This window comes from Methylobacterium sp. E-016 (genome assembly GCF_022829745.1).
In the GTDB taxonomy this organism is placed as follows: domain Bacteria; phylum Pseudomonadota; class Alphaproteobacteria; order Rhizobiales; family Beijerinckiaceae; genus Methylobacterium.
On the sequence record NZ_JAKSYF010000079.1, the window covers coordinates 1 to 108992 of the forward strand.

Annotated in this window: 114 protein-coding genes and 2 pseudogenes (1 of these 116 running past the window's edge); 50 read left to right on the forward strand and 66 right to left on the reverse strand. The window is 72.6% G+C overall.

The genetic code is table 11. The features are described 5' to 3' along the window. The 12 genes and pseudogenes from MKK68_RS08960 to MKK68_RS09015 form a co-directional block, all read right to left on the reverse strand. Positions 1-265: pseudogene (locus tag MKK68_RS08960) on the reverse strand (cytochrome o ubiquinol oxidase subunit III); the annotation flags it as partial. A gap of 4 nt (positions 266-269) precedes the next feature. Next, positions 270-2273, reverse strand: a complete 2004-nt coding sequence (gene cyoB, locus MKK68_RS08965; protein ID WP_147728168.1) for a cytochrome o ubiquinol oxidase subunit I — start codon at positions 2271-2273, stop codon at positions 270-272. A gap of 43 nt (positions 2274-2316) precedes the next feature. Beyond that, positions 2317-3513: a ubiquinol oxidase subunit II gene (gene cyoA / locus MKK68_RS08970; RefSeq protein WP_147841996.1), complete on the reverse strand. Its 1197-nt coding sequence runs from the start codon at positions 3511-3513 to the stop codon at positions 2317-2319. A 94-nt stretch (positions 3514-3607) separates the two neighbouring features. Next, positions 3608-4945: an MFS transporter gene (locus MKK68_RS08975; protein ID WP_147728166.1), complete on the reverse strand. Its 1338-nt coding sequence runs from the start codon at positions 4943-4945 to the stop codon at positions 3608-3610. A 268-nt stretch (positions 4946-5213) separates the two neighbouring features. After that, positions 5214-5369 carry a hypothetical protein gene (locus MKK68_RS08980; protein ID WP_243937252.1) on the reverse strand — a complete coding sequence of 52 codons (156 nt, stop codon included), beginning with the start codon at positions 5367-5369 and terminating at the stop codon, positions 5214-5216. A 129-nt stretch (positions 5370-5498) separates the two neighbouring features. After that, complete coding sequence (locus MKK68_RS08985) at positions 5499-5819, reverse strand: hypothetical protein (protein WP_147859387.1); 321 nt, start codon at positions 5817-5819, stop codon at positions 5499-5501. Further along, on the reverse strand, positions 5816-5962 hold the full coding sequence (locus MKK68_RS08990) for a hypothetical protein (protein ID WP_243937793.1): 147 nt from the start codon (positions 5960-5962) through the stop codon (positions 5816-5818). Before MKK68_RS08990 ends, MKK68_RS08985 begins: the two co-directional genes overlap by 4 nt. A 203-nt stretch (positions 5963-6165) precedes the next feature. Beyond that, positions 6166-6603, reverse strand: a complete 438-nt coding sequence (locus tag MKK68_RS08995) for an EamA family transporter (RefSeq protein ID WP_244029941.1) — start codon at positions 6601-6603, stop codon at positions 6166-6168. Between the two features lie 13 nt (positions 6604-6616). Then, positions 6617-6985 (reverse strand): fluoride efflux transporter CrcB, encoded by a 369-nt coding sequence (gene crcB / locus MKK68_RS09000; protein WP_147841999.1) that lies wholly within the window; start codon positions 6983-6985, stop codon positions 6617-6619. 210 nt (positions 6986-7195) lie between these two features. Further along, on the reverse strand, positions 7196-9451 hold the full coding sequence (locus tag MKK68_RS09005; protein ID WP_244029943.1) for a xanthine dehydrogenase family protein molybdopterin-binding subunit: 2256 nt from the start codon (positions 9449-9451) through the stop codon (positions 7196-7198). Between the two features lie 7 nt (positions 9452-9458). Next, positions 9459-10472 carry an FAD binding domain-containing protein gene (locus tag MKK68_RS09010; RefSeq protein WP_147727413.1) on the reverse strand — a complete coding sequence of 338 codons (1014 nt, stop codon included), beginning with the start codon at positions 10470-10472 and terminating at the stop codon, positions 9459-9461. Beyond that, positions 10469-10996 carry a (2Fe-2S)-binding protein gene (locus tag MKK68_RS09015; RefSeq protein WP_147727412.1) on the reverse strand — a complete coding sequence of 176 codons (528 nt, stop codon included), beginning with the start codon at positions 10994-10996 and terminating at the stop codon, positions 10469-10471. The genes MKK68_RS09010 and MKK68_RS09015 overlap by 4 nt, the downstream gene beginning before the upstream one ends. 270 nt (positions 10997-11266) lie before the next feature. On the opposite strand from MKK68_RS09015, the gene MKK68_RS09020 reads away from it, so the two are divergent. Next, entirely contained in the window at positions 11267-12652 is a 1386-nt protein-coding gene (locus MKK68_RS09020) for a M20/M25/M40 family metallo-hydrolase (protein WP_244029945.1), read from the forward strand. A 27-nt stretch (positions 12653-12679) separates the two neighbouring features. Here the strand turns inward: MKK68_RS09020 and MKK68_RS09025 are convergent, their stop codons facing one another. Continuing rightward, positions 12680-13381: a ParA family protein gene (locus MKK68_RS09025; protein WP_244029946.1), complete on the reverse strand. Its 702-nt coding sequence runs from the start codon at positions 13379-13381 to the stop codon at positions 12680-12682. A 347-nt stretch (positions 13382-13728) separates the two neighbouring features. Between MKK68_RS09025 and MKK68_RS09030 the strand changes: the two genes are divergently transcribed. Then, a complete protein-coding gene (locus tag MKK68_RS09030) occupies positions 13729-14712 on the forward strand; it encodes an SMP-30/gluconolactonase/LRE family protein (RefSeq protein WP_147859385.1) in 984 nt (327 codons plus the stop codon). Between the two features lie 13 nt (positions 14713-14725). Further along, positions 14726-15916 carry an SMP-30/gluconolactonase/LRE family protein gene (locus MKK68_RS09035; protein ID WP_147859384.1) on the forward strand — a complete coding sequence of 397 codons (1191 nt, stop codon included), beginning with the start codon at positions 14726-14728 and terminating at the stop codon, positions 15914-15916. Here the strand turns inward: MKK68_RS09035 and MKK68_RS09040 are convergent. Then, positions 15910-16317 carry a DoxX family protein gene (locus MKK68_RS09040; RefSeq protein ID WP_147859383.1) on the reverse strand — a complete coding sequence of 136 codons (408 nt, stop codon included), beginning with the start codon at positions 16315-16317 and terminating at the stop codon, positions 15910-15912. The two genes, MKK68_RS09035 and MKK68_RS09040, sit on opposite strands and share 7 nt — an antisense overlap. 759 nt (positions 16318-17076) lie before the next feature. On the opposite strand from MKK68_RS09040, the gene MKK68_RS09045 reads away from it, so the two are divergent. After that, positions 17077-17643 carry an NAD(P)H-dependent oxidoreductase gene (locus MKK68_RS09045; protein WP_409567203.1) on the forward strand — a complete coding sequence of 189 codons (567 nt, stop codon included), beginning with the start codon at positions 17077-17079 and terminating at the stop codon, positions 17641-17643. Positions 17644-17660: 17 nt separating this feature from the next. Here MKK68_RS09045 and MKK68_RS09050 read toward each other — a convergent pair whose 3' ends face one another. After that, positions 17661-18227, reverse strand: coding sequence for a glutathione peroxidase (locus MKK68_RS09050; protein ID WP_147728620.1), 567 nt, complete (start codon positions 18225-18227; stop codon positions 17661-17663). Between the two features lie 216 nt (positions 18228-18443). Here MKK68_RS09050 and MKK68_RS29725 point away from each other — a divergent pair, with 216 nt between their 5' ends. Beyond that, positions 18444-19073, forward strand: coding sequence for a PRC-barrel domain-containing protein (locus tag MKK68_RS29725; protein ID WP_313899222.1), 630 nt, complete (start codon positions 18444-18446; stop codon positions 19071-19073). Positions 19074-19115: 42 nt separating this feature from the next. Here MKK68_RS29725 and MKK68_RS09060 read toward each other — a convergent pair whose 3' ends face one another. The 3 genes from MKK68_RS09060 to MKK68_RS09070 all read right to left on the reverse strand — a co-directional run bounded on the left by MKK68_RS09060 (position 19116) and on the right by MKK68_RS09070 (position 22392). Beyond that, on the reverse strand, positions 19116-19976 hold the full coding sequence (locus MKK68_RS09060) for an AprI/Inh family metalloprotease inhibitor (RefSeq protein WP_147859382.1): 861 nt from the start codon (positions 19974-19976) through the stop codon (positions 19116-19118). Then, positions 19973-20926 carry a 2-hydroxyacid dehydrogenase gene (locus tag MKK68_RS09065; RefSeq protein WP_244030118.1) on the reverse strand — a complete coding sequence of 318 codons (954 nt, stop codon included), beginning with the start codon at positions 20924-20926 and terminating at the stop codon, positions 19973-19975. Before MKK68_RS09065 ends, MKK68_RS09060 begins: the two co-directional genes overlap by 4 nt. A 125-nt stretch (positions 20927-21051) precedes the next feature. Beyond that, on the reverse strand, positions 21052-22392 hold the full coding sequence (locus tag MKK68_RS09070; RefSeq protein ID WP_147859381.1) for a PLP-dependent aminotransferase family protein: 1341 nt from the start codon (positions 22390-22392) through the stop codon (positions 21052-21054). Positions 22393-22507: 115 nt separating this feature from the next. Here MKK68_RS09070 and MKK68_RS09075 point away from each other — a divergent pair, with 115 nt between their 5' ends. Together MKK68_RS09075 and leuC are read left to right on the forward strand one after the other, a co-directional pair. Continuing rightward, on the forward strand, positions 22508-22717 hold the full coding sequence (locus MKK68_RS09075; RefSeq protein ID WP_147728449.1) for a DUF1127 domain-containing protein: 210 nt from the start codon (positions 22508-22510) through the stop codon (positions 22715-22717). Positions 22718-22873: 156 nt separating this feature from the next. Then, positions 22874-24286 (forward strand): 3-isopropylmalate dehydratase large subunit, encoded by a 1413-nt coding sequence (leuC, locus tag MKK68_RS09080; RefSeq protein WP_147728450.1) that lies wholly within the window; start codon positions 22874-22876, stop codon positions 24284-24286. A 64-nt stretch (positions 24287-24350) separates the two neighbouring features. On the opposite strand, the gene MKK68_RS09085 is transcribed toward leuC, so the two are convergent. The 8 genes from MKK68_RS09085 to MKK68_RS09120 form a co-directional block, all read right to left on the reverse strand. Further along, entirely contained in the window at positions 24351-25007 is a 657-nt protein-coding gene (locus MKK68_RS09085) for a glutathione S-transferase family protein (RefSeq protein ID WP_147728451.1), read from the reverse strand. A 129-nt stretch (positions 25008-25136) separates the two neighbouring features. Then, positions 25137-25607 (reverse strand): cytochrome c-type biogenesis protein, encoded by a 471-nt coding sequence (locus MKK68_RS09090; protein ID WP_244029948.1) that lies wholly within the window; start codon positions 25605-25607, stop codon positions 25137-25139. After that, the gene (locus tag MKK68_RS09095; RefSeq protein ID WP_244029950.1) at positions 25604-27607 is read right to left on the reverse strand and encodes a heme lyase CcmF/NrfE family subunit; all 2004 of its coding nucleotides are present in this window, start codon (positions 27605-27607) and stop codon (positions 25604-25606) included. Before MKK68_RS09095 ends, MKK68_RS09090 begins: the two co-directional genes overlap by 4 nt. Positions 27608-27659: 52 nt before the next feature. Further along, entirely contained in the window at positions 27660-28181 is a 522-nt protein-coding gene (ccmE, locus tag MKK68_RS09100; protein ID WP_147729140.1) for a cytochrome c maturation protein CcmE, read from the reverse strand. 143 nt (positions 28182-28324) lie between these two features. Beyond that, complete coding sequence (gene ccmI, locus MKK68_RS09105; protein WP_244029952.1) at positions 28325-29809, reverse strand: c-type cytochrome biogenesis protein CcmI; 1485 nt, start codon at positions 29807-29809, stop codon at positions 28325-28327. Positions 29810-30075: 266 nt separating this feature from the next. Then, entirely contained in the window at positions 30076-31494 is a 1419-nt protein-coding gene (locus MKK68_RS09110; RefSeq protein ID WP_147729508.1) for a sensor histidine kinase, read from the reverse strand. Positions 31495-31618: 124 nt separating this feature from the next. Further along, positions 31619-32296, reverse strand: coding sequence for a response regulator transcription factor (locus MKK68_RS09115; protein ID WP_147729507.1), 678 nt, complete (start codon positions 32294-32296; stop codon positions 31619-31621). Positions 32297-32332: 36 nt separating this feature from the next. Next, entirely contained in the window at positions 32333-32707 is a 375-nt protein-coding gene (locus MKK68_RS09120) for a PepSY domain-containing protein (protein ID WP_147844218.1), read from the reverse strand. Between the two features lie 447 nt (positions 32708-33154). On the opposite strand from MKK68_RS09120, the gene MKK68_RS09125 reads away from it, so the two are divergent. Continuing rightward, a complete protein-coding gene (locus MKK68_RS09125) occupies positions 33155-34441 on the forward strand; it encodes a family 16 glycosylhydrolase (protein ID WP_244029953.1) in 1287 nt (428 codons plus the stop codon). Here MKK68_RS09125 and MKK68_RS09130 read toward each other — a convergent pair. The 16 genes from MKK68_RS09130 to MKK68_RS09205 all read right to left on the reverse strand — a co-directional run bounded on the left by MKK68_RS09130 (position 34401) and on the right by MKK68_RS09205 (position 47512). Beyond that, positions 34401-34910: a hypothetical protein gene (locus MKK68_RS09130; protein ID WP_244029955.1), complete on the reverse strand. Its 510-nt coding sequence runs from the start codon at positions 34908-34910 to the stop codon at positions 34401-34403. The two genes, MKK68_RS09125 and MKK68_RS09130, sit on opposite strands and share 41 nt — an antisense overlap. Further along, complete coding sequence (locus MKK68_RS09135; protein ID WP_243937274.1) at positions 34907-35329, reverse strand: hypothetical protein; 423 nt, start codon at positions 35327-35329, stop codon at positions 34907-34909. The genes MKK68_RS09130 and MKK68_RS09135 overlap by 4 nt, the downstream gene beginning before the upstream one ends. A gap of 81 nt (positions 35330-35410) precedes the next feature. Beyond that, positions 35411-35917: a hypothetical protein gene (locus MKK68_RS09140; protein WP_147844812.1), complete on the reverse strand. Its 507-nt coding sequence runs from the start codon at positions 35915-35917 to the stop codon at positions 35411-35413. Positions 35918-35988: 71 nt separating this feature from the next. Then, entirely contained in the window at positions 35989-36615 is a 627-nt protein-coding gene (locus MKK68_RS09145; protein ID WP_244029957.1) for a lysozyme, read from the reverse strand. 49 nt (positions 36616-36664) lie between these two features. Continuing rightward, positions 36665-38260, reverse strand: coding sequence for a DUF2793 domain-containing protein (locus MKK68_RS09150; RefSeq protein WP_210246721.1), 1596 nt, complete (start codon positions 38258-38260; stop codon positions 36665-36667). Between the two features lie 28 nt (positions 38261-38288). Beyond that, positions 38289-42182, reverse strand: coding sequence for a glycoside hydrolase/phage tail family protein (locus tag MKK68_RS09155; protein ID WP_244029959.1), 3894 nt, complete (start codon positions 42180-42182; stop codon positions 38289-38291). Between the two features lie 146 nt (positions 42183-42328). Next, positions 42329-42784 (reverse strand): peptidase P60, encoded by a 456-nt coding sequence (locus MKK68_RS09160; protein ID WP_147858897.1) that lies wholly within the window; start codon positions 42782-42784, stop codon positions 42329-42331. A gap of 11 nt (positions 42785-42795) precedes the next feature. Beyond that, a complete protein-coding gene (locus MKK68_RS09165; protein WP_244029960.1) occupies positions 42796-43671 on the reverse strand; it encodes a DUF2163 domain-containing protein in 876 nt (291 codons plus the stop codon). 13 nt (positions 43672-43684) lie between these two features. Beyond that, a complete protein-coding gene (locus tag MKK68_RS09170) occupies positions 43685-44326 on the reverse strand; it encodes a DUF2460 domain-containing protein (protein WP_244029962.1) in 642 nt (213 codons plus the stop codon). Between the two features lie 14 nt (positions 44327-44340). Next, a complete protein-coding gene (locus tag MKK68_RS09175) occupies positions 44341-44916 on the reverse strand; it encodes a phage tail tape measure protein (protein ID WP_243951568.1) in 576 nt (191 codons plus the stop codon). Positions 44917-44943: 27 nt separating this feature from the next. Continuing rightward, entirely contained in the window at positions 44944-45129 is a 186-nt protein-coding gene (locus MKK68_RS09180) for a phage tail assembly chaperone (RefSeq protein ID WP_147844810.1), read from the reverse strand. A 29-nt stretch (positions 45130-45158) separates the two neighbouring features. Further along, on the reverse strand, positions 45159-45482 hold the full coding sequence (locus tag MKK68_RS09185; RefSeq protein WP_147858893.1) for a gene transfer agent family protein: 324 nt from the start codon (positions 45480-45482) through the stop codon (positions 45159-45161). Between the two features lie 202 nt (positions 45483-45684). After that, entirely contained in the window at positions 45685-46095 is a 411-nt protein-coding gene (locus tag MKK68_RS09190) for a phage major tail protein, TP901-1 family (RefSeq protein WP_244029964.1), read from the reverse strand. Further along, complete coding sequence (locus tag MKK68_RS09195; protein ID WP_244029966.1) at positions 46092-46547, reverse strand: DUF3168 domain-containing protein; 456 nt, start codon at positions 46545-46547, stop codon at positions 46092-46094. Before MKK68_RS09195 ends, MKK68_RS09190 begins: the two co-directional genes overlap by 4 nt. Then, complete coding sequence (locus tag MKK68_RS09200) at positions 46544-46891, reverse strand: head-tail adaptor protein (RefSeq protein ID WP_244029968.1); 348 nt, start codon at positions 46889-46891, stop codon at positions 46544-46546. Before MKK68_RS09200 ends, MKK68_RS09195 begins: the two co-directional genes overlap by 4 nt. 63 nt (positions 46892-46954) lie before the next feature. After that, positions 46955-47512 (reverse strand): phage head-tail connector protein, encoded by a 558-nt coding sequence (locus tag MKK68_RS09205; protein ID WP_147858889.1) that lies wholly within the window; start codon positions 47510-47512, stop codon positions 46955-46957. 36 nt (positions 47513-47548) lie between these two features. Between MKK68_RS09205 and MKK68_RS09210 the strand changes: the two genes are divergently transcribed. The 3 genes from MKK68_RS09210 to MKK68_RS09220 all read left to right on the forward strand — a co-directional run bounded on the left by MKK68_RS09210 (position 47549) and on the right by MKK68_RS09220 (position 50032). Beyond that, complete coding sequence (locus MKK68_RS09210; RefSeq protein WP_244029970.1) at positions 47549-48292, forward strand: S1 family peptidase; 744 nt, start codon at positions 47549-47551, stop codon at positions 48290-48292. A 107-nt stretch (positions 48293-48399) separates the two neighbouring features. Next, a complete protein-coding gene (locus MKK68_RS09215) occupies positions 48400-49275 on the forward strand; it encodes a S1 family peptidase (protein ID WP_147729721.1) in 876 nt (291 codons plus the stop codon). Between the two features lie 181 nt (positions 49276-49456). After that, complete coding sequence (locus tag MKK68_RS09220; protein WP_147843741.1) at positions 49457-50032, forward strand: PAS domain-containing protein; 576 nt, start codon at positions 49457-49459, stop codon at positions 50030-50032. A 54-nt stretch (positions 50033-50086) separates the two neighbouring features. On the opposite strand, the gene MKK68_RS09225 is transcribed toward MKK68_RS09220, so the two are convergent. The 5 genes from MKK68_RS09225 to MKK68_RS09245 form a co-directional block, all read right to left on the reverse strand. After that, the gene (locus tag MKK68_RS09225) at positions 50087-51370 is read right to left on the reverse strand and encodes a phage major capsid protein (protein ID WP_147858886.1); all 1284 of its coding nucleotides are present in this window, start codon (positions 51368-51370) and stop codon (positions 50087-50089) included. Positions 51371-51455: 85 nt separating this feature from the next. Beyond that, positions 51456-51944 carry an HK97 family phage prohead protease gene (locus MKK68_RS09230; protein ID WP_147858885.1) on the reverse strand — a complete coding sequence of 163 codons (489 nt, stop codon included), beginning with the start codon at positions 51942-51944 and terminating at the stop codon, positions 51456-51458. A gap of 47 nt (positions 51945-51991) precedes the next feature. Then, entirely contained in the window at positions 51992-53164 is a 1173-nt protein-coding gene (locus MKK68_RS09235; protein WP_243951583.1) for a phage portal protein, read from the reverse strand. Positions 53165-53262: 98 nt separating this feature from the next. After that, positions 53263-54540, reverse strand: a complete 1278-nt coding sequence (locus MKK68_RS09240) for a DNA-packaging protein (protein WP_147858884.1) — start codon at positions 54538-54540, stop codon at positions 53263-53265. Next, positions 54485-55066: a hypothetical protein gene (locus MKK68_RS09245; protein WP_187274749.1), complete on the reverse strand. Its 582-nt coding sequence runs from the start codon at positions 55064-55066 to the stop codon at positions 54485-54487. The genes MKK68_RS09240 and MKK68_RS09245 overlap by 56 nt, the downstream gene beginning before the upstream one ends. Before the next feature lie 185 nt (positions 55067-55251). On the opposite strand from MKK68_RS09245, the gene MKK68_RS09250 reads away from it, so the two are divergent. Beyond that, complete coding sequence (locus MKK68_RS09250) at positions 55252-56562, forward strand: leucine-rich repeat-containing protein kinase family protein (protein WP_243986925.1); 1311 nt, start codon at positions 55252-55254, stop codon at positions 56560-56562. Positions 56563-56882: 320 nt separating this feature from the next. Beyond that, entirely contained in the window at positions 56883-57272 is a 390-nt protein-coding gene (locus tag MKK68_RS09255) for a hypothetical protein (RefSeq protein ID WP_147729391.1), read from the forward strand. Positions 57273-57305: 33 nt separating this feature from the next. Here the strand turns inward: MKK68_RS09255 and MKK68_RS09260 are convergent, their stop codons facing one another. The 3 genes from MKK68_RS09260 to MKK68_RS09270 form a co-directional block, all read right to left on the reverse strand. Further along, on the reverse strand, positions 57306-57665 hold the full coding sequence (locus MKK68_RS09260; RefSeq protein WP_147729390.1) for an STAS/SEC14 domain-containing protein: 360 nt from the start codon (positions 57663-57665) through the stop codon (positions 57306-57308). 80 nt (positions 57666-57745) lie between these two features. Beyond that, entirely contained in the window at positions 57746-59914 is a 2169-nt protein-coding gene (locus tag MKK68_RS09265; RefSeq protein WP_147858881.1) for a primosomal protein N', read from the reverse strand. 64 nt (positions 59915-59978) lie between these two features. Continuing rightward, positions 59979-61145 (reverse strand): MFS transporter, encoded by a 1167-nt coding sequence (locus MKK68_RS09270; protein WP_244029972.1) that lies wholly within the window; start codon positions 61143-61145, stop codon positions 59979-59981. Positions 61146-61354: 209 nt separating this feature from the next. On the opposite strand from MKK68_RS09270, the gene MKK68_RS09275 reads away from it, so the two are divergent. Continuing rightward, a complete protein-coding gene (locus tag MKK68_RS09275; protein WP_147725621.1) occupies positions 61355-61753 on the forward strand; it encodes a DUF3775 domain-containing protein in 399 nt (132 codons plus the stop codon). Positions 61754-61843: 90 nt separating this feature from the next. On the opposite strand, the gene rlmN is transcribed toward MKK68_RS09275, so the two are convergent. Continuing rightward, positions 61844-63163 carry a 23S rRNA (adenine(2503)-C(2))-methyltransferase RlmN gene (gene rlmN / locus MKK68_RS09280; RefSeq protein ID WP_147725622.1) on the reverse strand — a complete coding sequence of 440 codons (1320 nt, stop codon included), beginning with the start codon at positions 63161-63163 and terminating at the stop codon, positions 61844-61846. Positions 63164-63433: 270 nt separating this feature from the next. Here rlmN and MKK68_RS09285 point away from each other — a divergent pair, with 270 nt between their 5' ends. Further along, positions 63434-64525, forward strand: a complete 1092-nt coding sequence (locus MKK68_RS09285; RefSeq protein ID WP_244029974.1) for an alkene reductase — start codon at positions 63434-63436, stop codon at positions 64523-64525. A gap of 329 nt (positions 64526-64854) precedes the next feature. Here MKK68_RS09285 and MKK68_RS29440 read toward each other — a convergent pair whose 3' ends face one another. Further along, entirely contained in the window at positions 64855-64977 is a 123-nt protein-coding gene (locus MKK68_RS29440) for a hypothetical protein (RefSeq protein ID WP_279605277.1), read from the reverse strand. A gap of 102 nt (positions 64978-65079) precedes the next feature. Here MKK68_RS29440 and MKK68_RS09290 point away from each other — a divergent pair, with 102 nt between their 5' ends. Together MKK68_RS09290 and MKK68_RS09295 are read left to right on the forward strand one after the other, a co-directional pair. Beyond that, positions 65080-66612, forward strand: coding sequence for a sensor histidine kinase (locus tag MKK68_RS09290; protein ID WP_244029976.1), 1533 nt, complete (start codon positions 65080-65082; stop codon positions 66610-66612). Further along, entirely contained in the window at positions 66552-67265 is a 714-nt protein-coding gene (locus MKK68_RS09295; RefSeq protein WP_409567205.1) for an HAD hydrolase-like protein, read from the forward strand. Before MKK68_RS09290 ends, MKK68_RS09295 begins: the two co-directional genes overlap by 61 nt. Before the next feature lie 73 nt (positions 67266-67338). Here the strand turns inward: MKK68_RS09295 and MKK68_RS09300 are convergent, their stop codons facing one another. Further along, on the reverse strand, positions 67339-67836 hold the full coding sequence (locus tag MKK68_RS09300; protein WP_147842188.1) for an outer membrane protein assembly factor BamE: 498 nt from the start codon (positions 67834-67836) through the stop codon (positions 67339-67341). A 225-nt stretch (positions 67837-68061) separates the two neighbouring features. Between MKK68_RS09300 and MKK68_RS09305 the strand changes: the two genes are divergently transcribed. The 11 genes from MKK68_RS09305 to MKK68_RS09355 all read left to right on the forward strand — a co-directional run bounded on the left by MKK68_RS09305 (position 68062) and on the right by MKK68_RS09355 (position 78882). Then, a complete protein-coding gene (locus tag MKK68_RS09305; protein WP_147725626.1) occupies positions 68062-68622 on the forward strand; it encodes a ubiquinol-cytochrome C chaperone family protein in 561 nt (186 codons plus the stop codon). Beyond that, positions 68619-69122, forward strand: a complete 504-nt coding sequence (locus MKK68_RS09310) for a YceD family protein (RefSeq protein WP_244029977.1) — start codon at positions 68619-68621, stop codon at positions 69120-69122. The genes MKK68_RS09305 and MKK68_RS09310 overlap by 4 nt, the downstream gene beginning before the upstream one ends. 169 nt (positions 69123-69291) lie before the next feature. Continuing rightward, complete coding sequence (gene plsX / locus MKK68_RS09315; RefSeq protein ID WP_147725628.1) at positions 69292-70326, forward strand: phosphate acyltransferase PlsX; 1035 nt, start codon at positions 69292-69294, stop codon at positions 70324-70326. A 181-nt stretch (positions 70327-70507) separates the two neighbouring features. Then, positions 70508-71485: a beta-ketoacyl-ACP synthase III gene (locus tag MKK68_RS09320; protein WP_244029979.1), complete on the forward strand. Its 978-nt coding sequence runs from the start codon at positions 70508-70510 to the stop codon at positions 71483-71485. A 122-nt stretch (positions 71486-71607) separates the two neighbouring features. After that, positions 71608-71925 carry an integration host factor subunit alpha gene (locus MKK68_RS09325; RefSeq protein ID WP_147725630.1) on the forward strand — a complete coding sequence of 106 codons (318 nt, stop codon included), beginning with the start codon at positions 71608-71610 and terminating at the stop codon, positions 71923-71925. A gap of 38 nt (positions 71926-71963) precedes the next feature. Continuing rightward, positions 71964-72485 carry a MerR family transcriptional regulator gene (locus MKK68_RS09330; RefSeq protein WP_244029981.1) on the forward strand — a complete coding sequence of 174 codons (522 nt, stop codon included), beginning with the start codon at positions 71964-71966 and terminating at the stop codon, positions 72483-72485. A gap of 85 nt (positions 72486-72570) precedes the next feature. Beyond that, positions 72571-72990 (forward strand): hypothetical protein, encoded by a 420-nt coding sequence (locus MKK68_RS09335; RefSeq protein WP_244029983.1) that lies wholly within the window; start codon positions 72571-72573, stop codon positions 72988-72990. A 128-nt stretch (positions 72991-73118) separates the two neighbouring features. Then, positions 73119-73574 carry a 4-aminobutyrate aminotransferase gene (locus tag MKK68_RS09340; RefSeq protein ID WP_409567206.1) on the forward strand — a complete coding sequence of 152 codons (456 nt, stop codon included), beginning with the start codon at positions 73119-73121 and terminating at the stop codon, positions 73572-73574. A 229-nt stretch (positions 73575-73803) separates the two neighbouring features. Beyond that, positions 73804-75756 (forward strand): PrkA family serine protein kinase, encoded by a 1953-nt coding sequence (locus tag MKK68_RS09345; protein WP_147842192.1) that lies wholly within the window; start codon positions 73804-73806, stop codon positions 75754-75756. Positions 75757-75857: 101 nt separating this feature from the next. Then, a complete protein-coding gene (locus tag MKK68_RS09350; protein ID WP_147858878.1) occupies positions 75858-77159 on the forward strand; it encodes a YeaH/YhbH family protein in 1302 nt (433 codons plus the stop codon). Between the two features lie 163 nt (positions 77160-77322). Next, a complete protein-coding gene (locus MKK68_RS09355) occupies positions 77323-78882 on the forward strand; it encodes a SpoVR family protein (protein WP_147725634.1) in 1560 nt (519 codons plus the stop codon). Positions 78883-78999: 117 nt separating this feature from the next. Here MKK68_RS09355 and MKK68_RS09360 read toward each other — a convergent pair whose 3' ends face one another. The 7 genes from MKK68_RS09360 to MKK68_RS09390 form a co-directional block, all read right to left on the reverse strand. Beyond that, complete coding sequence (locus tag MKK68_RS09360; protein WP_187274747.1) at positions 79000-79155, reverse strand: hypothetical protein; 156 nt, start codon at positions 79153-79155, stop codon at positions 79000-79002. A 69-nt stretch (positions 79156-79224) separates the two neighbouring features. Further along, positions 79225-79500 (reverse strand): adenylosuccinate synthase, encoded by a 276-nt coding sequence (locus MKK68_RS09365; RefSeq protein ID WP_147725635.1) that lies wholly within the window; start codon positions 79498-79500, stop codon positions 79225-79227. 20 nt (positions 79501-79520) lie between these two features. Then, the gene (locus MKK68_RS09370; RefSeq protein WP_147725643.1) at positions 79521-79724 is read right to left on the reverse strand and encodes a Trm112 family protein; all 204 of its coding nucleotides are present in this window, start codon (positions 79722-79724) and stop codon (positions 79521-79523) included. A 92-nt stretch (positions 79725-79816) separates the two neighbouring features. After that, complete coding sequence (locus tag MKK68_RS09375) at positions 79817-80485, reverse strand: LON peptidase substrate-binding domain-containing protein (RefSeq protein ID WP_147725636.1); 669 nt, start codon at positions 80483-80485, stop codon at positions 79817-79819. A gap of 55 nt (positions 80486-80540) precedes the next feature. Then, positions 80541-81455, reverse strand: coding sequence for a thioredoxin family protein (locus MKK68_RS09380; protein ID WP_147725637.1), 915 nt, complete (start codon positions 81453-81455; stop codon positions 80541-80543). A gap of 238 nt (positions 81456-81693) precedes the next feature. Beyond that, entirely contained in the window at positions 81694-82182 is a 489-nt protein-coding gene (locus tag MKK68_RS09385; RefSeq protein ID WP_147858877.1) for a hypothetical protein, read from the reverse strand. A 53-nt stretch (positions 82183-82235) separates the two neighbouring features. Continuing rightward, positions 82236-83213 (reverse strand): glutathione S-transferase family protein, encoded by a 978-nt coding sequence (locus tag MKK68_RS09390; RefSeq protein ID WP_147842196.1) that lies wholly within the window; start codon positions 83211-83213, stop codon positions 82236-82238. 286 nt (positions 83214-83499) lie between these two features. Between MKK68_RS09390 and MKK68_RS09395 the strand changes: the two genes are divergently transcribed. After that, positions 83500-83727, forward strand: a complete 228-nt coding sequence (locus tag MKK68_RS09395) for a hypothetical protein (RefSeq protein ID WP_147725639.1) — start codon at positions 83500-83502, stop codon at positions 83725-83727. 55 nt (positions 83728-83782) lie between these two features. On the opposite strand, the gene MKK68_RS09400 is transcribed toward MKK68_RS09395, so the two are convergent. After that, positions 83783-84712 (reverse strand): alginate O-acetyltransferase AlgX-related protein, encoded by a 930-nt coding sequence (locus MKK68_RS09400; RefSeq protein ID WP_147858876.1) that lies wholly within the window; start codon positions 84710-84712, stop codon positions 83783-83785. Positions 84713-84786: 74 nt separating this feature from the next. On the opposite strand from MKK68_RS09400, the gene MKK68_RS09405 reads away from it, so the two are divergent. The 10 genes from MKK68_RS09405 (at position 84787) to purQ (ending at position 92676) form a co-directional block, all read left to right on the forward strand. Further along, a complete protein-coding gene (locus tag MKK68_RS09405; protein WP_409567211.1) occupies positions 84787-85935 on the forward strand; it encodes a radical SAM protein in 1149 nt (382 codons plus the stop codon). 44 nt (positions 85936-85979) lie between these two features. After that, positions 85980-86549 (forward strand): 2'-5' RNA ligase family protein, encoded by a 570-nt coding sequence (locus MKK68_RS09410; protein WP_244029987.1) that lies wholly within the window; start codon positions 85980-85982, stop codon positions 86547-86549. Positions 86550-86601: 52 nt separating this feature from the next. Continuing rightward, positions 86602-87360 carry a phosphatase PAP2 family protein gene (locus MKK68_RS09415; protein WP_147858874.1) on the forward strand — a complete coding sequence of 253 codons (759 nt, stop codon included), beginning with the start codon at positions 86602-86604 and terminating at the stop codon, positions 87358-87360. A gap of 115 nt (positions 87361-87475) precedes the next feature. Further along, complete coding sequence (locus MKK68_RS09420; RefSeq protein ID WP_244029989.1) at positions 87476-87820, forward strand: PilZ domain-containing protein; 345 nt, start codon at positions 87476-87478, stop codon at positions 87818-87820. A 75-nt stretch (positions 87821-87895) separates the two neighbouring features. After that, a complete protein-coding gene (locus MKK68_RS09425; RefSeq protein WP_147858872.1) occupies positions 87896-89200 on the forward strand; it encodes a Gfo/Idh/MocA family protein in 1305 nt (434 codons plus the stop codon). Positions 89201-89267: 67 nt separating this feature from the next. Further along, a complete protein-coding gene (locus tag MKK68_RS09430; RefSeq protein ID WP_147728651.1) occupies positions 89268-90662 on the forward strand; it encodes an ActS/PrrB/RegB family redox-sensitive histidine kinase in 1395 nt (464 codons plus the stop codon). A 39-nt stretch (positions 90663-90701) separates the two neighbouring features. Continuing rightward, positions 90702-91301: an ActR/PrrA/RegA family redox response regulator transcription factor gene (locus tag MKK68_RS09435; RefSeq protein ID WP_147728650.1), complete on the forward strand. Its 600-nt coding sequence runs from the start codon at positions 90702-90704 to the stop codon at positions 91299-91301. 112 nt (positions 91302-91413) lie between these two features. After that, complete coding sequence (locus MKK68_RS09440; RefSeq protein WP_147843713.1) at positions 91414-91653, forward strand: hypothetical protein; 240 nt, start codon at positions 91414-91416, stop codon at positions 91651-91653. Between the two features lie 103 nt (positions 91654-91756). Then, positions 91757-91996, forward strand: coding sequence for a phosphoribosylformylglycinamidine synthase subunit PurS (gene purS, locus MKK68_RS09445; protein ID WP_147728648.1), 240 nt, complete (start codon positions 91757-91759; stop codon positions 91994-91996). Beyond that, positions 91996-92676 carry a phosphoribosylformylglycinamidine synthase subunit PurQ gene (gene purQ / locus MKK68_RS09450; protein WP_147843714.1) on the forward strand — a complete coding sequence of 227 codons (681 nt, stop codon included), beginning with the start codon at positions 91996-91998 and terminating at the stop codon, positions 92674-92676. Before purS ends, purQ begins: the two co-directional genes overlap by 1 nt. A gap of 367 nt (positions 92677-93043) precedes the next feature. Here the strand turns inward: purQ and MKK68_RS09455 are convergent, their stop codons facing one another. From MKK68_RS09455 to MKK68_RS09475, 5 genes are all read right to left on the reverse strand, one after another. Next, on the reverse strand, positions 93044-95464 hold the full coding sequence (locus tag MKK68_RS09455) for a penicillin-binding protein 1A (protein WP_147843715.1): 2421 nt from the start codon (positions 95462-95464) through the stop codon (positions 93044-93046). A gap of 180 nt (positions 95465-95644) precedes the next feature. Beyond that, entirely contained in the window at positions 95645-96904 is a 1260-nt protein-coding gene (locus MKK68_RS09460) for an N-acetylmuramoyl-L-alanine amidase (RefSeq protein WP_147728853.1), read from the reverse strand. Between the two features lie 329 nt (positions 96905-97233). Then, entirely contained in the window at positions 97234-98100 is an 867-nt protein-coding gene (locus MKK68_RS09465; RefSeq protein WP_244029990.1) for a hypothetical protein, read from the reverse strand. A 248-nt stretch (positions 98101-98348) separates the two neighbouring features. After that, positions 98349-98702, reverse strand: coding sequence for a phasin (locus tag MKK68_RS09470; protein ID WP_244029992.1), 354 nt, complete (start codon positions 98700-98702; stop codon positions 98349-98351). 352 nt (positions 98703-99054) lie between these two features. Next, on the reverse strand, positions 99055-100287 hold the full coding sequence (locus MKK68_RS09475; protein ID WP_244029994.1) for a glycosyltransferase family 4 protein: 1233 nt from the start codon (positions 100285-100287) through the stop codon (positions 99055-99057). A 152-nt stretch (positions 100288-100439) separates the two neighbouring features. On the opposite strand from MKK68_RS09475, the gene MKK68_RS09480 reads away from it, so the two are divergent. The 11 genes and pseudogenes from MKK68_RS09480 to MKK68_RS09530 form a co-directional block, all read left to right on the forward strand. Next, positions 100440-101729 (forward strand): glycosyltransferase family 4 protein, encoded by a 1290-nt coding sequence (locus tag MKK68_RS09480; RefSeq protein WP_244029996.1) that lies wholly within the window; start codon positions 100440-100442, stop codon positions 101727-101729. Between the two features lie 50 nt (positions 101730-101779). Beyond that, a complete protein-coding gene (locus tag MKK68_RS09485; RefSeq protein WP_147844753.1) occupies positions 101780-101962 on the forward strand; it encodes a hypothetical protein in 183 nt (60 codons plus the stop codon). Positions 101963-102354: 392 nt separating this feature from the next. Beyond that, entirely contained in the window at positions 102355-102873 is a 519-nt protein-coding gene (locus MKK68_RS09490; RefSeq protein ID WP_243934509.1) for a phosphate-starvation-inducible PsiE family protein, read from the forward strand. A gap of 64 nt (positions 102874-102937) precedes the next feature. Continuing rightward, positions 102938-103540 (forward strand): annotated as a pseudogene (locus MKK68_RS09495) (DUF1223 domain-containing protein); the annotation flags it as partial. 286 nt (positions 103541-103826) lie between these two features. Next, a complete protein-coding gene (locus MKK68_RS09500) occupies positions 103827-104396 on the forward strand; it encodes an RNA polymerase sigma factor (RefSeq protein WP_147844732.1) in 570 nt (189 codons plus the stop codon). Then, positions 104389-105066 carry an NrsF family protein gene (locus MKK68_RS09505; protein ID WP_244029998.1) on the forward strand — a complete coding sequence of 226 codons (678 nt, stop codon included), beginning with the start codon at positions 104389-104391 and terminating at the stop codon, positions 105064-105066. Before MKK68_RS09500 ends, MKK68_RS09505 begins: the two co-directional genes overlap by 8 nt. Before the next feature lie 58 nt (positions 105067-105124). Continuing rightward, the gene (locus MKK68_RS09510) at positions 105125-105511 is read left to right on the forward strand and encodes a DUF305 domain-containing protein (RefSeq protein WP_147844540.1); all 387 of its coding nucleotides are present in this window, start codon (positions 105125-105127) and stop codon (positions 105509-105511) included. A 454-nt stretch (positions 105512-105965) separates the two neighbouring features. Next, positions 105966-106529 (forward strand): helix-turn-helix domain-containing protein, encoded by a 564-nt coding sequence (locus tag MKK68_RS09515; RefSeq protein WP_187274912.1) that lies wholly within the window; start codon positions 105966-105968, stop codon positions 106527-106529. Between the two features lie 11 nt (positions 106530-106540). Continuing rightward, positions 106541-106936, forward strand: a complete 396-nt coding sequence (locus MKK68_RS09520) for a hypothetical protein (protein WP_244030000.1) — start codon at positions 106541-106543, stop codon at positions 106934-106936. A gap of 81 nt (positions 106937-107017) precedes the next feature. Next, positions 107018-108709: an efflux RND transporter periplasmic adaptor subunit gene (locus MKK68_RS09525; protein WP_244030002.1), complete on the forward strand. Its 1692-nt coding sequence runs from the start codon at positions 107018-107020 to the stop codon at positions 108707-108709. Positions 108710-108722: 13 nt separating this feature from the next. After that, positions 108723-108992 carry the beginning of an efflux RND transporter permease subunit gene (locus MKK68_RS09530; RefSeq protein ID WP_244030004.1) on the forward strand. It continues 2859 nt past the right edge of the window, so the window shows 270 of its 3129 coding nt (coding positions 1-270); it begins with the start codon at positions 108723-108725; the stop codon falls past the right edge of the window.

Sequence of the window (108992 nt, forward strand, 5' to 3'; positions counted from 1 at the left end):
CGAAGCCGTAGGTGATGGAGGACAGGAGCAGCATGGAGGTGTTGAGCGCCACCAGCGGCAGCTCGAACAGGTCGCGCGGCGAGGGCCCGGCCGCGTAGTTGCGGCCGAGAACCCCGTAGGTGGCGAACAGCACCGCGAAGATGAGGCAATCGCTCATCAGGTACATCCAGAAGCCGAGCATGGTGCTCGACTCGTGGGCGTGGTCCTCGTCGAGGTAGAAGGTCGGAGCCTCGGTGCCCGGCGGGGCCGTGTCGGTGTGCATCATCGGCTCAGGCCCGTCCCGCCATCACGCTCGTCCGCTGCCCCTCGGCCCGCACCACGTCGGCGGCGGGGATGTAGAACTCGCGGTTGTAGTTGAAGGTATGGATCACGGTGACGAGGAACATCGTCGCGAAGGTCGCGGCCGCGAGCCACCAGATGTACCAGATCATCGCGAACGAGAAGCCGATCGAGACCACGCCGAGGATCACGCCGGTGGCGGTGTTCTTCGGCATGTGGATCGGCTTGTAGCCCTTGAGCGGGCGCTCGTAGCCGCGCTTCTTCATGTCGGACCACGCGTCGAGATCGTGGATGACCGGGGTGAAGGCGAAGTTGTAGTCCGGCGGCGGCGAGGCGGTCGACCACTCGAGGGTGCGGCCGTTCCAGGGATCGCCCGTGAGGTCGCGCAGCGCCTCGCGGTTGCGGATCGAGACCACGAACTGGACGATCATCGACAGGATGCCGAGCAGGATCAGCACCGCGCCGAAGGCGGCGATCACGAACCAGATCTGCAGCGACGGATCGTCGAAGTGGTTGGCGCGGCGCGTCACGCCCATCAGGCCGAGGACGTAGAGCGGCATGAAGGCGAAGTAGAACCCCACCGTCCAGAACCAGAACGACATCTTCCCCCAGAACGGGTCCAGCTTGAACCCGAAGGCCTTCGGGAACCAGTAGGTCACGCCGGCGAAGCTCCCGAACAGCACGCCGCCGATGATGACGTTGTGGAAGTGCGCGATCAGGAACAGCGAGTTGTGCAGCACGAAGTCGGCCGGGGGCACGGCGAGCAGCACGCCGGTCATGCCGCCGATGGTGAAGGTGACCATGAAGCTCACGGTCCACATCATCGGCAGCTCGAACCGGATCCGGCCGCGATACATCGTGAACAGCCAGTTGAAGATCTTCGCGCCCGTCGGGATCGAGATGATCATCGTCGTGATGCCGAAGAACGAGTTCACGTCGGCGCCGGAGCCCATCGTGAAGAAGTGGTGCAGCCAGACGAGGTACGAGAGGATGGTGATGACCACGGTCGCGTAGACCATCGAGGCGTAGCCGAACAGGCGCTTGCCGGAGAAGGTCGAGGTCACCTCCGAGAAGATGCCGAACGCCGGCAGGATGAGGATGTAGACCTCCGGGTGGCCCCAGATCCAGATGAGGTTGAAGTACATCATCGGGTTGCCGCCGAGGTCGTTCGTGAAGAAGTGCGTGCCGACGTAGCGGTCCATCGACAGCAGGGCGAGGACGGCGGTGAGGATCGGGAAGGCCGCCGTGATCAGCACGTTGGTGCAGAGCGAGGTCCAGACGAAGATCGGCAGCTTCATCATGGTCATGCCCGGCGCGCGCATCTTCACGATGGTCGCGATCAGGTTGATGCCCGAGAGCAGCGTGCCGATGCCGGCGATCTGCAGCGCCCAGATGTAGTAATCGACCCCGACGCCCGGGCTCATGTCCGCGCCTGAGAGCGGCGGATAAGCGAGCCAGCCGGTGCGGGCAAACTCGCCGACGAACAGCGAGGCCATGATCGTCATGGCGCCCGAGACCGTCATCCAGAAGCTAAAGTTGTTGAGGAACGGGAAGGCCACGTCGCGGGCGCCGATCTGCAGCGGCACGACGTAGTTCATCAGGCCGGTGACGAACGGCATCGCCACGAAGAAGATCATGATCACGCCGTGCGCCGTGAAAATCTGGTCGTAGTGGTGCGGCGGCAGGTAGCCCTCGTTGGCGCCGAACGCGACCGCCTGCTGGGCGCGCATCATCAGCGCGTCGGCGAAGCCGCGCAGCAGCATGACGAAGGCCAGCACGATGTACATCACGCCAATCTTCTTGTGGTCGACCGAGGTCAGCCAGTCCCGCCAGAGCGGGCCCCAGAAGCGGTAGTAGGTGATCGCGCCGAGCACGACGAGGCCACCCAGCGCCACCATGGCGAAGGTCACCTGAAGGATCGGCTCGTGGTAGGGGATGTCTTCCAGCGAGAGCCGTCCGAAGACGAGCTTCTGGAGATCCGGATTGGAGAACATGGGTTCGATCCGTTGAGGGTGGTTCGGCGGCGGGGCGCCGGTCCTACTTGTTGTTGAGCTGCGACGGGGCGACCGAGTCCCGCTCCGGCGCCGGCATCTGGTTCTCGGGTTTCGTTCCGTTTTCGTGGACGTGCGGGTTGTTGCCGTCGGGCTTCATGCCCTGCGGCTGCTCCTGGCCGTGCGGGGTGCGGCCGGACGCGGGTGCTGTGGCACCCGGCGCCTCGTCGCCCTGCTCGATGTGGCGGTTGTCGTAGCGGAGGCGCTCGCGGTTCTCGGTGGAGTCCTTGCCGGCGCCGCCCTTGGCGTCGATGGTCATCATCTCGCTCATGCACATCTTGCCCGGCACGGCGCACATGTTGACGATGGTGTCGAACAGCCCGTCGGCGACGGACTTGTAATACTTCACCGGCTCGGCCTCGCTCGGCTTCTCGAGCTTGAGATAGTCCTCGCGGGTGAGGTCGGAGCCCTGCGCCTTCGCCTTGGCGACCCAGGCGTCGAACCCGGCATCGTCAAGGCCGTGGAACTTGAACGTCATCCGCGAGAAGCCGGTGCCGCTGTAGTGTGAGGACAAGCCGGCATACTCGCCCGGCTTGTTGATCACCGCGTGGAGCTGCGTCTGCATGCCGGGCATCGCGTAGATCATCCCGGCCAGCGCGGGGACGTAGAAGGCGTTCATCACCGAGGAGGCGGTGATCTTGAAGTCGATCGGCCGGTCGACGGGGGCGGCGAGCTCGTTGACGGTGGCGATCCCGTATTCCGGGTAGAAGAACAGCCACTTCCAATCGAGGGCGACGACCTCGACGGCGAGCGGCTTTACGCCGGCCGCCACGGGGCGGGCGGAGTCGATCCGCCGGAGCGCCCGGAACGGGTCGAGGGTGTGGGTGCTGATCCAGGTGAGCGCGCCGAGCGCGATGATGATCAGCAGCGGCGCCGTCCAGATCACCACCTCGAGCTGGGTCGAGTGGTGCCAGTCCGGATCGTAGGGGGCCGACTCGTTGGTCGCCCGGTAGCGCCAGGCGAAGATCAGCGTCAGCGCGATCACCGGGAGCACGATCAGCAGCATCAGCCCGACCGAGGCAAGGACGAGGTTCCGCTGCTGCAGGGCGACGTCGCCCGAGGGCTGCATCACCACGAGGTTGCAGCCGGCGAGCAGCCCGGAGAGCGACACGGCGCAGAGGCCGCGCAGGAGCCGGGCGGCCGTGCGGGCCGGGGGACGGGAAGGTGAGGCGGAGCGTGCCACGGCGATCAACTCGGTTTGCCTGGCCGGCGGGCCCTGGGGCCGTTCGGCGCGAACATGTATCGGAACGGGGTGAGGGACGACGCGGGCCTCCCGACTACATCTGACGCATCTCGGAACGGTCGAGGGTGAGGGCAAGGAGCGATGCCGCCGCACCCGAGAGCAGGTAGAGGCCGACCATCCACAGCCCGTAGCGGGACGAGAGCCAGAGGACGACCAGCGGGGCGAAGCCTGCGCCGAACAGCCACGCTAGATCCGAGGTCAGCGCCGCGCCGGTGTAGCGGTAGCGCGCGCCGAGCCGCGCCGTCACCGCGCCGGCGGTCTGGCCGTAGGCGAGGCCCATCAGCATGAAGCCGATGGTGACGTACATGGTCTGGCCGATCGCGCTGTCGCCGAACACCAGGGGCGCGATGATGCTGCCGAGGGCGAAGACGGCGATCAGGCCGGAGCTGAGCAGCAGCGCGTTGCGGCGGCCGATCTGGTCGGCGATCAGCCCGGAGGCCGCGACCGCGCCGGCGCAGACGATGGCGCCCGAGCACTGCACGATCAGGAACTCGCCGGGCGAGCGATCGGTGAACAGGGTCAGCCAGCTGATCGGGAAGATCGTCACGAGGTGGAACAGCGCGAAGGCGGCCAGCGGCACGAAGGCACCGATCCACACGTCCACCGCATGGTGGCGCACCACCTCGATCACCGGCACCGGCTCGAGCCGGCCCTTCTCCATCAGGCGGACGAACTCGTCGGTCGCCACCAGCCGCAGGCGGGCGAACAGCGCCACGACGTTGATGGTGAAGGCGCAGTAGAACGGGAAGCGCCAGCCCCAATCGAGGAAGTCGGCCGAATCGAGGTTGACGAGGAAGAACGAGAACAGGGCGCTGGCGACGATAAAGCCCAGGGGCGCGCCGAGCTGGGGGATCATCGCGAACCAGCCGCGGCGCTCGCGCGGGGCGTTCAGCGCCAGGAGCGAGGCGAGCCCGTCCCAGGCGCCGCCGAGCGCGAGGCCCTGGAGGATGCGCAGGCCGGCCAGCAGCCAGATCGAGGCGTGGCCGATGCTGGCGTAGCTCGGCAGGAAGCTCACCGCCGCGGTGGCGCCGCCGAGCATGAACAGCGCGATCGTCAGCTTGACGCCGCGGCCGTGCCGTCGGTCGACGGCCATGAAGATCACCGAGCCGATCGGCCGGGCGATGAAGGCGAGGGAGAACACCGCGAAGGAGTACAGCGTGGCCGTGAGCGCATCCGGCTCGAACGAGAAGAACACCTTCGGGAACACCAGCACCGAGGCGATGCCGTAGACGAAGAAGTCGAAATATTCCGAGGCCCGGCCGATCACCACGCCGGCCGCGATCTCTCCCGGCGCGACCTTGTGGTCGGTCGAGACGAGGTGCGCGTCGCGCTCGAGGGGCGAGGAGTTTGCCAGGGCGGGCTCAGGGATCATGTCGGACAGCCGGCTTGCTCGATGACGACGGTGACGCGGTGCGGCGATCGACGCGAGTCGTGCGCCGGGACCGCGACCGGAAGGTATCCGCTCAGGGCCGTCGGTGACACCGCCGCGTAGTCGCAGGCCGATCAGGGCTGTCCCGGCTGATAGCGCAAGGCTGCGCGATGGTCTCCCTTGAATCCGGCATGTCCATGCCGTCCCGGACGCATGACCACGTCTGTCCCACGTCTTCGTCGTGTCACGCGGGAGCCGCGACGCAGCCGGATCAGCGGGCGTTCTGCGGGACGTCGACCGTGAGCATCGGCAGCGTGATCGAGCCGGCTGGCGCGGGAGGGCTCGCGAGCAGCGCGAAGGCGGCGACGCTCAGGGCGAAGCCGAAGGCCAGCAGCGACGTTTCGAGGCCGTGGTAGAATGCATCCATCGCCCGAGCTCCGACCTCGCGTCAGGGGGCGATGATCGCGCGGGTGGGTTAAGCGAACCGTAACGTCCGCCCGCCCGGCTTCCCCGGGGGAAGGCCGGCGGGCGCCGTGCGCCCGGGCGGGTCGGGCCGTCAGGCGCTGCCGGCGGCCTCCATCCGGGCGAGGTCCGGCGCACGCGGCTGAAGCAGGGCGGCGGCGAGATGCGCTTCCAGCACGATCAGGTCGGTGTCCGGGTCGGGCACCCAGCCGCAGGTGCAAGTCGTGCCGGCGCCGTGCGCCGCGGCGATCTGGCCGTAGAGCACGCCGATGGTGCGCGACGCGGCTTCGAGGGCGGCCATCACCGACAGGCCCTGACCATCGAGGGCGTGCCAGAACGCCCGCGTCAGCGCCTGCTCGACCGCCGCCTGCCCGCGGGACTCGTCGCAGCGGCACCGATTCGATTCGGCGATCATCGGCGGCCTCCGAGGCGGCGCGCCCGCTTCGGCTGCGGGCCCGCCGCGACGTGGTCGATCAGGTCCGGCAGGCGGTGCAGGCGCAGGCCGAGGCACGAGCCGTCCCACCACGCCACCGTCACGCAGGCATCGATCAGGTCCATCACCCGTCCCATTCCGGCCTCCAGCGTTCGGCGAGCACGCCACCTTGAGAGCAAGGCGGAAGTACATCGCCGAAGAGTGGTCTAGCAGGGATGGAAATCGACAATCAAGCGACGTCGACAATATTGGAAACGTTGTAATTTCAATCTTCGTCGTGCGATATCGAAGTTTATAGTTGAAACGATTCCATGGTACGCCGCGGCCGTCATGCACCGATCGCGACCAGCACGGCGCCGGCGGCGATCAGCACCACGCCGAGCCAGTTGGTCGGGCTCAGCGTCTCGCCGAGCAAGACCACGCCGAAGATCGCCACCAGCACGACGCTGAGCTTGTCGATCGGGGCGACGCGGGCGGCATCGCCCAGGGACAGGGCGCGGAAGTAGCAGAGCCACGAGGCGCCGGTGGCGAGTCCCGACAGGACGAGGAAGACCGCGCTCCGCCCCGGGATCCGCGCGAGGTCGGCCGCCTGGCCGGTGACGGCCACGATCGCCGCCGTGAGGCCGAGGATCACCACCGTGCGGACGAGGGTGGCGACGTCCGACGGCACGCCGGCGACGCCGACCTTGGCCAGGATCGCGGTGAGCGCGGCGAAGGCCGCCGAGAGCAGCGCCCAGAAGCGCCAGGACTGCATCAAGGCCATCATCACGCCGGGCCCGTCACAGGATCGCGCGCATCAGCAGCAGCCCGGCGAACAGGCCGGCGAGGCCGAGCACGACCGAGCCGACGATGTAGATCGCCGCCGCGCCGGCCTGGCCGCGCTCCAGCAGCATCACGGCCTCAAGCGAATAGGACGAGAAGGTGGTGAAGCCGCCGAGCACGCCGGTGGCGATGAACAGCCGCAGCGGCTGCCCGCCGCCCCGCAGGGCGAACCAGCCGGTGAACAGGCCCATCAGCACCGAGCCGACGATGTTGATCGCCATGGTGCCGTAGGGAAAGCCCGACCCGAGCCGCAGGGACGCGGTGCTGACGCCGTAGCGCGCCACGCCGCCGATCCCGGCACCGACGAAGACGAGGAGGAGGTTCATGACGACCGCACGGCCCGAGGATTCGGAGCGGGCGCCGTAGCACATTCGGGACCGCGGCGACGGCCCGCATCCGGGCCGCCGGCTTCGGACGGGCGCCCGGGGCCCGTCGCGATCTCCTCGCAGGCGAACGGCCTCGGCCGCGGCGGGTGCCGCGGCCGAGGCCGTCTCGACCGTACCGTCGCCGAGCGGACGTCGCTCGGGCCGGGTCCGCTAGCCCAGGATCTTGTCGACCGTGATCGGCAGGTTGCGGATGCGCTTGCCGGTGGCGTGGAACACGGCGTTGGCCACCGCCGCCGCGGTGCCGACGATGCCGATCTCGCCGAGCCCCTTCACGCCGAGCGGGTTCGCCTTGTCCTCCTCGTCGACGAAGATCACGTCGATGTCGTGGATGTCGGCGTTCACCGGCACGTGATACTCGCCGAGATTGTGGTTCATGAAGCGGCCGATGCGGTCGTCCATCATCGACTCCTCCTCCAGCGCCGAGCCGATGCCCATCACCACGCCGCCGAGGATCTGGCTGCGCGCGGTCTTGGGATTCAGCACCTTTCCGGCCGCGATCGCCGAGACGACGCGGGTGACGCGGACCTGGCCCAGCTCTTCGTCCACCTTCACCTCCACGAAGATCGCCGAGTGGGTGTAGGCCTCGTACTTGGCGTTGAAGTCCTTGTCGGGGGCGGCGTTGGCCGTGGCCTCGACCTTGTCGACGCCGGCCGCCCGCAGCACGTCGACCAGGGCGACGCTGCGCGCGGGGTCGCCCGCCACCGCGATGCGCCCGTCGGCGAAGGCGACGCGCTCGAAGTCGACGTTGGCCAGCGGCGAATCCTCCATCTGCCGGGCGAGCTTGAACACCTGCTCGCCGACGTCGCGGCAGGCCTTCATCACGGCGGTGCCGGACGAGGCCGCGGTCCAGGAGCCGCCCGCCACCGGCGCCTCGGGCAGCGCGGTGTCGCCGAGCTTCGTCGTCACGTCCTCCATCGTCAGGCCGAGGGTGTCGGCGGCGATCTGGGTGAGGATCGTGTAGGTGCCGGTGCCGATGTCGCCGGTCGAGTTGCCGACCTCGAGCTTGCCGTCGGGGGTGAGGATGGCGCGGGCGCTCGTCTGCATCATCATCGATTCCCAGACGCCCGAGGCCATGCCCCAGCCGACGAGCTCGCGGCCCTCGCGCATCGAGCGCGGCTCCGGGTTGCGCCGGTCCCAGCCGAAGCGCGCGGCGCCCTCCGAGAAGCAGCTCTTCAGCGCCTTCGAGCCGAAGGGCTTGTTCTCGGCGGTGGCGTCGGCCTCGGTGAAGTTCTTCAGGCGGAGCTGGATCGGGTCGAGGCCGCTCGCGTAGGCAAGCTCGTCCATCGCGGTCTCGATCGCGAAGACGCCGGTGACGGCGCCGGGCGCGCGCATGTCGCCGGGTGTGTAGGTGTCAAGCTTGGCGATCTTGTAGGTCAAGAGGACGTTGTCGCAGCGGTACATCACGCCCGACCAGTTCACGACCACCTCCTGGTAGTCCTCGAAGGTCGAGGTCGCGCCGACCGCGTCGTGGCGCAGCGCCAGGAGCGTGCCGTCGCGCTCGGCCCCGAGGCTGATGGTCTGCAGCGCCTCCGGCCGGTAGGTGATGCTCCACATCTGGTCGCGGGTCAGCACCACGCGCACCGAGCGCTCGAGGTCGCGCGCGGCCAGCATCGCCAGGAAGAGCTGGTATTGCGGGCGCAGGCCCGAGCCGAAGCCGCCGCCGAGATAGGGGTTGAGCACCCGCAGGTCGTCCTTGGCGATACCGAACACCTTCGCGAGGTAGGCATGGCTGTTCGAGACGCCCTGGACCTTGTCGTAGACCGTGTACTTGCCGTCGCCCTCGAAGATCACAGTCGAGGCGTGGGGCTCCATCGGGTTGTGATGCTCGGTGGCGAGGCGATACTCCTGCTTGAGCTGGATCGCCGAGGCGTCGAACGCCGCATCCGCGTCGCCCCAGGGCTTGGGCGGCGGCTTGATGCCGTTGCGCCGCATCGGCGGCTCGTAGGCGAAGGCGTTGGCGGCTTCGAGATCCGTCAGCGGCTCCTCGACCTCGTAGTCGACCGCCACCAGCGCCGCGGCGTGGCGGGCCGTCTCGAAATCCTCGGCCAGCACCAGGGCGATCGGCTGGCCGCTGTAGTGGATCTTGTCGTCGTACAGGGCGCGGAAGGGCGAGCCGGGGGGCGCGACCTGATCCTGGTAATTGTAGTCGAGCCAGGCGGTGCGGGTGCGGTTCTCGTGGGTCAGCACCTTGACGACGCCGGGCACGGCTTCGGCCTTGCCGGTGTCGATGGTCCTGATCCGGCCCTTGGCGATGCCACTCGACACCACGTAGCCGTGCAGCAGGTCGGGGGCGGCGAACTCGCCCGCGTACTTGGCGAGGCCCGTCACCTTGGCGGGGCCGTCGACGCGGCTGCGGGCGCTGCCGACGAACGTGTCCCGGCCGGTGGAGGAGAAGGTCTGGGTCATCGGGGGCTCACTGGATGCGCTTGTCGGTGATCGATTGCGGCGTGCCGGCGGCGGCCTGCTCCAGGCCGCGCACGATGGCGCGCCGCGCCAGCTCGACCTTGAAGGCGTTGCCCGCCTGCGGCTGGGCCTCGGCCACGATCAGGTCGGCCGCCGCCTGGAAGCTCTCGCGGGTGGCGGGCTTGTCCTGCAGCAGCGCCTCGGCCTCGCGGTTGCGCCAGGGCTTGTGGGCGACGCCGCCGAGCGCGAGGCGGGCGGTCCGAACCGTGTCGCCGTCGAGCTCGAGGGCGGCGGCGACCGAGACCAGCGCGAAGGCGTAGGAGAGCCGGTCGCGCAGCTTCAGGTAGGTGACGTGCTGGCCGAAATCGCGCTCGGGCAGGTCGACCGCCACGACGATCTCGCCGGGCTTCAGCGTGGTGTCCTGCTCCGGGGCGTCGCCCGGCAGGCGGTGGAACTCGGAGAAGGGAATCGCCCGGTCGCCGTCCGGCCCGCTCACCTGCACCACCGCCTCCAGCGCGGCCAGCGCCACGCACATGTCGGAAGGGTGCGTCGCGATGCAGCTCGGGCTGGTGCCGAAGATCGCGTGGATGCGGGTAACGCCGCCGATCGCCTGGCAGCCGGAACCGGGCTGGCGTTTGTTGCACGGCGTGGACGTGTCGTAGAAATAATAGCAGCGGGTGCGCTGGAGCAGGTTGCCGCCGGTCGAGGCGGCGTTGCGCAGCTGCGCCGAAGCGCCGGCCAGGATCGCGTTCGACAGCAGCGGGTAGCGGGCGCGGACGCGCGCGTCGTAGGCGACGGTGGCGTTCGTCGCCAGCGCGCCGAGGCGCAGGCCGCCGTCGTGCTCGACGATCTCGCCGAGCGGCAGGCGGGTGATGTCGACGAGGCGGCCGGGCCGCTCGACGTCGTACTTCATCAGGTCGATCAGGTTGGTGCCGCCCGCGATGAAGCGGGCCCCGGGCGCGGCGGCGAAGGCCTGGACCGCCTCGGCCACGGTGTCGGCGCGGACGTAGTCGAAGCGGTTCATCGGGCTTCCCCCTGCATCACGTCCTCGATCGCGTCGACGATGTTGGTGTAGGCGCCGCAGCGGCAGATGTTGCCGCTCATCGCCTCGCGGATCTCGTCGCGCGAGTGGGCGTGGCCCTCGTTCATCAGGCCGACCGAGGAGCAGAGCTGGCCGGGCGTGCAGTAGCCGCACTGGAACGCGTCGTGCTCGATGAAGGCCTCCTGGATCGGGTGGAGCCCGTTCGAGCCGGCGCCCGCGTTGGCGATGCCGGCGAGGCCCTCGACGGTGGTGATCTCGGCCCCGTCCTTCATCACCGCCAGCGCCAGGCAGGAATTCACCCGCGTGCCGTCGACCAGCACCGTGCAGGCGCCGCACTGGCCGTGGTCGCAGCCCTTCTTGGTGCCGGTGAGGTCGAGGTGCTCGCGCAGCAGGTCGAGCAGGGTGGTCCAGGGCGCGACCTGAAGCTCGCGCGGCTGGCCGTTGATGGTGAGGCGGATGCCGATCCGGTTGTCCGCCGCGACGGGCGAGCCGCTTTCGATGAGCATGGGGCGTTCCAAGAAAAAGGGGTTTCCGCACGAACCGCGCGGGGGAGGGCGACCGACGTCGGGCACCGCCCGGTCTCGCGACGGGTCGCGGGACGTGTCGCAGGACTTGCGTCCGGCCAGGCTGCGCGACGGCCGCCGTTCCTCCCGATAACGGTTCCAATCTGCGGCTGTTCCCCGGGGCGGGCGATCGCGCTGCGGGCGAAACGGTTTCCGTTTGCGCACGCCTCGGCTAACCCTGGGCCGGACAGCCGAACCGTCCCAGGAGCCCCGATGGCCGCCCTCGATTCCGTCCTCAACGACATCGACAAGGATCTCGACAACGCCCTGGAGCGCCTGTTCGCCTTCCTGCGGATCCCGTCGATCTCCACCGATCCAGCCTATGCCGGCCCGTGCCGCGAGGCGGCGGCCTGGCTCGCCGCGGACCTGACGGCGCTCGGGTTCGAGACCTCGGTGGAGGAGACCTCGCTCCATCCGGTGGTGCTGGCGCACAAGCCGAAGCCGGGGGCGCCGCACGTGCTGTTCTACGGGCACTACGACGTGCAGCCGGTCGATCCGCTGGCCTTGTGGGAGACGCCGCCGTTCGAGCCGCGGATCGCCACCGACGCCAAGGGCAACAAGACCATCGTCGCCCGCGGCGCCTCGGACGACAAGGGCCAGGTGATGACCTTCGTCGAGGCCTGCCGGGCGCATCTGGCGATGAACGCCGAGCTGCCCTGCGCGGTCACGATCCTGATCGAGGGCGCCGAGGAGAACGGCTCGCAGGGGCTGCCCGAATGGGTGGCGCAGAACAAGGACCGGCTCGGCGCCGACGTCGTGCTGGTCTGCGACACCTCCATGTGGAACCCGACGACGCCGGCGATCACCTCGTCCCTGCGCGGGCTCGCGTACTTCGAGGTCGAGGTGACCTGCGCCGACCGCGACCTGCATTCGGGCTTCTTCGGGGGCGCCGCGCGCAACCCGATCCACGTGCTGTCGCGGATCCTCGCCGACCTGCACGACGCCGACGGCCGGGTGACGCTGCCGGGCTTCTACGACGGGGTGCACGAGCGCCCGCCCGAGGTGCTGGAGCAGTGGCGCGGCCTCGACTTCACGCCCGAGAAGTTCCTCGGCCCGATCGGCCTGTCGGAGCCGGCCGGCGAGCGCGGCCGGCTGCTGATCGAGCTGGTGCAGTCCCGGCCGGCCTGCGACGTCAACGGCATCATCGGCGGCTACACCGGCGACGGCACCAAGACGGTGATCGCCGGCAAGGCAAGCGCCAAGGTCTCGTTCCGCCTCGTGGACGACCAGGACCCGCAGAGACTCGCCGAGACCTTCGAGGCGTTCGTGCGCCAGCGCATCCCGGCCGACTGCTCGGTGAACGTGATCTGCTACAAGGGCTCGCGCGCGATCAGCCTGCCCTTCGACATGCCGGAGCTCGAGACCGCCCGCGCCGCGCTCGCCGACGAGTGGGGCGTGCCCGCGGTGACGGTGGGCGCCGGCGGCTCGATCCCGATCGTCGGCGACTTCAAGCGCCTGCTCGACCGCAACACCCTGCTTATCGGCTTCGGCCTCGACGACGACCGCATCCACTCGCCGAACGAGAAGTACGACCTGCGCAGCTTCCACAAGGGCACGCGCTCGTGGGCGCGCATCCTGTCGGCGCTCGGACGGGGCTGACCGCCGCGCGCGCGGCGGGGCACGGGGTCAGGCTGCCGGCACCGGATGCCCCATCTTCGCGTCGATCCACGCGCAGAGCGCGCGGATCTCGGCGGCGGCCTGGCCCCCCGGGGTGCGCTCGGTGACGCCGAGGCCCATAGCCAGGGCATCCTGGTGGTCGACCCGCTGGATGATGCTCGGCTCGGCGAGCACGCCGAGCGTCCGCATCTGCGCGGCATAGGCCTCCGTCCGCGGCGATGGCGGCGGCGGGCATTGGTTCAGCACGAAGGCCAGCTTCCGCCGCATCCCCAGGCCGACCAGGGCCTGCAGCGTAGGCCCGGCCGCGATGAGATCGAGGCGGGAGGGACGCACCGGCATCAAGACCAGGTCGGCGATCCGCAAGGCGTGGGCGACCCCGGCCATGGCGCCCGCGGTATCGACGACGGCGAGCGTCGCGCCGTCGTCGGCGGCTTGAACGAGGACGTCGTCGAGCTGCCCGATCTCCCAGGGCTGGATGCGGTCGACCGCGACCGAGCCCGTCGCGCGCATCGCCCCCCAGGACGCGAGAGAGCCCTGCGGATCGAGGTCGAGGGCGATCACGCGCTCGCCCGCCTCCGCCGCGGCGACGGCCAACGAGGCTGCGAGCGTCGTCTTGCCGTCGCCGCCCTTCTGCACCGCGACGGCCACGACCCGGGGCCGCAGAAGGCCGCTCCCGATCGGCGGATGCGGGTGGGATCCTTCGAGGGCCATGTGCGTCCCGCCCGTTCGATCTCGATCCATGCGCGGCGCGGTCGTGCTCCGCGGCCGTCCGCGACCTTCGCGGAGGCGAGCGGGGTGGGACCGATTCGCCACAGGAATCCATTCCGACACCTGCCCGCAGGGAGGTGCTTATGGGAGGATAGTCGGATATGCCAGCGGTTCTCGGCCGTCGGCCATGCCGAATGCGCACGACCGCCAGCCCGAGGATCCCCACGCATTCCGAAGGTCCGCGCGGCACGCGTCGGTCCCGGATGCGGGCGCGGATCGGATCCGGGATCGCTTGCGGGCCTTGGGCGTTCACCCGGTCCCGGGTGATGGGCTCGGGTCCTTGGAATGCCATGCCGAACCTTCACAGACGCGTCGTCCTCGCGGCCGGCCTCGGCCTGCTCGCGGCCTCGACGGTGCGGGCAGCGGGCGCGGTGGTGCGGGTCGACGATCCGCGGCTCGACGCCCTGATCGATCCCGCCGCCCCGATCCGGACGCTGTTCGACGACGGGCGCTGGTGCGAGGGGCCGTGCTGGGCACCCGGGCTCGGCGGGCTGGTGTTCAGCGACACCAAGGCCAACCGCATCCGCGTGCTCGCCGACGACCGGTCGGTGAAAACCCTGTTCGACCCCTCCGAGAACGGCAACGGCAACACGCTCGACGGGCAGGGGCGGCTGATTACCTGCGAGCACCGCACCCGGCGGGTGGTGCGGCGCGAGCCGGACGGGACGAAGATCGTGCTAGCGGACGCCTTCGCCGGCAGACGCTTAAACTCGCCCAACGACGCGGTGGTCGCCGCCGACGGGGCGGTGTGGTTCACCGACCCGGTCTTCGGCATCACCCAGCCCGAGGAGGGCATCCTGGCCGAGCCCGAGCAGGGTGCGCGCCGCGTCTACCGGGTCACCGCGCCGGGCACGCCGGCGGCCAAGGTCGAGGCGATGACCGACGCCCTCGACCAGCCGAACGGCCTCGCCTTCGCACCCGACGGGCGCACCCTCTACGTCAGCGAATCCGGCGCGTCGCTCAACCCCGAGGCCGGCCGGGCCGTGATGGCGTTCTCCGTCGGCGCGGACGGCCGGCTCGGGCCGCCGCGGACCTTCGCGCCGATCGAGGCCGGCGTGCCCGACGGCCTGAAGGTTGACGGCGCCGGGCGGGTCTACGCCGCCTGCGGCGACGGCATCCGCATCTTCGCTCCCGACGGCACGCCGCTCGGCCGCATCGCCACGCCGACGCCGGCCGCGAACCTCGCCTTCGGCGGATCGGACGGGCGGCGGCTGTTCGTCGCCGCCGGCCACGCCATCCTCGCCATCGACCTGCGCGTCGCGCCTCGCGGCTGAAACGGTAAGCTCCATGCCCCTCGTCCGACGCCACCTCCTCGCCGGCGGCCTCGCCGCCCTCGCCCTGCCCGCGGCCGCGGCCGAGACGGGCTCGCCCGCGCCGGGCGGCACCGCGGTGGCGAGCCGGACCGCGCCGCGGATGGAGCTGGCGCTCGCCGCGCACGCGCCCTCGACGCCGACGGGCCTGGCGATCTCGCACGGGGGCCGCGTCTTCGTGATGATGCCGCGCTTCACCGGCAAGGAGACGGTCACCATCGGCGAGGTGCTGCCCGACGGCTCGGTGAAGCCCTATCCCGACCAAGCCACCAACACCCCCGACGCGGGCCGGCCGCAGGCGACGTTCTTCCACGTTCCGAACGGCGTCTTCGCCCCCGACGACAGCCTGTGGCTGCTCGATTCCGGCCTGCCCGAGGGCAAGGGCGCGCCGGTGCCGGGCGGGGCGAAGCTCGTCCAGATGGACCTGGCGACGAACCGCATCGTCCGCATGATCCCGCTCGAGGCCGGCATCGTGCCGACCTCGTCGCTGAACGACCTGCGCGTCGAGATCAGGCCTGGGCGCCAGCGCGCCTACATCACCGACCAGGGCCAGGGGGAGGACGGGGCGATCCTCGCCGTCGACCTCGCCACCGGCCAGGTGGCGCGGCGGCTGGCCGAGCATGCCAGCACCAAGTCGCAGAAGGGGGTGGTGAAGTTCGTCGAGGAGCGCCCGGTGATGCAGACCAAGGGCGACGGCCCGCCGCAGCACCTGAAGGGCGGCGCCAACGGCATCGCGCTTAGCCCCGACGGCAGCCGCCTGTACTACGCGCCGCTGATGGCGCGCCGGCTGTATTCGGTCGAGACGGCGGGCCTGCTCGACCCGAAGGTTTCGGATGCCGAGGTGGCCGCGACCGTGAAGGACCTCGGCGAGAAGGGGATGACCGGCGGCCTCACCACCGATTCCAAGGACCGGGTCTATCTCAGCCTGCAGGAGCAGAACGCCGTCGGGCGGCGCGACCCCGACGGGACGATCACCGTGATCGCCTCCGATCCGCGGCTGATCTGGGCGGACACGTTCTGGATCACCGCCGACCGCTGGCTCTACATCTCGGCCGCCCAGGTGAACCGCCGGCCCGAGTACAACCACGGCCGCGACCTGCAGGAGCCGCCCTACGCGATCCTGCGGGTGCGGATCGATGCCGACCCGGTCGACGGCCTCGCTCAGTAGCGGCGGCCGGCGCGGGCGGCGTCCACGCTCAAGGGGCCGGCGCCCGCGAAGACGAGGTAGAGGAACACGAAGCAGAACAGGATCGCGGCATCGCCCCCGTTCACCGCCGGAAACAGCGATTTCGGTGCGTGGACGAGGAAGTAGCCCACCGCCATCTGGCCCGACAGCAAGAACGCGACCGGCCGGGTGAACAGCCCGAGCACGATCAGCGTGCCGCCGACCAGCTCGAGCAGGCCCGCGGCACCGGCGAGCGAGAGCAGCTCGGGCGCCGGCATCGTCCGCGGCGGAAGCCCGAGCAACTTCTGCGTGCCGTGCTGCAGGAACACGAGGCCGGTCACCGCGCGCAGCAGCGACAGGGCGTAGGGCGCGTAGCCGTTCAGGCGCGGGACGAGCGAGTTCATGGGCGGACGGGTCTCCGACGCTTCGGGGAGGCACCATCGCGAGGACTTCGCCCCGCCTGTCAAGCTTTCGCATTTGCGGAACGGAACGCCGCCCGCGCGCCCGCGCCGGTTCAGGAAATACCAACCGGCGCGTGCAACGCTTCCGGCCTTGGGGCGACGCTCGGGGGAACGATGCCGCTGGTTCCGGTCTCGACGACGGCGGCGCTCGCGGTGACGATGATCGCGAAGCACGTCGCCTTCGGCGTCCCGCTACGAACCGCCCCGATGGCACGGGCCAAGGAGCGTGCGGCGGGCGGACCGGAGCCGTTCTCCGCCCGAGCGGGCAAGCTCGGCATCGCGTGGGCGGTCGCGCCGCGGCTGTGGCGGCCGGCGCTGGTCGACGTCGCGATCCTTATCGGATGTCGACCGCATCGAGGCGGTCGTCGCCCTGCGCACCGGCTCGCCCCCCCCGCGCGGTCCGGTTCCGGCGGCTGCGCGGCTTCGGCCCGAAGCACGGGCCGACCGGTCCCGGTCTCGTGGGCGCCGTCCTCAGCCTCCGATCCGGCGCTCCGCCGGATCGTCCCCCGCGCTCGAAGAACCGACGCCATGACCTCGGGTCTTCCGTCGGGGCCCCCAGGGAGCGGACGGACAGGCCCTGACACGGTGCCGGAGTCGCGGCCCGCGGTGGTTCCCAAGCGTCGCCGGACCGGTCACAACGGACCGATCGCGCCGCCGGCCTCCACGGGCCGGGGCGCTCCGGCGAGTCCCGAGGTTCCATCCGTGCCCCTGCCCCGCGTCGTCGCGTTCTCGGCGAGCATCAACCGGCCCTCGCGTACCCGCACGCTCGTCGAGGCGATCGGCGCGCAGCTCGGCCGCCATCGCCGCATCGACCTGAGCGTGATCGACCTGATCGATGCCGGGCCGGGCCTCGGCGCGCTCACGCGCGACGGCCTCCCGCCGGCGGCCGAGGCGCTGGTCGCGGCGATCGAGGGGGCCGACGCGCTGATCGTCGGGACGCCGGTCTACAAGGGCGCCTATTCCGGCCTGTTCAAGCACGTGTTCGATTTCGTCGACGCCGAGGCCCTCGTCAGCATGCCGGTGGCGCTCGCCGCCACGGGGGGCGGCCTGCGCCATGCGCTGGTGGTCGAGCACTCGCTCCGGCCGCTGTTCGGGTTCTTCTCCGCGCACATCGCGCCGACCTCGGTCTATGCCGGCGGCGACGAGATCGCGGACGGCGTCGTCGCCGACGCGACCGTGGCCGCGCGCATCGAGGCGGCAGGACGCGAGCTCGACGCGCTGCTGAAGGTGTCGCGCGGGGCCGACCGGGAGAAGGCGCCGGCGGCGTGAGCCTCAGGCCGTGACGCTCAAGCCTTGTCGAGCGCCGCGGCGATCGCGCTGATCACCCGCGGGTCGGTCGGCTCGACCTGGGTCGCGAAGGCGGCGGCCAGCGTTCCGTCGCGGGCCACGAGATACTTGTGGAAGTTCCAGCGCGGCGTCTCGCCGGGCTTCTCCAGCGCCGCCCATTGGTAGAACGGGTGGGCGCCCGGCATCTTCACCCGCGTCTTGGCGGTGAGCGGGAAGGTGACGCCGTGGTTCTTGCGGGCGGCCTCGGCGATGGCGGCGCCATCGAGGGGCTCCTGGTTGCCGAAATCGGGCGAGGGCACGCCGATCACCGTCAGCGCGCGTTCCTGGAAGCGCGTCCACAGCGTCTGCAGCCCGGTAAGCTGCCCGGCATAGCCGCACGCGGTGGCGGTGTTGACCACCAGGATCGGCCGCCCGGCATAGGCCGACAGCGGCATCGCCCCGCCCTCCGGCCCGTCGAAGGCGAAGGCGGTGGCGCGCGTCCCGGCATCGAGGGCGTGGGCGCTGCCGGCGGCGGCACTCATGGCCGCACCGAGGAGGGTGAGGGCTTCGCGGCGGAGCAGGGTCATGGGCGGGTACGGCCTCCGGAGCGGTCGCGGGCTCGGCCCACGACCAGATGGCGCACGCGGCCGCGAGGTCCAGGGCGGCCCCCTCGCGTTTTCCGGAGCCGGCGCACCATGCGGGCACGGTGGAACCTTCTGATGCGGCGGGCCTTTTGCGGGGGAGCTTCACTGTAGACCCCGGGCCGGATCGGGCTCGGGGCGACGATGGAAAGACGAGACGCGATGCGCAGCCTGATTGCCGGAACGGTCCTCCTCACCCTGGGCACGACCGTCCTGGGACCGAGCCTCGCGCTCGCGCAGACGTCGTCCCCGACCACGGCCGCGCCGGGCACCCAGGCCGTGCCGCCCGAGAAGCCAGCGACGGCCTCGCCGGATGCGCCCAAGCCCGACTCCGTCAAGCCCGACGTCGTCAAGCCCGATCCGGTGAAGCCCGACGCGTCGGCGGCGCCGATGAAGCCGGTCGAGGCGGTGCCGGGGCAGCCCGCGACCTTCACCGACAACCTGCGGCCGACCTTCGTCGCGCAGTCGCCCGACGACATGGTCAGCTCGAAGCTCGTCGGCCAGACCATCATCAACGGCGCCAACGAGACCATCGGCGAGATCGCCGACGTGGTGATCGGCTTCGACGGCAAGGTGAAGGCCTGGGTCGTCGGCGTCGGCGGCTTCCTCGGGATCGGCACCAAGTACGTCGCGGTCGACCCGAGCGCGATGCATCTGCAGCGCGTCGATGGCAAGGCGCTGCGGGCGATGATCAACACCGACAAGGACCAGCTCCGCGCGGCGCCGGAATACATCTACCTCGGCAAGGAGAAGCCGAAGGACGATGCCGGCAAGGCGGACGCTGCCAAGTAAAGGCCCGTCGCGAGCAGCGGACGAGCCCGGCGGCGGCAAGCCTCAGGGCGCGACCCGGCGGAGCACGAAGGCGACGCCGGTCTCCGGGTCGCGCCGCCAGGTTCCGTCGCCGGCGGGCACGAGGTTCACCACGTGCCCGCGCTTGGCCACCAGGGTCATGCGGCCTTCGCTCGTGCGCCACGTCGCCGGATCGAACACCTCGATCCCGCTGTCGCGGCAGCCCGGGAGGAGGCGCACCGGCGCACCCGGCCCGTCGCCGAGATCGAGGCGGCAGACGTCGCGGTTGAGCAGGCGGTCGAGCGCGTAGATCCCCGCCGGCGCCCCGGGCCCCGGGGCCGACCGCGGAGCTTGCGCCGGCACCGGATCGGGCGCGGCCTCGGGCGGCGCCGCGGCGATTGCCATCGGGTCGAGGGGGCTCGACGCACGCATCGCCGCGATCTCGAGGGGCACCAGGCTGTAGCTCTCGCCCGCCTCGGCGGTAGCGACGTAGCTGCGCTGGTCGGGCCGCTTGGCGAAGGCCAGCACCGGGCGGACGTTGCGGTCGACGAGGCGGACGACGCCGTCGGCGAAGAGCCAGCCGGCGACCGCGCCCACCACCGGCACCGACCGCCGGCACCCGGCCGGGAAGTACACCTTCTGCCCGGCCTCGCCGGATTCGGAGGCCAGCGTCATCACGCAGCGCCGGTTGGTGCCGTCGCGCGAGAGGTCCCAGGTGCCGGGCACGCCGCCGCGCCCCTCGGGCAGGGTGATCGCGAAGGGTGCGGGCGCGGCCGGAGGCTCGGATGCAGGCGAGGCCGGAGGAGCGGACGGGGCGGGAGCATCCTGCCCGGCGGCCGCGCCGACCAGCGCGAGCCAGGCCCCGGCGGCCAGCCGCAGGCAGACGGTGTTCCGGGCCGGATTCATGCCCGGGCGCCCGCTGCCGGCCAGGGCGTCTCCGCCACCGGCGTGAGCGGCCCGCGGCCCTCGAACCACGAGATCAGGTTGTCGACGACGAGTTGCCCCATGGCGGCGCGGGTCTCGTGCGTGCCCGATCCGACATGCGGCAGCAGCACCACCCGGTCGAGGGCGACGAGCCGCTCCGGCACGTGCGGTTCGGCGGCGAAGACGTCAAGGCCGGCCGCGTGGATCGTGCCGGCCTCCAGCGCCGCGACCAGCGCCGCCTCGTCCACCACGCTGCCGCGGGCGACGTTGATCAGGAGGCCCTCCGGCCCGAGGGCGGCGAGCACCGCGGCATCGACTAGGCCGTCCGTGCCGGCGCCGCCCGGCGCCACCACCATCAGCACGTGGACGGCCTGCGCCAGCCCGACCAGGGTCGGATGATAGGCGTAGGGCACGTCGCCTTGCGGGCGCCGCCCGTGATAGGCGACCGCGACGCCGAAGCCTTCGAGCCGCCTCGCGATCGCCCGCCCGATCCGCCCGAGCCCGAGGATGCCGATCCGGCGCCCGCGCAGCGACGCCGTGAGCGGGAACGGCTTCTCCGGCCAGCGCCCGGCGCGCAGATACCGGTCCGCCTGCGGGATCTGCCGCACCGTGGCGAGCAGCAGGCCGATCGCCAGGTCCGCGACCTCGTCGGTGAGCACGTCCGGCGTGTTGGTGACGACGACGCCGCGCCGCCCGGCCTCGGCCGCATCGATGGTGTCGTAGCCGACCCCGAAATTGGCGACGATCTCCAGGTTGGGCAGCCGGTCCAGCAGCGGCCCGTCGACCACGGCCTGGGCGTTGACGGCGAGGCCGCGGATGCGCGGGCCGACCTCGGCGAGGAACGCGTCGCGGTCGGTCGCGGCGTCGAGCCGGTGCAGGTCGAAGGCGGGCGTCAACGCCTCGCCGACGCTCGCGAGCATCGGCTTCAGCATCAGGAGTTCGGGTCGAAGGCTCAAAGGTCGGCTCCTAGCGCCGTCGGGGCGTGGTTCCGGCGCGATGATGGGCGCCCCATGCGGTGGCGACAAGGCCGTACGGGCCGCGCGGCTCCGGGTCCAGGCTATCCCATCTCGTCGATCATCTGGTCGTCGCGCACGTCGACCAGGCGGCGCAGCGCCGTGAGGGCGCGGCGCAGGTCGTCGCGCGGCGGCGCGGCGAGCGCGAGCCTCACGGCGTTCGGGGCATGCCCCGGGACGATGGCGAAGGCCGAGGCCGGCGTGATGGCGATGCCCTGCCGCAGGGCCGCCGTCGCGTAGGCCTCGGCGCGCCAGGTCTCGGGCAGGTCGAGCCAGAGATGATAGGCGCAGGGGTCGCCGCCGATCGACAGGTCGCCCAGGCAATCGCGGGCCAGGTTCTGCCGCGCGACCGCGTCCGCGCGCTTGACCACGGCGAGCCGCGCGGCGGAGCCGTCGCCCATCCAGTGGGTTCCGGCGGCGAGCGGAAACCCGGTCGCGGCCCATCCGCCCTGGCGGACGGAGGCCGAGAGGCGGTCGGTCCAATCGGGCGGCGACGCAATCAGGCCGACCGTCAGCCCCGGCATGACGCGCTTCGACAGGCTGTCGATCACGATCGTCCGGCCCGGCGCCCGGGCCGCCAGCGGCACCGCATCCGAGAGGAAGCTGTAGACCGCGTCCTCGATCGCGACGAGGCCTGTCTGGGCCAGCACCGCCGCGATCTCGGACCGGCGATGCGGCCCCATGGTAAGGCCCAGGGGGTTCTGAAGGGTCGGCTGGAGGTAGAGGCCGCTCAAGGGGGCGGCACGATGCGCCTGCAGGATCGCGTCGGGCCGGATGCCCTCCGCGTCGAGGGCGAGCGGGACGAGGGCGATCCCGAGGCGGGCGGCGATGCCCTTCACCACCGGATAGGTCAGCGGCTCGCAGCCGATGCGGTCCCCGGGCCGCGCCAGCGCCGCCAGGACCGCAGCCAAGCCCTGCCGCCCGTTCCCGGTGAACAGGACGCCGTCGGGATCGGGGGCGAAATCGCCGCGTGCGAGGAAGCGGGCGGCGACGGCCCGCGCCCGGGGCGTGCCCGCCGGTCCGTACTGGTTCAGGGCCGCGCCCGTGGCGCCGGCCCGCGAGAGGGCGGCCAGCCCCTCGGTCAGCACGACGTCCTGTTCCGGCAGGTTGGAATGGGTGCGCTGGAGGTCGACCGCGCCCGGGGCCGGCTCCGGCTGCATCCGGACCGGGGCGCTCAGGTCCGAGCGGACGTAGGTGCCGCGCCCGACCTCGCCGAGGGTGAGGCCGCGCCGGGCCAGCTCGGCGTAGACGCGGCTCGCCGTCGAGACCGCGATGCCGCGCTCGTAGGCGAAGGCGCGCTGCGGCGGCAGGCGATGGCCCGGCTTGATCTGCCCGCTGGCGATCTCCGCCGCGACCGCGTCGGCGACGCTCCGGTAATCGGTCATCCGCTAAATTGATCCGAGGCCAATAAACATATTGAACCGAGATTCGTATCGGTTCAATCCTGCCCGGGCAATCCCGGCCGGATCGCTTTCCCCTCCCCGCTTCGGACCGCTGATCATGCCCGCCGCCACATCCCTACCCCAGTCGCCATCCGCCTCCGACCGCTGGCGGATCTTCGGTCTCGATCCGTCCGTGGTGCGGACCTGGATCCGGCGCCACCGGGCGCGCCGCGAGCTCGCCGGCCTGCGGGACGACCAGCTGCGCGACGCCGGCCTCGACCGCCGTGCCGTTCGCGCGGAGGCCGACAAGCCGTTCTGGCGGCCGTGACCGGAGGCGGCCGGCCGCCCCCCCTGCAGCCGATGCCGGTCAGCCATTTGCGGCGGCCGGCCGGCGAGCACTTCCGAAATCGCGTTTCGAACCTTACTAAAGACCTCCGCGCCGGCTAGAGGCCGGCCACAGACACGCCGCGAAGCGACCAGAGCCATGACGAGCCCGCGCACCCTCTACGACAAGATCTGGGACGACCACGTCGTCGACGTCGAGGCCGACGGCTCGACGCTGCTCTACATCGACCGGCACCTCGTCCACGAGGTCACGAGCCCGCAGGCCTTCGAGGGCCTGCGCGTGGCCGGCCGCACGGTGCGCGCCCCGGAGAAGACGCTGGCGGTGGTCGACCACAACGTCCAGACCTCGGACCGCTCCAAGGGCATCGAGGACCCGGAGAGCCGGATCCAGCTCGAGGCGCTGGCGCAGAACGTCCAGGATTTCGGCATCGAGTTCTACGACGCGCTCGATCGCCGCCAGGGCATCGTCCACATCATCGGCCCCGAGCAGGGCTTCACCCTGCCCGGCCAGACCATCGTCTGCGGCGACAGCCACACCTCGACGCATGGCGCGTTCGGGGCGCTGGCCCACGGCATCGGCACCTCGGAGGTCGAGCACGTGCTCGCCACGCAGACGCTGCTGCAGAAGAAGGCCAAGAACATGCGCGTCACCGTCGACGGCGCGCTGCCGGCCGGCGTCAGCGCCAAGGACATCGTGCTCGCGATCATCGGCGAGATCGGCACCGCCGGCGGCACCGGCCACGTCATCGAATATGCGGGCGAGGCGATCCGCGCGCTGTCGATGGAAGGCCGGATGACGATCTGCAACATGTCGATCGAGGGCGGCGCGCGCGCCGGCCTCGTCGCGCCCGACGCCACGACCTACGCCTATTGCGAGGGCCGGCCGATGGCGCCGAAGGGCGAGGCCTTCGCACGGGCCCGCGCCTATTGGGAGAGCCTCGTCAGCGACGAGGGCGCGCATTTCGATCGCGAGGTCCGGCTCGACGCCGCGAGCCTGCCGCCGATCGTGAGCTGGGGCACGAGCCCCGAGGACGTGATCTCGGTGCTGGGCTCGGTGCCCGATCCGGCGACGATCCTCGACGAGAACAAGCGCGCCTCGAAGGAGAAGGCGCTGTCCTACATGGGGCTGACGCCGGGCACCAAGATCACCGACATCACCCTCGACCGGGTGTTCATCGGCTCCTGCACCAACGGCCGGATCGAGGACCTGCGCATCGTCGCCAAGATGGTCGCGGGCCAGAAGGTCCACGCGGGCGTCTCGGCGATGGTGGTGCCGGGCTCCGGGCTGGTGAAGGCACAGGCCGAGGCCGAGGGGATCGACGCGGTGCTGAAGGCCGCCGGCTTCGACTGGCGCGAGCCGGGCTGCTCGATGTGCCTCGGCATGAACGCCGACCGCCTCAGCCCAAACGAGCGCTGCGCCTCGACCTCGAACCGCAACTTCGAGGGCCGCCAGGGCCATCGCGGCCGCACCCACCTCGTCTCCCCGGCCATGGCTGCGGCGGCGGCGGTGGCGGGCCGCTTCGTCGACATCCGGGCCTGGCCGAAGGGTTAGGCACTTCGGCAGGTTCGCGCGCGACCTTCCCTCCCCCTCTGCGGGGGAGGGAAGAAGCCCGTCCTCAGAACTCCATGTCGAGCTCTTCGATCTCCTCCGGCTCCTCGGCGGCGGCCTCCGCCCACTCGACCATCAGCGGCCAGTGCAGGATCGCGTCGCGGTAGGCGGTGGCGCGCGGCGGCAGGGTCACGTCGTAGGTGCGGAAGCGGGTGCAGACCGGGGCGTACATCGCGTCGGCCAGCGTCGGGCGCTCGCCGAACAGGAACGGGCCCTCGTAGCGGGCGAGGCAATCGTCGAAGATCGTGACGATGCGCTCGATGTCGCCCCTGGCGCCGTTGAACACCCGGAAGCGCGGGTGGAAGGCCTTTAGGTTCATCGGCAGGGCCGAGCGCAGGTTGATGAACCCGCCATGCATCTCGCCGCTGATCGAGCGGCAATGCGCCCGCGCGGCGGCGTCCTTCGGCAGGAAGCCGGCTTCGGGGAAGGTCTCGTTGAGGTATTGCGCGATCGCCAGCGTGTCCCACACCACGATGCCCTCGTGGTGCAGGCGGGGCACGAGGAACGAGGGCGACAGGTGGAGGAGCTCGGCGCGGGAGGTCTCGTCGCCGCCGGGCAGCACCTCGGTCTCGAAGTCGAGACCGGCCATCTTGCAGATCAGCCAGCCGCGAAGCGACCACGACGAGTAGTTCCGGCTCGAGATGGTGAGAGTCGCCGTGGCCATGCGCGTTCCCCTTCGCGGGTTCTTCTCGCGAAAGGCGGATCCAAGACTCGTGCCGTTTCGGACGCGTCGTCTCGAATCCGCCAGCGTGCATCATGGGCCGGACGTTCGGGAGACGCTACGGCGCGCGGATCACTCCCGGCGGAGCAGCGCCGCGACGTCGGCCTCCTCGGCGGCGGACAGGCCGCGCTCCGGCGCCGGCGCCTTCCGGCGCGACAGGCGCCAGATGCCGAAGCCGCCGAGCAGCACCGCGAGCAGGGGCGTCAGCCACAGCAGGACGGTGTGCAGGGCCAAGACCGGGCGCAGCAGCACGAACTCGCCGTAGCGGTTCACCACGTAATCCTCGACGCCCTGGTTGGTGTCGCCGGCCTTGAGCCGCTCGCGCACGATCAGCCGCAGATCCTTGGCCAGCGGCGCATCCGAATCGTCGATCGACTGGTTCTGGCAAACCAGGCAGCGCAGGCCCGACGAGATGTCCCGCGCGCGATGCTCGAGGGCGGGGTCCTTCAGCACCTCGTCCGGCTGCACGGCTCGGGCCGCGGTCGCCCCCCCGAGCACGAGGCCGGCGAGCAGGACGCGGCGGAGCGCGCGCGCGGGGCTCATTCGGCCGGGACCGCGTGCGGGGGAACCGGCTTGAGCTTGGCGCGAGCGGGCGCCCCGACGCGCATGCGCCGGTCGGTCAGCGACAGGCCGCCGCCGAGGGCCATCACCACAGCGCCGAGCCAGATCAGCAGCACCAGCGGCTTGTAGTACAGCCTCAGGCCGATGCTGCCGTCGGGCGCGATCTCGCCGAGGCTGGCATAGACCTGGCTCACGCCGCGGGTGAGCAGGCCAGATTCCGTCACCGTCATCTTGCGGCTCGGGTAGAAGCGCTTGCCGGTGTCGACCCGGCCGATCTCGTCGCCGGCCTTGTTGCGGATGGTGAGGAAGGCCGCGACCTCCTCGTAGTTCGGGCCGGGGCGCGGCGCGACGCGATCGAGCGTCGCGACGTAGGGGCCGGTGGCCAGCGTCTGGCCGGGCTTCAGGGTGGCGAGGCCCTCGGTGGCCCAGCCCTGCGCCGCGATGCCGAGCACCACCACGCCGACGCCGGCATGGGCGATGGCCGTGCCCCAGGCCGAGCGCGGCAGGCCGAGCGCCCGGCGCCAGACCATGCCGACCGCGCGGGTGCGGCTGCTGCCGTATCCGCGGGCCCGCGAGACGATCTCCAGGACGGAGCCGACGATGAGGTAGGCGCCCAGTCCCACGCCGACGGGCGCCATCGCCGGGCCGCCCCAGGTCCAGGCCAGGGTGCCGAGGCCGATCGCCAGGGCGAGGCCCAGCGCGGCGAACAGGCGCTGCGAGGCGGCGAGCGCGTCGCCGCGCTTCCAGGCCAGCGTCTGCCCGAACGGCACGATCAGCAGCAGCGGGATCGCCAGCGGCACGAAGGTGTAGTTGAAGAACGGCGGCCCGACCGAGATCTTCTCCGCCGTCAGCATCTCGAGCAGCAGCGGGTAGAGCGTGCCGACCAGCACGGTGGCGCAGGCGGCCACCAGGAACAGGTTGTTCATCACCAGCGCGCCCTCGCGCGAGATCGGCGCGAACAGGCCGCCCTGCCGCAGCATCGGGGCGCGCCACGCGAACAGCGTCAGCGAGCCGCCGATGAACAGGATCAGGATCGCGAGGATGAAGATGCCGCGGGTCGGGTCGGTGGCGAAGGAATGCACCGAGGTGAGCACGCCCGAGCGCACGATGAAGGTGCCGAGCAGCGAGAGCGAGAAGGTGAGGATCGCGAGCAGGACCGTCCAGACCTTCAGCGCGTCGCGCTTCTCCATCACCACGGTCGAGTGCAGGAGCGCCGTGCCGGCGATCCACGGCATCAGCGAGGCGTTCTCGACCGGGTCCCAGAACCACCAGCCGCCCCAGCCGAGCTCGTAATAGGCCCAGTAGCTGCCCATCGCGATGCCGAGCGTCAGGAAGCTCCAGGCGGTCAGCGTCCACGGGCGCACGGCGCGGGCCCAGACGGCGTCGATGCGCCCGTCGATCAGCGCGGCGATGGCGAAGGCGAAGGTAATCGAGAAGCCGACATAGCCGACGTAGAGCAGCGGCGGATGCACCGCGAGGCCGAAATCCTGCAGCAGCGGGTTGAGGTCGTTGCCCTCCACCGGCGCCGGCACCGCCCGCGTGAACGGGTTCGAGGTGGTGATCACGAACAGCACGAAGACGAAGGTGATGAAGCCCTGCACCGCCAGGGTGTTGGCCCGCAGCACCGGCGGCACCGAGTCCCGCGCCACCGACACCATCGCGCCGAACAGGGTGAGGATCAGGATCCAGAGGAGCATCGAGCCCTCGTGGTTCCCCCAGACGCCGGAGAGCTTGTAGATGAACGGCTTCGTCGTGTGCGAGTTCTCGACTACGTTCTGGACCGAGAAGTCGGACGTGGCGTGGGCGTAGGTCAGCGCGGCGAACGCGAACAGCACGCAGGCGAAGGCGCCGAGCGCGGCCGGCGTCGCCACCTGCCGCAGGGCGGCGTCGCCCGAGCGGGCGGCCCAGATCGGCATCACCGACTGGACCAGGGAGAGCGCCAGCGCGAGCGCCAACGCGAAATGTCCGACCTCGACGATCAAGCGGCGGTTCCTCGAGTCAATGACATCGGTTTTCGGCGTTCGGACATCGGTTTCAGCGCTCGGTGCGCGGTCCGAGGTTCGGGGGCGCGGCGTCGGCGGCCTTCGGCGGGTCCATTCTCACGGAGCCCTTGCCGTCCTTGCCGCCCTCCTGCCAGCGCCCCTGCGCCTTGAGCGCGTCGGCGACCTCGCGCGGCATGTAGGATTCGTCGTGCTTGGCCAGCACGGTGTCGGCGCGGAAGATGCCGCCCGGCTCGAGCGTCCCCTCGGCGACCACGCCCTGCCCCTCGCGGAACAGGTCGGGCAGAAGGCCGGTATACTGGACCTGGACGGTGGCGTTGGTGTCGGTCACGGCGAAGTCCACCGTCTGGTTCGGCCCGCGCTGGAGCGAGCCGTCCTTGACCAGGCCGCCGAGGCGGAAGCGCGTGCCCGGCCCGACGCCCTGTGCCGCCACCTCGCTGGGGGAGCGGAAGAACACGATCGAGCCGCTCATCGCCGACAGGATGAGCCCGACGGCGAGCGCCAGGACGGCGCCGCAGGCGGCGATTAGGATCAGGCGGCGGCTCTTGCGCGTCACAGTGGGTCCGTCCCCGGCGGGTTGGTCCGGCCCCGGTGCCGACCTCACGGAGGTCGGCCCGGTGCGGGACCGTCCTCATTCTTGTCCCTCGGATGTCGGACGCGACGCGTCCCGGGTCAAGTCGCCCGTGCCGGGACAGATCGTCAGGGGCGGACCGGTAGGCCGAGCTCCTTGGCCAGGGTGTCGAGCTTCTCGGCCGCGCCCGGGTCGGCGGCGAGCGCCATCCGCGCGCGGCTCAGGACCTTGCCGGCCTGCTCGGGATCGCCGAGGGCGCTGTAGGAGCGCGCCAGGCGCTGCCACTCGTCGACGCTGCCGCCCTTGGCCGCGAGCCGGCGATCGAGGCCGGCGACCATGCCGCGGATCGCGGCGTCGCGCTCGGCCGGCGGCATCGCCGACACCGCGGCGGCCGCAGATTCGGTCTCGGCGCGGGATTCGGGTGTCGTGGCGTTCAGGGCGGCCGGAGGCGCGGCGCTGTGCCCATCGCGCGCCATGCCGTCGGCCGGCCTGCCGGACAGGCCGAGGTCGCGCGCGCCCGCTTCCAGGCTCGCGAGCGCCGCGGGATCGGACTTCAGCGCGACGCGGGCGCGTTCCAGCACCGCCTGCGCCCGCTCGGGCTCGCCGAGCACGCCGCGGGAGCGGGCGAGCCGCAGCCACTCGTCGGCGCTGCCGCCCTTGGCCGCGAGCCGCTCGTCGAGGCCGTCGACCATGCCCTGGATCGCGGCGCGCTGCTCGGGCGGCAGCCCGGGGGCGGACTTCGACGGCGTCCCGGACAATTGCGGTGCGGGCTCGCCCTTGAGCCGCGCCAGGTTCTCGCGCACCAGCCCGAGCCAGGGCGCGTCGGCCGGGCTCGTGTCGTTCAGGGCGGTGAGCTGGCGGATCGCTTCGGCCGTGTCGCCGTTCTGCTCGGCGGCACGGGCGAGGTAGAAGTGGGGCTTGGGCGCCTTCGGGTCGAGGGCGAGGGCGCGGGTGAGGGCGGCCTTGGCCTCCTCGGGCACGATGCCGTTGCCGGCCGCCACCATCGCCTCGCCCCAGTCGGACAGGGATTCGGCGGTCTCGCCCTTGATCCGGACGATCGCCGCGTAGGCCCGCGCGGCATCCTCGAACCGCCCGAGCCGCATGTAGACCGGCGCCAGCACGGCCCAGCCCCGCGCGTCGTTCGGGTCGGCGGCCAGCCGCGCCTCGATCTGGCCGACGGCCTTCATCAGGTCCTGCGCGCCCGACTGCACCGCCTGGCGGTCGGCCGGCGTCTGGGCCGGCAGGTCGGGCGAGCCGTAGAGGCCGTAGGCGAGCAGGGCGACCAGGGGGATCGTCGAGAGCGCGAAGGCCGAGGCCGCGCGGCGCTGGCGCAGGCGCGGCTCGGCCACGCTCGCCTCTCCGGGGCCCGGCGCGCGGCTCGCGCGCAGGAGCCGGCGGGCGGCCTCGGTGCGGGCGGATTCCGCCTCCGCCGGGGCGATCAGCCCACGATCGAGGTCGCGCTCGATCTCGGCGAGCTGGTCCTCGTAGAACGCTGTCTCGGTGACGGTGCCGGCCGCATCGGGGACGATGGCGACGCGGCGCGACATCGGCCAGAGCAGGGCCAGGACGGCCGCGGCGGTCATGCCCGCCAGAATGAACCAGATCGCCGTCATCGCACCTTCGAAGCGGTCCCGGTTCGCGCAAGGCGAGGCCGCGGCCGCTCCATCCCTTCGATTGATAAGACGGCCCCCGCTGGAGCCGAATGGCCGTGCCGCCGATGGTAGAGAGCGGGCACGGGCGGCACGATGCCCGCCCTCGGCGTCACGGTGTCACGCAAGTTTTTCGCGATGACAAGGGCGGACGGGACGAGAGCAAACAGGGCAAGGGCGACGGGACGGGAGCGACGGGGCGGGGGCGGCCGCCGCCACGGCCGCAGGGCTCAATGCCCGGCGGCGCCCTTGGGCACGTCGCCCGGCACCTCGAGCACGGCGCGCAGGCCGCCGAGCGCCGCCTGCTCGAGGCGGAAGCGGCCGCGATAGAGCGTGGCGAGGTCGGCGACGATCGAGAGGCCGAGGCCGGAGCCGGGCTTCGATTCGTCCATCCGCCGCCCGCGCCCGAGCACCGCCGAGCGCGCCTCCTCCGGCAGGCCGGGGCCGTCGTCCTCGATCGCCACGAGAAGGTGGGGATAATCGTGGGCATCCACCGCCTCGGCCCGGATCGCGACGCGGCCGGCCGCCCATTTCGAGGCGTTGTCGACGAGGTTGCCGACCATCTCCTCGAAATCCTGACGCTCGCCGCGGAAGCGCAGGCCCGGCGGCACATGGACCTCGTAGGCGATGTCCTTGTCGCGATAGATCTTCCCGAAGGTCCGCACCAGGCCGGCGAGCGCCGGCTCGACGTCGGTCGAGGTCCCGAGCGTGCCGGCGAGCGCGGCGGCGCGCGCCCGGTCGAGGTGGTAGTTCACCTGGTCGCGCATCACCGCCGCCTGCTCGCGGATCTTCTCGGCGAGGTCGGCCGGGGCGTCGGAGGCGCCGACCTCGTTGACGATGATCGAGAGCGGCGTCTTGAGCGCGTGGGCGAGGTTGCCGACCTGGGTGCGGGCGCGCTCCAGGATCTCGCGGTTGGTCTCGATCAGGAGGTTCACCTCGCCGGTGAGCGGGGCGATGTCGCGCGGATAGGTGCCGGTGATCCGGTCGGCCTCGCCGCGCCGGATCGCGCCCAAGGCCGCGCGCATCTTCTTCAGCGGCGCCAGGCCGAAGCGGATCTGCAGCAGGGTCGTCAGCGCGAGCGACAGGCCGAGCAGGCCGAAGGTCATGAACAGGGAATTGCGGAAGCGCTCGACGTCGTTGACGATCTCGTCGGCGGGGCCGGCGACGCGCACGGTGTAGCGCCCGTCCTCGCCGAGGTCGACGTCGCGCTCGATGATGCGGAGCAGCCGGTCGTCCTGCGCCCGCCCGTAGCCCTGGCGGATCTGCCCGACCCCCGCCTTGCCGTCGGGATCGGTGGCCGGCTTCAACGGCACGCCGACCAGGGAGCGCGAGGTGCGCAGGTCCCGCGGCCGGGCGTCGGGCTTGCCGACCTGCCAGTACCAGCCCGACAGCGGCAGGTCGAAGCGGGGGTCGCCGAGCGTGAAGGCCCGGCTCTCGGTGTCGCTCGGGGTGACGAGGTCGGTGGCGAGGTTGTTGGCGAAGACCAGCAGCCGGCTGTCGAAGGCCCGCTCCGTGGTCTCGCGATACAGCGTCGTCAGGATCCAGGCGGCGATCAGCAGGATCGCGGAGCTGGCGAGCAGCGCCGAGACGGCGAGCCGCACGGCGATCGAGCGACGGCGGAGCGAGAACAGGCTGAGGACGGCGTTCATGGGTGGCGCATGCTGCGGCACGGGCGGCGGGACCGACCGCCGGGTGGGATACCGTGATCCGGCTCGGCGGGAAGGCTTCCCCTCGAGCCGACATGACGGTCGCGCTCGGTCGTAGCCCGCTCCGTCACACCCGTGCCGGCGGCTGGCTCGGGTCGACCAGGTAGCCCAGCCCGCGCACCGTCTGGATCAGGTCCACCGCGAGCTTCTTCCGCAGGCGGCCGACGAACACCTCGATGGTGTTCGAATCGCGGTCGAAATCCTGGTCGTAGAGATGCTCGGTCAGCTCGGCGCGGGAGACGACGCGGCCGGTGTGGTGCATCAGGTAGGAGAGCAGCCGGTATTCGTGGCTCGTCAGCTTGATCGGGTTGCCGTCGACGAACACCCGCCCCGAGCGGGTGTCGAGGGTGACGGGGCCGCAGGCGATCTGGCTGGTGGCGTGGCCGGCGGCGCGGCGGAGCAGCGCGCGGACGCGCGCCATCAGCTCCTCCATGTGGAACGGTTTGGTAACGTAGTCGTCGGCGCCGGCATCGAACCCGTCGACCTTGTCGGACCAGCGGTCGCGCGCGGTGAGGATGATGACGGGGGTCTTGATCCCGGCGCGGCGCCACTTCTGCAGGACGCTGACGCCGTCGGCCTTGGGCAGCCCCATGTCGAGGATGATCGCGTCGTAGGGCTCGCTCTCGCCGAGGTAGCCGCCCTCCTCGCCGTCGAAGGCCTTGTCGGCGACGTAGCCCGCCTCCTCCAGCGCGCTGACCACCTGCCGGTTGATGTCCCGGTCATCCTCGACCACGAGCAGACGCACGGATCACCCTCCCTCGAGCGACGGCCTTCCCGGCCGTCAGTACTGGCCCGCCACCTGGCCGGTCTTGGCGTCGACCATCACGTGCACGAAGTGGCCGTCCCGACGCAAGGCGGTCAGCATGTAGACGAGGCCGTCGGCGTGGCGGCACAGGCTCGCCCGCTGGATCTCGGCCCGCGGGATCACCGTGCGCGCGGCCTTGATCGCCGTCACCGGCGCGATCACCCGGCGCTCGGACACCTCCTCGCGCATGTCGGCGGGCGACAGGCACTCCTCGACCCGCAGCTGCGGCGGGCCGGGCGCGGCGACGGCCGGGGCCGCCTCGCGGGTCTCCTCCGCCGATATGCCGAGGCCGCCCGCCGCAAGGGCCGCGGCGGTCAGGCAGATCGCTGCGAGGGCGAGGGGGTAGCGCATGGGGAGGGACTGTCGGCCCGAGGCACTGAATGCGCCCTGAATGCCGCCGGCCGCGGACCCATGGCCGGGGCCGTGCGGGCGGAGGGTGGCTCGGGCGGCGGCGGGTCTCATCGAAGGTCCGTGGGAAGCTGCGAAGCGTTACGGCCGAGAACCGCAGCGGTTCCATCGCGCCCCGTGCGATCCACGGGGATGCGCGTCCGGCCGCCGCCGGACGGAGCGAGGATCGGCGACGAAGAGGCCACGCGCGACGACTGTCGAACGCCGAGGCCGTCGGTAGTTTATACGCGAACCCGCCCAACGAAGACGCAGATGGCGCCCGAAGCGGCGGCCGAAGACCGCAAACGACCCAGCGCACCGCGGAACCAAGTTTGTAAACCGATTATTCTATTTTGAGTTGTATTCATCATGCGCGGCGGCTTCGGCCGCCCGCGTGAGGCGGGACCCGTCATGGCGATCGATCCGAACCACCTGTCGCAGACCGCGACGCTGACCTTCGCCGAGGAGTTCGACGCGTTCACGCCGTGGAACGGCACGACGGGCCTCGACACGGTCGGGGCGCCGCAATGGTCGACGAAGGTCCGCGCGACCGGGACGATGCCATACAACGATGAATTGCAATATTACGTCGCCGGCGCGGACGGCGCCGCGGGCGGCACGGCCGGCCTGCCCGACCCGTTCCAGGTCTCCGACGGCGCGCTGACGATCTCCGCCGCGCCGGCCGCCCCCGACATCCAGGGTTCGATCGAGGGGCAGACCTACACGTCGGGGATGATCAACACCTACCACAGCTTCAGCCAGACCTACGGCTACTTCGAGATCCGCGCGCAGCTCCCCGCGGCCCACGGCATGTGGCCGGCGTTCTGGATGCTGCCCGCGGACGGGAGCTGGCCGCCGGAGCTCGACGTGATGGAGATGGTCGGCGGCGACCCGAACACCCTGCGCAACACCGTCCACAGCCAGGTCTCGGGCAGCCAGCGGGTCGACGCGACGCATTACCTGGACGAGGCGAACGTCGCCGTGCCGGACATGACGTCGGGCTTCCACACCTACGGCGTCGACTGGGAGCCCGACACCATCACCTGGTACTACGACGGGCACCCGACCTTCCAGGCCGCCACGCCGGCCGATCTCAACAAGCCGATGTACCTGATCGCCAACCTCGCCGTCGGCGGGGCCTGGGCCGGCGACCCGGACGCGGCGTCGGCGCAGATGACGATCGATTACATCCGGGCCTATGCGAGCGCGCCGACCGCGGCGTCGCCGAGCGACACCTTCCACTTCCGCGACGCGAGCACCGGCGACGACCTCTACACGACGAGCGCGAGCGAACGGGCCTACGTCGCGCAGAACCTGCCGTCCTACACCGCGGAGGGCGTGGCCTGGATGGCGCCCGCCGCGAGTGCGGACACGGTGGACGTGTTCCGCTTCGTCGATACGCGGACGGGCGAGCACTTCTATACGGCGAGCCCCACGGAGCGCGCCCACATCGACGCGATGATGCCGAGCTTCCACGACGAGGGCGTGGCGTTCCAGGCCTATGCCGACCCGGCGCTGGCCGGCGCCGACGCGCTGACGGTGCAGCGCTTCCTCGACACCGCGACCGGCGAGCACCACTACACGGCCGGCACCGCCGAGACGGCGGCCTTCGAGAAGGCCCAGGCCGGCGGCAGCTGGGTTCACGAGGGGGCAGCCTTCACGGTGCACGCGCCGTCGCCCGGAATGCTGGACCTGTGACCCCGCCGCAGGTCACCCGGAAGGGGGGGATCGCGTCCGGCTGGCGCTGGCGGAAGACGGTGCGCTGAAGCCAGTTGCAGGCGGCCGACGGGCTCTCGACCAGGATCGCGGGGCCGCAGGGGAAGTCGGCCGGGATCTCGGTCTCGATGGTCTGGGGCCGGCCGTCGCGGTCCCAGGGCGGCGCATCGAAGGCGATCTCGGGGAGCATCACCCGGCGCCCGTCGGCGCCGAAGCTCTGCAGGCGCCACGTGACGTGCAGCGCGCATTCGGCGCCGTAGGCGATCACCCGCGTCTGGCGCAGGGCGCCGCCGGGCGCGACCTCGGGCGTCAGCAGGTCCGTCGAGCGGACGCGGTAGGGCCCGTGCCAGTCGCCGGCGGTGTAGGAGACGAAGGCGCACAGCGCGAGGAACAGGCTCCCGCCGACCGCGTGGTAGAGCCGGGTGAGCCAGCGGTCGAGGGCGGCGCTCATCGCAGATCTCCCCGGAACAGCCGCCAGATCTGGCGGACGAGCGGCAGCCGGTCGATCCCGAACTGCGCCAGCGCGAAGGCCGTGACGGCGACGGCGACCGCCGCATGCTTCATCCGCCGGTAGTACCGGGCCAGCGCCCGCCGCTCGATCCGGTCGTCGATCACCGCGTCGAGGGCGGCGAGGCGGTCCGGCGTCTGGTGCCGGATGAAGCTGCGCCACTCGGTGCCGAACCGGACGACCAGCCGGTCCTCGTCCGGCTCGGTCGCGGCCCGCTCGGCGTAGGCGCGGCGGATCAGGGTCTCGCCGAGGCCGTCGTCGGGGGGCGGCAGCACCCGGCCGACGCCCTCGCCGATCGCCGCGAGGGCCGCCCGGCGGCAGGCGGGGTCGCGCTCCGCCGGGCTTCGTGGTGTCGCGTCCATGCCGTCCCTCCGCGGATGCCAGCGTGTCGTTCGAGCACCCGCACGGGCGTCCCGGCCGCGGACGGGGCCGTCGCTCCGGCGCTATCGCGCCGCGAGGCCGGCGGCGGCGAGGGCCGGCGCGAGCGTGTTGGCGGCGGTCGCGCGGTCTTCCAACGCGAGGCGGCGGAACACCTTCTCGGCGATGCCGGGCAGGCCTCCGGCGGCCTTCACGACGAAGCCCGGCACCTGGTCGGACGCCCGCTGCACCGCCGCGGCGATGACGGCCGAGCCGACCGGCACGGTGAGCACCTGCCCCTTGGCGGCGCCGGCCACCGCGTTGAGCGCGTAGTCGGTGACCCGGCGGACCATGCCCTCCACGACGGACTTCGACAGGACGTAGCCGAGCAGCGGCGCGAACCGGGCGATCAGCCCGGTCGCCAGGGCGACGAGGAGCGGCGTCAGCACCGCCTGCGCCGTCGTGGCGAAGCCGACGATCCAGTCGCCCCAGGGCAGCACGACGGCGCCCCCCGCCGCGGCGAGGGCGGGCGGGGCCGCGAGGCCGATCGAGAGGGCACCGGCGAGCGCCGGCGCCGCGGAGAAGCGGGACATGGTCGAATCCTTCGGCTGGGGTTGCGCGGCTGGACCCGGCCGGCACGGGATCTGGGATCGGGCGCGGCGGATCAGGCCCGGGCCTTCGCCGGCGCGGCGGCCGCGGCGAGCCAGGCCTCGATTCGGTGCCGCAGCCGCGCGAGCCGACCCGGCCGCGGCACGGTCGGCACCAGGACCGGGGTCGCGACGCCCGGGTCCGTGACCGCGGCGACGGGGGCCGCGATCCGGAGCCGCGCGGCGTTCACGGTCGGGCGCGGCAGGGCGACGGCGTAGGCGGTGACGAGCTGCTCGGCCTCGGCGCGGCGGCGGGGCAGGATCGCCGCGGGCTTGCGGCACAGCAGCAGCGCGTCGGCGGCACCGGCCGCGTCGCCGGCGTTGATCCGTCTCAGGACGGTCGAGCCGGCGAAGGCCGCCGGGCCGATGTTGTAGCAGAGCGAGACGAGGGCATCGAAGGCGTGCGGCCCGACCGCCGCCGTCAGGCCGTCGCGGACCGCGGCGACGTAGGTCGCGACGTCGCGCGCGAAGATCGCGTCGCACTCGGCCGCGGTGATCGCGAGGCCGGGGACGACGCGGGGGCGCCCCGCCGCGGAGGTGTGGCCGACGCCGATGGTCCAGACGCCGACGGAATCGCGGTAGGCCGTCAGCCGCCGTCCCTCGCGCGCGATGAGGCACGCCTCGCCGATAAGGGTGAGATTCATGGGGATCTCCGGGGCGGGGAACGGCGGTCGGTGCGGCGGGCGCCCGGCCTCAGCCCAGCTGCTGCGCGCCGAAGGACGCGTCGGCCGCGGCCACGTAGCCGTCGGCCCCCGTGAACCGCACCCAGACCTCGACGCCGTCGCCGGCCGCGAGCTTCAGGGTCGTGGCGAGCGACAGGGCGGTGACCCCGTCCACCAGCGCACCGGTCGCGGCGGCGCGGCCGCGCCCGGCGGGGGCGCCGTTCCGGTAGAGCTGGACCTCGAAGGCCGTCGGCGCGCTCGCGTTGTTGCGCTTGTAGGTGAGCATGGCCGAGACCCGATAGAGGCCGGCCTCGGGGGCGGTGAAGCGGTTCGTCGCGGCCGCGAACGCGCCCTGGTCGTTGCTGTCGGCGATGTTGAACTGCACCTTCGTCCAGGCGCCGGCCGGGACGTAGTTGTCGAAGCTCGTGGTCGCCGCCGCCTTGGCGAAATTGCTGATCCGCGCCCAGCCCGTGCCGGTGTACCACTTGAGCGCGGTCGCGGTGCTGTCGGCGTAGAGCTGCCCTTGCGCGAGCCCCGTCGTCGGGTCGGCGGCCAGCGGCGCGAGGCGCACCGCCCCGCTGGCCTCGACGGCGAACGCCTCGGCCGTGGCCGTGGTGCCGGCCGGCGTGGTGCGCAGGCTGATCCGCGTCGGCTGCGACGCGTCCGACCACGCCTCCGAGGCCAGGAAGGCGACCTGCACCCGCGGCGCCGACGCGTAGCCGGAGGCGCCGTAGCCGTATGCGGAGAGCTGCCCGATCGCGGCATCCGGCGGCAGGGCAGCCGGCGCGGCGGCGCTCCCGGCCGCGGCCCGGAAGGCGAGGTGTCCCGCGGCGTTGGCGCCGTATCCGTCGAGGACGAGCCGCGGCGTCGTCCCGTCGGCGCCGGAGACCCGCAGCACCGTCTGGGGCGGCGCGTCGGGAAGCGCGCCGGCATGGGTGCCGATCTCCACCGGCCCGGCGATCCGCCCGAGGGCGAGCCGGCCGGTCGCCGCCGAGACCGAGAGCGCGGTCGAGAAGCTCGCGCCGTCCGGGCTCACCTTCAGGGCCACGTCGTCGGCGCCGAAGGTGCCGAGCAGCGCCCGCGTCGAGAACCCGGTCTGGAACGCCAGGCCGGCATCGCGCGCCGCCGCCTGCTTGTTGAGGGTGAGCCGCACGCTGCCCGAGCCCGGCGTCGCGTCGTCCCAGGAGAGCAGAGCGGCCTCGGACTTCACCGCCAGCCGGTTCACGGCGTCGGCCGCGGTGCCGATCCCGAGGCGGGCGAGGTTCTGGAGGCTCGCCAGGGTGGCGCGGAAGCTCGTCCAGGCGCTGCCGGTGAAGATGTAGAGGTCGCCCTCGTCGGCCACGAAGGCGAGCCAGCCCGGTCGGGGCGCGAGCCCGACCCAGACCCCGTCCCGGAAGCAGGCGACCTGGCCCGACAGCCCGGCCCAGGCCCCGGTGGGCGCGGCCGCGACGACAAGGTAGCGGTCGCCCTCGGCCGGGGCGGCCGGCGGCGCGGCGAGGTCCTTGTCGAGGCAGGCGAGCTGCACCAGCGCGTCGAGCTGCACCAGGGCCTCGTTGTGGGTGACGTGCTTCTGCGCCTGGTTGGCCGCGATCAGCGGCAGCGCGAGGTTCTGCGTGGTGTCCGGCATCGGCGGGCTCCGTCGAGGGATCGAGGTGTCAGCCCCGGCGCACGGCGACGCGCGCGCGGGTGGCCGGGCCCGGCCCGAACACCGCCCCGACCTGCGCGACGGCGATGTCGAGCACCGCCTGCGGGCCGCCGAAATCCGCGGCCTCGTCGGCGTAGAGCAAGCTCGGCCCGGCGGCGGCGAGGCTGCGCAGCCCGTGGCCGTCGGCGGCGAAGACGGTGACGGCGTAGGCCTCCACCGCCTCGTCGAGGGGAATGTCCGCGACGTCCCAGCTGTCGGCGTCGCGGCGCGCCCGGCGGATCCACGACAGGCGCACGCCGCCGGGCTCGCGCCGGGCGCGGAGGTGGACCGGGCTCGACGGCGCCAGCGCCGCGAGGCCGGCGGCGGCGAAGATCTCGACGAAGCACGGGTCGCCGGGATCGCGCGAGGCCGGGCCGATCCGGTAGCGGAACCGGCGCCCGGCCTCGTCGAGCCGGTCGACGAGGGGAATCACCGCGCCGTCGTCGAGGCGCACGATCAGGCTTCCGGCCGGGGCCGGGCGCGAGGCCGCCGCCTCGCTGCCGGCGAGCCCGCGCAGCAACCGGCCGAGACGGAACGTTTCGGGCCCGACGAGCACGGCCTCCTGCGCCGCGATCATCTCCACGCTGCCGTCCGGCGCGATCACCGCGAACAGGTTGCCGCCGGCCAGCATCGCCGGCAGGTCGAGGCTGCCGAGCGCGCCGGCGTTGCGCAGGGTCGCGTCGAGGCGCGTCGCGCGGTCGAGACGCCAGAGGGGCCCCGGGGGCAGCGCCGTCAGCGTCCGCCCGAGGCAGGCCGGGTAGTCGGCGGTGCCGTGGAGCGCCAGCGGCGCGCCCGCGCCGTCCGAGCGCCAGATCGCCAGCGCACCGGGCCACGGCTCGGCGGTCGCGGCCAGGTACTGCAGCGCGGTCGGGGTTCCGCGGTCGGCGGGCAGGTCGAGGGCGAGCGCGAACGGGGCGCCGGCGAGCAGCGGAGGCCGGACGGGCCGGGTCGTCGACGCGCGGCGCGCCGGCCGCGTGCCCGGCCCGTGCAGCGGCACGCCGCGGGTCTCGAGCCGGCGGCCGGCCGGCCCGTCGTCGATGCGCACGATGCGCTGGAGGCCGGCCGGCGTCGCCAGCAGGTCGCCGGGCTCGAGATCGAGGCGGCGCGGGCTGAGCGTCAGCCCGGCGGTGTCGCGGCCCGCGATGGCCCGGTCGAGGAGCGCCTCGGCAAGGTTTTCTGCGGTCTCGCGCCGGGTGACGACCGCCGCCTCGATCCGGGTCTCGCGCCGCCGGCCGCCGGCCGGCCGGATCGCGGCGGCGGACGCGCGGCGATAGTCCGGGTTCTCGGAATCGGTGAAGCCGATCTCGATCGAGCGCGGCAGGCCGCTCTCCTCGGCGCGCACCCGGCGCAGCGGCGCCTCGTCCTCGGAGACGCGCACGAGGTCGTCGTCGGCGATGATCACCGCCGCCTCGCGCCGCGGCCCGCGCAGCCGCAGGGTGCCGGCGACCGCCGACACGTCGAGGCCGTAGAGCTGCGCCAGCGGCTCCAGGGCGGCGCGGGCCGAGAGCGGCCGGTCGATCACCGCGCCGTCGAGGTAGGCGGCGGCCTCGATCGCGACGGGCACGGCGACGCCGAGGTCGGACAGGATCCGCTCGATCAGCCGGTCGAGGTCGCAGCCCTCGATCCGGCCGGTGATCCAGTGGCCGACCCGCCAGTTGCCGGCATCGGCCCAGACCGAGCCCTGGTCGGGAAAGGCCGGGTAGGGCCACGCGTCCCAGGCCCAGACGAAGACCGCGCCCGGGTCGACCATCGGCCCGCCGTAGACGGGCGAGAGCGGGTTGTCGGCGGCCGCGAAGCCCGCCGCGGCGGGATCGAACCGCGACAGGATCGCCTCCAGGCCGCGCAGCTGGATCAGCTCGTCGCGCAGGCCGCGCGAGGCGGGCGGAAAGGCGCTCTCGGAGGATTTCGGGTCGGGGAAGACGTTGGGTCCGTTGGTGCCCTTGTCGACCGCCGGCACGCCGATCTCGGTGAGCCAGATCGGCTTCCCGCGCGGCACCCAGGCCGTGGCGCGGGTCTCGACCCCGCCCGCCCGCTCGACGTGCGCGCTCGACCACCAGCCGACGAGGTCCTTGGGCCGGAACGTCCACGGCTTCCCGTAGGCGCCGTCGGTGATCGGGCTGCGGCGCTGCGCGGCGCGGGCCTCGTCGTCGGCGTAGTACCAGTCGAACGCCTCGCCGCCGCCGAGCCGGGCCTTGAGGAAGCCGCGGTCGTAGATCGTGTCGGTCTCGGCGAGGTCGGCCTGCGCGGGCGTGTCGCGAAAGTCCGAGATCGGCGGATAATAGTCGATCCCGACCGCGTCGATGCTCGGGTCGGAAAACAGCGCGTCGAGGGGGAAGCGCACGCTGGCGCCGCCGTCGCGGACCTGGGCGCCGTACTCGGTCCAGTCGGCGGCGTAGACGAGCTTCACCGACGGCCCGAGCCTCCGGCGCACCGTTCGGGCGAGGTCGATCAGCGCCGTTGCCGCCGGGCAGGTCTCGCCCGCGCCGCGCACGCGGGTGAGGCCGACGAGCTCGCTGGCGAGGACGAAGCCGGAGAGCGGCGTGCCGGCGGCCGCCCAGCCGGCCGCGAGGTCGGCATAGTGCAGCACCTGCCGGCGATAGCCCTGCGCGCCGGCGAAGTAGGCCAGCACCTGCGCCTCGGCCGCCGCCGTCCCGTCCGGGCTGCCGGGCTGGCCGGGGGCGGGATCGCAGGTGATGCGGCCGCGCCAGGGGTAGGCCGGCTGGCCGACGCTGCCGGGCGCGTAGGGATCGGGCAGCGCGTTGCCGGCGGCGACGTCCATCATCACGAACGGGTAGAGCACCACCGCGAGGCCGCGCCGGGCCAGCTCCGCCATCAGGCGGCCGAGGCCGGCATCGGAGGGCGTGCCGCCATAGGCCGGCGTGCCGTCCGGCGCGGCGGAGACGGGCGCGACCTGCGTGCGGTCGAGGCCGGCCACGAGCCAGCCGTCGCCGGTGGTCGCCTTGTCGCGGATCTCGACGCGGGGCGCGACCGTGCAGTGCCCGGCGCGCAGGTCGTCGCCGAACCACGCCACCACCACCGCGATGCGGGCGAGGTTCGGGCACAACGCCTGCAGCGCGTCGAGCGACGCGACCACGTCGGTCGCCGCCTGGAGCTGGAACCGGTTGGCGGCCCGCGTCCGGCCGAGGCCGAGATCGACCGTGACCGGCATCGGGTCGAGGCCGAACTCGGACGCGCCGGGGATCAGGTTCACCGCGCGGATCAGCGGCGCGACGCCGTTGACCGGCCGCACCACCTCGAAGGCGAATTGCGGGATGCGGTTGCCGTAATCGGCCAGGGGCAGCCCCTCGAACACCACGTAGGCGAGGCCGCGATAGGCCGGCGCGTCGGCGCCCTCCTTGGCGACGATCAGCGGATCGGGCGCCTGGTCGGCCGCGCCGGCATGGACCCGGCAGGTGATCGCGGTGCGGTCGAGCTCGATCCCGTCCGCCCAGATCCGCCGGACGAGGGCGATCTCGCCCTCGCACAGGCCGACCGCGAGGTTGGCGAAGTAGGCGTAGCGCGTCCGCACGGTCTTCTGCCCGCCGCCGCCCTTCGCCGGGGAGGACGCCCGCTCGACGGCCGTGTTGGCGACCTCGAGCGGCCGCGTCGCCCAGATCAGGGTGCCGCCGAGCTTCGCCCGGCCGTAGACGCGCGGCACCGGATTGCCCTCGGTCGAGGACAGGCCGGCGACGTCCGACAGCCGCGGCCCGGCGACGAAGCGCGGGCTCGTCCCCGCCCCGAACAGGGCGCCGTCGAGCCCGGCCCCCGCCGCCGCGCCGGCCACCCGCCCGACCACGCTCCCGATCGGCCCGCCGAGCGCGGTCCCGACCGCCGCGCCCGCCGTGGACAGGATCAGCGTGGCCATGGCGGGCTCCGGGGCTTCAGTCTCGATGGGATTGCGCTTCAATCGAAAATCGCAGCGCAAGTGCTTCCCTCCCCTCTCTGCAGGGGAGGAACAGGGCTAGACTCCGAGGCGAACCGGCTCCTGGAGACTTCCCGCGCGCCACGCCCTCACCCCGCCCCCGGGAAACGGAACACCCCGACCAGGTGCCGCCGCCACCACGGCGTGAAGGCCACCTCCGTCACCGCGGCGCGGTCGTGGGCGTGGATCATCCCGGCCTGCGTGGCGATGGCGCAGTGGCGGGCGGGCAGGTGCGCGCGGAAGGCGAAGAGCAGCACCTCGCCCGGCGCCGGCCCGTGGCGCGCGAGGTCGGCCGCGACCGGGACGAGGTGGCGGGCGGCGGCCTCCGTCAGCGGGTCGGTGCCGGGGGCAGCCGATTCCGCCCAGGTGCCGGAATAGGGCGGCGGCGCCTCGGGCTCGTCGCCCAGAAGGCCGCGCCAGACGCCGCGCAGCAGGCCGAGGCAGTCGCAGCCGACGCCGATCAGCGAGGCCTGGTGCCGGTAGGGCGTGCCGAGCCAGAGCCGGGCCTCGGCCGCGACCGCGGCACCGTCGAGCGGGTCGCGCATGGGGCGTCCTTTCAGCGGAACAGCGAGCCGCCGTCGAGGCCGGGACCCGCGCCGGGGGCGTAGCGCACGACGAAATCGTTGCCCGGCATGTGCGGGAAGCCCTGGAAGTTCAGGGCGTTCGCGAAGGTGCCGCGGCAGGTGGCGAGGCGCTTGTCGCAGCCGGCGACGAGGGTGAAGGCGTCGCCCGGCGCGCTGCCGCGCGGCGGCGCCTCCCACAACTCGATCAGGGTGCCGAGATGCGTGCGCACGTCGCCGGACAGGCCGGCATTGGCGCCCGCGGTCCAGCTCAGGCGGCCGCCGCTGAACAGCCCGTCGGCGAAGGTGCCCGCGACCGCCGCGGACAGGGTGCCGGGCTCCGGCAGGCCGTCGACCGTGCCGTCGGTGCGGAACCGCGCGACGTCGACGCCGCAGCGGGCGTCGCCGAGGTCGGCGCCGCAAGTGGCGCGGTAGCTGCGGCCGCGCTCGGCGTCGAGCCGGTCGGCCAGGCCCCGCACCTCCGCGACGAAGGCGTCGCCCGCCCGGCGGATCTCGCCGAGCGTGCCGACGTCGAGCAGCAGGCGGGTGTCCGGGTCGGTCCAGTCCACCAGCCAGGTCTCGATCCCGGCGCCGTCGTAGAGGCCGCCGGCGATGTCGGCCTCGGTCAGCCCGAGGCTCGCGAGCGCGCCGGAGACGTCGCCGCCGGAGACGGCGAAGCCGAGCTCGGCCGCGGCTTCGGCCGCTTCCAGCCCGGTGCGGGCAGCGTAGGTTAGGCCCGCCACGGCGAGGTCGCGGTCGTGGTCGGTGAAGCCGAGGGCGACGCCGTCGCGGCGGCGCAGGGCCCAGCATCGGCAGAGGGTGGTGACCCCGCCGGCGCGGTGGGCGGCGAAGGCGGGCGGCAGGTCGCGCATGGTTCCGAACTCCCTACGGCACGATCTCGACGAGCGGCACCTTCGGGATCTCGCCCGCGGCGAAGGCTTCGAGGTTGACGACGAGGTCGTCGGTGTCGAACCGGACCGGCACGTCGAAGGCGAAGCCCGCGGTGATCACGGCGTCGGCCGCCGGCACCGAGCCGGCGCCGAACACGACCAGCCCGGTCGCGGGATCGCAGGCGAAGCCCGCGGCCGCCACCTCGATCCCGGCGACCGCCACCCGCACGCTCCCCGCGACCGGCTTGGCGATCGTCCGCCGGTAGGGCGTCGGCCCGGCACCGTAGGTCTTCGCCAGAGGGAAGGCGGCGGTCGCGCCGTCGCCGATGCCGAGGCGCTGGTCGGTCGGCGCCGGCACCCGGCCCGGCGGCCCGGAGCGGAAATCGGCCCGGTCGCGATAGCGGAAGCCGTAGAGCCGCCCGCGCCGCTCCTCGAAGAAGCCCAGAACCGCATGGAGCGTGTCGAGCGAGCGGATGCCGAAGCCGGCATCGTAGCGCCGGCGCGAATCGGCCCAGCGGCTGTTGCGGTGCTCCCGCCCCGAGGCCAGCGTGACGATCTCGGTCAGCCGGCTCGGGCCGCCGCTGCCGCGCAGCGCCACGTCGAGGGGAAAGGACACCTCGTGGAAATCGTCCGGCATCGGTCCTCCTCCGATCATAGCGCCCGCTGGCCGCGCGCCACGGCGCGGGCGAGGCTCGCGGTCACCTGCGCCTCGGACTTGCGGAACGAGGTTGCGTCCGGCGTCGCGATGTTGACGGTGACCGCGACGGGCCGGCCGCCCGATCCGGCGCCGACCCCGAGGCGGCCGTCGGGGCCGCGGCGCAGCGGCAGGATCGCCTCGGGGCCGGCCTCCCCCATCAGGCCGGTGCCGCCGCTCATCGGGAAGTAGGTCGGCGCCGCGACGACCCCGCCGCCGGCGAAGGCCCGCACCCGGCCGCCCTGAAGCACGCCGCCGCGGGCGAACGCCGCGTCCGCCCCCACGCTCGAGCCGAGCAGGCCGTCGACCAGGCCGATGAGGCCGGTGCGGACCGGCTTGAGCGCGGCCTGGACCGCCGCCCCGGCGAGCCGCGTGCCCAGCGACCCGAGCACCCCGTCGAGCTGCCGCCCGGAGCTGAGGCTTCGGGTCAGGGCCGTCGACAGGCTCTGCCCGAAGCGCTGGGCGAGCTTGTCCAGGGTGTCGAGCTGCTTGATGCGGGCGGCGTTCGCCCGGTCGAGGTCGGTCTCCGCCATGGTGGCCTCCAGCGACGCGGACCGGCGTCAGGTTGCGTCCGGATGGTCGGCGATCAGCCGCGCCAGCCCGTCGCGGCCGAGCGCTCCGCCCCCGGTGCGGAGACCGGCGGCGGAGAGCAGCTCGCGCGGCGTGGCACGCCAGAAATCGCGCGGGCGCCAGCGCAGGCGCCCGAGCCCGAGCGCCAGCGCGTCGTCCCACGGGAAGGCGGGCATCGGGCCCGGCGCGCTCCCGCCCGTGGGGCTCAAGGGTCCGCGGGCGGTTCCCCGAAGGCGGCGACGAGCGCCTCGCCGAGGGCGCCGGCGAGGGGCTCCAGGCCGCCGGCCAGCGGCAGGGCGGCGACCGCCGCGTCGTCGAGGGCGTGGCCGCCGCCCCGGAGCGCCGCGCCCAGCAGCGCGATCAGGTCGCGCGCCGCGAGCCGGCCGGAGGAAAAGCGCTCGGCCAGGCCGACGAGGTCACCCGCCTGCAGCGCGGCCTCGAGTTCCGCCAGGGCGCCGAGCGTCAGGCAGAGGGTGTAGCGGGTGCCGCCGAGATCGAGCGGCACCTCGCCGCGCCTGCGGTTGACCATGAAGGGGTTCTCCTGGGTGGCCTTCGACCGGAACCGGCCGAAGGCGTCCGCCGCACCGGCGGCGGCGCGCGGTCGCGCTTGCTTCCCGAGGTCGGGATGCTCGTCTTGGTGGCCTTCGACCGGAACCGGCCGAAGGCGTCCGCCGCACTGGCGGCGGCGCGCGGTCGCGCTCGCCGACCGGCGTCGGGATGCCCGTGCCGGCTCAGAGCGCGATGAAGGCGATGGCGCCGGCCGATTCCAGGCTCATGTCGAAGGTCACCTCGCCGGCGTGATCCCCGCGGTATTCCAGCGCCGTGATCTGGAACGGCCCCTCGAGGGTGCCGAAGGCGGGCACCACCACCTGGAAGGTCTCGATGACCCCGTCGAAGAACACCTGCCGCAGGCGCAGGTCGGAGGCCTCGTCGCGGAACACGCCGGAGCCCGAGATCGCGGCCCGGCGCGCGCCGGCACCGGCGAGGAGCTCGCGCCAGCGCCCGGCGGAATCGGCGTTGGTGACGTCGATGGCCTCGGCGTTGAACGCGATCTGGCGGGCGCGCAGGCCCGCCACCGCGACGAAGCCGCCGGCGCCGTTGCCGGCGCGGACCAACAGGTCCTTCCCCTTCTGAGCGGTCATGTCGGGTTCCTTTCGGTGACGGCCTGGAGCGTGAGGACGGCGCGGGCCTCGCCGGTGCGCTCGTCGCGCCGCGTGGCGATGGCCTGGACACGCAGGGTCACGAGGGCGTGGCCGGTGAGCGCCAGGGCCGGATCGGCGACGAGGAGCGACATCCGCTCGGCGGCGTCGAGCGCGGTGCGGACCGAGCCGGGCCGGGCGAAGACCACGAGCGCGTGGCTGTGCTGGTGGCGGACGGCGCCGTCGACGGAATCGTCGCGGATCTCGGCGTCGCCGAACAGGGCGTAGACCGGCTGCGCGCCGGCAGGCGGCTCGTCGTAGAGCCGGAACGTGCCCCCCATCAGCCGGGCGAGCGCGGCATTGGTGGAGAACCGCGCGATGAGCGCCGCGCGCAGGGCGAGGAGCGGGCTCGGCGCCGGCGGGGCGAGGGCCGTGCCGGGCGATGCGTCGGTCATGGGCTCGCCTCCGACAGGGCCTCGACGTGGCAGACGAGGTCGCGGCCGCGCTCGTCCGGATCGACGATCGTCCGGATGGCGAAGCGGCGCGGGCCGGCGGCGAGCCGCATCGCCGGCGTGAGCCCGGTGCGCCCCCGCAGGGTGATGCGGTGGGTCGCGACGCTGTCGTCGCGCCCGCCGCGGAGGCGCTCGACGGCGCCGACCGGCTCGATCGCCCCCCACAGCACCGGCCCGGCGACGTAGCGCCGGAGGATGCCGCCGAACCCGTCGGGCTCGTCCACCGGCAGCTCCAGCACGAGCCGGCGCCGGCGCGTGCCGATCGCCCGCGGAACGGTGTCGGGCATGGTGGCCTCCGGGGTACGGGACATCGCGAAGCGGGTTCGGGCGAGCGCGTCCGGCGGCGCGGATCACAGCCGCAGCCGGCGGAACGGCGCGGTCGCCGACGCGAGGTCGGCCCCGTCCGAGAAGGCGTCGTCGCCGCGGTGCTCGTACCGGGCGGCGGCCCGCCGCAGCACGGCGAGCCTCAGCGGCGGCGGGATCGGAGGCCCGTCGCCGCCGTATCCGGCCACGAGATCGACCAGCACGGCGCGCCCGGCCGCATCGGGGATCGCGGCGAAGAGCAGGCCCGGCGCCTCGATCCGGTCGGCGGCGAGGCTCGCCGAGCCCGCGGCGAATTCGGCGATGCCGCCATCCGCCGCGGAGAACCCGGCGCGCACCAGGGCGACGAGGGGGCTCAGCGGCACCGGCACGCGCCCGTCCGCGGGCAGCCGGTCCAGCACCATCCGCCAGGTGCCGGGCACGAGGATGCGCCGGGTCTCGGCCTCGACCTCGCTGCGGGCGGCCGCGATCAGGCCGGCGAGCAGGTCGTCCTCGGTGGCGTCGTCCGGGTCGAGGCGCAGGTAGCCGCGCAGCTCGGGCACGCTCACCGGCTCGACGACGGCGCCGGCCACGCGTATCGGCATCATCGCGCATCTCCATGAAGCGTGGATCGAGGGGTCTCGATGGTGTTCGGACAGCGCGTTCCCCGCCCGGCCGCGATCGGCCTGGCGTGGCTCGCGACCCTGGCGTGGGCCGGCGGGCCGGCGCATGCCGTGGTCGGCGGCGCCGAGGCGACGCCCGAGGGCGCGGTGATGGTGCTGTCGTCGAAGGGCGGGGTCTGCTCCGCCGTGGTGGTGGCGCCGGACACGGTGCTCACCGCCGGCCATTGCGCCGGCGCGGGCCTCGAGCACCGCGTCCATTTCCGCGACGCGTCCGGGCAGCCGGTCCTCGTCGAGGTCGCGGCCCGGGCGGTCCATCCGGGCTACGATGCCGGGGCGATCGCCGGCCGGCGGCGCTCGATCGACCTCGCGCTGCTGCGCACGGCGACGCCGCTGCCGCCGCGCTTTTCCCCGGCGACGTTCAGCACCGCGAGCCCGCGGGCCGGCGAGACGCTGACGCTGGCCGGCTACGGCGCCGAGCGGCCCGGCGACCCGCGCTCGACCGGCACCCTCCGCAGCGTCGCCCTGCCGGTGATCGAGCCCTACGGCCCGAGCCGCATCCTGGTCTGGCTCAAGGCAGCGGGCCGCGCCGGCGGCTGCCAGGGCGATTCCGGCGGCCCGGTCTCGGACGCGGCGGGCGTCGTCGCCGTCACCGCCTGGATCGGCGGCGCCTGCGGTGGCCTGACCCAGGCCGTCCGCGTCGCGCCGCAGCGCGACTGGCTCGACCGCACGCTCGCCGGCTGGGACCGGACGGCGCGCTGGCACTGAGCCGGCGGTCCCGCCGGCCCCGAGGAACCGAACCTTGGCCGACGGATTGCTTTACGTTAGGCTTCAGTCCCACCTGCCGAGAGCGCCCTCGGCCCCCGGAGAGAACGATGCTCGCCACTGTGCTCCGCGGCGCCCTGCTCGGCGGCCTGTCCGTCGGCCTCCTCGGCTCGCTGCCGGCACCGGCTTCGGCCGTGATCAACGGCGAGGTGACCCGCGACCCGAACGGCACGCGCAACTTCGTGGTGCGGATCGAGAGCACCCAGGGCGAGATCTGCTCGGGCACGCTGATCGCGCCCGATCTCGTGCTGACCGCAGCCCATTGCGTGATGCAGCCGGCCAGCTACAGCATCGTGGCGGTCGACCGCGGCTTCCGCCAGCGCCGCGTCTCGGTGATCGCCGCCTCAATGCATCCCGAATTCGTCCCCGGCACCACGCCGGAGGACCAGCCGGGCGTCGACCTCGCCCTGCTCAAGCTCGAGCAGCCGCTCGGCACGGACTACGCGCCCCTCGATCCGCGCGGCGCCGGCTCGATCGGCAACGGCGACGCGGTCGACATCGCCGGCTTCGGCGTCGTCGCCGAGAACCGCCGCAACACCGCCCGCACCCTGCGCCAGGCGCACCTCGTCTCGATCGGGTCGCTGCAGGTCGCCAACCGCGTCACCGTCGTCACCGACCGCCGCCGCATGGCCGAGACCGCCGGCGCCGGCGCCTGCCTCGGCGATTCCGGCGGCCCGATCCTGTCGGGCGGCCCCGGCGGCTACCAGATCGTCGGCGTGGTGAGCTGGTCGAGCGGGGCGATGCGCCAGGACGCCCGCCGCCGCACCGCCTGCGGCGGGTTCACGGCGGTGACGCCGGTGGCCGAGCACACCGGGTGGATCGCGGCACGCTCGGCCGAGCTTTCCCGGATCGAGGTCGGCCAGGCGATGCCGGCCGGCCGCGGCAACCGCTCGGATTGGATGGCCCGGCCCGGGCGCAACCGCTGAACCCTGACCCGAACCGGAATTTGCAGAAGGACCAGGTTTCACGTGCGGTCGCGCGATCGTCGCCCGTGCATCTGGTCGATTGCATTTTCAATTCAGTGAATGATACCGCTTGATGCGATGGCGCCGACGCATCCGGCCTCAACCGGAACGCGATGCGGCTTCGCTCCCGGGAGCATCGCTCATGTTCGACGGCTCGACACCCGCCACGCCCTCGCTCGCCTCGGCGCTCATCGCCTTCGGGTTCGTCGGCGCCTGGGAGACGAACGTCGCGGCCGGGCGCTCGGTCCTCGACGAGGGCGCCTGCGACGTGATGGCGGGCGACGCGTCGCTCGCCGGCAAGCCCCTCACGCTAGACGAGTCGCTCGCGCGCATCCACCCGGAGGATCGCGACTGGGTGTTCGACCGGATCAGGCAGGTGCGCGAGACCGGCGGTTCGTTCTCCGCCGACTTCCGGATCGTCACGGAAGGCGGCGACATCCGCTGGATCCGCAACCGCGGCCACGTGACCCGGACGGAGACCGGCATGCACGGCCACGGCGCCTTCTTCGACGTCACCGACACGCGCGCGAAGCTCGACGTCCTGCCACGGCCGAAGCTTCGCCTGCTGCCCCCGGCCGATCCGCTGGAGCAGGCCGCCGACCAGATCCTGGCCGCCCGCGTGGCGATCGACCGGACCGGGCAGAAGCGCCTGCGCACCCTCGTCGATACGCTGCTGCTAGAGGTGGGCCGCGCCCTGGCACGGCGCCAGGGCGCGTGAGGCCGGCCCGGGGCGGGCCGTCGACGCGGGCGGGGACGCCGCCCGCGGCCCGGATCAGGCGAACTTCAGCAGCTTGATCGCGGCGAAGTCCTGCACGCCGCCGCCGACGCGCTTGGTGGTGTAGAACAGCACGTAGGGCTTGGCGGAATACGGGTCGCGCAGCACCCGCAGGCCGGTGCGGTCGACCACGAGGTAGCCGCGGCGGAAATCGCCGAAGGCGAGCGCGAGGCTGCCGGCGGCGATGTCGGGCATCGCCTCGGCCTCCGTCACCGGGAAGCCGAGCAGGGTCGCGGCCCGGTCCGAGGCGGTCGGCGGCAGCCAGAGATAGTTGCCCTCGTTGTCCTTGAACTTGCGGATCGCGCTCTGCGTGCGCCGGCTCATCACGAAGCCGGCGTTCTGGCGGTAGCCGGCCTTGAGGCCGTAGACGAGGTCGAACAGCACGTCGGCCGGGTTCGCCGCCGGGAAGGCGCCGGCCGTGCCGGTGCCGACGATCCCGATCTTGCCCGGCACCCAGGCGTCGTTGCCCACGGTGTCGTAGCTGAGGAAGCCGCGCGGGCGGCTGACGCCGTTGCCGGTGACGAAGGCGACGCTCTCCTGCTCGGAGAACGCGGTCTCGACCTCGTCGGCGAGCCAGGCGTCGATGTCGACCACGGCGTCGTCGAGCAGAGTCTGGGTCGCGGCCGGCATGGCGTAGAGCTCCATCGCCGGGAAGTTCAGCTCCGACAGCACCGGCCCGTCGGTGGCCGGGCGCGGCGCGGTCTCGGCGATCCAGCCGGCGATTGGGGCGCCGGTCGCCACCGCGCGCTTGTACTGGCCGCCCGAGATGGTGCGGACGCTGGCGATGGCACGGATCGGCGACAGGTCGGCTAGGCGCTTGAGCACCTCGCGCTCGATGGTCTGCGGCACGAGGTAGCCGCCGTCCGGGCCGGATCCGGCCAAGAGCGCCTTGGCCTCCAGGCTCTTCAGGCCTCCGCTCTCGCCGGCGCGGACGTAGAGGTCGAACGCCGTCTTGTGCTCGTCGGCGGCCGCATCGCGCGGCTGCTCGGGCCGGCCGAGCGGCGGGCGGGCGCGGTCCAGGGTGATCCGGTCGAGGCGCGTCCGAGCACTGTCCAGCGCCGCATCGATCCGCGCGAGCTTCTCCTCGGTGAGCACGTCGGGCCCGAGCCGGCCCTCGATCTGGGCGAGCCGGGTGTCGTTGGTCTCCTTGAAGGCCTCGAAGGCCTGGGTCAGCCCGTCGAAGGCGTCCCGCGCGGTGCCCGGCTCGGCGCCGGGCCGCCCGGCCTTGTTCTCCAGTAGCACGCGATCGGACTTGGTCTCGAAGGTCTCGTGACGGGTCATGTGAGCCTCACCGTTGGAATGAAAAGTTACGCGCGGATCCCTCCCCCTCTGCGGGGGAGGGAAGAACGTGGGCGCCCGCCGCCTCTCACCACCCGGCGGGGGTGGCGGAGCGCCCGGCGGCACGCACCGGCGCGAGGCGCCGGGCGAAGGCGCGCAGTTCCGCCGGCAGCGGGGCGTTCGCGACGCGCGCCCCCGGCTGCAGCGGGAAGGTCACCAGGGAGATCTCCCAGAGATCCACCGCGTGCAGTTGCCGAAAGCCGCCGCGCGGGCGCGCCTCCAGGGTGCGGAAGCCGATCGACAGACCGTCGAGGGCGCCGTCCCGCATCAGCGCGTCGATCTCGCGCGCCCGCTGCACCGCGAGGTTGAGGCGACCCTCGACGCGCAGGCCGCGCCCATCCTCGGCGAGCGCCTGCCAGCGCCCGATCGGCTCGGCGGGATCGTGCTGCCACAGCATCCGCACGCCGGCGGCGCCGCGCTGCCGCAGGCTCGCGGCGAAGGCCCCCGCCTGCACGATGTCGCGCCCGAGGTCGGGCACGCCGAACAGGCTGGCATAGCCGGTGAAGTGGCCGTCCATGGCGGTCTCCCGTGGCGGGCAGGGAAAGATCGGGCTGCGCCGGAGCCTCAGGCCCCGGGCTCCGGGGCTTCGGGCGGGTAGCCCACCGCCGCGCGCTTCTCGGCCTTCGTCAGGAAGTCGGCCGCCTGCACCCGACGCCACAGCGACTCGCGCTCGCTGGCCAGCGCCTCGATCGCGTCGAGATCCGGCTCGAGGCGGACGTCGCCGAAGGCCGGCGCGAGCCAGTGCGCGAGCGCCTCCGCCGTGCGGCGGGCGAGCGGCACCAGGGTCTGGCGGTAGAAGGCGCGGTTGGCCTCGGCGTAGTTGGCGTGGGTGTTGTCGCCCGGAAGCCCGAGGAGCAGCGGCGGCACGCCGAAGGCCAGGGCGATCTCGCGCGCGGCCGCGGCCTTCGCCTCGACGAAGTCCATCTCCTTGGGCGACAGCGCCAGCGGCTTCCAGTCGAGCCCGCCTTCGAGCAGCAGCGGCCGCCCGGCATTGCCGGCGCCCTGGTAGTTCGCCTCCAGCTCGGCTTTCAGCCGCACGAACTGCGCCTCGCTCAAGCTCGCCCCGGCACCGGCGAAGACCAGCGCGCCGGAGGGGCGCGCCGCGTTGTCGAGCAGCGCCTTGTTCCAGGCCCCGGCCGCGTTGTGGATGTCGAGGGAGATCGCGGCCGCCTCCATCGGCGACAGGCCGTAATGGTCGTCGGTGGGGTGGAACAGGGCGAGATGCAGGATCGGCGGCACGGCGCCGGACTCGTCGTAGGCGACGCGGCGGCCGCCGACCTCGTAGACGTAGCCGGCCGGCCAGCCGTCGGGCCCCGGCACCACCCGCATCCGGTCGGGGCGCAGCGCGAACAGGGCGCGCGGGATCCCGTCGAGCGACACCGCCTCGAGATAGGCGTTCCCGGACACCATCAGGTGCCCGTACAGGGTCTCCAGCAGGCGGGTGCCGCCCTCGCGCGGGTTCGGCCGCGCCAGCAGCGCGGCGATCGGGTGGTCGGCCGCCTCCGCGCCGGTGACGACCAGCGGGATCGACGCGGCGCCCTCGGCGACGAGCCGCACGGCGCGGTGGACCACGGCGTTGCGCTGGTAGCCCTCGCGGGCGAGCGCGGTGCCGTCGCGCGCGGTCCAGACGGCGCGGGCGTCCCCGTAGAGGGCGACGCTCGGCCCGGAGAGCGGGGCCGCCTTCACGGCCGGCACGTAGCCGGCGGCCCGCGCCAGCCTCGTCAGCAGGGTCGGCATCGGGCGCCTCCTCGAGATGCGTGTTGTCCGACGCCTCATGGGTCGAAACCCATGAGGCCCGGCGGATGGCCGCCGCCCCGCAGTCGCGTGGGCCGGCATCAGAAGCTGCGGATGCGCGGCTCGGCGCGGGGCGCGAGCAGCAGGTGCGTCACCGCCCAGACCAGGGCGTCGAGGCGGTCGGGCGAGGCGCCGGACGAGAGCCCGTCCGCCCCGAAATCGCACAGCTCGTCCTCGAGCGCCGGCAGCGCCCCGACGTGGCGGACGCGCGCTTGCGCGTAGAGCAGCGAGACCGGCTCGGCCCGCAGGTATTTTCCCCGTGTGGCGCGCACCGGGGTCACCGGCACCGCCGGATCGCACTGGGCGAGCACGGCGGTGGCCATCTCGCCGCCCTGGTTGACCTCGACCACGAGCCCGTCGGCGCCGAGGCGGTGGTAGAGCGCGAGCGCGGCGTTGGCCCAGGCCTGCGGGCTGGCGCGCGCCACCGTCGCGTCGGCGAGCACGTAGGCGGTCTCGCCCAACGCCCCGACCGCGACGATCCCGCAGGCATCGGCCGAGCGGCCTGAGCTCGCCGGCGGGTCGACCGCGACGACGATGCGGGACAGATCGGGTGCCGCGGCGACGCGGGCCGCCTCGATCGTCTCGCGCGTCCACAGGGCGTCGGCCCGGTCGTCGATCAGCTCGCCGTCGAGCTCCTGCCGCCCGAGGCGGGTGCCGGCGTAGCGCCCGACCACCGCCTCCAGGAAGGCGGGGGCGAGGTTTCGGGCGTTGTCGGCGGTGCGGGCCTTCGTGACCACGCAGCGCGGGTCGGCGATCAGCCGGCGGATCAGCGGGATCGGCCGCGGCGTGGTGGTGACGAGGTTGCGCGGGCGGGCGCCCAGCCGCAGCCCGAATTGCAGCATGTCGAAGGCGGCATCCGGCCGGCGCCACTTGGCGATCTCGTCCGACCACGCCGCGCCGAATTGCGGGCCGCGCAGGGAATCCGGCTCCTCGGCCGAGAACGCCGACGCCACCGCCCCGTTCGCCCACTCGACCCGGCGCCGGCTCGGCGACCAGCGCGGGCGGCTGCCGCGCTCGGGCAGCCCGAGCAGGCCCGACGGGCCCTCGACCATCACGTCGCGCACGTCGGCGAAGGTCTCGCCGACGAGCGCGATCCGGCCGATCGCCCTGTCGGTGAAGGCCGGGTCGCCGCGGGCGAGCGCGTCGACCCACTCCGCCCCCGTCCGCGTCTTGCCGCAGCCGCGGCCGCCGATCACCGCCCAGGTGGTCCAGTCGTCCTCCCAGGGCGGCGGAAGCTGGTCGGGCCGCGCCTGGTGCAGCCAGTCAAGCGCCAGCGCCCGGAGGAGCGGCGGCGGCAGGCTCGCCAGAAAGGCGGCCATCCGGCCGGTCGCCGCGGCATCCTCCATAGCGGCGCGCGATCTCCGCGCGGAGGCCCGGAAGGTCGAGGGCGGAAGGGGTTCGGCCGTCGCCATCGCCCTCCCCTTCGCTAGCGGGATCGTCGGCGGCGAGGTCGTCGAGCAGGCGCTTGAGGCCCCCGAGATCGCGCAGGGTCCGCGCGGAATCGATCACCGCCGCCCCCTCGCCGCGCAGAGCCGCATCGAACGTCGCGATCTGCCGGCCGATATGCGCACGCAGCCGCCGCCGCAGCACCGGGAGGTCGGCGGGCACGCGCACCGGATCGCCGCACCGTTCGAGGGCGGCGAGATCGGCCAGGATGTCGTCGGTCCCGCGCGGGCGGACCGGGCACGTCCGCGCCCATCCGCGATCGCGCATCCAGCCCGTCACGGTCGTCTGCGGGAGCCCGGCGGCGGCGGCGATCCGCGCGAGGCTGGCCTCGCCGTGCCGCACCAGCCGTTCCACGGCGGCGACGACCTCCGGTGGGACGGCCCCGGTTGCGCTGCCCATCCGCCGCCTCCCGAGACCGTCTCGTCACACTTCTGGAGCGTGCGGTTCTTATGCCGGAGGAGCGTGCCGATGTCAAGCTCTTAATCCTTAGAACGATATTTTTTCCTTCTCTTAGGCGTTTGCTGCGGGATCCCGGTTCGTGCGACGAGGCCGGCTTCCCAGGCGGGCCGGAGCGCCGACCGACGATGCAGGACGCGACGCACGACACCCTCGACGCCCTCCGCCGGGGCGACCTTGCCGGGGCGCGCACCTTGCGCCTGCCGGCCGCCGGCCTGACCGTGCTCCCGCCCGAGATCTTCGGGCTGGCCGACACGCTGGAAGTGCTCGACCTCTCGGGCAACGCGCTCACCGCCCTCCCCGACGATCTCGGCCGCCTGACGCGGCTGCAGGTGCTGTTCTGCTCGGGCAACCCGTTCGCGACGTTGCCGCCGGTCCTGGGGGATTGCAGGGCGCTGAGCCAGGTCGGGTTTCGCGGCTGCGGCCTCGCGGAGGTGCCGGGCGAGGCGCTGCCGCCGCGCCTGCGCTGGCTGACGCTCACCGACAACAGGATCGCGCACCTGCCCGACGCGCTCGGGCACCGGCCGCGGCTGCGGAAGCTGATGCTCTCGGGCAATCGCCTGCGCAGCCTTCCGGACAGCCTGGCGGGCTGCGACGACCTCGAGCTGATCCGTCTCGCGGCCAACCGCCTCGACGCGCTGCCCGCCTGGCTTCCGGCCCTCCCCGCCCTCGCCTGGACCTCCTGGGCCGGCAACGCGTTCGAGGGCGATGCGCCGCGAGCCTCGGCCGCCCTGGTCCCGTTCGCCGACCTCGACGCGGGCGCGCTCCTCGGCGAGGGCACGTCGGGCCGGGTGCACCGCGCGCTGTGGCGCCCCGGCGGCACCGCGCCGCCGCGGCCGGTCGCGCTCAAGCTGTTCAAGGGGACGATGACAAGCGACGGCCTGCCCGAGCGGGAGATGGAGGCCTGCCTCGCGGCCGGGGCGCACCCGAACCTCACCGGCGCGCTCGGGCGGATCACCGGCCACCCGGACGGGACCGACGGGCTGCTGATGCCGCTCCTGCCGCCGGACCGGCGCGTGCTCGCCGGGCCGCCGAGCCTCGCGAGCTGCAGCCGCGACGTCTACGACCCGGCCCTGCGCCTCGCCCCGGCGGCGCTGCTGCGCCTCGTCCGCGGCCTCGCCGCGGGCCTCGCCCATCTCCACGCGCGCGGGCTGCTGCACGGCGACGTCTACGGCCACAACATCCTGTGGGACGCCGCCACCGGCGAGGCGGTGCTCAGCGATTTCGGCGCGGCCTCGGTGCTGCCCGACGGGCCGCCCGGCGTAGCCCTGCAGCGGGTCGAGGTCCGCGCCTTCGGGCTGCTGATCGGCGAGGTGCTGGACCGTGCGCCCGCCGATTTCCCGGAGGCGGCGGCCCTGCGCGATCTCGAGCGCGCCTGCGTGCAGGCGGAGGTCGGCGCGCGCCCGGCGATGGCGGAGGTGGTGCGCGCCGTCGGGTGATGACCGTGCGGCGCGCGACCGCGCGGTCGGCCACGCCCTCGATCGCGCTGAAGAGCGTCTCAAGAGCGGTCCAGCGCAGGCCATCCCGTTCAGCGAACCGGCTTGCGAAAGCGTGGCAAGGATCCGACGGGGCGCGTCCAGTCATCGCCGGCTTGCGTAAACGGTCCAGCTTGTATCCGGCGCTCGCGCGCGTCGTCATACTCTTGCCGTTTCCGTCGTTCACCTGCGCGTCACCGCACAAGATGTAGAGCCGAGGTTTGATTCCCCGGCACCCCGACGGTCCGTCCGCCGGCCGCTCCCGCTCAACAGCAAGGTCCTGAATGTCGAAGCTCACCCCGATCGCCCTCGTCGGCCTCCTCTCGGGCGCGATCCTCACGCCGGCCGCCGCCGGCGAGCCGGGGGCCTTCAACGGGACCTGGGCCGTCGATCTCGTGACCGAGAGCGGCCTGTGCGACGCGCGCTACAGCACCTCAGTCGCGATCCGCGACGGGCAGGTGCGCGCCGCGTCGGCGGCGACGGCCGCCCGGGTCAGCGGGCAGGTCGGGGCTGACGGGACGGTGGGCCTGAGCGTCTCGAACGGCGCCGCGAGCGGCGCGGCCTCGGGTCGGCTGCAGGCGCAGGGCGGGGCCGGGACCTGGAAGGTCTCGGCTTTGTGCTCCGGCCGCTGGACGGCGCGACGCAACACCACGCGCACCGCCCAGGCCGAGTAGGCGGCAGGCCGCCTCAGGACGGTTTCTCGCCGCTCAGGCGGCGGCGAGCCAGGTGCGGGCCTCGTCGAGGCGGGCGCGCTCGAACACCTTGATCTGGGCCGGCGAGACGAAGCCGAAGGTCTCGGCGACGACCTTGAGCCACTGCGCGTCGGTGACGAGCGCCACGTGGCTGATGCCCTTCATCATCGACAGGCCGAAGCGCGGGTCCTTGAAGAAGGCGGCCGGCTCCATGCCCTCGAAGGCGCGGATGTCCTCCAGCAGCTTGAGCTTGCCGCCCTTGTCGAGGTCGGCCTTCATCGCGGTCATCACCGCGTTCATCTCCTCGTCCGTGATCTTCCCGTCGACCACGATCTCGGCGACGCTGGACTCGGGCTTCTTGGTGTAGCTCAGCACGATGCGCGCTCCTGAAATGGACGCCGCCGGTCGGGACTTCGGCGGCGCCGCACCTTCCTACAAAACGCGATCCCGGTCGCCTACAAAAAGCTCTGCGGGTCGACGTCGATCGCGACGCGCACGTTGCCGCGCACCTTCGGCCCGCGCGCCAGCCAGTCGCGCAGGTAGCTCTGCAGGTCGACGTTGCGCTCGGTCTTGACCAGGAGGCGGAAGCGGTAGCGCCCGCGCACCAGCGCCAGCGGCGCCTCGGCGGGCCCGAGCACCATCACGCCGTCCGGCGGCTCGGCGGCCCGGGCCAGCGCCTGCCCGTGGGCCTCGGCCGCCGCGCGGTCGTTGGCGGAGACGATCAGCGCCGCGAGCCGCCCGAACGGCGGCAGGCCGGCCGCCTCGCGGGCGGCGATCTCCTCCTCGTAGAAGCGCTCCGAATCGCCCGACAGCAGGGCCGCGATCACGGGGTGCTCGGGCTGGTAGGTTTGCACCAGCGCGCGGCCCGGCCTTTCGCCGCGGCCGGCGCGGCCGGTCACCTGCTGCAGCAGCTGGAAGGTGCGTTCGGCCGCCCGCGGATCGCCCGAGGTCAGGCCGATATCGGCGTCGAGCACGCCGACGAGCGTCAGGTGCGGAAAGTTGTGGCCCTTGGCCACGAGCTGGGTGCCGATGACGATGTCGCATTCGCCCGCCGCCACCGCCTCGAGCTCCATCCGAAGCCGCTCGGCGCCGCCGGGAAAGTCGCTCGACAGCACGATGATCCGGCGATCCGGGAAAAGCTCGGCGGCCTCCTCCGCGATGCGCTCGACCCCGGGGCCGCAGGGGGTGAGGTTGTCGAAGGTGCCGCATTCCGTGCAGGCGTCCGGCCGGCGCTCACTGTAGCCGCACTGGTGGCAGACCAGGGCCTTGCGGAAGCGGTGCTCGACCAGCCAGGTCGAGCAGTTCCGGCACTGGTAGCGGTGGCCGCAGGCGCGGCACAGCGTCAACGGCGCGTAGCCGCGGCGGTTGAGGAACAGCAGCGCCTGCTCGCCGGCGGCGAGGTTGGCCTTCACCGCGTTGATCATCGGCGGCGACAGGAAGCGCCCGCGCTCCGGCTTGTCGAGGCGCATGTCGATCGCCTGGATGTCGGGCAGGCGGCGGCCGCCGAAGCGCTCGGGCAGCCGCACGCGCCGGTAGCGCCCGCGCTCGACGTTGACCCGCGTCTCGATCGAGGGCGTCGCCGAGGCCAGCACCACCGGGCAGCCCTCGAGCTTGGCCCGCACCACGGCCATGTCGCGGGCGTGGTAGTGCACGCCGTCCTCCTGCTTGTAGGCGCTCTCGTGCTCCTCATCGACCACGATCAGGCCGAGCTTCCGGAACGGCAGGAACAGGGCCGAGCGGGCGCCGACCACCACCCGGACCTCGCCGGCCGCGACCCCGGCGCGCAGCCGCTCGCGCCGCCGCCCGCCGATGCCGGAATGCCAGGCCGCCGGACGGACGCCGAAGCGCTGGGCGAAGCGGTCGAGAAACTGCGCCGTCAGCGCGATCTCGGGCATCAGGATCAGCGCCTGCCCGCCTGAGCGGACGCACTCCGCCACCGCCTCGAAGTAGACCTCGGTCTTGCCCGAGCCGGTGACGCCCTCGAGCAGGACGGCGCCGCTCCCGCCCGCCTCCGCGGGGGCGGCGACCAGGTCCGCGACCGCCGCGGCTTGCGCCTCCGACAGCGGCACCCGCGGGAACTCCGGATCGGGGGGGAGCGCCACCGGCTCGGGCGCGAGCGCCACCGTCTCCAGCGCGCCGTCGTCGATCAGCCCGTCGATCACCGAGAGCGAGACCTCGGCCGTCTTGGCGAGCACGCTCTTGCCCCGGATCTCGCCGTCGGCGGCGACCGCCAGAACCTTGTCCCGGGCCTTGGTCGGGCGGGCCGGGAGCTTGCCGGTGGTGCGGACGCCGACGCGGACCACCTCGGCGGCGGCCGCCTCGTCGGGCAGGCGCAGCACCATGGCGAGGGCCGAGCCCTTCGGGGCCAGGGTGTAGCGCGCGATCCAGTCCACCAGCCTGCGCAGCGGCTCGGAGAGCGGAGCCACGCCGAGATAGCCGGTGACCGGCCGCAGGTTCGAGCCGCCCGCCGTCTCCGCCACGCCCCAGACCACGCCGACCGTCTCGCGCGGCCCGAGCGGCACCTGCACCACGTCGCCCGCCGCCAGCGCCAGGCCCGCGGGCACCGCGTAGCTGTAGGCGGTGTCGATCGCGAGCGGGATCAGGATCTCGGCGACGTGCGGCATGGACCTGGGCGTTGTGTTGCGGGGACCGACGGCATGTTCCGGTTTTGTACCATGAAACGCGCCGTCACGCAGAGGTCGTGCCTTCCGACGGCGGGCGCAAGCGCGGAACGAGCGGCAGCGCGGCGAGGCTCAGCACCGCCATCGCCCAGAAGCCGCGGCCGTGGAAGGCCGAATACAGCGGACCGGACGCGAGCGTCGCCGCCGCGCCGGCGAGGCCGAGGCCGACGGTGCCGTAGAGCGCCAGCGCCGTGGCGCGGGCGGCCGGCGGCACGGTCCGCTCGATCAGCCCGAGGCAGGCGAGATGCAGGAGCGCGAAGCTCAGGCCGTGCAGGGACTGGATCGCGGCGAGCCAGGGCAGCGCCACCGTCTCGGCCTGCACCGCCCAGCGCAGCGCGCCGGCGCCGGCGGCGACCGCGAGGCCGCCCGGCAACCCGATCCGCGCCAGCAGCGGCGGGCCGGCGATCAGGAACACGAACACCTCCGCCGCCACCGCCTCGGCCCAGAGCAGGCCGGCGGCGCCCGCCCCGATGCCGGCCTCGCGCCACAGGATCATCGCGAAGGCGTCGTGCATCGCGTGCGCGCCGATCACCAGGGCCGCGACCAGCACCGTGCGGCGGAAGGCGGGAAGGCGGAGGACGTCGGCGAAGCCGATCCCGGGCGCGGCGACGGGCCCGTCGCGCGCGACGCCCGGGTCCCGCCCGGCGAGCGCCGCCGAACCGGCGGCCGCGAACAGCACCGCTCCGGCGACGAGGCCGGCCGCGAGCCCGAACCCCTGCACCAGCCCGCCGGCGGCACCGACGCCGGCGATGAAGGCGGCCGAGCCGGCGCCCCGCACCCAGCCGTAGGGAAACGCGGCGCCGCCCCGCGCCGCGGCGAGCCCGAGCACGTCGGCGAGCGGGGCCAGCGGGGCAGTCGTCACCGCGTAGGCGAGGCCGACCGCGAGGAACGGCCAGAACCCGCGCGCGGGGAGATGCCCGAGGACCGCGAGCGCGGTGAGGCCACAGGCGGCGGCGAGGATCGGGCGGGTCGCCGCGTGCCGGTCGGCGGAGCGCCCGGCGAGCGGGCCCGCCACGAGCCGCACCAGGGTCGCAGCGGCGAGCAGGATCGCGATCCGCTCCGGGGGCAGGCCGCCCGCGGCGAGCACGTTCGGCAGGATCGGCGAGATGCAGCCGTAGGCGCCGTAGAGCGCGGCGTAGAGCGCGAGGCAGCCGACGAGCCCGTCCCGCTTCATCCCCCGCCTCCGCGCGTGCCCGCCCCGGCGACAGCGTAGCACCGCGTGGCGCCGCGACGTGCGCGCATCTTCACGGGCGCCGCGGAGCGAACGGGCGGCGAAATCCGACCGCGCGGGCGCACGACGGCGCCGGGCCGGGCGAACCGGCATCGCTCTCGCCAGTTGTCGCAGCTTCAGGCCCCCGACGGGACCGCCAACCGGAGCTCGACATGGACATCGCCCCCGATACGGTCACCGAGATCATCCTGCGCCTGCGCGCGGTCGAGGTGAAGGAGGGCGCGACCGATCCGGATTCCGGCTCCAACGCCATCGACGACGGCGCCACCGACGTGCTCACCTCCGGCACCGACGACGCCACCGAATCGGAGCTGCGCGGCATGATCGCCGGCCTCAACGACGACGAGCGCGCCGACCTGCTGGCGCTGCTCTATGTCGGCCGCGGCGACATGGAGCCGGAGGAATGGGCCGACGCGGTCCGCTTCGCCCGCGAGCGCGAAGGCGCCGGCGACGGCGCGGTGAAGACGCTGCTCGGCACGCCGGATGCCGGCGACCTCCTGGAGGAGGGCATGGACGCCCTCGGCATCACGCCGGACCTGCCGCAGGGCTGAGCGAGGCCGGCTCCCCCTCCCCCCTCTGCGGGGGAGGGAAGAGACGGTTACCTCTGCCAGAAGGCCCACACCGGAGAGGCGCCGGCCCCCTCATTCCTCGCCGTCGTGAAGGGCGTAGAAGCCCTGGGCCGAGACCGCGCCGGCCGCGTCGCCGCCCGCGTCGAGCAGCATGCGCTCGCGGGCGCGCAGCTTCTCGGTCTCGCTCTTGAGCTGGCCGCAGGCGGCGAGGATGTCGCGGCCGCGCGGGGTCCGCACCGGCGAGGCGTAGCCGGCGTCGAACACGATCTCGGAGAAGCGCTCGATCCGCTCCCAGTCCGAGCATTCGTACCGGCTGCCGGGCCAGGGGTTGAACGGGATCAGGTTGATCTTGGCCGGGATGCCCTTGAGCAGCCGCACCAGCTCGCGCGCGTCGCCGTCGGTGTCGTTGACGCCTTTCAGCATCACGTACTCGAAGGTGATGCGGCGGGCGTTGTTGAGGCCGGGATATTCGCGGCAGGCGCGCATCAGCTCGGCGATCGGATATTTGCGGTTCAGCGGCACCAGTTCGTCGCGGAGCTCGTCGCGCACGGCGTGGAGCGAGATCGCCAGCATCGCGTGCGCCTCCTCGCCGAGCCGCCGGATCTGCGGCACGACGCCGGAGGTCGACACCGTGATGCGCCGGCGCGACAGCGCGAGCCCCTCCGGGTCCGACATCGTCGCCACCGCGTCGACGACGTTCTCCAGATTGTAGAGCGGCTCGCCCATGCCCATGAACACGATGTTGGTGACGAGCCGCCCGACCTCGCCGCTGCCCGAGGCGTCGCGCGACGGGATCAGGCCGGGCCAGTCGCCGAGCGCGTCGCGGGCGACGACGAGCTGGGCGGTGATCTCGGCCGCCGACAGGTTGCGCACCAGGCGCTGCGTGCCGGTGTGGCAGAACGAGCAGGTCAGCGTGCAGCCGACCTGGGACGAGACGCAGAGCGTGCCGCGGTCGGGCCCCGGAATGTAGACGCACTCGATCTCGGCGCCGCGGTTGTGGTCGTGCCGGCCGGTCGGGGCCATGCGCAGCAGCCACTTGCGGGTGCCGTCGCGCGAGACCTGCTGGCTGACCACCTCGGGCCGGTCGAGGGTGTAGGCGGCGGCGAGCTGCGCCCGCAGCGCCTTGCCGACGTTGGTCATCTGGTCGAAGTCCTGCGCGCCGCGGACGTTGAGCCAGTTCCAGAGCTGGCCCGAGCGCATCTTGCTCTCGCGCTCGCCGACGCCGACGGCGAGCAGGCGCTCCTTCAGCGCCGCCCGCGGCAGGCCGACGAGCGAGCTGCGCTGCCCGGGCACCGCCGCAGGTGCCGGCTCGGGCCGGAACTCGGGCGCCTTCTCGATGCCGGAGAAATCGCTGCCCGCGCGCCGGGCGGTGTCGAACGACGCCGTCGCCATGTTCTTGCAAAGACCTTGGAAATGAGGCGTCGAGCTATACGCGATCCGCGACGCGAACGCGAATGCGCGCCCGTCATGCCCGCTCCCTGCATGCCCGGATCCTGTGATCCGCGGAGCGAAGGGAAGGCCGCCCGCGACACCATGTGCGCCCGCGCACCCCGGCAGGGTCGCCCATGCGTCCAGTGCCTTGCGGGCGGCATCGTTCCCGCCACCTATGCGTCACACGGGGTGCGGCGTGCCGCCCCCACCCCATCCAAACACGGGAAGCCCATGCCTTCACTGCTCGATCCGATCCGCGTCGGTGCCATCGACGCGAAGAACCGCATCTGGATGGCGCCGCTGACGCGGGGACGCGCCAGCCGCGAGCACGTGCCCACCCCCTTGATGATCGAATACTACGCCCAGCGCGCGAGCGCCGGCGTGATCCTCACCGAGGCGACCGGCATCAGCCAGGAGGGGCTCGGCTGGCCCTACGCCCCGGGGATCTGGAACGCGGCGCAGGTCGAGGCCTGGAAGCCGATCGTCAAGGCGGTGCACGACAAGGGCGGCCGCATCGTCTGCCAGATCTGGCACATGGGCCGCCTCGTCCACCCGGACTTCCTCAACGGCGCCGCGCCGATCTCGTCCTCCGCCACGACCGCGCCCGACGACGCGCACACCTACGCCGGCAAGAAGCCCTATGCCGAGGCGCGCGCCCTGCCGGTCGAGGAGATCCCGCGGCTGCTCGAGGATTACCGCAACGCCACCCGCAACGCGCTGGCCGCCGGCTTCGACGGCGTGCAGATCCACGCCGCCAACGGCTACCTGATCGACGAATTCCTGCGCGACGGCACCAACCACCGCACCGACGCCTACGGCGGCTCGATCGAGAACCGCGTGCGCCTGCTGCGCGAGGTCACGCAGGCCGTGGCCGAGGTCGCCGGCAAGGACCGCACCGGCGTGCGCCTGTCGCCCAACGGCGCGATCCAGGGCGCCAACGATTCCGATCCCGAGCTGCTGTTCGTGGCCGCGGCGAAGGCCCTGTCGGAACTCGGCATCGCCTTCCTGGAGATGCGCGAGCCCGGCCCGAACGGCACCTTCGGTAAGGCCGACCATCCGCCGATCGCCCCGGCGATGAAGCGGGTGTTCGACGGCGCGCTGATCCTCAACGCCGACTACGACGGCCGCAGCGGCCAGGCGGCGCTCGATGCCGGCGAGGCCGACGCGATCGCCTACGGCCGGACGTTCATCGCCAACCCGGACCTGCCCGCGCGCATCGCCGCCGACGCCCCGCTCCAGAAGGACGTGGCCGCGACCTGGTACAGCCAGGGCCCGGAGGGCTACGTGGACTACCCGACGCTCGACGCCGCGAAGGCGGCCTGAGGCGACTCCCGCGGCCCGCTCCCGTCCCTCGTCGGGGTGCGGGCCGCGAACGCGCCCACGAACGGGCGCTCGCGGCCCGCTTCGAACGAAACCGGCGCTTCGTCCGTTCCCGAACCTAGGCGCGGCGGCGCAAGCCGCCTATCTCTGGCTCGGGAATTCGGGAGCTGCCGATTACGATCGCGAGCCAGACGCGTGCGACCGAACGAGAGCGCTGGAACGAGGCCGAGCGGCTCGCGGAGCTTCGCGCGCTGCGGATCCTCGATACCGAGCCGGACCCGGCCTATGACGACCTCGCGCGGATCGCCGCCCTGGTCTGCGCCGTTCCGGTCTCACTGATCGGCTTCGTCGATGCGCATCGGCAGTGGTTCAAGGCCGAGATCGGCTACGGCGAGCGCGAGACCGGCATCGACCGCTCGGTCTGCGTCCACGCCCTCCAGGCCGACGATTCGCACGCCGACGGGCTGTTCGTCATCACCGACCTGACCGTCGATTCCCGCACCCGCGACAACCCGGCGATCCGGGCCGAGAACGGGTTCCGCTTCTACGCCGCGGCGGTGATCCGCAGCCGGATCGGCGCCCCGATCGGCACGATGTGCGTCCTCGACCGCACCGCGCGGCCCGAGGGGCTCACCAGGGCCCAGGGCGACACCCTGGCCGCGCTCGCCCGCCAGATCTCGACCCTGGTCGAGCATCGCCGCACCCTCGCCGACGTCGATGCACGGGAGCGCGAGCTGGCCGCGAGCGAGCGCCGCTTCCGGGTGATGACCTCGGCGATGCCGCAGATGGTCTGGACCACGCAGCCCGACGGCTTCCACGACTTCTACAACGACCGCTGGTACGAATTCACCGGCGTGCCCTACGGCTCCACCGACGGCGCCGGCTGGACCGACATGTTCCATCCCGACGACCAGGCGGAGGCCTGGAGCCGCTGGCGCCACAGCCTCGCGACCGGTGCGCCCTACGAGGTCGAGTACCGCCTGCGCCACCACAGCGGCGCCTATCGCTGGACCCTCGGGCGCGCGATGCCGATCCGCGGCGCCGACGGGCGGATCGAGCGCTGGTTCGGGACCTGCACCGACATCCACGACCTGAGGCAGGCGGTCGCCGACGCGCGCAAGCTCGCCGCCGTCGTCGAGACCTCGAAGGACTTCATCGGGCTGGCCACCGAGGACGGGCGGATCGCGCACCTGAACGAGGCCGCGCTGGCGCTGGTCGGGCTGCCCGACCTCGACGCCGCGCTGCGGACCACGATCGCTGACTACGTGACCCCCGAGAGCCGCGAAGCCCTCGAGGGCGTGGCAATGCCGGCGCTCGATCGCGACGGCTGGTGGGAGGGCGAGCTCGCGTTCCGGCACTTCGCCACCGGCGAGGCCATCGCCGTGCTGTTCACGGTGTTCGCCGTGCGGGATGCGGCCGGCCGCCATGCCGGCTACGGCACGGTCACCCGCGACCTGCGCGAGCGCAAGCGCGCCGAGGAGGCGCGCGACCTGCTGATCAAGGAGCTGTCGCACCGGATCAAGAACATCTTCGCCGTGGTCGGCGGCATCGCCGCGCTCAGCGCCCGCAGCGATCCCGGCGCGCGCCCGTTCGCGAAGGCGTTCCGCGAGCGGCTCGGGGCGCTGGCCCAGGCCCACGAATACGTCCGCCCGCATTCCGCCGGCAGCGCGCCGCGGGTCGGCGGCCAGACCGTCCTCGGGCTGATGCGCCTGATCCTGTCGGCCTACGCCGAGGACGGGCGCTGCCGCATCGCCGTCGACGGCGACGATGCGGTCGTCGGCGAGCGCGCGGCGACCGCGCTGGCGCTGATCATGCACGAGCAGGCGACGAACGCGGTGAAGTACGGCGCGCTCTCCAACGAGGCCGGCACCGTCACGCTGACCGGGCGGCGGACCGATTCGCGCTACCGCCTGACCTGGGCCGAGCGCGGCGGGCCACCCGTTCCCTCGGCCCCCACGCGCAAGGGCTTCGGCACGGAACTCGCCGAGCGCAGCGTCACGGGCCAGCTCGACGGCATCCTGGAGCACGATTGGGCGCCGAGCGGCCTCGTGCTGCGCCTCGACGTCCCGGCGGAGACCCTGCGGTTCTGATCCGTCCCGCCCCGGCTCGCGGATATCGCCTCGTCGTCCTCGATTTCGACGGGACGCTCGCCGACACCTTTCCCTGGTTCTGCGGCGTGCTCGACGCGGTGGCCGACCGCTACCGCTTCCGCCGGGTCGCGGCGCACGAGACCGACGAGCTCCGCAGGCTCTCGGCGCGGGCGATCATGGCGCGCCTCGGCGTGCCGCGCTGGAAGCTGCCGCTGATCGCCCGCCACATGCACGGGCTCGCCGCGCGCGACGCCGCGCTGCTGCATCCGTTTCCCGGAACTTCGGAGATGCTGGCGGGGCTCGGCGAAGCGGGCGTCGCGACGGCCGTGCTCAGCTCGAACACCGAGGCGAACGTCCGGCGCGTGCTCGGGCCGGACGCCGCCCGGATCGGCCGCTACGCCTGCGGCGCGTCGGTGTTCGGCAAGGCACGGCGTCTCGCGAGCCTGCTGCGCCATGCGCGGATCGAGCCGCGTGCGGTGCTCTGCGTCGGCGACGAGCTGCGCGATCTCGACGCGGCGCGCGCGGTGGGCTGCGCCTTCGGCGCCGTCGCGTGGGGCTACACCGACGCGGCGACCCTGTCGGCGGCCCGTCCCGACTTGATGTTCGCCGAACCCGCGCAGATCGTGGAGGCCGTCCTGTCAGCACGACGATGAGCCCTCGCGGGGCCGCCTCCCTCCCCCGCAGAGGGGGGAAGGACGGTTCGGGGTCGGGCCTTCGCCCGACGCCTCACATGCCGCGCTGGGCGCCCGGGACCACGCTGGCGCCGTTGCCGCTGCCGAAGGGCTCGTACTTGGTCAGGCCCTTGAACAGCTGGCTCAGGAAGGCGCGGTCGGCGCCGCTGGTCGGCGTGGTGCGCTCGATGAAGTCGAACACCTTGCCGTCCTGCAGGCCGTACAGGGCGACGCGCTCCACCTTGAAGGCGGGGGTGAAGTACACCGCCGTGACCTTCTGGTCCTCGACCTGCTCGCCGAGGAACAGGACCGTTCGCGAGGTGTTCTGGGAGATGTAGTACCAGGACTTGTTGCCGACGGTGGAGACCGTGGACGGGGTGCCCAGCGTCTGCAGCACCTGCTCCGGGCTCATGCCGGGCTTGACGGTGGCGAGCGCCGCCTGGTCGATCTGGTAGCCGTGGCGAAGCTCCTCGCCGATGCAGCCCGACAGGCCGAGGCCGAGCAGGCCGACGAGGCCGAGGCGCGCGAGAGACGGAACGAGACGGCGCGACATCGGCCACCCTATGTTGCTGATGGGACGGGACGCCGCTAGGCACGCCGGAGCGCGACACCAGGGGCGGTCTGATGAATGCTTGCACCTTGACCGTGGGTTGCCGTACCGCGGGGTTATGGCTTTGACAAGGCAAGCTCGGCCACAGGCCACAACGCTGCGCGACCGGGCACGGCCGTTCCGCCGGGCGCGGCCCGGGCGCCGGCCTCCGGGCCGAGGGCGGACCCCATGATCACCCGGTTCTTCCGGCGCAACGATGCGCGGCGGCGGTCCATCGAGACCCTGCACATGCGCCTCAACGCGGCCTCGCGGCAGCCGGGCCTCTACACCGCGCTCGGCGTGCCCGACGGCGTGGAGGGCCGCTTCGAATCGCTCATCCTCCACGTCATCCTGGCTTTGCGCCGCCTGAACCGCCTGCCGGCGCCGGCGGCGGACGTGGCGCAGGACCTCGTGAACTCGGTCTTCCTCCAGCTCGACGCGTCCCTGCGCGAGCTCGGCGTCGGCGATTTCGGCGTGCCCAAGCGCATGAAGAAGCTCGGCGCCGCGTTCTACGGCCGCGCCGCCAACTACGACGCGGCGCTCGACGCGGGCGATGCCGCCGCGCTCCGCATCGCGCTCGCCCGCAACGTGCTCGGCAGCGAGGATCCCGAAGCCGCCGCCGGCCTCGCCGACTACGTCCTCGCCGCCGACCGCGCGCTGGCCGAGGCCGACCTCGACGGCCTGCTCGGCGCCGGCCCGTCCTTCCCGCATGCGGGCGATGCCCCGACACCCGACCTGGAAGCCCGATGAGCGTGAGCGAGACCCCCCTGTCCCGATGGGTGAGCGTGGCGCGGCTGCCGCAGGGCCGCGGCGCCGTCACCGTCGAGGCGACGCCGGCTGAGTGCACGGCGCTCGCCGCCGACTTCAAGATCCCGGCGATCCGCGACCTCGCCGGGCAGTTCTCGGTGTCCGGCCCGACGAGCCGCCTCGTCGTCACCGGCACCGTCGAGGGCACCGTGACGCTGGTCTGCACCGTCAGCCTGGAGCCGTTCGAGACCAAGGTCTCCGAGCCGGTGGAGGTGGTCTTCACCGACACCGACCGCCTCGCCGGCACCGACGCGGAGGATGCCGACATCCCCGACCCGATTGTCGGCGGGCGGATCGACTTCGGCCTTCTGACCGCCGAGTTCCTGGCGCTCGGGATCGACCCCTATCCGCGCAAGCCCGGGGTGGTGTTCGAGGCGGTCCAGCTCGGCGAGGACGTGAAACCCTTCGACGTCCTGCGGACGCTCCGCTCCGAGGAGCCGTAGCGGGCTCCCGGGTCCGCGGGCCGCCGAACCCGGCCGCCAAATCGGGCCACACCCCGCCCCTGCGCGAGAATTCGTTTGCCCGCCGGGGCTGGATCGCTATTTTCCGCCGCGCCGATCCTGGCCGTCGCCCCCGCGACGGCGTTCCGTCAAAGGCCGCGACAATCCCTTCATGTCCCAACGCGTGTGCATCTCGCTCGACGCCATGGGCGGCGACCATGGCCCCTCGACCGTCGTGCCCGGTGCCGCGCTCGCGCGCGAGCGCCATCCCGAGACGACCTTCCTGATCTTCGGCGACGAGGCGGTGGTCGCCCCCCTCGTGGCGGCCGAGCCGCGCCTCAAGGGCGGCGTCGAGATCCGCCACACCACCTACGCCGTCGCCATGGACGACAAGCCGAGCCAGGCGGTGCGCCAGGGCCGCGGCAAGTCGTCGATGTGGAAGGCGATCCAGGCGGTGAAGGACGGCGAGGCCGATGCCGCGGTCTCCGCCGGCAACACCGGCGCGCTGATGGCGATGTCGAAGATCTGCCTGAAGACCATGGCCGGCATCGAGCGCCCGGCCATCGCCTGCCTGTGGCCGACGGTGCGCGGCGAGAGCGTGGTGCTCGACGTCGGCGCCACCATCGGCACCGATGCCGAGCACCTGATCGAGATGGCGGTGATGGGCTCCGCCATGGCCCGCATCGTGTTCGACCTCGAGCGCCCGACGGTGGGGCTGCTCAACGTCGGCACCGAGGAGATGAAGGGCAACGAGGCGGTGAAGGAGGCGGCGCGCCTGCTGCGCGAGATCGATTTGCCGAATTTCGCCTATCACGGCTTCGTCGAGGGCAACGACCTCGGCCGCGGCACCGTCGACGTGGTCGTCACCGAAGGTTTCACGGGAAACATCGCGCTGAAGACCGCGGAAGGCACCGCCAAGCAGATCGGCACGTACCTGCGCTCCGCGATGACGCGGACGCTGTCCGCCAAGATCGGCGCGCTGTTCGCCCGCCAGGCGTTCCGCGCGCTGCGCGAGAAGATGAACCCGAGCCGGGCCAACGGCGGCGTGTTCCTTGGGCTCGAAGGCATCGTCATCAAGAGCCACGGCTCGGAGAACGCGCAAGGCTTCGCGGCCGCCGTCGACCTCGCCCACGACATGGCCCGCCACGACCTGATGCGCACGATCCGCGAGATGCTCGATCAGACGCCGACGCTCGCGCCGGCCTGACTTCGCCCCGGCCCAGATGGGTGCCCGGCCGGACCTTCGCCGGCGCGGGACGCCTGCACCGGCACGAGACGCCTGCACCGGCCCGGGATCGGGGTCGGTGAACGAATGCGATGGAGATCGGAGCGATGCAGGTCTAACAACCGATGGTTGTTGCGCCGGCGTCGCGACGGGAAGGAATCCGATGACAACCCTGCGTTCCGTCGTCGTCGGCACCGGCTCGGGGCTTCCTGCGCGGGTGGTGACCAACGCCGAGCTCGCCGAGCGGGTCGACACCTCGGACGAATGGATCGTCCAGCGCACCGGCATCCGGCAGCGCTACCTCGCGGACGCCACCGAGACCACGTCGGTGCTCGGCATCCGCGCGGCCCGCGCTGCGCTCGACGATGCCGGCCTCACCGGCGACGACATCGACCTCGTGATCTGCGCCACCTCGACGCCCGACCACACCTTTCCCTCGACCGCGACGCAGATCCAGGCGGCGCTCGGCATCACGGCGGGTGCCGCCTTCGACCTGCAGGCGGTCTGCGCCGGCTTCGTCTTCGCCGTCTCCACCGCCGACAAGTTCCTGTCGACCGGCGCGGCCCGGCGCGCGCTCGTCGTCGGCGCCGAGACCTTCTCGCGCATCGTCGACTGGGAGGACCGCACCACCTGCGTGCTGTTCGGCGACGGGGCCGGCGCGATCGTGCTGGAGGCGCAGGAGGCCGCGGGGGCGAGCGATGACCGGGGCGTGATCAGCGCGAGCCTGCGCTCGGACGGGCGCCACCGCGAGAAGCTCTACGTCGACGGCGGCCCGGGCTCGACCGGCACCACCGGCCATCTCCGGATGGAGGGGAAGGACGTGTTCCGCTTTGCCGTCGGCTCGGTGATGGACGTGATCGTCGACGCGCTCGAGAAGGGCGGCGCGACGGCGGCCGACCTCGACTGGTTCGTGCCGCACCAGGCCAACCGCCGCATCATCGAGGCGTCCGCCGACAAGCTCGGCATCCCGCGCGACAAGGTGGTGCTGACGGTCGATCGCCACGGCAACACCTCGGCCGCATCGATCCCGCTGGCTCTGGACGTGGCCCGCCGGGACGGCCGCATCCGCCGCGGCGACCTCGTGATGATCGAGGCGATCGGCGGCGGCTTCAGCTGGGGCGCGGCGCTGATCCGCTGGTAGCCGAAAACAATTTCCGGAGCCGCCCCGGTTGACCCGGGCCCGACCGGGGATTAGCGTGGCAGATCATAGGGATACGTCGGAAACGACCGCTCCCGGCAAGAAGAACCGCGAGGGGTCGAGGCATGACAGGCAAGACGGTGACGCGCGCCGATTTGAGCGAGGCCGTCTACCAGCAGGTCGGCCTCTCCCGCACCGAATCCGCCGCCCTCGTCGAGACGGTCCTGTCCGAGATCTGCGCCTGCCTCTCCGAGGGCGAGACCGTGAAGCTGTCCTCGTTCGGCTCCTTCGTCGTGCGGTCGAAGGGCAAGCGCGTCGGCCGCAACCCGAAGACCGGCGTCGAGGTGGCGATCGAGCCGCGCCAGGTGATGGTGTTCAAGCCCTCGAACGTGCTCAAGGCCCGGATCAACGGCCTGAACGGCGCCGCCCACGCCGACGACTGACCGCTCGCCCATCGCCGCCCTCGTAGCCGGATCGATCCATGGCGCTCGCTGCCCTCACCGAGGCGTCCGGACCCGTCGACAAGGATCCGGGCGCGTTTCGCACGATCACCGAGGTGGCCGAAGCCCTCGACGTGCCGCAGCACGTCCTGCGGTTCTGGGAAACCCGGTTCGGCCAGATCCGGCCGGTGAAGCGGGCCGGCGGGCGGCGCTATTACCGTCCCGGCGACGTCGCGCTCGTCGCGGGCATCCGCCACCTGCTCCACGTCCAGCGCTACACGATCGAGGGGGCGCAGCGCGTCCTCAAGGAGAACGGCGTCCGCTTCGTCCAGGCGGTCGGCCGCGGCGAGGCGGTGGCGGCCGCGCCGGTGATGCAGGAGACGAGCGGCCCGGCCATGTCGTCCCCCGACGGCGCCGAGCCCGAGACCCTGGATCGCGAGGGGTCGAATCGCGACACCTCGGATCATGAGGCCCTGGACCGCGAGGCGCTGGCCGGCGCGCTGCAGGACCTCTACGCCTGCCGCGAGGCGCTGGCGGCCTTCCGCGCCCCGCCCGAGGCCTGAGCGGCGCCCAGGCTGCGTCGCGACGACGCCGCGCGATGCGTCACGGCGCGGCGAACTTTGCGAGCCGATCCGCGTTGATCGCCGCATGAGCGCACCCCGCCGTTCGATGACGCCGACGCAGGAACTCATCAGCCGCGTGATGCGGATCGTGCGCGCGTGCCCCGACGCGGCCTCCGAGGTCCTGGAGCTGATGTTCCTCGTCGGCCAGATCGAGGCGGCGACCCACGTCGACCGGGATTATCGCGACGCGCGGCGCGTCGTCAGCCGCCTGCGCAACCCTCTCTGGGAGATGGGGCCGACCGATCGCGGCGCGCTGCTGGCCGCGGCCGAGACGATCCGCCGGGTCTGCGGCCTCGACGAGACCGACATCCCCGTCACCCCGACTTCGGATGCGGGCGAGCGGGCGCGGGTCGAGCGCAGCCTCGCGGCAGCCCTGGAAGGCGAGCTCGACGCCGCGCAGATCGCCCGCGTCACCGGCGTGGTCGCGGCCGCGCTTCAGCAATAATCGCGGTCCCGGCTGCCGGCACGGGCCTGCGGCCTCGACGCGCGTCGCGGGCATCCCCACATCGGCTCGGCCGGCACGTGGCCCCATGGCTCCGGATGCCGCGCCAAGAGATGTTCGGAGACACGCCCGTGAGCGCCACCCTGTCCGCCCTTCGCCCCGTCCGCGCGCTCGCCGCCGGCGCTCTCCTGCTGGCCGCGCCCGCCTTCGCGCAGACGACGATCACCAAGAGCGAGACCGTCGCCTCCGGCAAGACGGTTCGGATCGCCATCGTCCCGAACCTGAAGAAGGATTGCTCGCCCGGCCCGATGCCGGAGTTCAAGGTCTCGGGCGCGCCGAAGAACGGCGCGCTGATCACCAAGGTCGGCAAGCAGAAGACGCCCGCTTCCTATCGCTGCCCGAACAAGGACACCGCGGTCCAGGGTCTCTTCTACCAGCCGAGGGCCGGCTACACCGGCGCCGACGAGGTGACGTTCGAAATCAAGAACGCGGACGGTCAAGTGCAGACGCAGAATATCAAAATCACCGTCGAGGCTGCGTCGGCCAAGAAGGACACCGATGCCAAGAAAGACAGCAGCGATCTCTGATCGGAGGCAACAGAAAGCTCGGAGTGCACGTTTTTTCGGCCGGATCGTTCTTTCGATCCGGCCGGACGACCACGGGGAAGCTTGACGGATGCCGCATTTCAGCCCGACGGGTGTTGCATCCAGCACACGCAGCGTCACCGTGTTCGCCGCACTGCGACAAATGCGGGCCTGTCGGTTGCGTTCGCGGCAGGACAGGATGAAGCTGTTGACGGTCTGAGAGGGTTATCGAATGCCGATGCATGCGACCAACGACCTTTTCCAGAGCTTCGCCCGCGGGTACGAAGCGCGCCGCGACACGGAGATGACGCTCTCCGAATTTCTCGAGGCGTGCCGCGACGAGCCGCTGATGTACGCGAGCGCCGCCGAGCGCATCCTCGACGCGATCGGCAAGCCGGAATTCGTCGACACCTCGAAGGACGCCCGCCTCGGCCGCGTCTTCATGAACCGGACGATCCGGACCTACCCGGCCTTCCACGAGTTCTTCGGCATGGAGGAGACGATCGAGCGGATCGTCTCGTTCTTCCGCCATGCGGCGCAGGGCCTGGAGGAGCGCAAGCAGATCCTCTACCTGCTCGGGCCCGTCGGCGGCGGCAAGTCCTCCCTGGCCGAGCGTCTCAAGGCCCTGATGGAGGTCCATCCGGTCTACGTGCTCAAGGCCGGCAACGAGGTCTCGCCGGTCTTCGAGAGCCCGCTCGGGCTGTTCGACCCCGAGACCATGGGCGCCGAGATCCAGAGCCGCTACGGCATCCCGCGCCGGCGCCTGACCGGCCTGATGAGCCCGTGGGCGCTGAAGCGCCTCGACGAGTTCGAGGGCGACATCTCGCAGTTCAAGGTGATCAAGGTCCGGCCCTCGCGCCTGCGCCAGATCGCCATCGCCAAGACCGAGCCCGGCGACGAGAACAACCAGGACATCTCCTCGCTGGTCGGCAAGGTCGACATCCGCCGGCTGGAGACGCTGTCGCAGGCGGACCCGGACGCGTACTCGTACTCGGGCGGCCTGAACCGCGCCAACCAGGGCGTCCTCGAGTTCGTCGAGATGTTCAAGGCGCCGATCAAGATGCTGCATCCGCTGCTCACGGCGACGCAGGAGGGCAACTACGTCGGCACCGAGAACATCGGCGCGATCCCCTTCACCGGCATCATCCTGGCGCACTCGAACGAGTCCGAGTGGCAGACCTTCAAGACCAACAAGAACAACGAAGCCTTCATCGACCGCATCTACGTGATCAAGGTGCCCTACTGCCTGCGCGTGCAGGAGGAGCAGCACATCTACGAGAAGCTGATCTCGGGCTCCGAGCTCTCGGATGCGGCCTGCGCGCCGGGCACCCTGGAGATGCTGTCGCGGTTCTCGGTGCTGTCGCGCCTGCGCGAGCACGCCAACTCCAACGCGTTCTCGAAGATGCGCGTCTACGACGGCGAGTCCCTGCGCGAGGTCGACCCCCGCGCCCGCTCGATGCAGGAGTACAAGGATTCGGCCGGCGTCGACGAGGGCATGGACGGGATCTCGACCCGCTTCGCCTTCAAGGTGCTGGCCGCGACCTTCAACCACGACACCACCGAGGTCTCGGCCGACCCGGTGCACCTGATGTACGTGCTCGAGCAGTCGCTGCGCCGCGAGCAGCTCCCGCCCGAGACTGAGAAGCGCTACCTCGAGTTCATCAAGGGCGAGCTGGCGCCGCGCTACGCCGAGTTCATCGGCCACGAGATCCAGAAGGCCTACCTCGAATCCTACCACGATTACGGCCAGAACCTGTTCGACCGCTACATCGACTACGCCGACGCCTGGATCGAGGACCAGGACTTCAAGGATTCCGAGACCGGGCAATTGCTCAACCGCGAGCTTCTCAACCAGGAGCTGACGAAGATCGAGAAGCCGGCCGGGATCGCCAACCCGAAGGACTTCCGCAACGAGGTGGTGAAGTTCGCCCTGCGCTCGCGGGCCCAGCACGGCGGCCGCAACCCCTCGTGGACGTCCTACGAGAAGCTGCGCGAGGTCATCGAGCGGCGGATGTTCAGCCAGGTCGAGGAATTGCTGCCGGTGATCTCCTTCGGCTCGAAGAAGGACGGCGAGACCGAGAAGAAGCACGGCGAGTTCGTCGACCGGATGGTCTCGCGCGGCTACACCGAGCGGCAGGTGCGCCGCCTGGTCGAGTGGTACATGCGGGTGAAGCAGGCGGGATGATTCGGTCCCCTCGGGGACCTGATCGAGATCCGCCATGATTTCGGACGACCGGCCGGCGCGTTATCCCGGTCGGATCTTGCGGGCGGGGATTTGATCACCGAATGCACATCGTCGACCGTCGATTGAATCCAGGAGGCAAGAGCCTCGCCAACCGGCAGCGCTTCCTTAGGCGGGTCAAGGACGTGGCCCAGCGGGCCGTGCGCGAGTCGGCCCGCGAGAAGGACATCAAGGACCTCGGCAAGGACGGCCGCGTCACGGTGCCGGCCGACGGGGTGCGCGAGCCGCGCTTCTCCCGCCAGCCGGGCACCGGCCTCCAGGACCACATCCTGCCCGGCAACAAGACCTACGTGGAAGGCGACCGCATCGAGCGGCCGCAGGGCGGCGGGGGCGGCCGCGGCTCCGGCGAGGGCGGGGACGGCGGCGAGAACAACGAGGACGCGTTCCGCTTCGTCCTGACCCGGGAGGAGTTCCTCGAGCTGTTCCTCGAGGACCTAGAGCTGCCCGACCTCGCCAAGCGCCGCCTGGCGGTGGTGGAGACGGAGGGGCTGCGCCGGGCCGGCTACACCGTGACCGGCTCGCCGGCCAACCTCGCCCTCACCCGGACGCTGCGCAACTCGATGTCGCGGCGCATCGCCCTGAAGCGGCCGAAGCCCGAGGAGGTGGCGGCGCTCGAAGCCCGCATCGCCGGCCTGGACGAGGGCGACCCGGCGCTGCCGGACCTCGCCGAGGCGCTGGCGGGCTTGCGCGAGCGCACGCGGCGCATCCCCTACGTCGACCCGATCGACCTGCGCTACCGCCGCTTCGAGCCGTATCCGCGCCCGATCGCGCAGGCGGTGATGTTCTGCCTGATGGACGTGTCCGGCTCGATGACCGAGCACATGAAGGACCTCGCCAAGCGGTTCTACATCCTGCTGCACATCTTCCTCACGCGCCGCTACCGGCACGTGGAGATCGTGTTCATCCGCCACACCGACCGGGCGACCGAGGTCGACGAGGAGACCTTCTTCGGCTCCCGCGAGACCGGCGGCACGCTGGTCTCCTCAGCGCTGGTGGAGATGAAGCGCATCATCGCCGAGCGCTACGACCCCAACGACTGGAACATCTACGCGGCGCAGGCGTCGGACGGCGACAACGTCTCCTCCGACGGCCCGACCTCGACCGAGCTGTTGCGCGCCCACATCCTGCCGGCCTGCCAGCACTTCGCCTATCTCGAGGTCGGCGACGAGAACGGCCCGCGCGCCGGCTTCGTCGAGCACCGCACCACCCTGTGGCGGACCTACGAGGCCATCGCCAAGGCCGGCGGCCCGATCGCCATGCGCAAGGTCAACCACCGCCGCGAGATCTACGCCGTCTTCCGCGACCTGTTCGGGCGCAAGGACGCGCGGGCGGAGGCGGAGTCTTGAGCTTCGCAGGTCGTCATGTCGGGGCGCGGGTCCTCTCTCCCGGTTGGGAGAGGGACAGGGTGAGGGGGGTGACCTCTCCGGACGGACCTGCCCCCTCACCCCAACCCTCTCCCGCACGGGAGAGGGGGTACGTCGCGCTTCGGCCGGCCGATCGGGAGGCGATATGACTGCTCTCAAGACACGCGCGACGTCCGGCGCCCCAAAACCGCTGTTCACCGGCAACGACTGGGACTTCGACACCATCCGGCGCATCCACGACGCCTGCGAGGTCGAGGCGCGGGCGCTCGGGCTGTCGTGGTATCCGAACCAGATCGAGATCATCACCGCCGAGCAGATGCTCGACGCCTACGCGTCGATCGGCATGCCGCTGTTCTACAAGCACTGGTCGTTCGGCAAGCACTTCGCCCAGCACGAATCCGGCTATCGCCGCGGCATGATGGGGCTCGCCTACGAGATCGTCATCAACTCCGACCCGTGCATCTCCTACATCATGGAGGAGAACACGGCGACGATGCAGACGCTGGTGATCGCCCACGCCGCGTTCGGTCACAACCACTTCTTCAAGAACAACTACCTGTTCCGGCAGTGGACCGACGCCGAGGGCATCCTCGATTATCTCGACTTCGCCAAGACCTACATCTCCCGCTGCGAGGAGCGCTACGGCCATCAGGCCGTCGAGCAGGTGCTCGACGCCGCCCACGCGCTGATGAGCCAGGGCGTGCACCGCTACCCGCGCAAGAAGCGGCCGGACCTCGCCTCCGAGCAGCGGCGCGAGCGCGAGCGGGTCGAGCACGGCGAGCAGATCTACAACGACCTGTGGCGCACCCTGCCGGCGAAGGCGGGGGCGACGCGCGCCGACCAGGCGATCGAGCGGCGCAAGGCGCTGCTCGAGCTGCCGCAGGAGAACATCCTCTACTTCTTGGAGAAGGTCGCCCCGCGCCTGCAGCGCTGGCAGCGCGAGATCCTGCGCATCGTCCGGCTGGTGGCGCAGTACTTCTACCCGCAGCGCCAGACCAAGGTGATGAACGAGGGCTGCGCCACCTACTGCCACTACCGGATCATGAACGCGCTCTCCGAGAAGGGCCTGATCGGCGAGGCGGCCTACCTCGAGTTCCTGCAGTCGCACACCAACGTCATCCGCCAGCCGAACTACGACGACCGCAGCTACAGCGGCCACAACCCCTACGCGATCGGCTTCGCGATGATGCAGGACATCGCCCGCATCGTGGAGCAGCCGACGGCGGAGGACCGGCAGTGGTTCCCCGACATCGCCGGCACCGGCGACGGCATGGCGGTGCTGCGCGATTGCTGGGAGAACTACCGCGACGAGAGCTTCATCGCCCAGTTCCTGTCGCCGAAGCTGATGCGCGACATGCGGCTGTTCCACGTCGCCGACGATCCGGAGCAGCCCGAGCTGCACGTCGCCGCGATCCACGACGAGCGCGGCTACCGCAAGATGCGCCGCTCGTTCGGCCGCCAGTACGACGTGGCCTGGCTCGATCCCGACATCGAGGTGGTGGACGTCGACCTCGAAGGCGACCGCCGCCTGATCCTGCACCACAAGGCGCTGAACAAGATCACCCTGCAGAAGGACGACGCCCGGCGCGTGCTGCAGCACCTCGCCGACCTCTGGGGCTACGACGTGGTGCTCAAGGAGATCGAGCCCGCCACCGGCACCGTGCTCGGCGAGCACCACGCGAGCGCGCGGCCGATCTTCTTCTGAGGCGTTTCGCGACGGTGCCGCATCGTGCAGGCCTCCCCGCCCGCGGCGGCGAGGGGGGCCCCGCGGCTCGTCCGAGGCCCGTGCGGAAATGGCCGGCGAAGGCCGCTCGGCCGGGGCTCACGCCGTCGGCGCGGTCCCCGGGCAGGGCATCGGTGCGCAGGACAGGCTGGCGGCCGGCGGCTTGGACGGCGGGGCGCGCAGGACGATGATGGCGCTGCCGAGCACGGCCAGCGCCACGGCGGCGACGAAGGTGAGGAAAAGCCAGCGGGGCATCGCCTCCCCTACCACGGGCGGGCGATGGCCGGTACCGCGGCACGTTCGACGCCCCGGCCGGGTCCCGTGTCAGGCGGGGTCGATCTCGAACTCCATGCCGCGGCCGGGGCCCTGGTCGGCATAGCCGACGAGGGTGTAGCCGCGCTCGGCGAGGGCGGCGTCGAGGTGGTCGCGATGCTTGCGGTAGAGCTGGCCGATCGCCAGCGGCGTCAGCCGCGGGTTGCCCTGGCGCAGCCGGTCGACGCCGATCTGCAGCGGCGCGCCGTCCCGGTCGGCGATGCGCACGATCGCGGATGCGAGCTCGGCCGCCTTCGTCTCGGAGGCGGATTTCGCCTTGAACGCCATGCCCTCGTCCTCGCCCCGGCTCAGTCCGTCAGCTGGCGCGCCTCTTCCGGCAGCATGATCGGGATGCCGTCGCGGATCGGGTAGGCGAGCTTGGCCGAGCGGCTGATCAGCTCCTGGCGGCCGGCATCGTAATCGAGGGTGCCCTTGGTCAGCGGGCAGACCAGCAGCTCGAGGAGCTTCGGGTCGACGCGGGTCGCCTCGACGGCGGTGCTCTGCGTGGTCATGTCCTGCGTCATGCTCTGGTTCTCCATGGGAAGCCGTGCCGGTTGGTCGCGAAGGCGCGGGCGCTCGTCGCCGCCGGCCGTCCTTCGAGCCGTCACTGCATCGTCGGCTCGGGCCCGGTGCTGCGCACCATCTCCATCTCGGTGACCGCGACCAGGATCTCGGCGCGGGTCTTCAGGTCGGCGGCCTCGAGCATCGCCTGCTTCTCGCGGACGCCGAACGGGCTCATCATGCACAGCGCGTTGACCAGGGCCTCGTTCGGCGCCTCCTCGATCCCGGCCCAGTCGACCTTGAGGTCGTTGGAATCGACGAAGTCGCGCAGCGCCCGCAGCACGCCTTCGCGGTCCACCGCGTCCTCGCCGGCGCGCGCGGTGAAATCGATGGCGAAGTCGTCGTAGCTGACCTGGCAGCGGCGATAGGCGCCGGTGGTGGCCAGCTCGCTCATCACCCGGAAGCGGCCGATGCCGGTCAGCGAGAGCAGGTAGCGCCCGTCGCCGGTCTCGGCGAACTGGGTGATCCGCCCGGCGCAGCCGACGCGGTACAGCTTCGGGTTCAACGGCGAGGCGCCGCCCTCGGCGTCGGGCTGGATCATGCCGATGACCCGGTCGGTCCGCAGGGCGTCGTCCACCATCGCGAGGTAGCGCGGCTCGAAGATGTTGAGCGGCATCTGCCCGCGCGGCAGCAGCAGGGCGCCGGGCAGGGGGAAGACCGGGATGACGGGCGGGCAATCGCCCGGCCCCTTGTAGCCCGCATGCGTGCTCATGATGCCTCCAGCAAGACAGAACCTTCGGCTTCCCTCTGCACCCGCAGATCCGCCCTCACGCGAACAGCAGCGTCGAGAGCTTGCGCCGTCCGCGGATCGCGGCCGGATCCATCGGGCCCCAGGCCTCGAAGAACTGGAGCAGCTGCTTGCGCGCGCCGTCCTCGTTCCAGGTCCGGTCGCGGCGGATGATCTCGATCAGGTGATCGACCGCCTTCTCGCGCTCGTTCCCGGCATTGAGGCCGAGGGCGAGGTCGAACCGGGCCTGGTGCGCGTCCGGGTTCACGGCGACCTCCGCCTCCAGGCCGGCGAGGTCGCCGAGCGCCGCGGCCTGCTCGGCCAGGACGATCGCGGCGCGGATGCCGGCGAGCCCCGGGTCGGCGGCCTTGGCCTCCGGCACCATCGCCAGCACCTGCTTGGCGTTCTCCAGCTCGCCAGCGTCGAGCTGGATCTTGGCGAGGCCGGCCAGGGCCGCGACGTTGTCGGGCTGCTGCCCGAGCACCGCGGCGTAGAGCTCGGAGGCGCCGGCGAGGTCGCCCTCCGCCAGCGCCTGCGCGGCTTCCGCCATCACCTGATCGATCTCGCTCGGGCCGGCGAGACGGTCGAAGAAGGTCTTGATCTGCGCTTCCGGCAGGGCGCCCTCGAACATGTCGACCGGGCGGCCCTGGTCGATGGCGACCACGGCGGGCACGCCCTGCAGGCCGAGCTGCTGGCCGATCTGGCCCCAGACCGCCGGATGCTCGTCGACGTTCATCTTGACCAGCACGACCTTGCCCGCGGCGGCTCGGACGAGCTTCTCCAGCACGGCGAGCAGCGTCTTGCTCGACGGTGCGCGCGGCGACCAGAACGCGACCAGCACGGGACGGTTCGCCGATTCGGCGATGACGTCCTGCCGGAAACCGGCCGTGGTGGTCTCCCGGATCAGGTCGGACCCACCCGGGTGCGCGTCCGTCGCGAGCGTGTCGTTCAGCATGCGGTGTCGGGCCTTGGAACCAAATGTCGCCAGACCGGGTACATGGGACTCGGGCACGCGGCTGACCAGTGCGGTGCGCGCGCTCTCGCGCGGCGGAATCGGGCAAATCCGCGGGTTTCGTCGCGTTTTCGCCGGCCCCCGAGGGCCGTCCCGCGCGCGGTGCCGGGCCGAGACCGGATCGCTGCATCCCAGGGTGGAGCGCGTCGCGCGGTGCGCCCCGACCCTCGAAACGCCGGGCCTACTGCGCGGGGGCGCCGGCGGCGGCCTTGGCCTGCGTCACGAAGGTCCCGGCGAAGGTGCGGCCGTCCGGCGCCGAGGCCTCGCAGGCGATGGTGGTCTTGCCCGGTGCCGGCGTCGAGAAGGTGCAGGCGCCGACCGCCGGGGTCGGGTTGCGCACGATGCCCTTGTCGCTCGACGTGCCGGTGGTGACGAGGTTGATCGGCTGCAGCGGGTCGGTCTCCTCGGTGCGCTCCTGCTGCGCGCCGGTGCCGCTGAAGCTGAGCGTGCGCCCGTCCGTGGTGGTGAAGTCGAAGGTCGTGCGCCGACGCTCGGCGCTGTTCCCGAGGGTCGGCCTGCAGGCCGAGGTGGCGTCCTTCCCTTCGATCGTCAGTTTCTCGCAGGTGCCGTCGAGCTGCACCGCGGCCTGGGACCAGGCGGGGCCCGACAGCGCCAAGGGCGCGGCGAGCAGGGCGAGGGCGAGGCGGCGAGAGGTGTGTGCGAGCGTCATGCCGTCCGATCTAACGCGCCGCGCGCATCCGTCGAGCCCGGCGCGCGTTCGCCTCACCCGCCGAAGCGCAGGGCCCGGTCGTTGGGCGCGGCGAAGTCCAGCGCCGGCCCCACCGGGACGATGCCCGTCGGGTTGATGGTCGGATGGCTCTCGTAATAGTGCCGCTTGATGTGGACGAGGTCCACCGTCCCGGCGACGCCCGGCAGGGCGTAGAGGTCGCGCAGGTAGTTCGACAGGTTCGGGTAGTCGGCGATGCGCTGCCGGTTGCACTTGAAGTGCCCGACATAGACCGCGTCGAACCGCACCAGCGTCGTGAACAGCCGGATGTCGGCCTCGGTGAGCCGAGCGCCGCACAGGTAGCGCGACCGGTCGAGGCGGGCGTCCAGCGCGTCGAGCTCGGCGAACAGCGCGGCGAAGGCCTCCGCGTAGACGGATTGCGCGGTGGCGAAGCCGGCCTTGTAGACGCCGTTGTTGACCCGGTCGTAGACCCGGGCGTTCACCGCATCGATTTCCCCGCGCAGGTCGTCCGGGCAGAGGTCCGGCCCGCCGCCGTGGAAGGCCCCGTCGAGCATGCGGATGATCTCGGCCGATTCGTTCGAGACGATCGTCTTCCGCTCGCGGTCCCACAGCACCGGCACGGTGACGCGGCCGGTATAGCGCGGGTCGGCGGCGCGGTAGACCTCGTAGAGCCGCGTCGCATGGTGGATCGGATCGGGGGTGGCGCCGGGGCTGTCGCCGAACACCCAGCCCTCGGCGCCCATGTGCGGGTCGACGACGGAGACGGAGATCGCGTCCTCGAGGCCCTTCAGCGCCCGCACGATCAGGGTGCGGTGCGCCCACGGGCAGGCGAGCGAGACGTAGAGGTGGTAGCGCCCGGGCTCGGCCTTGAACCCGCCCTCGCCCGAAGGGCCGGGCGACCCGTCGGCGGTGACCCAGCTGCGGAAGGCGGAGGCCTTGCGCTCGAAGCGGCCGCCGGTCGACGCCGTGTCGTACCACTGATCCTGCCAGACGCCGTCGACGAGCAATCCCATGGGTGCGATCCGTTGTTTCGCGCGTCGCGCCGTCCGTCGGGAGGGCGACGCGGCGAGGGGGAAAGGTTGCGGCAGGCTTGGTGCCTCTCACAACCCCCCCGTCGTGGCGTCGCCGACATAGTGAACGGCCGCGGAGGTCGGGGGTTTTGTGAGGTGCACTTAGCCCGTTTCCTGCTTGGATGTCTCCCTCGGTCGTCGCCCCGCGCAGGCCTCGGCATCTCGCATTCGATGCCGGACCGTGAGACGGGTGGCACGATCCCGCCGAAACGTCCGGAGAGAAGGCCCGATGTCGCTTGCCCTCGCGATCCCCGCCGCCGAGGCGGCCATGTTCACCGCCGGATGCGCCGCGATCCACGCGCTGCGGCGGCAGGCCGACGGGGTGACGCTGGGCCTGGCCGGCCTCCTCGCGATCGTCGTCCTGCTCCTCGGCATCGCGTGGACGCCGGACCTCTACCTCGCGGCCCAGACCGACGACGTCCTCGTCGAAACCACCCTGAGCCAGCCGATCCCCTGACGCGATCTTGCAACGGGAGAGCATTCCACGTGATCCGGGGATCGCGGAGAATGCTCTAGCCGGCCGCGCCGGCCCGGCGCCCGGCGGCCACGTCGAAGTCGTCGGCGGGCAGGCGGGCGAGGAAGCGCTCGGCCAGCTCGAACAGCAGGATGTCGGGGCGCACCCGCTCGACGTAAGCCCAGTCGAAGCTCGACGACCACACGAAGTGCACCTCGGCGAAGCTCTCGGCCAGCAGCCCGGTGAGCAGCATCGGCGCGAAATGCGCGTAGGAATCGCCGAACAGCACCACGCGCCGCGGGTCGGCGGCGGGGTTGGCGTTGCGGTAGACCACGTGCGCGCCGACATGCAGGTCGACCTCGGTTCCCGCTTCCTCGGAGGCCGCGAGCAGCGCCCCGGTCTCGACGCGCACCGCGTCGCGGTGGATCTGCGGGCGCACCAGGCGCTCGGCCGGCCGGCCCGGCAGCTTCGCGCCGAGATCCATCACCCGCTCCGTCACGAGGACGGGCCGGGTGCCGATGTCGGCCGGCGGGACCGCGGCGAGCGCCCGCATCAATTCGCGATAGGCGAGCAGGCATCCCTCGGCCGACCAGTGCGTGTCGGTCTTGAGGTAGAGCGGCACCGGCCCGTCGCGGGCCGCGCGAAACGGGCCGAGCAGGTCGAGATAGGTGGCCTGCCCCGCGAGCTTGCGGGCGAGGCGACGGGTCGAGGCCCGGGCCGGGTCGTAGCGCAGGTCGATGGTCTTGTGATCGTAGACCGAGAGCTTTTCCGGCACGATGAGCTGGACGCAGCGGATGCCGAGCCCGGCCGCGCGGGCGGCGCGCGCCGTGATCAGCCGGGTCCAGCCGCGCAGGGTCCACCACTGCCGCAGGGTCCCGCGGTAGCGCTGCATGACGTCGTTGCTGCCGCCGATGAGGAACAGCCAGCCGTCGCGCCCCTCGTGGACGGTTTCCCGGACGGGGGGGACGGGCGAACGCTTCGGGGCCATGGCCGGTGCTTTAGCCGCAGGCCGCGCCCGGCGGAAGTGAGGAGCCGGCACGGGTGCCGGGGCGTTCGGCCCTCATGGAGCCCGCCCAGACCCTCGCGCCACCGGTGCTTTCGCCGCCCGTCCTTTCGCCGCCGCCCGCGCCGGCCGTCTCGTCGACGGCGCGGCCGGCACGCTTGTGGCGTCCGCGGCGCGTCCTGGCGACGCCGGCCGCCCTGGAGCACGCGCACGGCCGGGCGATGCTCGCCCGCGCGGAAGCGCTCGGGCTCACGGTCGAGCGCCTGACGGCCAACCGCCTCACCGGCCTGCGCCAGGCCGACCCGCGCCGGGCCTACATCGAGGCGAAGGCGACGCTCGCCCTCGTCGTGGCACCGCCGACCAAGCTCCGGCTCCAGCCGATCCCGCCCTCGGCCGACTGGCGCTTCGACCTCGCCGAGGGCTGCCCGGCCCATTGCCAGTACTGCTACCTCGCCGGCTCCCTGTCGGGGCCGCCGGTGACGCGGGCCTACGCCAACCTCGACGCGATCCTGGCCAATCTCGGCGCCTATCTCGGCCAGGGCGCGGTGACCTCGGCGCAGGCCGAGCGGGCGCAGGAAGGCACCACCTTCGAGGCCTCGTGCTACACCGATCCGCTGGGCATCGAGCACCTCACCGGCTCGCTCTCGGCGGCGATCCGGCATTTCGGTGCCTGGGAGGCGCCGGTGCAGCTGCGCTTCACCACCAAGTTCGCCGCGGTCGAGCCGCTGCTCGACCTGCCGCACAACCGCCGCACCCGCATCCGGTTCTCGGTCAACGCCCGCACCGCGACGCGCTACGAGGGCGGCACCGCGAGCCTCGACGCGCGGCTCCAGGCGATGCGGGCCGTGGCGCTGGCGGGCTATCCCGTCGGGCTCACGATCGCGCCGATCCTGCCGGTGCCGGATTGGGAGGCCGGCTATGCCGGGCTGATCCGCGAGGCCGCCGCGGCGCTCGCCGACGTGCCCGACCTCGACCTCACCGCCGAGCTGATCACCCACCGCTTCACCCCGGGCTCGAAGCAGGTGCTCCAGGGCTGGTACCCGGGCTCCGACCTCCCGCTCGACGAGGCCGAGCGCGCGAAGAAGCTCACCAAGTTCGGCTCGGCGAAGTACGTCTTCCCCAAGGAGCTGATGCGGTCGATGCGCGACACGCTGTTTGCCGCGCTCGCCCGCGACCTGCCCGCGGCGCGGATCCTCTACTGGACCTGATCGCGCGCCGCGCCATCTCCGTCCGGCCGCGACAGGAAGCCCGCATGCCAGAGACGCCGACGCAAGATGCGCTGAAGCAGGAGGAGCCGGGACAGGACGCCCGGCAGGCGCCCCTGATCCTGACGCTCGAGTTCGACGCGGACACGTTCGCGCGGTTCGACGGCCTGCGGCGGCGGCACTTCCCGAAGGCGCTCAACCGCATCCCGGCCCACGCCACGCTGTTCCACAACCTGCCCGGCGCCGCCGAGGCGGGCGTGCGCGAGACGATCGCGATGCTCGCGCGCACCGTGCCGGCGCCCGAGGTCGCGGTGACGGGGCTGCGCTTCACCGGGCGCGGCGTGGCCTACGTCCTCGATTCCGAGCCGCTCTCCGCCTTCCGCGCGCGCCTCGCCAAGACCTTCGACGCCCACCTCACCGCGCAGGACAAGCAGGGCTGGCGCCCGCACGTCACCGTGCAGAACAAGGTCGACCCCGACACCGCCCGCGCGCTCCACGCCGCCCTCGCCGACGACTTCGCGCCGTTCCGCTTCACCGCGCCGGCCACCCGCCTGTGGCGCTACCTCGGCGGTCCCTGGGCCGAGCGGGCGCGCTTCGCCTTCGGCGAGAACGCGTGATGGTCTCGATGAATCCTCCCCACGGCGCCCGCGATCGATCGGGCACGGCGCGATGAGCCCCCCCGCCCCGCTGCGGCGCATCCCGTTCCTGTCCCACGCCACCTCCGTCTGGCTCCGGCTGCGCCTCAACGAGGTCGGGCCGTTGCTGGCGCTGATCTGCGTCAGCGGGCTCGGCTACGCCTTCTTCGCCCTGGCGCACGAGGTCGGCGAGGGTTCGACCGAGGCGCTCGACCGCAAGATCCTGCTCGCCCTGCGCAACCCGGCCGACCTGTCCGATCCGATCGGGCCGCGCTGGCTCGAGGAGACGATGCGCGACATCACCGGGCTCGGCAGCGTCTTCACCATCGTGTTCCTGACGGCGTCGGTCGCGGCCTACCTCGCCCTGTCCGGCAAGCGCCGGGTTGGCCTGTTCGTGATCGGCGCGGTCGGCGGCGGCGAGCTGGTCTCGACGGTGCTGAAGCTGTTCTACCATCGCCCGCGGCCGGACCTGGTGCCGCACGGCATGGACGTGTTCACGGCGAGCTTCCCGAGCGGCCACGCGATGATGTCGGCGATCGCCTACCTGACCCTGGCGACGCTGCTCGCGCGGATCGACCGCTACCGCCGCGTCAAGGCGCTGGTGCTGGCGCTCGGCGTCACCATGACCCTCCTCGTCGGGATCAGCCGGATCTACCTCGGCGTCCACTGGCCGAGCGACGTTCTGGCCGGCTGGTGCATCGGCGCCGCCTGGGCGGCCCTGTGCTGGTTCGTCGCGCTCCAGCTCCAGCGCAGCGGCGGCGTCGAGGCGCCGGACCCGCCGCCGGCCCGGTGACGGCCGCATACCCGCCCGGCGCCGTTAGGGTTAACCATCACTTATACCTGACGAGACGAAGCTTTTCGTGCTCCCTTGCATTGATGAAATGCCAACAAGAGCTGGGATGACTTTCGTGACCTTGACGACGCCCAAGATCGAGCGCCGCCACAGCGACCGCCGCCGGGCCTGCCTCGGCGGCACCCTGCGCCTCGCGGCGTTCCTGCCGGAGGCTCCGTGCCGCCTGCGGGACCATTCGCTGTCCGGCGCCCGCATCGTCGTCGCGGAGGACGCGGTCCTGCCGCGCGTCGTCGACCTCACGGTGACCGGCCGCAACGAGACCCGCCGCGCCGAGGTCGTCTGGCGCGACGGCACCCAGGCCGGCCTCGCCTTCCTCGATCAACCGGCGCGCGAGGACGGAGCGGCGGCCGAGGCCCGGTCCGCCTGGAATGCGGCCGCCCCGCCCGACCGGCTGCACTGAGCGCGCCGGCGCCCGGCGGAACCCTGCGATCCGGCCCCGGGTTTCCCCGCCTCTCACCGACCGAGACGGGGATGCATGGCAGACGATCACGGGCTCTCGCGACGGACCCTTCTGCGGGCCGGCGGCGTCACCCTCACCGGCGCGGCGCTCGCGGCTGCGGACGCGGCCCGCGCCGCGACGACGCCCGGCCCGACGGTGCCGGCCGACACCGGCGCGGTTCAGGGCGGCCGCGTGCAGTTCCCGAACTGGCGCGGCCAGGGCGACCGGCCTCCGGCGCCGACGCCCGCGCCGCAGCCGCCGGGCCAGCGGGTGGGCTACTGCGTCGTCGGCCTCGGGCGCCTCAGCCTCGACGAGATCCTCCCGGCGCTCGGAGAGGCCAAGCGCTCGCGGCTCGTGGCGCTCATGTCGGGCACGCCGGACAAGGCCAAGCTCGTGGCCAAGCAGTACGGCGTCGCCGAGAGCGCGGTCTACGGCTACGGCGACTGGGACAAGCTCAAGGCCAATCCCGAGATCCAGGCGGTCTACATCGTCACCCCGAACGCGGTGCACCGCGACGACGTCGTCGCCGCGGCGGGGGCCGGCAAGCACGTGCTGTGCGAGAAGCCGATGGCGGCCTCCTCCGCGGAAGCCCGCGCGATGATCGCGGCGTGCGAGCAGGCCAAGGTCAAGCTGATGATCGCCTATCGCTGCCAGTACGAGCCCTACAACCGAGAGGTCGTGCGCCTCGTGCGCTCGGGCGAGTTCGGCAAGCCGCGGATGATCCAGGCCTTCAACGGCCAGACCTCGGGCCTGCCGGAGCAGTGGCGCCTGAAGAAGGCGCTGTCCGGCGGCGGGGCGTTGCCGGATATCGGGCTCTACTGCCTCAACGGCGTGCGGGCGCTGCTGGGCGAGGAGCCCGACCTGATTCAGGCGCACACCTATTCGCCGCCCGACGACCCGAAGTTCCGCGAGGTCGAGGAGAGCGTGAGCTTCACCCTGCGCTTCCCTTCCGGCGTGCTGGCGCAGTGCATGACCAGCTACGGCGTCCACGAATCGCGCCGCCTGACGGTGCATACCGGCGGCGCCGACATCGATCTGCAGAACGCCTTCGCCTATGTCGGCCAGCGCCTCGTCATCACCCATCGCGACGGCAAGGCGGTGTCGCAGGACACCAAGGTGCTCGGCGCGAAGAACCAGTTCGCCCTGGAGATGGATCACTTCTCGCGCTGCATCCAGGAGAACCGCCGGCCGCGCACCCCCGGCGAGGAGGGCCTGCAGGACCAGGTGCTGATGGAGGCGATCTACGAGGCGGCCCGCACCGGCGCGCCGGTGCCGATCGCGCCGATCCCGGGCGCCGGCCTCGACGCCACCCGCGGCCCCGAGCTGGACGAGGCGGGTTGACGCGGCGGCCGCCGGAGCGTCGCGGGCCCTGGATGGGAGGGGCCGCGGCCCTATCGTAGAACACATCATGCTCGACACCGATCCGAGCGGCTTCGTCCGCGACGCGCGCCACCTGCGGCTCGACACGTTCGTGCGCCTGCGCTGGCTCGCGATCACCGGGCAGAGCGCCGCCGTGGTCGGGGCGCAGTTCGGGCTCGGGCTCGGGCTGCCGTTCGGCTGGTGCTTCTTGGCGATCGCCGCCTCGTCGTGGCTCAACCTCGGCCTGCGCATCCGCTTCCCGGCGAGCTACCGGCTGAGCGCCGATTCGGCGGCGCTGCTGCTGGCCTTCGACATCGTGCAGCTCGCCGTGCTGCTGTTCCTCACCGGCGGGTTGCAGAACCCGTTCTCGCTGCTGTTCCTCGCCCCGGTGCTGATCTCGGCGACCGCGCTGCCGCCGGAGCGGACGCTGGCGCTCGGCCTGCTGGCGATCGGGCTGGCGACGCTGCTGGCCCTCGTCCACCGCCCGCTGCCGTGGTTCGCCGACGGCCGGATCGAGCTGCCGTTCCTCTACGTCTCCGGGGTGTGGACGGCGATCCTGCTCGGCACGGCCTTCACCGGCGTCTACGCCTGGCGGGTCTCGGAGGAGACGCGACAGCTCGCCCAGGCGCTGGCCGCGACGGAGCTGGTGCTCGCGCGCGAGCAGCACCTGTCTCAGCTCGACGGGCTGGCGGCGGCGGCGGCGCACGAGCTCGGCACGCCGCTCGGCACGATCATGGTGGTGACCAAGGAGCTGGTGCGCCAGCTCGGCCCCGACGCGCCGCCGGCCGTCGCCGAGGACCTGCAATTGCTGCGCGAGCAGGTCGATCGCTGCCGCGGCATCCTCTCGAAGCTCACCTCGCTCGACGGCGACGGGGCCGGCTTCCTCGAGACCTTGAGCTTCAGCCATCTCATCGAGGAGCTGGTGGCGCCGCACCGCGCGATGGGCATCGCCCTCGACATATCGAGCGCGGGCGACGCCCCGGAGCCGGATTGCCGCCGCAACGCCGGCGTGATGTTCGGGCTCGGCAACATCCTCGACAACGCGGTCGACTTCGCCGACGCCCGGGTGGTGATCGAGGGGCGCTGGACCCTGGACCGGGTCACCCTGGAGATCCGAGACGACGGCCCCGGCTTCTCCGCCGAGGTGCTGCTGCGGGCGGGCGAACCCTACGTCACCACCCGCAGCCCGGACCGCACGGCGGGCCAGAACCAGGGCGGCACGGTCGGCGCCGGCCTCGGCCTCGGGCTGTTCATCGCCAAGACGCTGATCGAGCGCTCGGGCGCGCAGATCACCCTGGCCAACGCCTCGAAGCCGGGAACGCACGGGGCGCAGGTCCGGATCTCCTGGGCGCGCCACATCTTCGAGCGGGGTGCGGCGCTCCGTCATGCCCCCGAATTCGGTACCCGGCCACCCCTGCCCGCGGGCGATGTCGCGCCTATATAAACTTTCAACGAATACAACGAAATGTTTGAGGAGCTTCTCATGCTGACGCAATCGAGCTCGTCGGGCGCCCCGGATGCTGTGGCGCTCAACGACGCCGACCCGCTCGCCGCGTTTTCCGACCGCAGCCTTCTGATCGTCGACGACGACAAGCCGTTCTCGACCCGCCTCGCCCGCGCGATGGAAGCGCGCGGCTATCACGTCCAGGTCGCCGAGAGCGTGGCCGAGGGCGTCTCCGTGGTCGAGGCGCGGGCCCCCGCCTTCGCGGTGATCGACATGCGGCTCGGCGACGGCAACGGGCTCGACGTGATCGCCCGCCTGAAGGAGCGCCGGCCCGAGGCCCGCGGCGTGATCCTCACCGGCTACGGCAACATCGCCACCGCCGTCACCGCCGTGAAGCTCGGGGCGTTCGACTACCTCGCCAAGCCGGCCGATGCCGACGAGATCCACGGGACGCTGATGGCGCAGCCCGGCGAGCGGGCCGACCCGCCCGAGAACCCGATGTCGGCCGACCGGGTGCGCTGGGAGCACATCCAGCGGGTCTACGAGCTGTGCGGACGGAACGTCAGCGAGACCGCGCGGCGGCTGAACATGCACCGCCGCACCCTCCAGCGCATCCTCGCCAAGCGAGCGCCGCGCTGAGGCGGGGGGCCTCCCGGCCCTCCGCTTATCGGTTGCACAGGATGCGACAATCGGGGTACTGCCGCCTTCGCAAGCGGGACGCACATCCGTGCCGCCGGAGGAAGGGGTCCTCGTGAACACCCGCAACCTGATCACGATCCTCAGCATGATGGTGCTGGTGGGAACGGAAGTCTTCGCGGTGGCGATCGCCGCGGGCTGGGCGATCGCCGGCCTGTTCGAGCTCGGCGATACCGTCGGCCACGTGCTGATGGGGCTGTTCAGCGTGGTCGCGGCTTGGATCATGCTCCAGCTCTGGCAGCGCGCGACCAGCATCGAGCCCCTGCGCACGGCACCTCGGGCCGCGCGCCGGTGATGCCCGGTCTCGGCACGTCCCGTGTCGATCCCCGCGCTCGGCTCGGCCGCCCCGACGTTCGTCACCGCCTTCTTCCGATCCAGACCCTGCTGAGTGGCCCATCATGAAAGCCCGCATCGTCGTCACCCTGAAGACCGGCGTCCTCGATCCGCAGGGCAAGGCGATCGAGGCCGCGCTCAAGTCCTTCGGCATCGCGTCGATCGAGGGCGTGCGCCAGGGCAAGGTGTTCGACATCGAGGTCGCGGCCGCGGATCGGGCCGGCGCCGAGGCGACGCTGAAGACCGCCTGCGAGAAGCTCCTGGCCAACACCGTGGTCGAGAACTACGCGATCGAGATCGCGTGATGCGCGCCGCGATCGTCGTCTTCCCCGGCTCGAACCGCGACGCCGACGTCGCCCGCGCGCTCCGGCTTGCCGGGGCCGAGGTCACGACGATGTGGCACGCCGACACCGCGCTTCCCGCCGGCACCGACCTTGCCGTCCTGCCCGGCGGCTTCTCCTACGGCGACTACCTGCGCTGCGGCGCCATCGCCGGCCGCGCCGCCGCGATGGATGCGGTCCGCGCGCACGCCGCCCGCGGCGGGCTGGTGCTCGGCATCTGCAACGGCTTCCAGATCCTGTGCGAGTCCGGCCTGCTGCCGGGCGTGCTGATGCGCAACGTTGACCGCCGCTTCATCTGCCACCGGCAGACGCTGCGCGTCGAGCGCACCGACACGCGCTTCGCCGGCGCCTACGCGAAGGGCGAGGTCATCGACGTCTGCGTCGCGCACGGCGAGGGCAACTACTTCGCCGACCCCGAGACGCTGGCCCGGATCGAGGGCGAGGGCCGGGTCGCGTTCCGGTACTGCGACGCTGACGGGCAGGTGACGATTGCCGCCAACCGCAACGGCTCGCTCAACGCCATCGCCGGGATCTACTCGGAGGGCGGCAACGTCCTCGGGATGATGCCGCACCCGGAGAACTTCGTCGAAGGCCTGGTCGGCGGCACCGACGGGCGTGGTCTCTTCACCAGCCTCGCCGCCTGAGCGGCCGCCGATACAGATGTCGGCCCGGTCGAACCGGGCGATGATTTGAGGAACGCCGGATCCTTAACCGCGCGTTAACTTTTTCGATTGAATGTCGGGGCATTCCAGATGTCTGGATGTCGAGTGAGACCTCCGTCCCGCTCTGTTTGATGCCTCCCTGAGACTTCAAAGCCGCCCGTCAGGGGCGGCTTTTTTTGTTCCGCATCGGAACTACGTCCCTCCCCCCTGTAGCGGGGGAGGGTGGGCCTCGCGTCAGCGAGGGTCGGGAAAGGGGAGCCACGGCTCAGAACGGCGCGCTGCCCCTCGCCCGACCCGCTTTGCGGGCCACCCTCCCCCGCTTCAGGGGGAGGGAAGAGAGGCATCCCGCTCAGTACAGCCCGCCGGCCTGCACCGCGCGGTCGGCATCCGCCGGGACGGTGGCCGGCGCCGCGGCCTGGCCGGCCGGGGCGACGTAGGAATCCGGCGGCGCGGTGCCGGGCTTGAACGCCTCGAGGATGGTGCCGGCGCCCTCGCCCGATCCGGCGCGCATGCCGGAGCCGAGCGCCACGCGGATCAGCTTGATGCCCGGCGGCACCCGGAACGGGGTCGGCGGCTTGTCCTTGAGGGCGACCTTGAGGAAGTCGAGCGCGATCGGCGCGGCGAGGCCGCCGCCGGTGGCGCGGTCGCCGAGCGAGCGCGGCTTGTCGAAGCCGATGTAGATGCCGACCGCGAGGTCCGGCGAGAAGCCGACGAACCACGCGTCCTTGGCGTCGTTGGTCGTGCCGGTCTTGCCGGCGAGCGGCTTGCCGATCTGCTTGAGGATCGTCGCCGTGCCGCGCTGCACGACGCCCTCCATGATCGAGACCATCTGGTAGGCGGTCAGCGGGTCGAGCACCTGCTCGGAATCGTCGACCAGCTTCGGCTCGTCCTGCCCGGACCACTTCTCGGCATCGCAGCCGACGCACTTGCGGTTGTCGTGCCGGTAGATCGTCTCGCCGATGCGGTCCTGGATCCGGTCGATCAGGGTCGGGCGGATGCGGCGGCCGCCATTGGCCAGCATCGAGTAGGCGGTGACCATCCGCATGACGGTGGTCTCGCCGGCGCCGAGCGACATCGGCAGCACCGGCAGCATGTCGTCGTAGACGCCGAAGCGGCGGGCGTACTCGGCGATCAGCGGCATGCCGACGTCCTTGGCGAGCCGAACCGTCATCAGGTTCTTCGAGTGCTCGATGCCGTAGCGCAGGGTGTGCGGCCCGCCGGACTTGCCGTCGTAGTTCGAGGGCGTCCACGCCTCCTGGCCGGGGCCGGCCTCGATGGTGATCGGCGAGTCCTGCACGATCGAGGACGGGGTGTAGCCGTTGTCGAGGGCCGCCGAGTAGACGATCGGCTTGAACGACGAGCCGGGCTGGCGCATTGCCTGGGTCGCGCGGTTGAACTCGGATTCGTCGTAGGAGAAGCCGCCGACCATCGCGTGCACGCGGCCGGTGTTCGGGTCCATCGCGACGATGGCGCCGGACACCTCGGGCTTCTGGCGCAGGCGGTACTGCCCGCGGCCGCCATCCATCGCCTCGACGTAGATCATGTCGCCGGCGGCGAGGTTCGGGCGGCCGGCCCAGCGCATGCCGTCCGGCGGGATCGTGCCGGTGTCGCGGTCCTTGGCGACCTGGCCCGAGGCCTCGCGCTTGGGCTGCAGGCCGATCTGCACGCCGCCGCCGCCTTGCCCGAGCACCACGGCGAGCCGCCACGGCGCGACGTCGCCGAGCGCGTTCACCTCGGCCGCCGCCATGCCCCAGTCGCGCCCGGTCAGGTCGACCTTGGTGACGGGGCCGCGCCAGCCATGGGACTGGTCGTAGCGCACGAGGCCGTCGACCAGCGCCTTGCGCGCGAGGGCCTGCATCTTCGGGTCGAGGGTGGTGCGCACCGACAGGCCGCCCTCGTAGAGCTTCTTCTCGCCGTAGCGCTCGGAGATCTCGCGGCGGACCTCCTCGGTGAAGTAGTTGGCGTTGGCGGCGTTTGGGAAGGCGACGCGCGGGTTGACGCCGAGCGGCATCTTCTTGGCGGCGTCCGCCTCCTCCTTGGTGATGTAGTTGTTCTCCGCCATCAGGCGGATGATCTCGTTGCGGCGGTCGAGCGCCGCCTGGGTCTTGCGGTAGGGGTGGTAGTTGTTCGGCCCCTTCGGCAGCGCGGCGAGGTAGGCCGCCTCGTTGATCGTCAGCTCGTGCACCGACTTGCCGAAATAATCCAGCGCCGCGGCGGCGACGCCGTGCAGGTTGCGGCCCGGCACGATCGTGCCGAGGAAGATCTCGTTGAGGTAGAGCTCGAGGATCTTGTCCTTGGAGTAGGTCGCCTCGATCCGCAGCGCGATCAGCGCTTCCTTGATCTTGCGGTCGAAGGTCTGCTCGTTCGAGAGCAGGAAGTTCTTCGCGACCTGCTGGGTGATGGTCGAGGCGCCCTGCCGCTTGCCGCTCTTGGCGTTGGTCAGCGCCGCGCGCACGATGCCCTCGGGGTCGATGCCGCCGTGCTTGTAGAAGTTCTTGTCCTCGGCCGAGAGGAAGGCGGCGACGATGATCTTCGGCATCGCCTGGATCGGCAGGTAGAGCCGGCGCTCCTTGGCGTACTCGGCCAGCAGCGAGCCGTCGGCGGCGTGGACGCGGGTCATCACCGGCGGCTCGTAGTTGGCGAGCACGGCGTGGTCCGGCAGGTCCTGGCTGTATTTCCAGTAGAAGAACGCGCCGCCCGCGGCCGCGATCACGAACAGCACCGCGAAGGCGCTGAACAGGAAGCCGAAGAAGCGAAGGATGAGGCGCATCCGGTTTCCCGTCCGTCGGTTTCTTCGGCCGCGCGCGGAGCGCATTCGGCTAGGGGGGTCGGGGCTGCCCGCGAGGCGCACGCCGATCCGGCATGCCCGCAGCCTGGAAGATCCCCGCCGACGATGACCGAAGAATGGACGGCGCGACGAGGTCTCGAGTGCCCCGTATCGACACCGGATCTATGGTGAAACTGGGGCGATTGCCGCCGAGCGGCGGTTCGGCACCACCGGGCGGACCAGGCTGGCCCGGTTGCCGAAGAACTGGTCGATCGCCTTGGCCATCGAGCCGGTGACGGAGGCGCGCCACTCGGCCGATTGCAGCAGGTCGAGGTCGCGCTGGCTCGACAGGTAGCCGAGCTCGACCAGCACGCTCGGCACGTCGGGCGAGCGCAGCACCTTGAAGCCGGCCTCGCGGTGCGGCTTCGTGCTCATCTCCATCACCGGCCCGAGCTGGCCCATCAGGGTCTTGGCGAAGCCGGACGAGAAGCCGCGGGTCTCGCGCAGCGTCAGCTCCTGCAGGATGTCGGCGATCTCGGGCGGCCCGTCGCCGGATTCGGCGCCGGCGGCGGCGTCGGCCTTGTTCTCGCGCTCGGCAAGCTTGGCAGATTCGCTGTCGGTCGCCTTCTCCGAGCCGGTGTAGATCGTCGCGCCGCGCACCTGCGGCGCCGACGAGATCGAATCCGCGTGGATCGAGACGAACAGGTCGGCCTTGGCGTCGCGGGCGATGCGCACGCGCTCGGACAGCGGCACGTAGACGTCGCGGTCGCGGGTCATCGCCACCCGGTAGCGGCCGCCGGCCTCGAGCCGGGCGACCAGCGCCTGGGCGAAGCCGAAGACGATGTCCTTCTCGAACACGCCCCCCACCGCGATCGCGCCGGGATCGATGCCGCCGTGGCCGGCATCGACCACGATCAGCGGGCGCCGGTCGGCGGGCTCGGCCGGCGCCACGGCCTTGCCGGCCGCGGGGGCGAGGTCGCCGGCGGTGGCCGCCTTGCGGAAGCTCTCGCGGTCGGCGCGCTGGAACGGCACGGTGAGGATCACGGCGCCGTCGCGCGGGCGCGTCGCGGTCTCGATCCGCCCCACGGTGGCGGGGCCGGCGAGATCGACGACGATGCGCGAGCGCCCCGGCGCGAACAGCCCGTAGCGGAACGACTGCACCAGGCCCTCGCGGCGGCGGCCGGTCTCGGGCGCGAGCTGGAAGTTGACCTCGGCGAGGTCGATCACCGCCCGGTCCGGGCGCTCCATCACGAAGGCGCGGGCATCGACCGGCTTCGACAGGGTGAGGGTGAGCTTGGTGCCCGCGGGCGAGGCGGCGAGGTCGGCCGCGATCGCCACCGCGGGCGGGGCCCGGTCGCCGTTCTGCGCGCAGGCGGGCATCGCGGCGAGCGCGACGGCGGCCGTCAGGATCGCGGAACGGATCAGGCGCGCGGATCGCAGCATCGGTCGGCCTCCCGAGCCTCCGATACGGCATAGGAGCGACATGGTTAACCGGAGGTTTCCGGCCAAGCTCCATTCCGGCAGCGGCTGTGACCGGGAGGCGACAGGGACGTTCCGCCGCCGGCGGTCTCGTGCACGGATGCCGCGCGCCAACCGAACCGGCTCCTTTCCGTCATCCCGGGACTGCGCGGCAGAACCCGGGATCCGGCCCCCCCGACGAGACCGATCGGGGCGCGACCGGCGGTCCTGGCTCCTGGGCTCACCTTCGGCGCGACGACGCGTCGGATTTGCCGGGATCCGCGCGTTGGCGAGCGGACGGCGGCGCGGCAGCCTCAGCGGTGGCCGACGATCCGCGTCGCGCGGCGGGCGAGCTCGCTCCAGCAGGTGAGCGAGGCGTCGGCGACGCGCTGCATCTCGTTGACCTGCAGGCGGATCGCGTCGGCCGGCGAGCGCGCGTCCTTCAGCGCGTTGAGATGGGTCAGCACCGCCGAGCTCTCGTCGCGCATGAAGGCGAACAGGGTCTCGCCGAGGCCTTCGAGGTCCTGACGCAGGGCCGGGACGGGTCGGCGCCCGGCGCGCCAGGAGGCCGGCGACGGCAGCGCACCGTCCGACAGCTGCACCGGCGCCTCGCCGGGCTGGGGCGCCGACCGGGGCTCGGGCGGCCGCGCCGGCGCGGCGGATTTCAGCGGGACCACGTTGGTGTAGGCGGGCGGAGCCTCCGGCTCCGGCGCGGCGGCCGCGACCGGCGCGGGCTCGTCGGCAGGCACGGGCTCATCGACAGGTGCGGGCGCCGTGTCCGCAGCCGGGCCGGCAACCTCCGGTTCGGAGACCGGCGGCGCTTCGGGATTCGGGATCTCGGCGAAGGCGGGTTCGGCCAGGTTGGCGTCGGCGGGGACCGGTATCTCGGCCGGGGGCGCCTCCGGCTCGGGCGCCGACGTCGGGGTGCCGGTCGCGGTGCCGAGGGCCTCGGGCGAGACCGTGTCCATCAGGTGCGCGTGAAGCGGCTCGGGAGGCGCCTCGGAGGGCACCGGCGGCAGCGACTCCTCCGGCGGGTGCAGCGCCGCCTCGAGCGCGGCGGCGCGAGCGCTTTTGGCCTCACCCGCCTTGGCCTCACCCGCCTTGGCCTGCAGGGTGCCGGGCGGGGTCGAGGAGGAGCGGCGGCCGGTCGATCGTCCCTGCGGCGTCCGTTGCTTGCCCATCGTCGAGATCCCTTGAGGCCGTCCGCGTGTCGTTCCGTTCGAGCCCGAATCGCACGGGCCGAACGTAGTCCAGTTGCCGGCCGGCGCAATGCATCGGGGGTGCGGCGGCGATCGGCGCCCGCGGATCGGCACGCCGACGCGACGGCCGCGAGACCGGACGATCCAGCCGCGGTGCCGACCGGAGGCCGGGGCCGCCGCGCCGGTGCGCGGCGGAAGATCCTCGGCCCCGCACGGGGCCGAGCGGCGGCTCAGCGCGCGGCGTTCTGCGCGAGGGCGCCGAGGTCCTTGGCCTGCGCCTGCATCGCGGCGATCTGGCTGCGGACGAACTCGGACTGCAGCTCGAAGGCCTCGCGCAGGTCCTTGGTGCGCACGAGCTTCTGCGCGAAGTCGAAGGTGGCGTTGGCGTTGGTCTGGGCGTGGTCGAAGCCCTTGGCGACGGCGGCCTGCATCGAGGACTGGAGGTTGAGCCCCGAGGTCTGGACCTGCTCGGCGGCCTTGAGCGCGTTGCCCATCAGGGTGCCGACGGCGGTGCGGGCCTGGTCGACGCTCTTCTCGGCGAAATCGCGCATCTCGGTCGGGATCTCGAAATTCGGGGTCTGCATGAATCGGCTCCTCGGGTGGCGTCGTCACCGGCGGTCTCGAAGCGATCGCCCGTGCGAGGCGGATTTATGTTGCATTGCAATAATAAGTCAAGACGCCGCTTTTCGAGGCGAAAGCCGCGCTTATTAAGCAGAGACTCTTGCCTCGGCATCGATCCGGGACCTCACCAAGCGCCACACCTGACAGATTGCCCCCGATGTTGCTGCAATCATCCGTCGGGCACAGGGTCGCGATGGCGACGACGGCGCGATCGTGACGTCGCGGGGGATCGCGAAACCGCACGGAAACTTGATCTGATCGGCCGATCGCTTCGCATCGTCCTCAGGGCGGGCGCGGGTCGGCGGCCGCGCCGGCCTATGCGTGCTGCATCGCGTCACGCCGCGTCCGCAGCAAGCCGGCATAGAGCGCGGCCGAGGCTTCGGCGTGCCGGGCGATGGTCATCGGCGCGGCCCAGAAGCGGCCGTGGGCGGCCCGGCCCATCGCGGCGACGCGAGCGTCATCGGCGAGGCGCACGAAGGCCGCCGACAGGGCCGCGAGCTCGGGCGGCACGACGAAGCCGCTCGTGCCGTCCAGCACTTTCTCGGCGGCGCCGGAGCGGTCGGAGGCGACGACCGGGATGCCGGCGGCGAGCGCCTCGTAGACGGTGAGCGGCCCGGTCTCGAACCAGCGCGACGGCGCGGCGAGCGCACGGGCGCGGCGGCGCAACACCGCCTGCACGGCCTCCGGCGCCTGCCAGCCCAGCATCTCGACGTGGGGCATGGCCCGCAGCTCCGCCTCCAGCGGCCCGGTGCCGACGAGCAACGCCGTCAGGCCGGCCTCGCGGGCGGCCGCCGCGACGAGGTCGGCGCCCTTCTCGCGGGTCAGGCGCCCGACATAGGCGACGGCGTCGCCCCGCTCCGGCGCGGCCGGGGCGCCGGGGGCGACCCGCACCGGGTTGTCGATGCGGTGATGCGTGAGCCCGTAGCCGCCGAGCATCGCGCCCATCCGCGCGCGGCTCGCGTCGCAGACGTGGACGACGTGGAGCCCGCGTCCCGACACCGCCCGCCGCGCCGCCGCGGTGCGGGCGACGCGGACCAGCTTGTGCAGGCGGCTCCTGGCATCGCACGGCGCCAGGATGCAGGCGGCGGACATCGGCGCGAGGGCACAGGGCTCGGCCGTGTCGAAGCGGTAGTAGACGCCGTTCGGGCAGGCCAGGAAGTAGTCGTGCAGCGTCAGCGCCACCGGGGCGCCGGTGGCGAGCAGCACCGGGAAGATCCCGGGCGACAGGCTGCGGGTCCACTGGTGGACGTGGACGACGTCCGGCGCGCGCGCCATCCCCCCGATTGCGTCGCTGAGCGCCCGCGCGGCGCGCGCGTGCCAGATGCCGGCGACCGCCGCGGCGACGGGGTTGCGCGCCCACACGTCCGGCAGGTCGAGGCAGATGCGGGTGAGGTTGCGATGGTCGAGCAGCGGGTCGACCGGGCCGGCGACGCCCTGGACGTAGGTAACCCGGAGCCCGGCCTCGGCCAGCCCGCGGGCCGATTCGACGGCGACCTTCTCGGCGCCGCCGCTCGGGCTCGCGAACTCGGCCAGGATCACGACGTGCATGGCGACACCGGCGCAGGAGATCGAGAGATCAGGCGGTCGAGCGGGGACGATCCGAGCGGGAACAACCGCAGATCGGCGGCGTGCCCGAGGTTTACGCGGGATCAACTGCGGTCCGGTAAACGTGGGGACATCCAGGGAGCGGGAGCCGCCTCGTGCACGTCGTCCTCGTCGCCGACCACGCCTACGTCAACGGCGGCCAGGCCAAGGTCGCGCTCGACTCGGCCCTCGGGCTCGCCGCCCGCGGCACCCGCGTGACGCTGTTCGCCGCCTGCGGGCCGGCCGACCCGCGCCTGGCCGCCGCCGGCATCCGCGTGGTCTGCCTGAACCAGGACGACATCTCGACCACGACGAACAAGCTCGCCTTCCTGGCGCAGGCGATCTGGAACCGCGAAGCGGCCCGCGCGCTCGCCGCGGAACTGGCGACGTGCGACCCCGACGACACCGTGGTCCACGTCCACGCCTTCGCCAAGGCGCTGTCGCCGTCGATCGGCGTGGCGTTGCGGCGCGCGCGGCTGCCGCTGCTCTACACCATGCACGAGTTCTTCCTGGTCTGCCCGACCGGGGGGTTCTACGAATATCCGGCGGCCGCGATCTGCCACCGCACGCCGATGTCGGGCGCGTGCCTGACGACGAACTGCGATGCGCAGAGCTTCCCGCGCAAGCTCGCGCGGGTGGTCCGCCACCTCGGCATGACGCAGGTCGCGGAGCTGCCGACGCTCTTCCGCCACGTGATCACGATCAGCGACCTGCAGGAGCGGGTGGTCGGCCCGCTGTTGCCGCGCGGGACCCGCTTCCACCGGGTCGACAACCCGATCGCGGTGGCGCACCGGCCGATGACCGAGCGGGCGCCGGGCGACTTTCTGTTCGTCGGACGGATCTCGACCGAGAAGGGCGCGCCGATCTTCGCGGAGGCGGCGCGGCGGGCCGGCATCCGCGCGGTCTTCGTCGGCGACGGCGAGCAGCGGGCGGCGCTGGCCGCGCGCTACCCCGAGGCCGCGATGCTCGGCTGGCGCGATGCCGCCGGCGTTCAGGCGCTGATGGGCGCCGCCCGCGCGCTGGTCTTTCCCAGCGTCTGGTACGAGGGCCAGCCGCTCACGGTCTACGAGGCGCTGGCGCTGGGCACGCCGGTGGTGGTGAGCGACGCCTGCGCCGGCCGCGAGGCGGTGGTCGACGGCGAGACCGGCTTCCTGTTCCGCTCCGGCGACCCGGACGCGCTCGCCGCCCACCTGGGCCGGCTCGCCGACGACGCGCTCGCCGCCCGGATGGGCCGGGCCGCGCATGCCCGCTACTGGGCCGCGCCGCTCACCCTCGACGCCCATCTCGACCGCCTCGCCGGCGTCTACGAGGCGGTGCTGCGCGAGGCGGCGCCGGGCCGGGCGACCTCGCGCGCCGCCGCCCCCCGGCCGACGCGGCGTGAAACACCCGGGGCCGCCTCGCGTTGATCCGGCACCGGCGCCGCCCTCGGCGCCTCGTGACGGCAGGAGCAGCCCCGATGACCGACGACACCAAGACGCCGCAGGGCGCGGACAAGCCGGGGTTCCAGCAGGGCAGCGCCAAGCCCGGCGACGAGAAGAACCCCGCCAACCAGCAGGACAAGATGGGCGAGCGCCTCGACGACGCCCTCGAGGAGACCTTCCCGTCGAGCGACCCGGTCTCGGTGAAGATCACCAAGTAGCGCGATCCGCAGGCGTTCGGGGCCGGTGCGCGCGAGGCGCGCCGGCCCTTTTCGTTGCGGTGCTTCCGCTGCGGGCGCGGACGACGCAAGCACGCGCGGACGGAGAAGCTACGGGGCGCCGAGCGGCCCCGTGCGAGGCGCCCTCCGCCCTCAGCGGCCGCGCAGGAAGAAGAACCAGATCAGGAGGATGACGGGGATCGGGATCCCGATGAGCCACAGCAGGCCGCCGGTCAGCATGTCTTTCTCCTATGTTGCACGAGAGCAACGGGACCATCGAGGAAACCGTTCCGCCGCGCGGACGCCCGCGATCCCCGCCCGCCGCCAGGCTTCCGCTGGACGCCGGCCGCACGATCCTGTCTCATCGGAAGGAAGACGCGTCCGGGAGGCACGCCATGGCCGACGATCCGCAATCGCAGGGGCGCCTGACCCGCGCGTCGAGCTTCGTCTTCCTCCACACCGAGCACGCGATCTACGCGGCCCTGGGCCTGCTGCTGGCCTTCACCGCGCTGATCGCGCTGGTCGACGCCGTCGGGCTCACCTTCGAGGCGCTGCGCTCGCTCGGGGGCGCCGCGCAGACCCTGGAGGTGGTCGACCGGCTGCTGTTCCTGCTGATGCTGGTGGAGATCCTGCACACGGTGCGGGTCTCGATGCGCTCCGGCAAGCTCACCTGCGAGCCGTTCCTGATCGTCGGGCTGATCGCCTCGATCCGGCGGGTGCTGGTGATCACCCTGCAATCCTCCGAGATCATGCACGGCAAGGACTGGACGCAGGAGAAGGCGGCCCTGTTCCAGGCCTCGATGATCGAGCTCGGCGTGCTCGCCGGCCTGATCCTCACCATGGTGGCCTCGATCTTCCTGCTCCACCGCGCCCGCGACGACGACAAGCCGGCGGGCGAGGAGACCGAGGGGTAAGCCCGGGTAACCGGCCCGGCCGGGCCGCGAAGGGCACGGCATCGCACCCGTCCGGAGACCCGCCATGCGCCGCACGATCCCGCTCGCGCTCCTCGCCGCCCTGCTCGGCGCCCCGTTCTCCCCTTCCGCCGTCTCCCCGGCGGACGCGGCCGGGCGGCCGGTGGTGGTCGAGCTGTTCACCTCGCAGAGCTGCTCGTCCTGCCCGCCGGCCGAGGCGCTGCTCGGGCAGATCGCGCGCGAGGGCGGCGCCGTGCTGCCGCTCGCCTTCCACGTCACCTACTGGGACCACCTCGACTGGCGCGACACCTTCGCCCTGCCGGCGGCGACCCGTCGGCAGGCGGCCTACGCCGAAAGGCTCGGCGGCGGCTCGTACACCCCCGAGGCGGTGATCGACGGGCAGGTCGGGCTCGTCGGCTCCGACGCCGGCGCGGTCCGCGCCGCGATCGCCCGCGCGCAGGCCGCCGCCGCCGCCGAGGCGCCGGTGGCGCTGGCACGGCGCGGCGACGCCCTCGTCGTCACGCTCGGCGCCGGGCGCGGGGCCGGCACCGTGACGCTGGTCGGGTTCGATCCGAGCCACGCCACCCGGGTCGCCCGCGGCGAGAATGCCGGCCGCACCCTCGCCCAGGCCAACATCGTCCGCGCCGTGTCCGAGATCGGCCGCTGGGCCGGGCAGGCGGCGACGCTGGAGGTGCCGCTGCCGGCCGGCGCCGACGCCGCGGTGATCGTGCAGGGCGCCGACGGGCGGATCCTCGGCGCGGCTCGGGCCGGCCGCCCGAGCGTAACCGTCGCGCGTTCCTCGGCGAAGACGAGCGCGGGCGATGGGCGCCCGACGTCTCCCGCGAGGCTTGCCGATGTACCTGCCCGCCATCGGCCCGGTTCCACCGCTGCCGGCGCGTTCCCCCGGGGGCCGCGTTGCGCTAGGGTCCGGGACACGACGTGGCGACAGGGCGGCGATGGCGCTCGAGGACAGTCTGGCGACGGCGATGGCCGCGGCGCAGGGGGGCGATGCGGCGGCCTATCGCCGGCTGCTCAATGCCTGCCTGCCGGTGATCGCGGGCATCGCCCGCGCGCAAGGGGTGCGCGGCGAGGCGGTCGACGACGTGGTGCAGGACACGCTGCTGACGATCCACAAGGCGCGGGCGAGCTACGACCCGGCGCGGCCCTTCCTGCCGTGGCTGCGCGCCATCACCCAGCGCCGGGCGATCGACCGGCTGCGCCGGGCCGGGCGCCGGCCGCAGGAGGTGCACGATCCCCTCGCCTACGAGGCCCACGCCGATGCCGGCCCCGCCCCGGGCATGCGCATCGAGGCCGACCAGCGCAACGCCGCGCTGGCGCGGGCCGTCGCGGCGCTGCCGGACGGGCAGCGGCAGGCGGTGGAGCAGCTCGCCTATGCCGAGCGCTCGCTCGAGGAGGCGGCGGCGCTCACCGGCCGCAGCAAGGGCGCGCTGAAGGTGAACCTGCACCGCGCCCTGAAGGCGCTGCGCGGGACGCTGGCCCGGGACAAGGAGGGCGGCGATGTCTGAATCCGTGCACGAGTCCCTGGTCGACGACCTCGTCGGCGGCCTCGCGCCGGTGCGCCGGCTCAGCCCGCCGACCTGGCGCGCGGCGGCCTGGCTCGCGGCGGTGCTGGCGCTGGCCGCGATCCTGATGCCGATGGCCGACATGGACGGCCTGCGCATCCGCCTCGCCACGCCGGACCTGCGCGTGGCCGCCCTCGGCGCCGGTCTCACCGCGGTCGCGGCCGCGCTCGCCGCCTTCATGACGAGCGTGCCCGGCCGCTCCCTGCGCTGGGCGCTGCTGCCGCTGGCGCCGGCCGCGTTCTGGATCGGCGCGAGCGGCCTCGGGTGCCTGCGCGGCTGGCTCGCCCCCGGCACCACGCCGGCCGACGGGCACGCGATGGGCGGCTGCTTCGCCTTCCTCGTCGGCGTCTCGCTGCCGCTCTCCGTGCTGCTGGTGGCGATGCTGCGCCGCGCCTGCCCGCTGCACCCGAACCTCACCGCGGCGCTCGGCGGCCTCGCGGCGGCGGCGGCCGCGGCGACCCTCCTCGTGCCGTTCCACCCGCACGACGCCACCGCGACCGACCTCCTGATCCACGCGGTCACCGTGCTCGGCGTGATCGGGCTGAACGGGATTTTTGGCGGCCGGCTGCTCGGCGGCGGCCCGGACGCATCCCGGCGCGACCGTGGCGGTTGACCTTGCCACGCCGGCAAGCTCCACGGTGCGGCGCATCCCCGTGAGGAGACCCGACCCCATGCGCAACACCGTCCGGCCCGCCCTGATCGCCGTCGCCGTCCTCCTCGCTGGCAGGGTGCTGGCACAGGGCATGGACCACGAGCACATGGACCACGCCGGCCGTCATCCCGCGCCGGCCGCGGGCGAGGCGCCCTCCACCCGGGCGTTCCGCGCCGTCGACGCGCGGATGCACGCCGACATGGCGATCCGCTACAGCGGCGACGTCGACGCCGACTTCGTGCGCGGCATGATCCCCCACCACGAGGGCGCCGTCGGCATGGCGCGGGTCGCGCTGCAATACTCGAAGGACCCGGAGGTGCGGGCGCTCGCCGAGGAGATCGTCAAGGCGCAGGAGCGCGAGATCGCCCAGATGCGGGCGATCCTGGCGCGGACGGGCGGGAAGTAGGAGCCGCAGCCTCGGATGCCCCCGCGCCCGGCGCTCGAAGCGACGTCCCTCCCTCCGTCATGGCACCCTTGCGCCCGCGATTCGGAGCCATCGCCTTCCGAGCCTCGATCCCGATCGGGGCTGCAGCGGCCTTGACGTCTGCGCATCTTTTTATCTTATAGGCAATCTGCGCACAGGAAGAGCTCCTTGTCGGCCTGCAAGGTTCGGATCGTCGTCGATCATGCCAACAGCGACGACCCGATCTTCACGGTCGAGGTGCGGCCCCCCTGGGGTTCGCTCGCTGTGATGGCCGAGGTGACGCTCTCGGGGCGATCCCTCGAGCTGAACGGCATGCACGTCGGCGGCGACCCGATGACGAAGTGGGGCGCGTCCGTGCTCCGCGACATCGCGCAGGGGGTCATGGAGGAATTGGATGTCGACGCGATCCACATTGTTGGCGGCGTTCGGACCACGGGTGCAAATCCGGGACGGGACCCTCGTCCCCGACGGCTCCGTAGAGCGCCTCAGCCTCAAGCGGCTGCCGGACGCGCACCTCGACACGGTGGCGGCGGCCCGCGCCCTGGTCCGTAGGCATCTTCCAGTGAAGGCGGCTCACGCGGTCATGACGGACGTGTTCGACACCGGCGAGGCCTATGTCGAGGTGCCGAAGGTCGAGAGCCTGAGCCGGCTGACGTCGGAACTGACGGCGCTGGGCATCGCCGTCCGCAAGCATGCACCCGACCCGATCTCCGTCCGAAGCGTGCGCGAGGCCCTGCATCTCTCGCAAGCCCAGTTCGCGCTCCGGTTCGGGCTGGAGGAAGCGACCGTCAAGAACTGGGAACAGGGCAAGTCCAGGCCGAACGCCACGGCCATGACGTTGATCTGGACGATCCATCGCCACCCCGAAGCGGTCGTCGATGCCCTCGCCACCTGCGGAGCCGCGACCGAAGCGGATGCGGCGTCCGCCCTTCGCGCCGGGGAAGGCCACGCCCCGGTGGACCCGCTTCGACGCCCTGTCCAGAAGCCCGAATCGTGCTAGGCTCACGCACGATGCGACAGGCCCGGCACCTTCTGCGACGGCTCGCTGCGATCCTTCGGGTCGCGGCGCTTCTCGTCATGGTCCCGGCCTTCGCCCAGGCGCATGCCGGGCACGCCCACCACCCCGGCGCCGGGCATGCGCGCGTCGGGCACGCCTCGAAGGCCGCCCTGGACGTCGCCGCGATGCAGGCGGGCGCCGTGATCGCGGCGCCGGAGGCCGCCGCCGACCGGGCGGATTGCCTCGCCTGCCCGGGCTGCTGCTGCGCCCACGTCTTCGTCGCGGCCTCGGACGGGGACGGCGTCCGCGCCGACCGCCCGAGCGGCGACCGCGTCGCGATGGGGCCGGATTCCGTGCGCCCGAGCGCCGTATCCGAGGCCCTTCCCGAGCCCCCCAGACCCTTCGCCTGAGGCTGCGCGCGCCGCCCCGGCGCGCGCCACGCGGCTCGTCCCGACGAGTCGCGCCCGTCCCGATGCGAAGGTTGCTCTCCCATGACGATCCGGCTCCCGGCTGCCCTCGCGGCGGCCGCGCTCACCCTCGGCCTGTGGGCCGGCGCGGCGCGCGCCCACGAAGGCCACGACCATTCCGACGGGCCGAAGGCGGCGCCCGCCGTCGAGGCCCCGCGCGGCGCGTCGAGCACCGACGCGCTCCAGCTCGTCGCGGTGGCGCGCGACGGCAGGCTGACGCTGTTCCTCGACCGTGCCGACACCAACGAGCCCGTGGCCGACGCGACGATCGAGGCGGAGACGCCGGCGGGCAAGGCCGCCGCGGTCGCGGGCCCCGACGGGAGCTACCGCCTCGACGCCCCCTGGAGCGCGGTGCCCGGCGACTACGACGTGCTGTTCACGGTGACCGTCGGCGGCAAGACCGACCTGTTCCCGGTCGACCTCGACGTGCCGGTGCCGCCGGCCCCGACGCCCGAGCCCGCGCCGTGGCATGCCGGCCTCGCCGTCGCCCACGATTTCGGCGCGCACCTGCGCAGCGCCGACCCGATGCCGTTCCTCGTCGGCGGCGCCGGCTTCGTGCTCGGCATCCTCGCGACGGTGCTGATGCGCGGGCGCCGGAGCGGCGCGGCACTCGCCCTCGTCGTGCTCGCGGCCGGGCTCGTGCTGGCGCCGGCGGCCTTCGCGCACGGCGACGACGACCACGAGGCCCCGACCCCGATGGCCGCCACCGGCGCCCAGGACCTCGCCCGCCGCCTGCCCGACGGGTCGGTGTTCGTGCCGAAACCCACCCAGCGCGTGCTGACCCTGCGCACCCTCGTCACCGCGTCGGGCGTGCTGGCGCGGACGACCGAGCTGCCCGGCCGGATCATCGCCGACCCGAACGGCAGCGGCGTGGTGCAATCCTCGGTCGGCGGCCGGCTGTCGCCGCCGGAATCCGGCCTGTTCCCGCGCCTCGGCACCCGCGTGCGCAAGGGCGAGGTGCTGGCCTTCGTCACGCCGCCGGTCCAGGCGGTGGACGTGTCGGACATGCGCCAGCGCCAGGGCGAGCTCGACCAGCAGATCGCCATCGTCGCGCGCCGGGTCGAGCGCTACCGCAAGCTGAGCCCCGGCGGCGCGGTCTCGCAGGTGCAGATCGACGACGCGGATGCCGAGCTGAAGGGCCTCGTCGACCGCCGCACGGCGCTCGACGGCGTCCGCTCGCAGCCGGAGGCGCTGGCCGCGCCGGTCTCGGGGGTGATCGCCGAGGCCAACGCGGTCGCCGGCCAGATGGCGAGCCCGGGCGCGATGGTGTTCAAGATCGTCGACCCGTCCCGGCTCTGGGTCGAGGCGCTGAGCTTCGACGCGCTCGCCAGCACCGCCGACGCCACCGCGCGGCTCGCCGACGGCCGACGGCTCGAGCTCGCCTATCGCGGCGCCGGCCTCGCCGACCGGGCCCAGGCGGTGCCGATCCAGTTCGCCGTGCGCGACGCGCTGCCCGAGCTGCGCACCGGCCAGTTCGTGACGGTGCTCGCCGCCACCGACACGCAGCAGACCGGCCTCGCCCTGCCGCGGCTCGGCGTGGTCCGCGGCGGCAACGGCCAGACCCTGGTCTACGAGCACGTCGCCCCCGAGCGCTTCGCGCCGCGCGAGGTCCAAGTCGAGCCCCTCGACGCCGCCCGCGTCCGGGTGGTCTCCGGGCTCGAGCCCGGCCGGCGGATCGTGACGCAGGGCGCCGAGCTCCTCAACCAGATCCGCTGACGGGAGCCCGCGCATGTTCACGCTCCTCGTCACCCAGGCCCTGCGGAACCGGCTGGCGGTGCTCGCCGTCGCCGCGATCCTCGTCGTCTACGGCGCCTTCACCGTCACGCGGCTGCCCGTCGACGTCTTCCCCGACCTCAACCGGCCCACCGTCACCATCATGTCGGAGGCCGAAGGGCTCGCGCCGCAGGAGGTCGAGCAGCTCGTCACCTTCCCGCTCGAGACGCAGATGAACGGGCTGCCCGGCGTCACCCGGGTGCGCTCGGTCTCCGGCGTCGGGCTG

What these genes read in the sequence shown, in the direction of transcription:
- cyoB (WP_147728168.1), bottom strand. Translation starts at nt 2,273, where the DNA reads ATGTTCTCCAATCCGGATCTCCAGAAGCTCGTCTTCGGACGGCTCTCG.
- MKK68_RS08975 (WP_147728166.1), bottom strand. Translation starts at nt 4,945, where the DNA reads ATGATCCCTGAGCCCGCCCTGGCAAACTCCTCGCCCCTCGAGCGCGAC.
- MKK68_RS08980 (WP_243937252.1), bottom strand. Translation starts at nt 5,369, where the DNA reads ATGGATGCATTCTACCACGGCCTCGAAACGTCGCTGCTGGCCTTCGGC.
- MKK68_RS08985 (WP_147859387.1), bottom strand. Translation starts at nt 5,819, where the DNA reads ATGATCGCCGAATCGAATCGGTGCCGCTGCGACGAGTCCCGCGGGCAG.
- MKK68_RS08990 (WP_243937793.1), bottom strand. Translation starts at nt 5,962, where the DNA reads ATGGACCTGATCGATGCCTGCGTGACGGTGGCGTGGTGGGACGGCTCG.
- MKK68_RS08995 (WP_244029941.1), bottom strand. Translation starts at nt 6,603, where the DNA reads ATGATGGCCTTGATGCAGTCCTGGCGCTTCTGGGCGCTGCTCTCGGCG.
- crcB (WP_147841999.1), bottom strand. Translation starts at nt 6,985, where the DNA reads ATGAACCTCCTCCTCGTCTTCGTCGGTGCCGGGATCGGCGGCGTGGCG.
- MKK68_RS09005 (WP_244029943.1), bottom strand. Translation starts at nt 9,451, where the DNA reads ATGACCCAGACCTTCTCCTCCACCGGCCGGGACACGTTCGTCGGCAGC.
- MKK68_RS09010 (WP_147727413.1), bottom strand. Translation starts at nt 10,472, where the DNA reads ATGAACCGCTTCGACTACGTCCGCGCCGACACCGTGGCCGAGGCGGTC.
- MKK68_RS09015 (WP_147727412.1), bottom strand. Translation starts at nt 10,996, where the DNA reads ATGCTCATCGAAAGCGGCTCGCCCGTCGCGGCGGACAACCGGATCGGC.
- MKK68_RS09020 (WP_244029945.1), top strand. Translation starts at nt 11,267, where the DNA reads ATGGCCGCCCTCGATTCCGTCCTCAACGACATCGACAAGGATCTCGAC.
- MKK68_RS09025 (WP_244029946.1), bottom strand. Translation starts at nt 13,381, where the DNA reads ATGGCCCTCGAAGGATCCCACCCGCATCCGCCGATCGGGAGCGGCCTT.
- MKK68_RS09030 (WP_147859385.1), top strand. Translation starts at nt 13,729, where the DNA reads ATGCCGAACCTTCACAGACGCGTCGTCCTCGCGGCCGGCCTCGGCCTG.
- MKK68_RS09035 (WP_147859384.1), top strand. Translation starts at nt 14,726, where the DNA reads ATGCCCCTCGTCCGACGCCACCTCCTCGCCGGCGGCCTCGCCGCCCTC.
- MKK68_RS09040 (WP_147859383.1), bottom strand. Translation starts at nt 16,317, where the DNA reads ATGAACTCGCTCGTCCCGCGCCTGAACGGCTACGCGCCCTACGCCCTG.
- MKK68_RS09050 (WP_147728620.1), bottom strand. Translation starts at nt 18,227, where the DNA reads ATGACCCTGCTCCGCCGCGAAGCCCTCACCCTCCTCGGTGCGGCCATG.
- MKK68_RS29725 (WP_313899222.1), top strand. Translation starts at nt 18,444, where the DNA reads ATGCGCAGCCTGATTGCCGGAACGGTCCTCCTCACCCTGGGCACGACC.
- MKK68_RS09060 (WP_147859382.1), bottom strand. Translation starts at nt 19,976, where the DNA reads ATGAATCCGGCCCGGAACACCGTCTGCCTGCGGCTGGCCGCCGGGGCC.
- MKK68_RS09065 (WP_244030118.1), bottom strand. Translation starts at nt 20,926, where the DNA reads ATGCTGAAGCCGATGCTCGCGAGCGTCGGCGAGGCGTTGACGCCCGCC.
- MKK68_RS09070 (WP_147859381.1), bottom strand. Translation starts at nt 22,392, where the DNA reads ATGACCGATTACCGGAGCGTCGCCGACGCGGTCGCGGCGGAGATCGCC.
- MKK68_RS09075 (WP_147728449.1), top strand. Translation starts at nt 22,508, where the DNA reads ATGCCCGCCGCCACATCCCTACCCCAGTCGCCATCCGCCTCCGACCGC.
- leuC (WP_147728450.1), top strand. Translation starts at nt 22,874, where the DNA reads ATGACGAGCCCGCGCACCCTCTACGACAAGATCTGGGACGACCACGTC.
- MKK68_RS09085 (WP_147728451.1), bottom strand. Translation starts at nt 25,007, where the DNA reads ATGGCCACGGCGACTCTCACCATCTCGAGCCGGAACTACTCGTCGTGG.
- MKK68_RS09090 (WP_244029948.1), bottom strand. Translation starts at nt 25,607, where the DNA reads ATGAGCCCCGCGCGCGCGCTCCGCCGCGTCCTGCTCGCCGGCCTCGTG.
- ccmI (WP_244029952.1), bottom strand. Translation starts at nt 29,809, where the DNA reads ATGACGGCGATCTGGTTCATTCTGGCGGGCATGACCGCCGCGGCCGTC.
- MKK68_RS09110 (WP_147729508.1), bottom strand. Translation starts at nt 31,494, where the DNA reads ATGAACGCCGTCCTCAGCCTGTTCTCGCTCCGCCGTCGCTCGATCGCC.
- MKK68_RS09120 (WP_147844218.1), bottom strand. Translation starts at nt 32,707, where the DNA reads ATGCGCTACCCCCTCGCCCTCGCAGCGATCTGCCTGACCGCCGCGGCC.
- MKK68_RS09125 (WP_244029953.1), top strand. Translation starts at nt 33,155, where the DNA reads ATGGCGATCGATCCGAACCACCTGTCGCAGACCGCGACGCTGACCTTC.
- MKK68_RS09130 (WP_244029955.1), bottom strand. Translation starts at nt 34,910, where the DNA reads ATGAGCGCCGCCCTCGACCGCTGGCTCACCCGGCTCTACCACGCGGTC.
- MKK68_RS09135 (WP_243937274.1), bottom strand. Translation starts at nt 35,329, where the DNA reads ATGGACGCGACACCACGAAGCCCGGCGGAGCGCGACCCCGCCTGCCGC.
- MKK68_RS09140 (WP_147844812.1), bottom strand. Translation starts at nt 35,917, where the DNA reads ATGTCCCGCTTCTCCGCGGCGCCGGCGCTCGCCGGTGCCCTCTCGATC.
- MKK68_RS09145 (WP_244029957.1), bottom strand. Translation starts at nt 36,615, where the DNA reads ATGAATCTCACCCTTATCGGCGAGGCGTGCCTCATCGCGCGCGAGGGA.
- MKK68_RS09150 (WP_210246721.1), bottom strand. Translation starts at nt 38,260, where the DNA reads ATGCCGGACACCACGCAGAACCTCGCGCTGCCGCTGATCGCGGCCAAC.
- MKK68_RS09155 (WP_244029959.1), bottom strand. Translation starts at nt 42,182, where the DNA reads ATGGCCACGCTGATCCTGTCCACGGCGGGCGCGGCGGTCGGGACCGCG.
- MKK68_RS09160 (WP_147858897.1), bottom strand. Translation starts at nt 42,784, where the DNA reads ATGCGCGACCCGCTCGACGGTGCCGCGGTCGCGGCCGAGGCCCGGCTC.
- MKK68_RS09165 (WP_244029960.1), bottom strand. Translation starts at nt 43,671, where the DNA reads ATGCGCGACCTGCCGCCCGCCTTCGCCGCCCACCGCGCCGGCGGGGTC.
- MKK68_RS09170 (WP_244029962.1), bottom strand. Translation starts at nt 44,326, where the DNA reads ATGCCGGACGATTTCCACGAGGTGTCCTTTCCCCTCGACGTGGCGCTG.
- MKK68_RS09175 (WP_243951568.1), bottom strand. Translation starts at nt 44,916, where the DNA reads ATGGCGGAGACCGACCTCGACCGGGCGAACGCCGCCCGCATCAAGCAG.
- MKK68_RS09180 (WP_147844810.1), bottom strand. Translation starts at nt 45,129, where the DNA reads ATGCCCGCCTTCCCGTGGGACGACGCGCTGGCGCTCGGGCTCGGGCGC.
- MKK68_RS09185 (WP_147858893.1), bottom strand. Translation starts at nt 45,482, where the DNA reads ATGGTCAACCGCAGGCGCGGCGAGGTGCCGCTCGATCTCGGCGGCACC.
- MKK68_RS09190 (WP_244029964.1), bottom strand. Translation starts at nt 46,095, where the DNA reads ATGACCGCTCAGAAGGGGAAGGACCTGTTGGTCCGCGCCGGCAACGGC.
- MKK68_RS09195 (WP_244029966.1), bottom strand. Translation starts at nt 46,547, where the DNA reads ATGACCGACGCATCGCCCGGCACGGCCCTCGCCCCGCCGGCGCCGAGC.
- MKK68_RS09200 (WP_244029968.1), bottom strand. Translation starts at nt 46,891, where the DNA reads ATGCCCGACACCGTTCCGCGGGCGATCGGCACGCGCCGGCGCCGGCTC.
- MKK68_RS09205 (WP_147858889.1), bottom strand. Translation starts at nt 47,512, where the DNA reads ATGATGCCGATACGCGTGGCCGGCGCCGTCGTCGAGCCGGTGAGCGTG.
- MKK68_RS09210 (WP_244029970.1), top strand. Translation starts at nt 47,549, where the DNA reads ATGGTGTTCGGACAGCGCGTTCCCCGCCCGGCCGCGATCGGCCTGGCG.
- MKK68_RS09215 (WP_147729721.1), top strand. Translation starts at nt 48,400, where the DNA reads ATGCTCGCCACTGTGCTCCGCGGCGCCCTGCTCGGCGGCCTGTCCGTC.
- MKK68_RS09220 (WP_147843741.1), top strand. Translation starts at nt 49,457, where the DNA reads ATGTTCGACGGCTCGACACCCGCCACGCCCTCGCTCGCCTCGGCGCTC.
- MKK68_RS09225 (WP_147858886.1), bottom strand. Translation starts at nt 51,370, where the DNA reads ATGACCCGTCACGAGACCTTCGAGACCAAGTCCGATCGCGTGCTACTG.
- MKK68_RS09230 (WP_147858885.1), bottom strand. Translation starts at nt 51,944, where the DNA reads ATGGACGGCCACTTCACCGGCTATGCCAGCCTGTTCGGCGTGCCCGAC.
- MKK68_RS09235 (WP_243951583.1), bottom strand. Translation starts at nt 53,164, where the DNA reads ATGCCGACCCTGCTGACGAGGCTGGCGCGGGCCGCCGGCTACGTGCCG.
- MKK68_RS09240 (WP_147858884.1), bottom strand. Translation starts at nt 54,540, where the DNA reads ATGGCCGCCTTTCTGGCGAGCCTGCCGCCGCCGCTCCTCCGGGCGCTG.
- MKK68_RS09245 (WP_187274749.1), bottom strand. Translation starts at nt 55,066, where the DNA reads ATGGGCAGCGCAACCGGGGCCGTCCCACCGGAGGTCGTCGCCGCCGTG.
- MKK68_RS09250 (WP_243986925.1), top strand. Translation starts at nt 55,252, where the DNA reads ATGCAGGACGCGACGCACGACACCCTCGACGCCCTCCGCCGGGGCGAC.
- MKK68_RS09255 (WP_147729391.1), top strand. Translation starts at nt 56,883, where the DNA reads ATGTCGAAGCTCACCCCGATCGCCCTCGTCGGCCTCCTCTCGGGCGCG.
- MKK68_RS09265 (WP_147858881.1), bottom strand. Translation starts at nt 59,914, where the DNA reads ATGCCGCACGTCGCCGAGATCCTGATCCCGCTCGCGATCGACACCGCC.
- MKK68_RS09270 (WP_244029972.1), bottom strand. Translation starts at nt 61,145, where the DNA reads ATGAAGCGGGACGGGCTCGTCGGCTGCCTCGCGCTCTACGCCGCGCTC.
- MKK68_RS09275 (WP_147725621.1), top strand. Translation starts at nt 61,355, where the DNA reads ATGGACATCGCCCCCGATACGGTCACCGAGATCATCCTGCGCCTGCGC.
- rlmN (WP_147725622.1), bottom strand. Translation starts at nt 63,163, where the DNA reads ATGGCGACGGCGTCGTTCGACACCGCCCGGCGCGCGGGCAGCGATTTC.
- MKK68_RS09285 (WP_244029974.1), top strand. Translation starts at nt 63,434, where the DNA reads ATGCCTTCACTGCTCGATCCGATCCGCGTCGGTGCCATCGACGCGAAG.
- MKK68_RS09300 (WP_147842188.1), bottom strand. Translation starts at nt 67,836, where the DNA reads ATGTCGCGCCGTCTCGTTCCGTCTCTCGCGCGCCTCGGCCTCGTCGGC.
- MKK68_RS09305 (WP_147725626.1), top strand. Translation starts at nt 68,062, where the DNA reads ATGATCACCCGGTTCTTCCGGCGCAACGATGCGCGGCGGCGGTCCATC.
- MKK68_RS09310 (WP_244029977.1), top strand. Translation starts at nt 68,619, where the DNA reads ATGAGCGTGAGCGAGACCCCCCTGTCCCGATGGGTGAGCGTGGCGCGG.
- plsX (WP_147725628.1), top strand. Translation starts at nt 69,292, where the DNA reads ATGTCCCAACGCGTGTGCATCTCGCTCGACGCCATGGGCGGCGACCAT.
- MKK68_RS09320 (WP_244029979.1), top strand. Translation starts at nt 70,508, where the DNA reads ATGACAACCCTGCGTTCCGTCGTCGTCGGCACCGGCTCGGGGCTTCCT.
- MKK68_RS09325 (WP_147725630.1), top strand. Translation starts at nt 71,608, where the DNA reads ATGACAGGCAAGACGGTGACGCGCGCCGATTTGAGCGAGGCCGTCTAC.
- MKK68_RS09330 (WP_244029981.1), top strand. Translation starts at nt 71,964, where the DNA reads ATGGCGCTCGCTGCCCTCACCGAGGCGTCCGGACCCGTCGACAAGGAT.
- MKK68_RS09335 (WP_244029983.1), top strand. Translation starts at nt 72,571, where the DNA reads ATGAGCGCACCCCGCCGTTCGATGACGCCGACGCAGGAACTCATCAGC.
- MKK68_RS09345 (WP_147842192.1), top strand. Translation starts at nt 73,804, where the DNA reads ATGCCGATGCATGCGACCAACGACCTTTTCCAGAGCTTCGCCCGCGGG.
- MKK68_RS09350 (WP_147858878.1), top strand. Translation starts at nt 75,858, where the DNA reads ATGCACATCGTCGACCGTCGATTGAATCCAGGAGGCAAGAGCCTCGCC.
- MKK68_RS09355 (WP_147725634.1), top strand. Translation starts at nt 77,323, where the DNA reads ATGACTGCTCTCAAGACACGCGCGACGTCCGGCGCCCCAAAACCGCTG.
- MKK68_RS09360 (WP_187274747.1), bottom strand. Translation starts at nt 79,155, where the DNA reads ATGCCCCGCTGGCTTTTCCTCACCTTCGTCGCCGCCGTGGCGCTGGCC.
- MKK68_RS09365 (WP_147725635.1), bottom strand. Translation starts at nt 79,500, where the DNA reads ATGGCGTTCAAGGCGAAATCCGCCTCCGAGACGAAGGCGGCCGAGCTC.
- MKK68_RS09370 (WP_147725643.1), bottom strand. Translation starts at nt 79,724, where the DNA reads ATGACCACGCAGAGCACCGCCGTCGAGGCGACCCGCGTCGACCCGAAG.
- MKK68_RS09375 (WP_147725636.1), bottom strand. Translation starts at nt 80,485, where the DNA reads ATGAGCACGCATGCGGGCTACAAGGGGCCGGGCGATTGCCCGCCCGTC.
- MKK68_RS09380 (WP_147725637.1), bottom strand. Translation starts at nt 81,455, where the DNA reads ATGCTGAACGACACGCTCGCGACGGACGCGCACCCGGGTGGGTCCGAC.
- MKK68_RS09385 (WP_147858877.1), bottom strand. Translation starts at nt 82,182, where the DNA reads ATGACGCTCGCACACACCTCTCGCCGCCTCGCCCTCGCCCTGCTCGCC.
- MKK68_RS09390 (WP_147842196.1), bottom strand. Translation starts at nt 83,213, where the DNA reads ATGGGATTGCTCGTCGACGGCGTCTGGCAGGATCAGTGGTACGACACG.
- MKK68_RS09395 (WP_147725639.1), top strand. Translation starts at nt 83,500, where the DNA reads ATGTCGCTTGCCCTCGCGATCCCCGCCGCCGAGGCGGCCATGTTCACC.
- MKK68_RS09400 (WP_147858876.1), bottom strand. Translation starts at nt 84,712, where the DNA reads ATGGCCCCGAAGCGTTCGCCCGTCCCCCCCGTCCGGGAAACCGTCCAC.
- MKK68_RS09405 (WP_409567211.1), top strand. Translation starts at nt 84,787, where the DNA reads ATGGAGCCCGCCCAGACCCTCGCGCCACCGGTGCTTTCGCCGCCCGTC.
- MKK68_RS09410 (WP_244029987.1), top strand. Translation starts at nt 85,980, where the DNA reads ATGCCAGAGACGCCGACGCAAGATGCGCTGAAGCAGGAGGAGCCGGGA.
- MKK68_RS09415 (WP_147858874.1), top strand. Translation starts at nt 86,602, where the DNA reads ATGAGCCCCCCCGCCCCGCTGCGGCGCATCCCGTTCCTGTCCCACGCC.
- MKK68_RS09425 (WP_147858872.1), top strand. Translation starts at nt 87,896, where the DNA reads ATGGCAGACGATCACGGGCTCTCGCGACGGACCCTTCTGCGGGCCGGC.
- MKK68_RS09430 (WP_147728651.1), top strand. Translation starts at nt 89,268, where the DNA reads ATGCTCGACACCGATCCGAGCGGCTTCGTCCGCGACGCGCGCCACCTG.
- MKK68_RS09435 (WP_147728650.1), top strand. Translation starts at nt 90,702, where the DNA reads ATGCTGACGCAATCGAGCTCGTCGGGCGCCCCGGATGCTGTGGCGCTC.
- purS (WP_147728648.1), top strand. Translation starts at nt 91,757, where the DNA reads ATGAAAGCCCGCATCGTCGTCACCCTGAAGACCGGCGTCCTCGATCCG.
- purQ (WP_147843714.1), top strand. Translation starts at nt 91,996, where the DNA reads ATGCGCGCCGCGATCGTCGTCTTCCCCGGCTCGAACCGCGACGCCGAC.
- MKK68_RS09455 (WP_147843715.1), bottom strand. Translation starts at nt 95,464, where the DNA reads ATGCGCCTCATCCTTCGCTTCTTCGGCTTCCTGTTCAGCGCCTTCGCG.
- MKK68_RS09460 (WP_147728853.1), bottom strand. Translation starts at nt 96,904, where the DNA reads ATGCTGCGATCCGCGCGCCTGATCCGTTCCGCGATCCTGACGGCCGCC.
- MKK68_RS09465 (WP_244029990.1), bottom strand. Translation starts at nt 98,100, where the DNA reads ATGGGCAAGCAACGGACGCCGCAGGGACGATCGACCGGCCGCCGCTCC.
- MKK68_RS09470 (WP_244029992.1), bottom strand. Translation starts at nt 98,702, where the DNA reads ATGCAGACCCCGAATTTCGAGATCCCGACCGAGATGCGCGATTTCGCC.
- MKK68_RS09475 (WP_244029994.1), bottom strand. Translation starts at nt 100,287, where the DNA reads ATGCACGTCGTGATCCTGGCCGAGTTCGCGAGCCCGAGCGGCGGCGCC.
- MKK68_RS09485 (WP_147844753.1), top strand. Translation starts at nt 101,780, where the DNA reads ATGACCGACGACACCAAGACGCCGCAGGGCGCGGACAAGCCGGGGTTC.
- MKK68_RS09490 (WP_243934509.1), top strand. Translation starts at nt 102,355, where the DNA reads ATGGCCGACGATCCGCAATCGCAGGGGCGCCTGACCCGCGCGTCGAGC.
- MKK68_RS09500 (WP_147844732.1), top strand. Translation starts at nt 103,827, where the DNA reads ATGGCGCTCGAGGACAGTCTGGCGACGGCGATGGCCGCGGCGCAGGGG.
- MKK68_RS09505 (WP_244029998.1), top strand. Translation starts at nt 104,389, where the DNA reads ATGTCTGAATCCGTGCACGAGTCCCTGGTCGACGACCTCGTCGGCGGC.
- MKK68_RS09510 (WP_147844540.1), top strand. Translation starts at nt 105,125, where the DNA reads ATGCGCAACACCGTCCGGCCCGCCCTGATCGCCGTCGCCGTCCTCCTC.
- MKK68_RS09520 (WP_244030000.1), top strand. Translation starts at nt 106,541, where the DNA reads ATGCGACAGGCCCGGCACCTTCTGCGACGGCTCGCTGCGATCCTTCGG.
- MKK68_RS09525 (WP_244030002.1), top strand. Translation starts at nt 107,018, where the DNA reads ATGACGATCCGGCTCCCGGCTGCCCTCGCGGCGGCCGCGCTCACCCTC.